The 112,964-nt window shown below is 60.8% G+C and carries 109 protein-coding genes (2 of these 109 only partly in view); 61 read left to right on the forward strand and 48 right to left on the reverse strand.

Annotated elements, in window-relative coordinates:
• From ACSBQS_RS07365 to ACSBQS_RS07375, 3 genes are all read right to left on the reverse strand, one after another.
• A protein-coding gene (locus ACSBQS_RS07365; RefSeq protein ID WP_047026192.1) for an AAA family ATPase crosses the window boundary here: on the reverse strand, nt 1-418 show its 5' portion. 128 nt of this gene lie to the left of the window's left edge; only the first 418 of its 546 coding nucleotides appear in the window; its start codon is at nt 416-418; its stop codon lies beyond the left edge, outside the window.
• A 109-nt stretch (nt 419-527) separates the two neighbouring features.
• Nucleotides 528-1,526 carry an adenosine deaminase gene (gene add, locus ACSBQS_RS07370; protein ID WP_075685791.1) on the reverse strand — a complete coding sequence of 333 codons (999 nt, stop codon included), beginning with the start codon at nt 1,524-1,526 and terminating at the stop codon, nt 528-530.
• A gap of 135 nt (nt 1,527-1,661) precedes the next feature.
• Nucleotides 1,662-2,417, reverse strand: coding sequence for a DeoR/GlpR family DNA-binding transcription regulator (locus tag ACSBQS_RS07375; RefSeq protein ID WP_042784408.1), 756 nt, complete (start codon nt 2,415-2,417; stop codon nt 1,662-1,664).
• 96 nt (nt 2,418-2,513) lie between these two features.
• On the opposite strand from ACSBQS_RS07375, the gene ACSBQS_RS07380 reads away from it, so the two are divergent.
• Nucleotides 2,514-3,110, forward strand: coding sequence for an NUDIX domain-containing protein (locus ACSBQS_RS07380; protein ID WP_033642958.1), 597 nt, complete (start codon nt 2,514-2,516; stop codon nt 3,108-3,110).
• Complete coding sequence (locus ACSBQS_RS07385) at nt 3,107-3,475, forward strand: NUDIX hydrolase (RefSeq protein ID WP_147838603.1); 369 nt, start codon at nt 3,107-3,109, stop codon at nt 3,473-3,475. The genes ACSBQS_RS07380 and ACSBQS_RS07385 overlap by 4 nt, the downstream gene beginning before the upstream one ends.
• A 32-nt stretch (nt 3,476-3,507) precedes the next feature.
• On the opposite strand, the gene ACSBQS_RS07390 is transcribed toward ACSBQS_RS07385, so the two are convergent.
• Together ACSBQS_RS07390 and malX are read right to left on the reverse strand one after the other, a co-directional pair.
• Nucleotides 3,508-4,689, reverse strand: coding sequence for a MalY/PatB family protein (locus ACSBQS_RS07390; protein WP_197749792.1), 1,182 nt, complete (start codon nt 4,687-4,689; stop codon nt 3,508-3,510).
• Nucleotides 4,682-6,301: a maltose/glucose-specific PTS transporter subunit IIBC gene (gene malX / locus ACSBQS_RS07395; RefSeq protein WP_197666547.1), complete on the reverse strand. Its 1,620-nt coding sequence runs from the start codon at nt 6,299-6,301 to the stop codon at nt 4,682-4,684. The genes ACSBQS_RS07390 and malX overlap by 8 nt, the downstream gene beginning before the upstream one ends.
• Nucleotides 6,302-6,524: 223 nt before the next feature.
• Between malX and ACSBQS_RS07400 the strand changes: the two genes are divergently transcribed.
• Complete coding sequence (locus ACSBQS_RS07400) at nt 6,525-7,556, forward strand: Mal regulon transcriptional regulator MalI (RefSeq protein ID WP_197666546.1); 1,032 nt, start codon at nt 6,525-6,527, stop codon at nt 7,554-7,556.
• On the opposite strand, the gene ACSBQS_RS07405 is transcribed toward ACSBQS_RS07400, so the two are convergent.
• Nucleotides 7,553-8,434, reverse strand: coding sequence for a LysR family transcriptional regulator (locus ACSBQS_RS07405; protein WP_197666545.1), 882 nt, complete (start codon nt 8,432-8,434; stop codon nt 7,553-7,555). The two genes, ACSBQS_RS07400 and ACSBQS_RS07405, sit on opposite strands and share 4 nt — an antisense overlap.
• A gap of 206 nt (nt 8,435-8,640) precedes the next feature.
• Here ACSBQS_RS07405 and blaSRT point away from each other — a divergent pair, with 206 nt between their 5' ends.
• Nucleotides 8,641-9,777, forward strand: coding sequence for an SRT/SST family class C beta-lactamase (blaSRT, locus tag ACSBQS_RS07410; RefSeq protein ID WP_047026185.1), 1,137 nt, complete (start codon nt 8,641-8,643; stop codon nt 9,775-9,777).
• 29 nt (nt 9,778-9,806) lie between these two features.
• Here blaSRT and ACSBQS_RS07415 read toward each other — a convergent pair whose 3' ends face one another.
• Nucleotides 9,807-10,712: a LysR family transcriptional regulator gene (locus ACSBQS_RS07415; RefSeq protein WP_047026184.1), complete on the reverse strand. Its 906-nt coding sequence runs from the start codon at nt 10,710-10,712 to the stop codon at nt 9,807-9,809.
• 103 nt (nt 10,713-10,815) lie between these two features.
• Here ACSBQS_RS07415 and ACSBQS_RS07420 point away from each other — a divergent pair, with 103 nt between their 5' ends.
• Nucleotides 10,816-11,970 carry a serine hydrolase domain-containing protein gene (locus ACSBQS_RS07420; protein WP_042784415.1) on the forward strand — a complete coding sequence of 385 codons (1,155 nt, stop codon included), beginning with the start codon at nt 10,816-10,818 and terminating at the stop codon, nt 11,968-11,970.
• 45 nt (nt 11,971-12,015) lie between these two features.
• Here ACSBQS_RS07420 and ACSBQS_RS07425 read toward each other — a convergent pair whose 3' ends face one another.
• On the reverse strand, nt 12,016-13,548 hold the full coding sequence (locus ACSBQS_RS07425; RefSeq protein ID WP_047575933.1) for a YdgA family protein: 1,533 nt from the start codon (nt 13,546-13,548) through the stop codon (nt 12,016-12,018).
• Nucleotides 13,549-13,689: 141 nt separating this feature from the next.
• Nucleotides 13,690-14,868, reverse strand: coding sequence for a mannose-6-phosphate isomerase (manA, locus tag ACSBQS_RS07430; RefSeq protein WP_033650488.1), 1,179 nt, complete (start codon nt 14,866-14,868; stop codon nt 13,690-13,692).
• 176 nt (nt 14,869-15,044) lie between these two features.
• On the opposite strand from manA, the gene ACSBQS_RS07435 reads away from it, so the two are divergent.
• The 5 genes from ACSBQS_RS07435 (at nt 15,045) to ACSBQS_RS07455 (ending at nt 18,513) form a co-directional block, all read left to right on the forward strand.
• Complete coding sequence (locus ACSBQS_RS07435; protein WP_127897192.1) at nt 15,045-15,311, forward strand: hypothetical protein; 267 nt, start codon at nt 15,045-15,047, stop codon at nt 15,309-15,311.
• 33 nt (nt 15,312-15,344) lie between these two features.
• Entirely contained in the window at nt 15,345-15,677 is a 333-nt protein-coding gene (locus ACSBQS_RS07440; RefSeq protein ID WP_042784419.1) for a hypothetical protein, read from the forward strand.
• A gap of 228 nt (nt 15,678-15,905) precedes the next feature.
• On the forward strand, nt 15,906-17,303 hold the full coding sequence (gene fumC, locus ACSBQS_RS07445) for a class II fumarate hydratase (RefSeq protein ID WP_042784421.1): 1,398 nt from the start codon (nt 15,906-15,908) through the stop codon (nt 17,301-17,303).
• A gap of 61 nt (nt 17,304-17,364) precedes the next feature.
• Entirely contained in the window at nt 17,365-18,054 is a 690-nt protein-coding gene (locus ACSBQS_RS07450; RefSeq protein ID WP_042784422.1) for a helix-turn-helix transcriptional regulator, read from the forward strand.
• Between the two features lie 90 nt (nt 18,055-18,144).
• Nucleotides 18,145-18,513 (forward strand): VOC family protein, encoded by a 369-nt coding sequence (locus tag ACSBQS_RS07455; protein WP_434990114.1) that lies wholly within the window; start codon nt 18,145-18,147, stop codon nt 18,511-18,513.
• Here the strand turns inward: ACSBQS_RS07455 and tus are convergent.
• The gene (gene tus / locus ACSBQS_RS07460) at nt 18,503-19,441 is read right to left on the reverse strand and encodes a DNA replication terminus site-binding protein (protein WP_042784423.1); all 939 of its coding nucleotides are present in this window, start codon (nt 19,439-19,441) and stop codon (nt 18,503-18,505) included. The genes ACSBQS_RS07455 and tus overlap by 11 nt on opposite strands.
• Before the next feature lie 366 nt (nt 19,442-19,807).
• On the opposite strand from tus, the gene ACSBQS_RS07465 reads away from it, so the two are divergent.
• Nucleotides 19,808-21,604: a glycoside hydrolase family 3 N-terminal domain-containing protein gene (locus tag ACSBQS_RS07465; protein WP_042784424.1), complete on the forward strand. Its 1,797-nt coding sequence runs from the start codon at nt 19,808-19,810 to the stop codon at nt 21,602-21,604.
• Nucleotides 21,605-21,730: 126 nt separating this feature from the next.
• Complete coding sequence (locus tag ACSBQS_RS07470) at nt 21,731-23,017, forward strand: glycoside hydrolase family 10 protein (RefSeq protein ID WP_434990117.1); 1,287 nt, start codon at nt 21,731-21,733, stop codon at nt 23,015-23,017.
• 59 nt (nt 23,018-23,076) lie between these two features.
• Here ACSBQS_RS07470 and ACSBQS_RS07475 read toward each other — a convergent pair whose 3' ends face one another.
• Nucleotides 23,077-24,345, reverse strand: coding sequence for an MFS transporter (locus ACSBQS_RS07475; RefSeq protein WP_169539675.1), 1,269 nt, complete (start codon nt 24,343-24,345; stop codon nt 23,077-23,079).
• A 147-nt stretch (nt 24,346-24,492) separates the two neighbouring features.
• Here ACSBQS_RS07475 and ACSBQS_RS07480 point away from each other — a divergent pair, with 147 nt between their 5' ends.
• The 3 genes from ACSBQS_RS07480 (at nt 24,493) to bioD (ending at nt 27,570) form a co-directional block, all read left to right on the forward strand.
• Complete coding sequence (locus ACSBQS_RS07480) at nt 24,493-25,383, forward strand: LysR substrate-binding domain-containing protein (protein WP_033642977.1); 891 nt, start codon at nt 24,493-24,495, stop codon at nt 25,381-25,383.
• Between the two features lie 159 nt (nt 25,384-25,542).
• On the forward strand, nt 25,543-26,760 hold the full coding sequence (gene mlc, locus ACSBQS_RS07485) for a sugar metabolism global transcriptional regulator Mlc (protein WP_047026181.1): 1,218 nt from the start codon (nt 25,543-25,545) through the stop codon (nt 26,758-26,760).
• 144 nt (nt 26,761-26,904) lie between these two features.
• A complete protein-coding gene (gene bioD, locus ACSBQS_RS07490; protein WP_033642979.1) occupies nt 26,905-27,570 on the forward strand; it encodes a dethiobiotin synthase in 666 nt (221 codons plus the stop codon).
• Nucleotides 27,571-27,575: 5 nt separating this feature from the next.
• Here bioD and ACSBQS_RS07495 read toward each other — a convergent pair whose 3' ends face one another.
• Nucleotides 27,576-28,070, reverse strand: coding sequence for a DUF2938 family protein (locus ACSBQS_RS07495; protein WP_042784425.1), 495 nt, complete (start codon nt 28,068-28,070; stop codon nt 27,576-27,578).
• 69 nt (nt 28,071-28,139) lie between these two features.
• On the opposite strand from ACSBQS_RS07495, the gene ACSBQS_RS07500 reads away from it, so the two are divergent.
• Entirely contained in the window at nt 28,140-28,532 is a 393-nt protein-coding gene (locus tag ACSBQS_RS07500) for a helix-turn-helix domain-containing protein (protein ID WP_072627190.1), read from the forward strand.
• Here the strand turns inward: ACSBQS_RS07500 and clcB are convergent.
• The 5 genes from clcB to ACSBQS_RS07525 all read right to left on the reverse strand — a co-directional run bounded on the left by clcB (nt 28,529) and on the right by ACSBQS_RS07525 (nt 33,390).
• The gene (clcB, locus tag ACSBQS_RS07505; RefSeq protein ID WP_047026177.1) at nt 28,529-29,830 is read right to left on the reverse strand and encodes a voltage-gated ClC-type chloride channel ClcB; all 1,302 of its coding nucleotides are present in this window, start codon (nt 29,828-29,830) and stop codon (nt 28,529-28,531) included. The genes ACSBQS_RS07500 and clcB overlap by 4 nt on opposite strands.
• 125 nt (nt 29,831-29,955) lie before the next feature.
• The gene (gene osmV / locus ACSBQS_RS07510) at nt 29,956-31,095 is read right to left on the reverse strand and encodes an osmoprotectant ABC transporter ATP-binding protein OsmV (protein WP_033642984.1); all 1,140 of its coding nucleotides are present in this window, start codon (nt 31,093-31,095) and stop codon (nt 29,956-29,958) included.
• A complete protein-coding gene (gene osmW, locus ACSBQS_RS07515; RefSeq protein WP_197666562.1) occupies nt 31,092-31,742 on the reverse strand; it encodes an osmoprotectant ABC transporter permease OsmW in 651 nt (216 codons plus the stop codon). The genes osmV and osmW overlap by 4 nt, the downstream gene beginning before the upstream one ends.
• A 9-nt stretch (nt 31,743-31,751) precedes the next feature.
• Nucleotides 31,752-32,609, reverse strand: a complete 858-nt coding sequence (locus tag ACSBQS_RS07520; RefSeq protein WP_227711513.1) for a glycine betaine ABC transporter substrate-binding protein — start codon at nt 32,607-32,609, stop codon at nt 31,752-31,754.
• 64 nt (nt 32,610-32,673) lie between these two features.
• A complete protein-coding gene (locus tag ACSBQS_RS07525) occupies nt 32,674-33,390 on the reverse strand; it encodes an ABC transporter permease (RefSeq protein WP_033642986.1) in 717 nt (238 codons plus the stop codon).
• A gap of 509 nt (nt 33,391-33,899) precedes the next feature.
• Between ACSBQS_RS07525 and ACSBQS_RS07530 the strand changes: the two genes are divergently transcribed.
• Nucleotides 33,900-35,387: an MDR family MFS transporter gene (locus tag ACSBQS_RS07530; protein WP_033642987.1), complete on the forward strand. Its 1,488-nt coding sequence runs from the start codon at nt 33,900-33,902 to the stop codon at nt 35,385-35,387.
• A gap of 50 nt (nt 35,388-35,437) precedes the next feature.
• Here ACSBQS_RS07530 and ACSBQS_RS07535 read toward each other — a convergent pair whose 3' ends face one another.
• Nucleotides 35,438-35,737: a DUF1161 domain-containing protein gene (locus ACSBQS_RS07535; protein WP_033642988.1), complete on the reverse strand. Its 300-nt coding sequence runs from the start codon at nt 35,735-35,737 to the stop codon at nt 35,438-35,440.
• An 89-nt stretch (nt 35,738-35,826) separates the two neighbouring features.
• Entirely contained in the window at nt 35,827-36,195 is a 369-nt protein-coding gene (locus tag ACSBQS_RS07540) for a DUF1283 family protein (RefSeq protein WP_033633135.1), read from the reverse strand.
• A gap of 148 nt (nt 36,196-36,343) precedes the next feature.
• On the opposite strand from ACSBQS_RS07540, the gene ACSBQS_RS07545 reads away from it, so the two are divergent.
• A complete protein-coding gene (locus ACSBQS_RS07545; RefSeq protein WP_004938563.1) occupies nt 36,344-36,670 on the forward strand; it encodes a YnfA family protein in 327 nt (108 codons plus the stop codon).
• A 36-nt stretch (nt 36,671-36,706) separates the two neighbouring features.
• Here the strand turns inward: ACSBQS_RS07545 and ydfG are convergent, their stop codons facing one another.
• The 5 genes from ydfG to fecI form a co-directional block, all read right to left on the reverse strand.
• Nucleotides 36,707-37,456, reverse strand: a complete 750-nt coding sequence (ydfG, locus tag ACSBQS_RS07550) for a bifunctional NADP-dependent 3-hydroxy acid dehydrogenase/3-hydroxypropionate dehydrogenase YdfG (protein WP_033642989.1) — start codon at nt 37,454-37,456, stop codon at nt 36,707-36,709.
• 125 nt (nt 37,457-37,581) lie between these two features.
• Nucleotides 37,582-38,103: a GNAT family N-acetyltransferase gene (locus tag ACSBQS_RS07555; protein WP_033650472.1), complete on the reverse strand. Its 522-nt coding sequence runs from the start codon at nt 38,101-38,103 to the stop codon at nt 37,582-37,584.
• Nucleotides 38,104-38,302: 199 nt separating this feature from the next.
• On the reverse strand, nt 38,303-40,654 hold the full coding sequence (gene fecA / locus ACSBQS_RS07560) for a TonB-dependent Fe(3+) dicitrate receptor FecA (protein ID WP_434990127.1): 2,352 nt from the start codon (nt 40,652-40,654) through the stop codon (nt 38,303-38,305).
• A gap of 114 nt (nt 40,655-40,768) precedes the next feature.
• Entirely contained in the window at nt 40,769-41,725 is a 957-nt protein-coding gene (gene fecR, locus ACSBQS_RS07565) for a ferric citrate uptake sigma factor regulator FecR (protein ID WP_047026172.1), read from the reverse strand.
• A complete protein-coding gene (gene fecI / locus ACSBQS_RS07570; RefSeq protein WP_046686988.1) occupies nt 41,722-42,246 on the reverse strand; it encodes a ferric citrate uptake sigma factor FecI in 525 nt (174 codons plus the stop codon). The genes fecR and fecI overlap by 4 nt, the downstream gene beginning before the upstream one ends.
• Before the next feature lie 142 nt (nt 42,247-42,388).
• Between fecI and ACSBQS_RS07575 the strand changes: the two genes are divergently transcribed.
• Together ACSBQS_RS07575 and guaD are read left to right on the forward strand one after the other, a co-directional pair.
• Nucleotides 42,389-42,718, forward strand: coding sequence for a hypothetical protein (locus ACSBQS_RS07575; protein WP_149542847.1), 330 nt, complete (start codon nt 42,389-42,391; stop codon nt 42,716-42,718).
• Nucleotides 42,675-43,991, forward strand: coding sequence for a guanine deaminase (guaD, locus tag ACSBQS_RS07580; RefSeq protein ID WP_197749796.1), 1,317 nt, complete (start codon nt 42,675-42,677; stop codon nt 43,989-43,991). The genes ACSBQS_RS07575 and guaD overlap by 44 nt, the downstream gene beginning before the upstream one ends.
• On the opposite strand, the gene ACSBQS_RS07585 is transcribed toward guaD, so the two are convergent.
• The gene (locus tag ACSBQS_RS07585; protein WP_342165238.1) at nt 43,973-45,139 is read right to left on the reverse strand and encodes an MFS transporter; all 1,167 of its coding nucleotides are present in this window, start codon (nt 45,137-45,139) and stop codon (nt 43,973-43,975) included. The genes guaD and ACSBQS_RS07585 overlap by 19 nt on opposite strands.
• A 103-nt stretch (nt 45,140-45,242) precedes the next feature.
• Here ACSBQS_RS07585 and ACSBQS_RS07590 point away from each other — a divergent pair, with 103 nt between their 5' ends.
• Both ACSBQS_RS07590 and dcp read left to right on the forward strand, forming a co-directional pair.
• Nucleotides 45,243-46,157 (forward strand): LysR family transcriptional regulator, encoded by a 915-nt coding sequence (locus tag ACSBQS_RS07590; protein WP_033650466.1) that lies wholly within the window; start codon nt 45,243-45,245, stop codon nt 46,155-46,157.
• A gap of 106 nt (nt 46,158-46,263) precedes the next feature.
• Nucleotides 46,264-48,465, forward strand: coding sequence for a peptidyl-dipeptidase Dcp (gene dcp, locus ACSBQS_RS07595; RefSeq protein WP_164058059.1), 2,202 nt, complete (start codon nt 46,264-46,266; stop codon nt 48,463-48,465).
• Between the two features lie 108 nt (nt 48,466-48,573).
• Here the strand turns inward: dcp and ACSBQS_RS07600 are convergent, their stop codons facing one another.
• Entirely contained in the window at nt 48,574-49,470 is an 897-nt protein-coding gene (locus tag ACSBQS_RS07600) for a LysR family transcriptional regulator (RefSeq protein ID WP_025302737.1), read from the reverse strand.
• A 105-nt stretch (nt 49,471-49,575) separates the two neighbouring features.
• On the opposite strand from ACSBQS_RS07600, the gene ACSBQS_RS07605 reads away from it, so the two are divergent.
• Nucleotides 49,576-50,991 carry an aldehyde dehydrogenase family protein gene (locus ACSBQS_RS07605; protein WP_033640426.1) on the forward strand — a complete coding sequence of 472 codons (1,416 nt, stop codon included), beginning with the start codon at nt 49,576-49,578 and terminating at the stop codon, nt 50,989-50,991.
• 125 nt (nt 50,992-51,116) lie between these two features.
• Here ACSBQS_RS07605 and ACSBQS_RS07610 read toward each other — a convergent pair whose 3' ends face one another.
• The 5 genes from ACSBQS_RS07610 to ACSBQS_RS07630 all read right to left on the reverse strand — a co-directional run bounded on the left by ACSBQS_RS07610 (nt 51,117) and on the right by ACSBQS_RS07630 (nt 55,919).
• On the reverse strand, nt 51,117-52,427 hold the full coding sequence (locus ACSBQS_RS07610; protein ID WP_016927840.1) for an MFS transporter: 1,311 nt from the start codon (nt 52,425-52,427) through the stop codon (nt 51,117-51,119).
• 142 nt (nt 52,428-52,569) lie between these two features.
• Nucleotides 52,570-53,199 (reverse strand): N-carbamoylsarcosine amidohydrolase, encoded by a 630-nt coding sequence (locus ACSBQS_RS07615; RefSeq protein ID WP_197666561.1) that lies wholly within the window; start codon nt 53,197-53,199, stop codon nt 52,570-52,572.
• Between the two features lie 9 nt (nt 53,200-53,208).
• On the reverse strand, nt 53,209-53,961 hold the full coding sequence (locus ACSBQS_RS07620; RefSeq protein WP_016927838.1) for a maleate cis-trans isomerase family protein: 753 nt from the start codon (nt 53,959-53,961) through the stop codon (nt 53,209-53,211).
• Between the two features lie 15 nt (nt 53,962-53,976).
• Nucleotides 53,977-54,771, reverse strand: a complete 795-nt coding sequence (locus tag ACSBQS_RS07625) for an alpha/beta fold hydrolase (RefSeq protein ID WP_197666533.1) — start codon at nt 54,769-54,771, stop codon at nt 53,977-53,979.
• Nucleotides 54,768-55,919, reverse strand: a complete 1,152-nt coding sequence (locus tag ACSBQS_RS07630; protein WP_033633118.1) for an FAD-dependent monooxygenase — start codon at nt 55,917-55,919, stop codon at nt 54,768-54,770. Before ACSBQS_RS07630 ends, ACSBQS_RS07625 begins: the two co-directional genes overlap by 4 nt.
• A 327-nt stretch (nt 55,920-56,246) precedes the next feature.
• Between ACSBQS_RS07630 and ACSBQS_RS07635 the strand changes: the two genes are divergently transcribed.
• The 4 genes from ACSBQS_RS07635 to ACSBQS_RS07650 all read left to right on the forward strand — a co-directional run bounded on the left by ACSBQS_RS07635 (nt 56,247) and on the right by ACSBQS_RS07650 (nt 62,035).
• Nucleotides 56,247-57,305 (forward strand): 2,5-dihydroxypyridine 5,6-dioxygenase, encoded by a 1,059-nt coding sequence (locus tag ACSBQS_RS07635; RefSeq protein ID WP_197666532.1) that lies wholly within the window; start codon nt 56,247-56,249, stop codon nt 57,303-57,305.
• Between the two features lie 66 nt (nt 57,306-57,371).
• Nucleotides 57,372-57,845 (forward strand): MarR family winged helix-turn-helix transcriptional regulator, encoded by a 474-nt coding sequence (locus ACSBQS_RS07640; protein WP_028128198.1) that lies wholly within the window; start codon nt 57,372-57,374, stop codon nt 57,843-57,845.
• 85 nt (nt 57,846-57,930) lie between these two features.
• Nucleotides 57,931-58,473 carry a (2Fe-2S)-binding protein gene (locus tag ACSBQS_RS07645; RefSeq protein ID WP_434990136.1) on the forward strand — a complete coding sequence of 181 codons (543 nt, stop codon included), beginning with the start codon at nt 57,931-57,933 and terminating at the stop codon, nt 58,471-58,473.
• Complete coding sequence (locus ACSBQS_RS07650; RefSeq protein WP_434990138.1) at nt 58,466-62,035, forward strand: molybdopterin cofactor-binding domain-containing protein; 3,570 nt, start codon at nt 58,466-58,468, stop codon at nt 62,033-62,035. The genes ACSBQS_RS07645 and ACSBQS_RS07650 overlap by 8 nt, the downstream gene beginning before the upstream one ends.
• Nucleotides 62,036-62,041: 6 nt before the next feature.
• Here the strand turns inward: ACSBQS_RS07650 and ACSBQS_RS07655 are convergent, their stop codons facing one another.
• On the reverse strand, nt 62,042-62,923 hold the full coding sequence (locus tag ACSBQS_RS07655; protein WP_033642996.1) for a LysR family transcriptional regulator: 882 nt from the start codon (nt 62,921-62,923) through the stop codon (nt 62,042-62,044).
• A 107-nt stretch (nt 62,924-63,030) separates the two neighbouring features.
• Between ACSBQS_RS07655 and ACSBQS_RS07660 the strand changes: the two genes are divergently transcribed.
• From ACSBQS_RS07660 to ACSBQS_RS07710, 11 genes are all read left to right on the forward strand, one after another.
• Nucleotides 63,031-63,774 carry a sulfite exporter TauE/SafE family protein gene (locus ACSBQS_RS07660; protein ID WP_033642997.1) on the forward strand — a complete coding sequence of 248 codons (744 nt, stop codon included), beginning with the start codon at nt 63,031-63,033 and terminating at the stop codon, nt 63,772-63,774.
• Nucleotides 63,775-63,986: 212 nt separating this feature from the next.
• On the forward strand, nt 63,987-64,271 hold the full coding sequence (locus ACSBQS_RS07665) for a hypothetical protein (RefSeq protein WP_161796309.1): 285 nt from the start codon (nt 63,987-63,989) through the stop codon (nt 64,269-64,271).
• 56 nt (nt 64,272-64,327) lie between these two features.
• Nucleotides 64,328-64,594, forward strand: a complete 267-nt coding sequence (locus ACSBQS_RS07670; RefSeq protein WP_047026332.1) for a hypothetical protein — start codon at nt 64,328-64,330, stop codon at nt 64,592-64,594.
• Nucleotides 64,595-64,655: 61 nt separating this feature from the next.
• A complete protein-coding gene (locus ACSBQS_RS07675) occupies nt 64,656-65,927 on the forward strand; it encodes a TcdA/TcdB catalytic glycosyltransferase domain-containing protein (protein WP_434990141.1) in 1,272 nt (423 codons plus the stop codon).
• 100 nt (nt 65,928-66,027) lie between these two features.
• Nucleotides 66,028-67,302, forward strand: coding sequence for an HlyD family secretion protein (locus ACSBQS_RS07680; protein ID WP_033642998.1), 1,275 nt, complete (start codon nt 66,028-66,030; stop codon nt 67,300-67,302).
• Complete coding sequence (locus ACSBQS_RS07685) at nt 67,295-69,394, forward strand: peptidase domain-containing ABC transporter (RefSeq protein WP_434990145.1); 2,100 nt, start codon at nt 67,295-67,297, stop codon at nt 69,392-69,394. Before ACSBQS_RS07680 ends, ACSBQS_RS07685 begins: the two co-directional genes overlap by 8 nt.
• A gap of 172 nt (nt 69,395-69,566) precedes the next feature.
• Nucleotides 69,567-70,622, forward strand: a complete 1,056-nt coding sequence (locus ACSBQS_RS07690) for a P1 family peptidase (protein WP_033650461.1) — start codon at nt 69,567-69,569, stop codon at nt 70,620-70,622.
• Nucleotides 70,623-70,638: 16 nt separating this feature from the next.
• Nucleotides 70,639-71,463: a M55 family metallopeptidase gene (locus ACSBQS_RS07695; protein WP_047575890.1), complete on the forward strand. Its 825-nt coding sequence runs from the start codon at nt 70,639-70,641 to the stop codon at nt 71,461-71,463.
• A gap of 201 nt (nt 71,464-71,664) precedes the next feature.
• Entirely contained in the window at nt 71,665-73,887 is a 2,223-nt protein-coding gene (locus ACSBQS_RS07700; protein WP_342165222.1) for a xanthine dehydrogenase family protein molybdopterin-binding subunit, read from the forward strand.
• Entirely contained in the window at nt 73,887-74,345 is a 459-nt protein-coding gene (locus ACSBQS_RS07705) for a (2Fe-2S)-binding protein (protein WP_033650458.1), read from the forward strand. The genes ACSBQS_RS07700 and ACSBQS_RS07705 overlap by 1 nt, the downstream gene beginning before the upstream one ends.
• Nucleotides 74,346-74,356: 11 nt before the next feature.
• Nucleotides 74,357-75,661 carry a c-type cytochrome gene (locus ACSBQS_RS07710; protein WP_089197019.1) on the forward strand — a complete coding sequence of 435 codons (1,305 nt, stop codon included), beginning with the start codon at nt 74,357-74,359 and terminating at the stop codon, nt 75,659-75,661.
• 36 nt (nt 75,662-75,697) lie between these two features.
• On the opposite strand, the gene ACSBQS_RS07715 is transcribed toward ACSBQS_RS07710, so the two are convergent.
• Both ACSBQS_RS07715 and ACSBQS_RS07720 read right to left on the reverse strand, forming a co-directional pair.
• Entirely contained in the window at nt 75,698-76,867 is a 1,170-nt protein-coding gene (locus tag ACSBQS_RS07715) for a cupin domain-containing protein (RefSeq protein ID WP_042784444.1), read from the reverse strand.
• A gap of 290 nt (nt 76,868-77,157) precedes the next feature.
• Complete coding sequence (locus ACSBQS_RS07720; protein ID WP_047026157.1) at nt 77,158-78,069, reverse strand: LysR family transcriptional regulator; 912 nt, start codon at nt 78,067-78,069, stop codon at nt 77,158-77,160.
• A 103-nt stretch (nt 78,070-78,172) separates the two neighbouring features.
• Here ACSBQS_RS07720 and ACSBQS_RS07725 point away from each other — a divergent pair, with 103 nt between their 5' ends.
• Both ACSBQS_RS07725 and ACSBQS_RS07730 read left to right on the forward strand, forming a co-directional pair.
• Nucleotides 78,173-78,739 carry a chromate transporter gene (locus ACSBQS_RS07725; RefSeq protein WP_434990153.1) on the forward strand — a complete coding sequence of 189 codons (567 nt, stop codon included), beginning with the start codon at nt 78,173-78,175 and terminating at the stop codon, nt 78,737-78,739.
• A complete protein-coding gene (locus tag ACSBQS_RS07730) occupies nt 78,736-79,257 on the forward strand; it encodes a chromate transporter (RefSeq protein ID WP_046688471.1) in 522 nt (173 codons plus the stop codon). The genes ACSBQS_RS07725 and ACSBQS_RS07730 overlap by 4 nt, the downstream gene beginning before the upstream one ends.
• 4 nt (nt 79,258-79,261) lie before the next feature.
• On the opposite strand, the gene ACSBQS_RS07735 is transcribed toward ACSBQS_RS07730, so the two are convergent.
• Entirely contained in the window at nt 79,262-79,615 is a 354-nt protein-coding gene (locus ACSBQS_RS07735) for an AprI/Inh family metalloprotease inhibitor (protein WP_123061673.1), read from the reverse strand.
• 411 nt (nt 79,616-80,026) lie between these two features.
• Here ACSBQS_RS07735 and ACSBQS_RS07740 point away from each other — a divergent pair, with 411 nt between their 5' ends.
• Nucleotides 80,027-81,643: a serralysin family metalloprotease gene (locus ACSBQS_RS07740; protein WP_042784449.1), complete on the forward strand. Its 1,617-nt coding sequence runs from the start codon at nt 80,027-80,029 to the stop codon at nt 81,641-81,643.
• Nucleotides 81,644-81,684: 41 nt separating this feature from the next.
• Here the strand turns inward: ACSBQS_RS07740 and ACSBQS_RS07745 are convergent, their stop codons facing one another.
• The gene (locus tag ACSBQS_RS07745; RefSeq protein ID WP_042784450.1) at nt 81,685-82,335 is read right to left on the reverse strand and encodes a dihydrofolate reductase family protein; all 651 of its coding nucleotides are present in this window, start codon (nt 82,333-82,335) and stop codon (nt 81,685-81,687) included.
• Between the two features lie 69 nt (nt 82,336-82,404).
• A complete protein-coding gene (locus ACSBQS_RS07750; RefSeq protein WP_342165213.1) occupies nt 82,405-83,409 on the reverse strand; it encodes an alpha/beta fold hydrolase in 1,005 nt (334 codons plus the stop codon).
• A gap of 232 nt (nt 83,410-83,641) precedes the next feature.
• Between ACSBQS_RS07750 and ACSBQS_RS07755 the strand changes: the two genes are divergently transcribed.
• From ACSBQS_RS07755 to ACSBQS_RS07790, 8 genes are all read left to right on the forward strand, one after another.
• On the forward strand, nt 83,642-84,073 hold the full coding sequence (locus ACSBQS_RS07755; RefSeq protein ID WP_197749807.1) for a DcrB-related protein: 432 nt from the start codon (nt 83,642-83,644) through the stop codon (nt 84,071-84,073).
• Between the two features lie 31 nt (nt 84,074-84,104).
• Nucleotides 84,105-88,415 (forward strand): RHS repeat-associated core domain-containing protein, encoded by a 4,311-nt coding sequence (locus tag ACSBQS_RS07760; protein WP_434990157.1) that lies wholly within the window; start codon nt 84,105-84,107, stop codon nt 88,413-88,415.
• 1 nt (nt 88,416) lies between these two features.
• A complete protein-coding gene (locus ACSBQS_RS07765; RefSeq protein WP_033650451.1) occupies nt 88,417-88,794 on the forward strand; it encodes a hypothetical protein in 378 nt (125 codons plus the stop codon).
• Nucleotides 88,795-88,935: 141 nt separating this feature from the next.
• Nucleotides 88,936-89,394 carry a hypothetical protein gene (locus tag ACSBQS_RS07770; protein ID WP_072270938.1) on the forward strand — a complete coding sequence of 153 codons (459 nt, stop codon included), beginning with the start codon at nt 88,936-88,938 and terminating at the stop codon, nt 89,392-89,394.
• A gap of 3 nt (nt 89,395-89,397) precedes the next feature.
• Nucleotides 89,398-89,808, forward strand: coding sequence for a hypothetical protein (locus tag ACSBQS_RS07775; RefSeq protein ID WP_197749808.1), 411 nt, complete (start codon nt 89,398-89,400; stop codon nt 89,806-89,808).
• A 31-nt stretch (nt 89,809-89,839) separates the two neighbouring features.
• Nucleotides 89,840-90,169: a hypothetical protein gene (locus tag ACSBQS_RS07780; protein WP_016927797.1), complete on the forward strand. Its 330-nt coding sequence runs from the start codon at nt 89,840-89,842 to the stop codon at nt 90,167-90,169.
• Nucleotide 90,170: 1 nt separating this feature from the next.
• Nucleotides 90,171-90,638, forward strand: a complete 468-nt coding sequence (locus ACSBQS_RS07785) for a hypothetical protein (protein ID WP_033650448.1) — start codon at nt 90,171-90,173, stop codon at nt 90,636-90,638.
• Nucleotides 90,639-90,713: 75 nt separating this feature from the next.
• Nucleotides 90,714-91,094 (forward strand): hypothetical protein, encoded by a 381-nt coding sequence (locus ACSBQS_RS07790; RefSeq protein ID WP_015377818.1) that lies wholly within the window; start codon nt 90,714-90,716, stop codon nt 91,092-91,094.
• Between the two features lie 66 nt (nt 91,095-91,160).
• On the opposite strand, the gene ACSBQS_RS07795 is transcribed toward ACSBQS_RS07790, so the two are convergent.
• Both ACSBQS_RS07795 and ACSBQS_RS07800 read right to left on the reverse strand, forming a co-directional pair.
• Entirely contained in the window at nt 91,161-92,057 is an 897-nt protein-coding gene (locus ACSBQS_RS07795) for a PhzF family phenazine biosynthesis protein (RefSeq protein WP_042784454.1), read from the reverse strand.
• A gap of 54 nt (nt 92,058-92,111) precedes the next feature.
• A complete protein-coding gene (locus ACSBQS_RS07800; RefSeq protein WP_033643015.1) occupies nt 92,112-93,029 on the reverse strand; it encodes a DMT family transporter in 918 nt (305 codons plus the stop codon).
• Nucleotides 93,030-93,207: 178 nt separating this feature from the next.
• Between ACSBQS_RS07800 and ACSBQS_RS07805 the strand changes: the two genes are divergently transcribed.
• The 4 genes from ACSBQS_RS07805 to ACSBQS_RS07820 all read left to right on the forward strand — a co-directional run bounded on the left by ACSBQS_RS07805 (nt 93,208) and on the right by ACSBQS_RS07820 (nt 95,795).
• Nucleotides 93,208-94,077 carry a helix-turn-helix domain-containing protein gene (locus ACSBQS_RS07805; RefSeq protein WP_434990163.1) on the forward strand — a complete coding sequence of 290 codons (870 nt, stop codon included), beginning with the start codon at nt 93,208-93,210 and terminating at the stop codon, nt 94,075-94,077.
• 18 nt (nt 94,078-94,095) lie between these two features.
• Nucleotides 94,096-94,530 carry a glyoxalase/bleomycin resistance/dioxygenase family protein gene (locus tag ACSBQS_RS07810; protein ID WP_047026144.1) on the forward strand — a complete coding sequence of 145 codons (435 nt, stop codon included), beginning with the start codon at nt 94,096-94,098 and terminating at the stop codon, nt 94,528-94,530.
• Between the two features lie 311 nt (nt 94,531-94,841).
• Nucleotides 94,842-95,294, forward strand: a complete 453-nt coding sequence (locus tag ACSBQS_RS07815) for a MoaF-related domain-containing protein (RefSeq protein ID WP_099783007.1) — start codon at nt 94,842-94,844, stop codon at nt 95,292-95,294.
• A 9-nt stretch (nt 95,295-95,303) separates the two neighbouring features.
• On the forward strand, nt 95,304-95,795 hold the full coding sequence (locus tag ACSBQS_RS07820) for a nuclear transport factor 2 family protein (RefSeq protein WP_033643018.1): 492 nt from the start codon (nt 95,304-95,306) through the stop codon (nt 95,793-95,795).
• Between the two features lie 172 nt (nt 95,796-95,967).
• Here ACSBQS_RS07820 and ACSBQS_RS07825 read toward each other — a convergent pair whose 3' ends face one another.
• A complete protein-coding gene (locus ACSBQS_RS07825) occupies nt 95,968-97,167 on the reverse strand; it encodes a multidrug efflux MFS transporter (RefSeq protein WP_033650443.1) in 1,200 nt (399 codons plus the stop codon).
• Between the two features lie 255 nt (nt 97,168-97,422).
• Here ACSBQS_RS07825 and ACSBQS_RS07830 point away from each other — a divergent pair, with 255 nt between their 5' ends.
• Nucleotides 97,423-97,878, forward strand: a complete 456-nt coding sequence (locus ACSBQS_RS07830; RefSeq protein WP_223524949.1) for a MarR family winged helix-turn-helix transcriptional regulator — start codon at nt 97,423-97,425, stop codon at nt 97,876-97,878.
• A gap of 37 nt (nt 97,879-97,915) precedes the next feature.
• On the opposite strand, the gene ACSBQS_RS07835 is transcribed toward ACSBQS_RS07830, so the two are convergent.
• On the reverse strand, nt 97,916-98,197 hold the full coding sequence (locus ACSBQS_RS07835) for a YjcB family protein (protein ID WP_046898399.1): 282 nt from the start codon (nt 98,195-98,197) through the stop codon (nt 97,916-97,918).
• Between the two features lie 296 nt (nt 98,198-98,493).
• Here ACSBQS_RS07835 and mrdA point away from each other — a divergent pair, with 296 nt between their 5' ends.
• From mrdA to ACSBQS_RS07850, 3 genes are all read left to right on the forward strand, one after another.
• Nucleotides 98,494-100,419 (forward strand): penicillin-binding protein 2, encoded by a 1,926-nt coding sequence (gene mrdA / locus ACSBQS_RS07840; protein ID WP_342165196.1) that lies wholly within the window; start codon nt 98,494-98,496, stop codon nt 100,417-100,419.
• Nucleotides 100,420-100,526: 107 nt separating this feature from the next.
• Nucleotides 100,527-102,245: a penicillin-binding transpeptidase domain-containing protein gene (locus tag ACSBQS_RS07845; protein ID WP_047026142.1), complete on the forward strand. Its 1,719-nt coding sequence runs from the start codon at nt 100,527-100,529 to the stop codon at nt 102,243-102,245.
• 333 nt (nt 102,246-102,578) lie between these two features.
• Complete coding sequence (locus ACSBQS_RS07850; RefSeq protein WP_434990168.1) at nt 102,579-104,204, forward strand: methyl-accepting chemotaxis protein; 1,626 nt, start codon at nt 102,579-102,581, stop codon at nt 104,202-104,204.
• A gap of 154 nt (nt 104,205-104,358) precedes the next feature.
• Here ACSBQS_RS07850 and osmB read toward each other — a convergent pair whose 3' ends face one another.
• A complete protein-coding gene (gene osmB, locus ACSBQS_RS07855) occupies nt 104,359-104,571 on the reverse strand; it encodes an osmotically-inducible lipoprotein OsmB (protein ID WP_004940700.1) in 213 nt (70 codons plus the stop codon).
• 231 nt (nt 104,572-104,802) lie between these two features.
• Here osmB and ACSBQS_RS07860 point away from each other — a divergent pair, with 231 nt between their 5' ends.
• The 3 genes from ACSBQS_RS07860 (at nt 104,803) to ACSBQS_RS07870 (ending at nt 106,131) form a co-directional block, all read left to right on the forward strand.
• A complete protein-coding gene (locus ACSBQS_RS07860; RefSeq protein WP_342165193.1) occupies nt 104,803-105,198 on the forward strand; it encodes a DUF427 domain-containing protein in 396 nt (131 codons plus the stop codon).
• Between the two features lie 131 nt (nt 105,199-105,329).
• Nucleotides 105,330-105,800 carry an Rrf2 family transcriptional regulator gene (locus ACSBQS_RS07865; RefSeq protein WP_033650438.1) on the forward strand — a complete coding sequence of 157 codons (471 nt, stop codon included), beginning with the start codon at nt 105,330-105,332 and terminating at the stop codon, nt 105,798-105,800.
• Nucleotides 105,801-105,993: 193 nt separating this feature from the next.
• Entirely contained in the window at nt 105,994-106,131 is a 138-nt protein-coding gene (locus ACSBQS_RS07870) for an AcrZ family multidrug efflux pump-associated protein (protein WP_016927779.1), read from the forward strand.
• A 39-nt stretch (nt 106,132-106,170) separates the two neighbouring features.
• On the opposite strand, the gene ACSBQS_RS07875 is transcribed toward ACSBQS_RS07870, so the two are convergent.
• The 6 genes from ACSBQS_RS07875 to ACSBQS_RS07900 form a co-directional block, all read right to left on the reverse strand.
• Nucleotides 106,171-106,932, reverse strand: a complete 762-nt coding sequence (locus tag ACSBQS_RS07875) for an amino acid ABC transporter ATP-binding protein (RefSeq protein ID WP_171453993.1) — start codon at nt 106,930-106,932, stop codon at nt 106,171-106,173.
• The gene (locus ACSBQS_RS07880) at nt 106,929-107,834 is read right to left on the reverse strand and encodes an amino acid ABC transporter permease (protein ID WP_197666520.1); all 906 of its coding nucleotides are present in this window, start codon (nt 107,832-107,834) and stop codon (nt 106,929-106,931) included. The genes ACSBQS_RS07875 and ACSBQS_RS07880 overlap by 4 nt, the downstream gene beginning before the upstream one ends.
• On the reverse strand, nt 107,831-108,745 hold the full coding sequence (locus ACSBQS_RS07885) for an ABC transporter substrate-binding protein (protein ID WP_213587555.1): 915 nt from the start codon (nt 108,743-108,745) through the stop codon (nt 107,831-107,833). Before ACSBQS_RS07885 ends, ACSBQS_RS07880 begins: the two co-directional genes overlap by 4 nt.
• A gap of 17 nt (nt 108,746-108,762) precedes the next feature.
• Nucleotides 108,763-110,100, reverse strand: a complete 1,338-nt coding sequence (locus ACSBQS_RS07890; RefSeq protein ID WP_197801306.1) for an LLM class flavin-dependent oxidoreductase — start codon at nt 110,098-110,100, stop codon at nt 108,763-108,765.
• A gap of 19 nt (nt 110,101-110,119) precedes the next feature.
• Nucleotides 110,120-111,424, reverse strand: a complete 1,305-nt coding sequence (locus tag ACSBQS_RS07895) for an MmgE/PrpD family protein (RefSeq protein ID WP_434990173.1) — start codon at nt 111,422-111,424, stop codon at nt 110,120-110,122.
• A gap of 225 nt (nt 111,425-111,649) precedes the next feature.
• Entirely contained in the window at nt 111,650-112,537 is an 888-nt protein-coding gene (locus ACSBQS_RS07900) for a LysR family transcriptional regulator (RefSeq protein ID WP_197666517.1), read from the reverse strand.
• A 121-nt stretch (nt 112,538-112,658) separates the two neighbouring features.
• Between ACSBQS_RS07900 and ACSBQS_RS07905 the strand changes: the two genes are divergently transcribed.
• Nucleotides 112,659-112,964, forward strand: partial view of a serine hydrolase domain-containing protein gene (locus tag ACSBQS_RS07905; RefSeq protein WP_342165181.1) — the 5' end (the start) only. It continues 861 nt past the right edge of the window; the window shows 306 of its 1,167 coding nt (coding positions 1-306); it begins with the start codon at nt 112,659-112,661; the stop codon falls past the right edge of the window.

A 112,964-nucleotide genomic window follows, 5' to 3' on the forward strand; every position in this document is an offset into this window, starting at 1 on the left:
CGGCGAAAGACTGTTTTCTCTCGCTGTCCTGCACGTAGATCGCTTGCCACGGCGGGGCGATGAACACCGTATCGGCATAGCGAAAGGCGCCGATCGCCGCCGTCAAATGCGCGGGGATCGGCAGTCCGCACAGCGTGAGATACCCGGCGATATCCGGCAGCCCGCGATCGAAGAACCAGCATGTTGCGCCCGTCGCTTCGCGCCATGAGCGCAGTTCCCAATCGAGCATCCGCTCGGCGAAGGCCTGGCGATCGCCCCACGGCAGCGCATGGCCGCCGATACTCACCTGATCCTGAATAATCGCCCGGCCGGCCTCCTGCGAGTGCGGAAAGCCGCGGCGATGAAGAACGTCGATGAGCGTGCTTTTGCCCGAGCCCGGGCCGCCGGTCAGCACGATGCGGCGTGTTTTGTCAGACATGCGGAATTCCTCTCTTGCGGCAGAGTCATGGGGTAACACAGCGATAAAGACGAGCAGGCGGAAGAAAACGGGGGATGAGAAGAAGGCGCCGTTTGGCGCCTGGGGGGATTTAGCCCTGAACTTTGGCGCGCAGCGCCTGTTTTTCCTGCTCGCTGAGGAAGGCCAGCTTCAGGCCGTTTTCCTGCGCGGTGCGGATTTCTTCCGGCGTCAGCCCGGCCTGCGGCGCGGCGACGCGGTATTCATGCTCGATCTCGATGCCCTGAACCGCCGGATCGTCGGTGTTGATCGACGCCAGCACGCCGTGGCGCAGGAAGGTGGCCAGCGGATGCTGCGCCAGCGACGGCACGGTGCTGGTCTGGATGTTGGAGGTCAGGCAGGATTCGATGCCGATGCCGTGTTCCGCCAGGAAGTCCATCAGCGCCGGGTCTTCGACCGCTTTCACCCCGTGGCCGATACGTTCGGCGCCCAGCTCGCGGATCGCCTGCCAGATGCTTTCCGGGCCGGCGGCTTCGCCCGCGTGCACGGTGATGCGCAGGCCGGCGTCGCGGGCGCGGTTGAAGTGGCTGAGGAACAGGCTGCCGGGGAAGCCCAGCTCATCGCCCGCCAAATCCAGCGCGGTAATGCCGTCGCGGTGCGCCAGCAATCCTTCCAGTTCCTGCAGACAGGCGGCCTCGCCGAAGGTGCGGCTCATGATGCCGATCAGGCGAATGTCGATGTCACGATCGCGGCAGCCCGAACGGATCCCGTCGATCACCGCTTCCACCACGCCGGCGACCGGCAGTTGATGCTTCATCGCCATGTAGTAAGGGGAGAAACGCAGCTCGGCATAGTGCAGGCCGGCGTTGGCGGCGTCTTCGACGTTTTCGTATGCCACCCGGCGGCAGGCGTCCAGATCGCCCAGCACCGCCACGCCCCAGTCCAGTTTCTGCAGGAAGCTGACCAGATCCGGTTCGGCATGGGTGATCTGCACGTGCGGGCGCAGGCTCTCCAAATCGTTGGCCGGCAGGGTGAGGTTGAACTGGCGGCCGAGGTCGAGAATGGTCTGCGCGCGGATGTTGCCGTCGAGATGGCGGTGAATATCGGTAAGCGGTAGGCGGGGATCGATCATGCTGGGCACTCGCTAATTATCGTAGGTAAAGTGCAGAACAGTATAAAAACAAATGGATGAAACTTGCCATTGCGTTGCATAAAAAAGTGATGTAAGTCACAAATAATGCGCGATATATCGCATTATCGTCATGAATCAGGCTTTCAACACGCTGACCCCCGCCTGCTGCAACGGCGCGATCAGCGCGTCATCGGTAGCCCGCTCAACGATGATGGTGTGCGCCAGCGTAATATCGCCGATCGCATACTGCGAGGCGGCATTAAGCTTGGCGGCGGAAGCCAGCACCACGGTTTCCGCCGCACGGGCCGCCAGCGCGCGCTTGATGTAGGCTTCTTCCAGATCGCCGGTGCTCAGCCCTGCGGTGGGGTGCACGCCGGTCACGCCCATGAAATAAATATCGGCGCGGATATGCGACATCGCTTCTACGGCGGCGGCGCCGACGCTGACGATCGAATGCTTATACAGTCGGCCGCCGATCAGGATCACCTCGACGGTGGGGTGATCGACCAGGCCCACGGCGACGCTGGGGCTGTGGGTGACGATGGTGGCGTTGAGGTTGGCCGGCAGTTGCCTGACCAGCTCTGCGGAGGTGGTGCCGCCGTCGATGATCACCACCTGGCCGGGGGCGATCAGCGCCGCCGCCGCTTTGGCGATCGCGCGTTTGGCGCCGGATTCCAACTGATTGCGTTCGGCGAAGCTGGCGATGGCGGAAGAAACCGGCAGGGCGCCGCCATGCACCCGTTGCAGCAACCCCTCGGCGTCCAGTTCACGCAGATCGCGCCGGACCGTATCTTCCGACAGCCCGAACATCTCGCTGAGCTGTTTGGCCAAGACCTGACCCTCCTGGGCCAGTTTTTCCAAAATGATCTTCTTGCGTTGGCTGGTCAACATGGCCATTTCCTCTCAAATTCCCTATGCACGAAATATCTTGATCATACACGAAAATGCACGATAGTATCAATTTCCTTCCTCTGGCGGAGTAAACCGATGATAGCCACCAAAGACAGGGTTCGCATTGTCGAAACCCGGGTGTTGTCCGATGACTGGTACCTGCTGAAAAAAACCACCTTTGATTTTCTGCGGCGCGATGGCGTCTGGCAAAGGCAGAGCCGTGAGACTTACGATCGCGGCGACGGCGCCACCATTTTACTGTTCAACCGGCAGGCGCAAACGGTGATCCTGACGCGCCAGTTCCGCTTTCCGGTGTTCGTCAACGGTCATGACGGCATGCTGATTGAGGCCGCCGCCGGGCTGTTGGACGACGCGTCGCCGGAGGCGCGCATCCGCGCCGAAGTTGAAGAGGAAACCGGCTATTTCGTGCAGAACGTGGAGAAAGTGTTTGAGGCGTACATGAGCCCTGGCTCGGTCACCGAAAAGCTGCACTTTTTCGTCGGCGAATATCAGGCGGGCGACCGCCTCAACGAGGGCGGCGGGCTGGCGGCGGAGGGGGAAGATTTGGAGGTGATCGAGCTGCCGCTGGCGCAGGCCCTGCAGGCGGTTCGTCAGGGTACGATCGTTGACGCCAAAACCATCATGCTGCTGCAGTTTGTCGCCTTGAATCGGACGTTGGAGGAACAACGATGAAAGCCCAACAAATCTTGATCGCCGGCCCTTATCGCAGCGGCACCGATGGCGATCCGCAGCGTATCGCCGCCAATCTGACGCGCCTCGAACAGGCGGCGCTGGCGGTCTACCAACGGGGGCACGTGCCGGTGATCGGTGAATGGCTGGCGCTGCCTTTGGCGGCCGCGGCCGGTTCCACTCAGGTTGGCGATGCGGTCAGCGAGGCGTTTCTTTACCCGGTGGCTCACCGACTGATTGCGCAGTGTCAGGCGGTGTATCGCATCGAAGGGGCATCTGCGGGGGCCGATAACGACGTGCGGTTGGCTAACGAATGGGGATTGATGGTCTATCGTCATCTGGAGGAAATCCCGTCTGTTCAGGCGTAACCGAGGGGCGGGCAGAGGCTCGCCCCCTCGCGTTATTGCTCGTCCAGCACAAACTTCAACCCGGCGATCAGCTTGTCCATGCCGGCTTCCAGCTTGCTGCGCGGGCAGCCGACGTTGAGGCGCAGGAACCCGCGGCCTTCTTCGCCGTAGGTAAAGCCCGGCATGATCGCCACCTTTTCACGCTCGATAAGCACCTGCTGCAGCGCCCGATCGTCCACGGCCAGCGGCCGCAGATCGATCCAGGCCAGATAGGTGGCCTGCGGCGGGCGCCAGCCCAGCGCGGGAAACGCCTCCGCCAGCCGTTCGGCGACATAGGTCAGGTTATCCTGCAGATAGTCGCGCAGGGCATCCAGCCAGGGTTCACCGCGCCGATAGGCGGCTACGTGCGCCGCCACCGCCAGCACCGCCGGCGAGGAGAGGCCATCGCGGGCTTTGAGCTGCTGGAAATAGGCTTCGCGGCTGGCGTCGTCGCTGATAAAGCCGTAGGCGCCGGTTAACGCCGGAATGTTGAAACTTTTGGAGCCGGAGGTCAGTAAGGCCCAGGGGCCGGTCGCCACCTGGCTCCAGGGCGTATGGCGGTGTTCGCCCCATACCATGTCCATGTGGATTTCATCGCTGATCACGCGCACGTCGTGGCGTTCGCACAGTTCGGCCATCTGCTGCAGCTCTTCGCGGCGCCACACTTTGCCGGTGGGATTATGCGGGCTGCACAGCAGCAGGATCTTGGTCTGCGGCCGCGCCAGCAACGCTTCGAGGTGCGCCATGTCGCAGCGCCAGTCATCTGCGGCCTTGTGCAGCGGGCAGGCCAGCAGCTGGCGCTGGTTGGCGAGGATCACCTTATAGAAGGCGTCGTAGGCCGGGGTATGGGTCACCACGTAGTCGCCCGGCACGGACCATTGGCGGATCAGCTGCGCCGCCATGTAGATAACGGAAGGGCCGTACAGCGCCGTTGCGGTATCGATAGCGGTGTTGAAACGTTGCTGATACCAGTGGCGCAGCGCGCCGAGAAAATCCTCATGCTGCCAACGGCTGTAGCCCAGCACGCCGTGTTGCAGGCGCTGTTGCAGCGCCTCGAGAATGCACGGCGCGGTGGCGAAATCCATATCGGAGATGGTGAACGGCAGCAGGTCGGCGTTGCCGAAGCGATCGGCGATGTAATCCCACTGGGTGCACCAGGTGCCGTGGCGGTCGATCGGGGTGGAGAAATCAAACATGGGTGGCTCCCTGCAGCGCCGCGGCAGGGGGCGCCGTGGCTATCAGTGAGTCTAATTCATCCTTCACCGATTGCACCTGCGGGCCGATCACTACCTGCAGATTATGATCGTTGAGATGCACTACGCCGATGGCGCGGTTGGCCTTCAGCGCCGCGTCGTCCACCCGGCTCATGTCGTTGACCGACAGGCGCAGGCGGGTGATGCAGTTGTCCAGCGTAATGATGTTGCCCGGGCCGCCGAGGGCCGCCAAAATCGCCGGCACGTTGTAGCCGGATTTGCCCACCGCGCCGCTCGGCGCGCTTTGGCTGACGGCGCCGTCGCTCTCACGGCCCGGCGTTTTGATGTTAAAGCGCCGGATGGCGAAGCGGAAAATGGCGTAATAGCCGACGAACCAGACGGCGGCCACCACCGGCACCAGATACCACTTGGTGGCGGTGCCGTGCAGAATGCCGAACACCACGAAGTCGATAATGTTGCCGTCGGTATTGCCGATGGTCACGCCCAGCAGCGCCATGACGGTAAAGCCCAGCCCGGTGAGCAGCGCGTGGATCAGGTAGAGGAACGGCGCGACGAACAGAAACAGAAACTCGATCGGTTCGGTGGTGCCGCCGACGACGCAAGCCACCACGCCGGAAATCAACAGCCCCTTGATTTTATGGCGGTTCTCAGGCTTGGCGCAGTGGTACATCGCCAGCGCCGCGCCCGGCAGGCCGCCGAGGAACGCCGGCATTTTACCCTGCGACAGGAAGCGGGTGGCGCTTTCGGCGAAACCGGTGGTGGTCGGGCAGGAGAGCTGCGCCTGGAAGATGGTCAGGGCGCCGCTGACGCTGTGGCCGCACACCTCCATCGTGCCGCCCGCCTCGGTAAAGCGGATCAGCGCCACCAGTATGTGATGCAGACCGAACGGCAACAGCAGGCGTTCGCCGGTGCCGAAAATCATCGGCCCGAAAATGCCGGCGCCATTGATCATGCGCCCCAGGCCGTTGATGCCGGCGGCGAACCATGGCCAGATCACGGGGATGAGCAGGCCGCACAGGCCCAGCGTCACGGTGGTGACAATCGGCACGAAACGGGTGCCGCCGAAGAAGGCCAGCGCATCCGGCAGCCGGATGGTGTGGAAACGTTCATGCAGCAGATACACGATGATGCCGACGATCACTGCGCCGAGGATGCCGGTGTCGATCGACTGAATGCCGAGAATGTTTTGGATGTTGTTGGCCTTCAGCACCAGCGGATCGCTGGTGGGCAGCACGCCGGCAGCGGTCAGGTAGAAGTTGGTGGCCAGATTCAGCACGGCGAAGCCGACGAAGCCGGAGAAGGCGGCGACGCCCTTGTTGTCGCGCGCCATGCCCAGCGGAATGGCGATGGCGAACATCACCGGCAGGAAGCTGAAGGCGAAGGAGCCTATCTTGCTCATCCAGGTGAAGATCAGCTGGAAGATCGGATGGCCGATAAACGGCATCAGGGTGATCACGTCGCGGCTGCTCAGCGAGCTGCCGATCCCCAGCATGATGCCGCAGAAAGAGAGCAAGGCGACGGGCAACATGAATGTTTTGCCCAGGCTCTGGAAGAACTCCCAGAGGGTGATTTTGGGTTTATTGGCTGCTGACATAACCGACTTCTCCTGGCGAAAAGACGAGCAAAAAGGGGACTTCTGATTAGGTAAAAAGAAGATAAAACGTTTTACCTAGCAAAAATGCGCCGCCAATCACAAATCTGTCGCCCGGCTTTTGGCGACAATGTGTTGGGTAGTAAAACGTTTTACTGCATTGACGGATTCGGTATACCCTTGATCACTACGGCGCGGGTTGCCCAGGAACGGGTTCGCAGAGACTATGAGCATCAAAAAGATCACCATTACCGATGTGGCGCAACAGGCGGGCGTTTCGGTCACCACGGTTTCTCTGGTATTGAGCGGCAAGGGGCGGATTTCGCCGACCACCGTCGAGAAGGTCAATCAGGCGATAGAGCAGTTGGGCTACGTGCGCAATCGCCAGGCGGCGACGCTGCGCGGCGGTGAATCCGGGGTGATCGGCCTCGTTCTGCGCGACATTTGCGAACCCTTCTATGCCGAAATGACCGCCGGGCTGAGCGAAGCGCTGGAGGCGCACGACAAACTGCTGTTTTTAACCCAGAGCGGGCGCGATGGTCAGGGGCTGCAGCGGGCGTTTGACGCGCTGCTGGCGCAGGGCGTCGACGGCATCGTGCTGGCGGGCGGCATCCGTGCGGCGGCCGGGCTGAAGGAAAAGGCGGCCGAGCAGGGCGTGCCGCTGGTATGCGTGGCGCGCTCCAGCGGTCTCGAGGGCGTGGACGTGGTGCGGCCGGACAATATGCAGGCCGCCAAGCTGGCCACCGAATTTTTGATCAAACGCGGCCACAGCCAGATTGCTTATCTCGGCGGCCAGAGCGACTCGTTGACGCGCGCCGAAAGGTTGGGCGGATTTTGCGCCACGCTGTTGCAGTACGGCCTGCCGTTTCGCAGCGAATGGATCGTCGAGTGCGATTGCCGGCAGCGTGAGGCGGCGGAAGCGGCGGAACAGCTGCTGCGCCACTACCCGAATATCACCGCTGTCGTTTGCCACAAGGCGTCGGTGGCGCTTGGCGCCTATTTTGGCCTGACGCGCAGCGGCCGCAGCATCGGTTCGGACGGGGTCGACGCCTACTACGGCCGGCAGGTGGCGCTGATCGGTTTCGGCGACGTGCCGGAGGCCGAGCTGACCGAACCGCCGCTGACCTTTGTCTCCAGCTCGGCGCGGGAAGTGGGGCGCAGCGCCGCCGCACGCCTGCTGCAGCGCATCAATGACGCCGATCTGCCGGCGCAGAACGTCATTTTGCCGCCGACGCTGATCCGGCGCGGCTCCGCTTAGTCCCGCCGCTGTTCCTCTTCCGCTTCGCGGCAAATCCAGCCAATAAAAGCCTTCATCGCCGGCGTCAGATCCCGCGATTTCAAATGGGTCAGCCAGTAGGCGCCGAGCGCGGCCTCGGCGGCGAACGGCCGCTGCAGCGCGCCGGCGGCCAGTTCGCGGCGGAACATGCTGACCGGCGCCAGCGCCACGCCGTCGCACTGGAGCGCGCCTTCCACCATCAGCCTCGATGAGTCGAACACCGGGCCGTTGATTCGCCACGGCGTCACCTGCGCAGCCGTGAACCAGCGTTCCCATTCATCCTGGCGGTAAGTGCGCATCAGCAGTTCGTGCTGCAGATCCTGCGGCGTATGCAAGCGCGCGGCGACCGCCGGCGAGCAGAGCACCGTCAGCGGCGCGTCGAACAGCTTAATATTGCGGGTGGCGGACCATAAACCTTCGCCGAAACGGATGGCGAAATCCATGCCGTCGGCCGACAGATTGACCAGGTTGTTGTGGGTCAGCACCCGCAGATCGATGAACGGATGCGCCGCGCGGAACGCCGCCAGCCGCGGCATCAGCCAGCCGACCGCGAAGGTGCCGACTACCGCCACCGTCAGCACTTCGTGGAAATGCCCGCCTTCGAACTGCTGCAACACCGCCTCGATGCGATCGAAAGCGTCGCTCAACACCGGCAGCAGCGCCTGGCCCTCTTCGGTCAGATCCAACCCGCGCGGCAGGCGGCGGAACAGCTGAATGCCCAGCTGTTCTTCCAGCATGCGCACCTGCTGGCTGACGGCGGCCTGAGTGACGCGCAGCTCCAGACCGGCGCGGGTGAAGTTCAGGTGGCGGGCGGAGGATTCGAACGCCCGCAGGGCGTTGAGGGGAAGTCGGTTGCGCATTGTTGATAGCCATAAGTTTTTCTTTATGCTGGCTGAAATTATTATCGCTTGTCAACCCGGCGGCAAAAACCGATATTTGGCGCGGCTGCCGCAAGATTGGCGGAGCCCGTAAAGGAATGACATCATCCATCAGGGAGTGCGCCGTGCGCAACGCCAATAAAAACTTTTGGCCGCGGCCGATGCCCTGCAACCGAAGAGCCTCTATCATGACGAAAATGAACCGCCTGGCGGCCGCGCTGATCGCCGCACTGATCTTGCCGACCGCGCACGCCGCGCAGCAGCAGGATATCGACGCCGTTATTCAGCCGCTGATGAAAAAATACGGCGTGCCGGGCATGGCGATCGCCGTATCGGTCGATGGCAAACAGCAGATTTACCCGTATGGCGTCGCCTCGAAACAGACCGGCAAACCGATCACCGAGCAGACGCTGTTCGAGGTGGGGTCGCTGAGCAAAACCTTCACCGCGACGCTGGCGGTCTATGCGCAGCAGCAGGGCAAGCTGTCGTTCAGCGATCCGGCCAGCCATTATCTGCCTGAGCTGCGCGGCAGCGCCTTCGACGGCGTCAGCCTGCTGAATCTGGCGACCCACACATCCGGCCTGCCGCTGTTCGTGCCGGACGACGTGACCGACAACGCCCAACTGATGGCTTACTACCGGACCTGGCAGCCGAAGCACCCGGCGGGCAGCTACCGCGTCTATTCCAACCTCGGTATCGGCATGCTGGGCATGATCGCCGCCAAGAGCCTCGATCGGCCGTTTATCCAGGCCATGGAGCAGGGCATGCTGCCGGCGCTGGGCATGAGCCACACCTACATTCAGGTGCCGGCGGCGCAGATGGCCAACTATGCCCAGGGTTACAACAAGGACGATAAGCCGGTGCGCGTCAATCCCGGCCCGCTGGACGCCGAATCTTACGGCATCAAATCCAACGCCCGCGATCTGATTCGTTACCTGGACGCCAACCTGCAGCAGGCGAAGGTCGCGCAGCCGTGGCGCGAGGCGCTGGCCGCCACGCACGTCGGCTATTACAAAGCGGGCGTGTTCACGCAGGATCTGATGTGGGAGAACTACCCGTACCCGGTGAAACTGTCGCGGCTGATCGAGGGCAACAACGCCGGGATGATCATGAACGGCACGCCGGCCACCGCCATCACGCCGCCGCAGCCGGAGCTGCGCGCCGGTTGGTATAACAAAACCGGTTCGACCGGCGGTTTCTCCACCTACGCGGTGTTTATCCCGGCGAAAAATATCGCCGTGGTGATGCTGGCCAACAAATGGTTCCCGAACGACGATCGGGTCGAGGCGGCTTACCGCATCGTGCAAGCGCTGGATAAGCGCTGATCGTGGGGGGCGCCGTCGGGGCGCCCCTGTTACCGGTGCTGTCGCTCTCGCCGCTCGCGCATGAAATCGATAAAGGCGCGCAGCTTGAGCGGCAGATGCCTGCCGGCGGGAAAGTAGATGAAAAATCCCGATGCCTCGCTGGCATACTCCGGCAGCACTTCCACCAGATCGCCCTGCGCCAGTTCCTGCACCACCGTGCCCTGAAAACGTTGCGCGATCCCCAGGCCCGCCAACGCCGCATCCTTGATCAGCCTGTCTTCGTTAAAGATCAAACTGCCGCTGACGTCCAGCGCCCGCTCATCGCCGTGCCGACTGAAATGCCAGGGCTCCAATTTGCCGCTGCCGGGAAAACGGTAGCGCAGGCAATGGTGCGCGAGCAGATCGTCCGGCGTGGCCGGCGCGCCGCAACGCGTCAGATAATCGGGTGAGGCGACCAGCACCCGGCGCTGGCCGTTGTCGATCGGCACGGCGATCATGTCCTTTTGCAGCATGGCGTGCATGCGAATGCCGGCATCGAAACTGCCCAGCACCAGATCGGAAAAGCGGTCTTCGGTAAACAGCTCCAGCTGCACTTCGGGATAGCGCCGCTGAAACTCCGCCAGGTGCGGCATCACCAGCAGCGAAGCGGCCAGTTGCGGCAGCGTGATGCGCAGCAGGCCCGCCGGCTGCGCGCCCAGGGCGCGCACGTCGTCCGCCGCCACGTCGATCTGGTTCATCGCCGGCGAGACCTTCTGGTAAAACAGTCGGCCCTCGTCGCTGAGACGTACCGAGCGGCTGGTGCGGTGGAATAAGCGCACCCCCAGCTGATTCTCCAGCGCCTGAATGTTTTGCGACACCGCCGGCGGCGTGACGCCCAGTTGGTTGGCCGCGCGGGTGAAGTTGCCCAGCCGCGCGACGGCTTCGAAATAGGGCAGCAGCTGCAGGAGTGAACTCATCTATCAATAACCTGTGCTTAATGATTCATTAAATTATGCCTTATTTTAATTTATGACGAACGTTTTAGACTGATTTTTACTTTCCCTCAGCGAGATAAAAATCATGTCGGCAGAACAACGGGCGTTAACAGAACGGATCGCGGCGATCGATCAACAGGCGATGGCCGAAGGGCGCATCGTGGGCAGCGTGGTGCTGGTGGCGCGGCGGGGTGAAATTTGCTACGCCGGTGCGGCCGGTTATGCCGATCGCGAAGCGCGGCAACCGATGCGGCGAGAAACGCAGTTTCGGCTGTCGTCGGTTTCCAAACCCTATACCACGCTGGCGGCGCTGCGCCTGATTGAACGAGGCAAGCTGAGCCTGGACGATGCGGTCAGCGATTGGCTGCCGTGGTTTACCCCGGCGCTGGCCGACGGCCGGCGCCCGACGATCAAGATTCGTCATTTGCTGAGTCATACCGCCGGGCTCGACTATCGGCTGAACCAACCGCCGGCAGGCGTTTACCATCAGTTGGGGATCCAGGACGGCGTGGAGCTGTCGACGCTGACGCTGGAGCAAAACCTGGGGCTGTTGGCGCAGGCGCCGTTGCTATCGGAACCGGGCGCGCGCTTCAACTATTCGCTGGCGATCGACGTGCTCGGCGCGGTGCTGGAGCGAGTGACGGGCATGCCGCTGCCGCAGCTGTTTGTCGAATGGGTGGCGCGGCCGCTGGGGCTCGGCAATACCGCGTTCCATGCGACCCATGCCGCTAACCTGGCGACGCCTTATTACAATACGCCGCAGGGGCCGCGGCGCATGCCGGAAGGCGTGCGGATCGCCTTGCCGGAAGGCATGGCGGGGGGAGAAGTGACGTTCTCGCCGGCGCGCGCGCTTAATGTCGGAGCCTATCCCTCCGGCGGCGCGGGCATGGTCGGTGATGCCGACGACGTGCTGCGGCTGGTGGAGGCGCTGCGCAGCGGCGGGCAGGGCATTTTGCAACCGGATACGGTGGCGTTGCTGCGTCACCCGCACGTCGGCGCCGAGGCGCAAACGCAAGGGCCGGGCTGGGGCTTCGGCTTTGGCGGCGCGCTGCTGGTGGATCCAGACGCTGCGCAGACGCCGCAGCATGCCGGTACCCTGACCTGGGGCGGCGTTTACGGCCACAGCTGGTTCTTTGATCCAGAGGCGCAGCTGAGCGTAGTCGTCTTGACCAATACCGCATTTGAGGGCATGTGCGGCCGCTACCCGCAGCAGATCCGCGATGCGGTTTATGCGGCGTAAATAAAAAGGGCCCCACAGGGGGCCCTTGTTCAGGCTTTCAGGCGATTACTGCGCCGGTGCCGGAGCGGGTTCCGCTTCCTGCGCCGGTTCAGCGTCTTCCGCCGGGGCGCCCAGCATGGCGAACTGGCCGATGAACTCCTGCAGCGACATTTTGTTGCCGTTCAGGTCAACCTGATTGTCAGCGTAGTGGAACTTGCTCGCGATCACGCCGTCTTTCTGGGTGGTCAGCTTGAACATCTGACCCATGGCCGCCAGGCCCTGCACTTGCTGCTGCGCCAGTTTCTGCGCGTCTTCCTCATTGTAACCCTGCAACAAGGCGGTCTTCGCGGTCACTTCGGTGGCCATCGCTTCCGGAATGGTCAGGCTGAGATCCAGCTTTTTAACCGCCTGAGCGATCACTTGATCCGGCGACTGTGCCGGGGAGGCGGCCTTGCTCGGATCGGTCATCGCCAGATCCAGCGTGAAGATGCTCTCACCCTTGCTGTTTTTCCAGCTCAGCGGGGCGATGCTGAGGCTTGGGTTGCCTTTCAGCAGCATCGGCAGGTTCTTTTGCAGCATCTCGGAGGTCTGCTGTTCGTAGACGTCCGGATCCAGGTTCTCGCCCTGCTGCAGCAGCGCCATGGTTTGGCGGTTGTAGCTGTCGGAGAAGTCTTTCAGCGCCTTGCCGTCGACGTTGTCGATTTTCAGCGTCAGTTTACCGGCGCCGAAGTCGTTGCCCTGCACCTTGAGCGCGTCCATGGTGTAATCGATCTGGCCGCCGATATTGCTGCTGCCTTGCTCGCCGAACTTGCTCACCAGATTGAAACCGTCCAACGCCACGGTGTCTTTACCGTCGATCGTCAGTTTGAACTGCTTCAGGGTCATCGTCTGATCGCCGAGCTTCACGCCGAACTTGCTTTCGTTGCTGTTGCCTTTCAGGTTGAAGCCCTGGAAGGTAATCTGCTCGTTTTGGCCGAATTCGTTCGGGCTGGCGAACACGATGTTGTCGCTGTTGGCGTCCAGCGCGATTTTTTTCAGATCGCGGGACACGTCGGCGTCAATGGTGGCGCCGCTGAATTTCAGCGAAGACTTATCCTTCTGGTAGTCCAGTGGGATAAAGTCGATGGTGGACGCAGTATCGCCGCTGTAGGAGATGCGCGAATCGGCGGTAAACAGCGATTTGCCTTTGGTGGTTTCAAACAGGCCTTTCACCGCCGGGGTGTTTTCCAGCTCGGTATGCACCGACGCCATGCTCGGCAGCAGGTTGAATTTTTTCAGCTGCGCGAACGGGAACGGACCGTGATCGATGGTTTCCAGGAACGCCACTTCTTCACCGGCTTTCAGCGCCGCGTTTTCGCTGGTATCCGTGCCGTCGGAGCGCAGCACATAACGCACTTTGCTGCTGAACAGGCCGCGCTGGTAATTTTCATAGCTCAGCTTGACGCCGGCTTTCGGCAGATAGGCTTTCAGTTGGCCGTTGGCGTTGTCGACGACTTCGCCCATGTGCTGCTCGATCTGTTTCCCGGTGTACCAGGATGCCCCGGTCCATGCTGCGCCAAGAACGACAATGACGCTGACAGCGACTAACGATTTTTTCATAGCTCTGTTTCATCCTTTTTTCTTATAACCCTCCGTTGCGAGGGAGGGGGCAAATGTGGGCCGACAAAAAACGCCCGCAGGCGTTTAATTGTGGGGGCAGCTCTCGCTTTCAGCAAGCAATTTGCTGAAATTTATCAACGGTTAGGCCAGTTGGTTATAAACCCGGGCGATACGGCCGCTGCCGCTGACGTTGACCGGCGATTCGAAGGCGCCGATAAAGCAGGATTCACCCGGTTTGAGCGTCAGGCGCTGCCCGGATTTTTCCAGCGTCGCTTCGCCGCTGACGCAGAACACGATAGCCGCGCTCCGTTGCGCGAGCGCCTGCGGCGCGGCGGTCAAATCGTGCAGCGAGAAGGCGAAATCTTCCACCGGGATCGGGAAGAACAGTTCGTTGCCGCGCCGCTCCGGTTGGGTCAGCAGGCCGGACGCCGGCTGCGGGCGGAACTGCAGGTTGGCCAGCAGCTCGGGCACGTCGATAAATTTCGGCGTCAGGCCGGCGCGCAGCACGTTGTCCGAGTTGGCCATCACCTCCAGCGCCACGCCTTTCAGATAGGCGTGCGGCGTTTCGGCATACAGGAACATCGCCTCGCCCGGCGCGAGCTGCACCACGTTCAGCAGCAGCGGTGAGAACAGACCGCTGTCGTCCGGATAGAAACCGGCGATGAAGCGCACGGTATCCCAGGGTTCACCCTGCTGGTTGTTGAGCGCGGCTTTCAGCACGCCGAGCGCCAGCGACTTTTGCTCGCCGCTCATCGTCAGCAGGCTGGCGAACAGGGTTGACAGATGGGCGGTGTCCGGCTGCTGCAGGAAGGTGGCGATATCGTGGTGCGCGCCGGCGATCGGTTGCAGCAGGGAGACGATATCGGCCAGTTCGCGAAAGCCGTTCATCGCCAGGAACGGCGTCAGGGCGAAGACCAGCTCGGGCTTGTGATTGGGATCTTTATAGTTGCGTTCGGCGGCGCTCAGCGGGATGCCGGCGGCGTTCTCTTTCGCGAAGCCGATCTCGGCCGCCGCTTTGCTCGGGTGGACCTGGATCGACAGCGGTTGATCGGCGCAGAGCACTTTAAACAGGAACGGCAACTCGCCAAAGCGGCTGGCGACGTCAGCGCCCAGCTGCTTTGGCTGGTCTTCATCGATAAGACAGCGCAGCGAACGCAGTGCGCCATCGGCGCCGGGCACGCGGGAAGGGCTCTTGGGATGCGCGCCCATCCACAGTTCGGCCATCGGCTGATTATCCGGGTTGGCGATGCCGTAAAGACGGGTCAGCGCATCGTGGCTGCCCCAGGCGTAATTCTGTACCGCGTTGGTCATTTTTTGCATGTCGATAAACGTCCTTTGCGTCATTGCCGCACTAATGGCAATAACTTACTGATTTTATAAGATTCGCTTCATCTGTGCCGACAACCATCATACGCCCGCGTCGGCAGGAACCCTCATGGGCGCGATCAAAACAACGCCGGATAAGGTTGCGTCCGGCCACGCGGCCAGAGTATAGCGTGATAACGATCGGCGTCTCAAATGGCTCACCGGCCTCAAGAGGGCCCGGCAAATCCGCCAATCGATCGTTGATGGGAGGGAAAGAAATTATTGCCGACAGCGCAGGCTTTCTACGTCATTATTTATTTATCGGCATGTCAAAGTATGTCGGCGGAATTTATTTTTTACCTTCTGAGCCATTCCCTTATTATTATTTTTGCGCCAAGTCGGGCGATCACACGCCGAGCTTAAACCTGAACGACAGACCGCTTTACCGTAGCCGTTAACGAGTCGATTTAACGAAATGAGAGGTCTGTTGCATGAAAAAATGGTTGCTGTTGTTGGGGCTTTGCACCGGGGCGGCTCAGGGGGCGGTGATCGTCACCTATCCCTACGCGGCCCCGCGCGCCGTGGTGATAACGCCGGCGCCGATCGTCGTTGCGCCCGCACCGGTCGCGCTTCCCGCCGTGACTGCACCCGTGGCGCATCCGCTGGCGCTCACCGCCGGCGCGGTGGCGACCGGGGCGTATCGCCATAATGAACGGCAGGATGCCTACGATGAGATCAATCATTTGCAACAGCAGCGGATCGATGAACTCAATCACTTACAGGCGCAGCGCATCAATAATTTTAATTCGCGTCACGCGCGTTAATTTCATCTCCGCGTTTATTATCCCGGTTCTTTCTTCGTCTTTATTTCGGCACGGGTTAACCGACGGCAAATAACCGCGTCATGAATGGGTAAAAGAGATGAATCGTGCTGTGAGATAACTCTCTTAATGCGAATAGTTATTATGTCACTATACTGGGAATGCGTGCCGACGGGGGGTAGCGCGTCGGCCTAACCCTACAATTTTAGGAATTATGCTAAGGAGACAATGATGGCAGGCGTTCGTATCGAAAAAGACTCCATGGGCCCCATCGAAGTACCGGCCGACAAGCTGTGGGGCGCACAGACCCAGCGCTCATTGGCGCATTTCCGCATTTCCTCCGAAAAGATGCCGACCGCGCTGATCCATGCGCTGGCGTTGACCAAGCGCGCCGCCGCGCAGGTGAACGTGGACCTGGGGCTGCTGCCGGCCGAGCGGGGCGCCGCCATCATCAACGCTGCCGACGAAGTGCTGGCGGGCAGCCATGCCGACCAGTTCCCGCTGTCCATCTGGCAAACCGGCTCCGGCACTCAGACCAACATGAACATGAATGAAGTGTTGGCCAACCGCGCCAGCGAGCTGCTGGGCGGCGTGCGCGGTGAAGAGCGCAAGGTGCATCCGAACGACGACGTCAATAAAAGCCAGAGCTCCAACGACGTGTTTCCCACCGCGATGCACGTGGCGGCGGTGATTGCGCTGCGCGAGCACCTGATCCCCGAGCTGAAAGTGCTGCACAAGACGCTGAGCGACAAGGCCGAAGCCTACCGCGACATCGTCAAAATCGGCCGCACCCACCTGCAGGACGCCACGCCGCTGACCCTGGGCCAGGAAATCTCCGGCTGGGCGGCGATGCTGGCGCACAATCTGAAACACATCGAAGACAGCATCCCGCACATCGCCGAGCTGGCGCTGGGCGGCACGGCGGTCGGCACCGGCCTGAACACCCATCCGGAGTATGCCGTACGCGTCGCTAAAGCGCTGGCGGAGTTGACCCATCAGCCGTTCGTCACCGCGCCGAACAAGTTCGAAGCGTTGGCGACCTGCGATGCGCTGGTGCAGGGGCACGGCGCGCTCAAAGGGCTGGCGGCTTCGCTGATGAAGATCGCCAACGACGTGCGCTGGCTGTCGTCCGGCCCACGCTGCGGCATCGGCGAGATTTCTATCCCGGAGAACGAGCCGGGCAGCTCCATCATGCCGGGCAAGGTCAACCCGACCCAGTGCGAAGCGATGACCATGCTGTGCGCGCAGGTGCTGGGCAACGACGTGGCGGTGAATATCGGCGGCGCTTCCGGTAACTTCGAGCTGAACGTGTTCCGCCCGATGGTGATCCACAACTACCTGCAGTCGATCCGCCTGCTGGCCGACGGTATGCAGGGCTTCAACGAGCACTGCGCGGTGGGCATCGAACCGAACCGCGATCGCATTACCCAGTTGCTGAATGAATCGCTGATGCTGGTGACGGCGCTCAACACCCATATCGGTTATGACAAAGCGGCGGAAATCGCCAAGAAAGCGCACAAGGAAGGGCTGACGTTGAAAGCCGCGGCGCTGAAGCTCGGCTATCTGACCGAAGCGCAGTTCGATGAATGGGTGCGCCCGGAGGCGATGGTCGGCAGCATGCAGAAATAATTGATCTGTGAGGCAACCGGGGGCTTACTGAGGTAAGCCCCTTTTTTATGGAGAAATTAAGATGTCGCGCGCACAACGTTTACTCGATCTGATGCAGCTGTTGCGCAGCCACCGCTATCCGGTGGCGGGCCATGCGTTGGCGCAGACGCTGGGCATCAGCATGCGCACGCTTTACCGCGATATCGCCACGCTGCAGCAGCAGGGAGCGGAGATCGTCGGCGAAGCGGGGCTCGGCTATGTGCTGCGCCCCGGTTTTATGCTGCCGCCGCTGATGTTCTCGCAAGCGGAAATAGAAGCGCTGGTGCTGGGCATGCGCTGGGTCAGCCGCCGCGGCGACAGCCAGTTGGCGAGCGCCGCGGGCCAGGCGCTCGCCAAGATCGCCGACGTGCTGCCGACGGCGCTGCGGGAGGAGCTGGAGGCCAACACGCTGCTTATCGCACCGGCTCAGTCGCCGCCGGTGGCGGATGAGATGCGGGTGTTAATCCGTGACAGCATCCGCCGCGAGCGCAAGCTGCATATCGACTATCTCGACCTGGCGGGGCAGCGCAGCGAACGCCTGCTGTGGCCCTTTGCGCTGGGCTTTTTCGACCAGTTCCAGATGCTGGTTGCCTGGTGTGAGTTGCGTCAGGCCTTTCGTCATTTTCGCCTCGATCGCATTCAGGCCGCCACGCCGCTTGAACAGCGTTATCCGCATGGCCGGCGGCGACTGTTGAAAGAGTGGCGGTTGAGCGAAGGCATTGCGGAACAATAACGACACGCTGCTGCCATAAACTGTCAGTCGCCTCCTTTAGTCTGTGCCTATCGGGAACCAACCGGTTCCCATCACCCAGAGGACAGACCGATGACCCTTCCCAGCATGACCCTGCTTTACGTCGATAACCCGCTCAACAGCGCCGCCTTTTATCAACGCCTGCTGAGGCAGGCGCCGGTAGAGCTTTCTCCCGGCTTTGCCCTGTTCGTGCTCAACAACGGCTTCAAGCTCGGGATGTGGGCCAAACAGGGGGTAAAACCCGCCGCCACGCTGACCGGCGGCGGCGGTGAACTGGGCTTTTTATGCCAGGATCCGCAAGAGGTGGAGGCGCGCTATAACCAGTGGCGCGAGCTCGGGCTGCCTATCGAGCAAACGCCAACCGAAATGGAATTCGGCTACACCTTTGTGGCGCGGGATCCGGACGGCCATCGCCTGCGGGTATATGCCCTCAGCGAGTAGTGCCGTCGGTATACAGATGCAGACGCGGCACCAGCAGCCGCAGCGGCCTGGCGTCGGGTTTGTAGCGATGCTTCACTGCGTCGGCGTCGTAGTTGAGCAGTTCGCCGATCTTCGGCACCGCAGCGCCGCTTTCAACCTGACACAGGGCGATCAGCGGCAGCGGGCAGGGATGTTGCACTTGTTTTTGCTGCTGCTGATACCACACGCGGGCGATCGGCTGCACTTTTACCGGCCGCTTGATTTTCAACGTCGCATGCTGCGGCAGGCGGCTGACATCGTCTATCTCGCGGCTGACCAGGGCGGCCCACTGTTCACGGCTGTGCGGCGGCACCGCGCGGCCGGCTTTCAGGCTTTTCTCCAGCTGCGCCAGGATGTCGTCCCGTTTGACGTTTTTGATGATGTGCTTGTTGGCCCAGCCGAAACGCACCGAGTCGGGATTGGTCAGGGCGGTGAGGGTGCGGTAGGCGCTGAGGGTAATCAGCCCGTGCAAATGGGTGTGCACGAATTCGAAACGCTGCTCCGGCGCCAGGCCGGAATCGACGGTGATAATCTGCTCCAGTTCGCCCTTCAGGCGGTTGATCAGCGCCAGCTGCGCCTGCAGCGCCTGATACTCCGCTTGCTCTACCGCCAGACAGATGACGCCGGGCAGGCGCACGGCGGCCTTGCTGCTGACATTCTCACGGTTATGGTGGATGAAGAGCCGCTGATAGTGTTCCAGCGCCAGATCGCGCGCCGCTTGCCCCACATGCTGCTCGACCGCGATATGCGAAATGGCCTGATGTTCCTGGCCTTTTTCTACCTCCGGCAGGCTAAACACCCGCGCCGCCAGCAGCCGCAGCGGGGTTATCTGCTGCTGCAATGCGCCGAGAGCTTGCTCCAGTTCGGCAAAGCAGGCGTTCATCCGGCCAATCACATCGTATTTGCTCATCATATGCCCCTTTTTTAGTTACAACATACTATAGGAGAGTAACAGGCTGGGGGCAACATCGGCAATGGGGCAATACTCGGCTTAACTGCCCGCCCGGCTTACCAGGGGGAAATAGGGCGGGCAGCAGGGGGAATTCTCTCGCTCGTCTGCTACGCATGCGGGCAAGTGTGATTGTCGAAAATAAACCTGCTCTTCTTATGGTTTTGATTCATTGATGGATTTTTTCCTGTTCGTTTGTCTTCTGTTTAATCCATTTCCCGTTTGCCGTTGTCCAAACGCTGGAACAAACAGAATGGCAGGACGCTATGAGCCCTTGGGGTTATCTTTTCTTCTGTCATTAACGGGTGCTTTAACAGGAGGTTTACTGTGGATATTAAACAGAAAGTCAAAAACATGACGCTGGAAGAGAAGATCGGGCAAAAAATCATGCTGGATTTTCGCTACTGGGATCGGAACGGTAGCAGCAATCAGGATATGACCGTTCCCGATGAAGCCATTGGCAAGCTGATCACCGATAACCATGTGGGCGGGGTGATCCTGTTTGCCAATAATCTGAAAGATAAGCAGCAGATCAATACGTTAACGGCCTGGTATGCCGCGATGAAAACCCACGCCGGCATCCGCCTGTTCATTGGCACGGATAACGAGGGCGGTAACGTTTTCCGGCTGCCGCGCGGCGACTATGCCTCATTCCCCGGCAATATGGCGCTCGCCGCGGCGATTGAGGGCGGCGCGGATAAACAGCTCGCCGTTGAACAGGGCGAACTGATGGCCCAGGATATGCGCGCGTTGCATATCAATACCAACTTTGCACCGGTTGTGGACGTCAACACCAACCCGTTCAACCCGGTGATTAACGTTCGCGCCTTCAGCGATGATAAGAACGCCGTTTCCCACCTGGCCGAGAAAATGGTGGCGGGGATGAAGCAGCAAGGGCTTATCACCGCTTACAAACACTTCCCTGGCCATGGCAGCACCTCCACCGACTCGCATACCGGTTTGCCGCGCGTCGACCGTACGCGGGAAGAGGCGTTTGCCATCGATATCGCGCCTTACAAACAGGCCATTGACCGCTGTGCGGCGCCGGACATGGTCATGACCGCGCATATTCAGTACCCCGCGCTGGATAACCGCCAGATCGACACCCGCAGCGGCGAAAAAATCACGGTGCCGGCCACCATGTCGCATGAAATTCAGACCCGCATCCTGCGCGATGAGCTGGGTTATGCCGGCGTAACGATTTCAGATGCGCTGGATATGGGTGCGATTGCCGAGCATTTCAGCCAGCAAGGGGCGGCTGAAAACGTCTTTGCCGCCGGGGTGGATATCGCCCTGATGCCTGTCAGCATCGCTTCGCCGGCCCAGGCTAACCTGCTGCCGGACCTGATTCGTTACCTTGCGGACCGGGTGAAAACAGGGCATCTCAACGAGGCCGATATCGATGCTTCGGTCGAGCGCATTTTGCGCCTCAAATTACGCCATCACCTGATGGGGCATCGCGAGGCCCCTTGTTCCAGCAGCGTTTCGTCCTCAGCGCATAAGCTGGAAAAACGCATCGCCGATCGCTCCATTACCGTGGTCATTAACCGCCACAGCCTGCTGCCGTTGAAAGACAAGGCGCTGCGCTATTTTATCCTGACCCCGTGGGGTGAGCAGGCCAAAGGCATCGCTAACGTGATGGCGCAGGAGGGCTACCAGAACGTCGTTGCCGCGAAGGAAACGGAACTGAGCGATGCCCAAATCAGGGCGCATATTGCCGATTGCGACGTGTTCCTGCTCGGCACGCTTTCGACCCGCTTTACGCCTGCCGAGCAGGATGGTGTCGTTACCGCTGCCACCGGATCGGGTAATGACAGCAGCCCTTACCCGGGCTGGTTGAAATACGCCGCCGAGCAGGGGAAAAAACGCGTTCACCTCTCATTGCGCGCGCCTTACGATATCGTGAACTATGCCGCAGACGTGGATGCAGCCGTCGCCACCTATTCTTACTATGGGTATGACAGCGGCGTATGGCGCGGTCCCTCGATGATATCTCTGGCACAGGTGCTGACGGGGAAAATCACGCCGCACGGCAAACTGCCGGTCAACACCTGGCATGACTACGATGAGGAAACCAATACGGGCAAGGTGGCGTTCCCTCGCGGGACGGGGCTGAGCTGGTAATGGGACAAGTACCGGCGTCGTCAGAAAGGGCGACGCCGGTCGCGGGATAGCGTTGATAAAGCGGGCGGTTTCTTGCTCTGCACGATACGACATGGGATAACCGTCACTCACGGAAGGAGAACATTTATGCCGACAGGCGCAACAAAACTAGGCGGATGGCTGTTGATGGCCGCCATGCTGGGCGTGAGCGGATGCGCCAAACCCCCTGAGCCGGAAAAGCCTCCGCAGCCTGCACAGCCGGTCACACCGATGCGGGGCATCTGGCTGGCCACCGTCATGGGGCTGGACTGGCCGCCGGCGGCCTCCCTGAAAGCGGAAACCGCGCCAGAGCGAATTCGCCTGCAGCAGCAGGCATTGACGGACGCACTGGACGACATGGTGAAAACCGGGATTAACACGGTGTATTTTCAGGTTAAACCGGACGGAACGGCCCTGTGGCGTTCTGACATCTTGCCCTGGTCGGAGGTCTTGACCGGCACCGTGGGCCAGGATCCGGGTTACGATCCGCTGGCCTTTATGCTGAAAGAAGCGCACCGGCGCGGCATCAAAGTGCACGCCTGGCTGAATCCTTATCGGGTTTCCATGAATACCCGGCAGCAAACGATTGATGCGCTTAATCAAACGCTGCAGTCCCCGCCGGCCAGCGTCTATGCGCTGCATCCCGACTGGATACGTACGGCCAACGACCGCTTTGCGCTCGATCCTGGCTTACCCGATGTGCGCAACTGGATCACCGGCGTGGTGGCTGAAGTCGTCAAAAACTATGACGTCGACGGCATTCAATTTGACGATTATTTCTATTATGAGACGCCGCAATCGCCGCTGGATGATGAAAAGACGTATCGCGAATACGGCAAAGGGTTTGCAGACAAGGCCAGTTGGCGAAGAGACAATACGCTGCAATTGATAAAACAGGTTTCAGCCACCGTCAGGGCGCTAAAGCCCGCTGTCGCGTTTGGCGTCAGCCCGGCGGGCGTCTGGCGAAACAAAGCGGACAATCCCGCCGGCTCGGCGACTCAGGCCGGCGCGCCATCGTACGATGCGGCCTATGCCGATACGCGCCAGTGGGTCAAACTGGGGCTGCTCGACTACATCGCACCGCAGCTGTACTGGCCCTTCGATCGTGAAATAGTTCGCTACGACGTGCTGGCCAACTGGTGGGCCGAGGTGGTGAAAGACACGCCGGTTCGGCTTTATGCCGGGGTGGCGCTGTATAAAGTGGGCACGCCATCGGCGAGCGAACCGGCATGGACCGTCGACGGCGGCGTTCCCGAGCTGAAAAGGCAGTTGGATCTCAACGAGAGCTTGCCGGGGATGGGGGGAACCATCCTGTTCCGGCAACGTTATCTGACCGAGCCGCAAACGGATAAGGCCGTGGAGTACCTGCGCACCCGCTGGAAAACCGGTCAATAATCACCGGCATTGGCATAGCGAGCCGCGGTATTCCACCGCGGCTTTTTTATTCACAGTATTCACAGGCGCGCCGCTTCCGGCAGGCGCTTCAGGTAATGCACCACCAGCAGCGCCAGCAACAGCATCAGGCTGATGAACGCCGCCACGCCATTCCAGCCGAAACTGTGCCAGAACACGCCGCCGAGGGTCCCGGCCACGCTCGAGCCGACGTAATAACAGAACAGATACAGCGACGACGCCTGGCCTTTGGCGCGGCGTGCACGGCGGCCGATCCAGCTGCTGGCCACCGAGTGGGCGGCGAAGAAACCGGCGGTGAACAGCATCATGCCGATAAAGATCGCCGGCACCTGCGGCAACGCGGTAATCAGAATCCCGATCAGCATAATCACGATCGACGCCAGCAGCACCGGGCCGCGCCCGAAGCGCGAGGTGAGCGCCCCGGCCTTGGGCGAGCTGTAGGAACCGGTGAGGTAGACCACCGACAGCAGGCCGACGATCGCCTGGCTCAGATGATAAGGATCCGCCAGCAGGCGATAACCGATGTAGTTGAACAGGGTGACGAAGCTGCCCATCAGCAGAAAGCCTTCCGCGAACAGCAGCGGCAGCCCCTTATCGTGCCAATGCAGTTTGAAGTTGATCAGCAGCGTGCGGGGGCGCAGCGAGCTGGCGCGAAAATGCCGCGAAGCGGGCAGGATGCGCCAGAACATGAAGGCGGCGGCGAGGGCGAACAGACCGATGACCCCGAGCGAGACGCGCCAGGAGAAGAAGTCGGTCAACACCCCGGTCACCAGGCGGCCGCTCATGCCGCCGATCGAATTGCCGCTGATGTACAACCCCATCGAGAAGGCGACGAAGCTGGGATGGATCTCTTCGCTGAGATAGGTCATGCCGACCGCCGCCACGCCGCTCAGCGACAGACCGATCAGCGCGCGCATCAGCAAAATGCCGTGCCAGCTGGTCATAAAGGCGCAAATCAGCGTGCAGACTGCCGCCAGCAACAGCGCCACCACCATCACCGACTTGCGGCCGATGGCGTCGGACAGTGGCCCGGTGAACATCAGGCCGATCGCCAGCAGGCCGGTAGAGACCGAGAGCGACAGGCTGCTTTCGGCCGGCGAGACGCCGAAATCTTGCGACAGCACCGGCAGGATCGGCTGCACGCAGTAAAGCAACGCGAAGGTCGCCAGCCCGGCGGAAAACAGCGCCAGCGTTACGCGCATAAACTGCGGCGTGCCGCGTTCGATATAGGGGAGTTTGTTGTTGAGGGTGGAGCGTTTTACTTTTGGCGCAGCGGCCGCGTCATCGTTGGCGGCCAGCGTCGACGGCATCACGGCCGCAGAACGCACAGGGGTTGTCACAGCGTTTCCTTACCGAACTTCGGGGAGATAAACAGACACTTTGCAGATAACAAAATGATAGGGAGCGGCGATTTTTTTGTCTAATATATTAATAATTACAATTAAGACTTTTTAAATATGAATATCGAGTTAAGACACCTGCGTTACTTTATCGCCGTTGCGGAAGAGCTGCATTTTGGCCGCGCCGCGGAGCGGCTGCGTATCTCCCAGCCGCCGCTCAGCCAGCAAATCCAGGCGCTGGAGGATATGGTCGGCGCACGGCTGTTGGCGCGCAACAACCGCAACGTCAGCTTGACGCAGGCCGGGGAGATGTTCCTCAAAGAAGCCTATCAGGTGCTCGATCAGGTCGGCCGCGCGGCGGAAAAGGCGGCGCGCCTGGATCGCGGTGAACTGGGGGAAATGACCATCGGCTTTACCTCTTCCGCACCGTTTATCGGCGTGGTGGCGCGCAGCCTGCGCGCTTTCCGTCAGCATTCTCCGCAGGTGCATATCAAGATGCGCGAAATCAACACCAAACAGCAGATCGAACCGCTGCTGAACGGTGAGCTGGATCTGGGGGTGATGCGCAACACGCGGCTGCCGGAAGCGCTGCACTATCAGCTGCTGCTGCGCGAACCGCTGCTGGCGGTGGTGCCGGAGGGGCATCCGCTGGCGGAAACGCCCGGCGGCGCGCTGCGTTTTCAACACCTGGCGCAGGAGCCGTTCGTGTTCTTCTCGCGCGAAGTGGGCACGGCGCTGTATGACGAAATTCTGCTGCTGCTCGGCAAGGCCGGCATTACCCCGTATATCACTCAGGAAGTGGGGGAAGCGATGACCATCATCGGTTTGGTCTCCGCCGGATTGGGGGTCTCGATTCTGCCGGCGTCTTTCGCCCGGGTGCGGGTGGACGGCGTGCGTTATTTGCCGCTGGCGGAGCCGGACGCCACGACCGAAGTGTGGCTGGTGCATCACCGCCGACGGCCGCTGACCGCCGCGGCGCAGGCGCTGATGGCGTTGATGCTGAAATGACGTTGAGATTGGGCAAATAAAAATCAATTCGCGCTGAAATTGCGAGGAATTTGTGCAGCAAATCACATAACGAATCAAATAGTTGACGCTGTATGGCAAAAGCCCCACCATAACCCCTAGTCTTTATTTAGAAGCGCGAAAAATAGTAGGAGCCGGTTTGTGATTGCGGTTGGGCAGCCTGGGCATATTGATCAAATCAAACAGACCAATGCGGGGGCGGTTTATCGGCTAATCGATCAACTGGGCCCGATTTCGCGCATCGAACTGTCAAAACGCGCACAGCTGGCGCCCGCCAGCATCACCAAGATCGTGCGCGAACTGCTGGAAGCCCATCTGGTCAAGGAAACCGAGTACCAGGAAATCGGCAGCCGGGGCCGCCCGGCGGTGGGGCTGGTGCTGGACACCGAGGCATGGCACTACCTGTCCGCCCGCATCAGCCGCGGCAGCATCACGCTGGCGCTGCGCGATCTGAGCAGCAAACTGGTGGTGGAAGAGCTGCTGCCGCTGGCGGCCGAAGATCCCGAACCGCTGCTGAAACGCATCCTGACCGAAGTCGATCAATTCTTTATTCGCCACCAAAGCAAGCTGGAACGGTTGACGGCGATCGCCATTACGCTGCCGGGCATTATCGACGTGCAGTCCGGCGTGGTGCACCGCATGCCGTTTTACGACGTGCTGGAGATGCCGCTCGGCCCGGCGCTGGAAACCCGGACCGGTCTGCCCGTCTATTTGCAACACGACATCAGCGCCTGGACCATGGCCGAGGCGTTGTACGGCGCCTCGCGCGGCAGCCAGAACGTGATTCAGGTGGTGATCGACCACAACGTCGGCGCCGGCGTGATCACCGGCGGCCACGTGCTGCATGCCGGCAGCCACAGCGTGGTGGAGATCGGCCACACCCAGGTCGATCCTTACGGCAAACGCTGCTACTGCGGCAACCACGGCTGCCTCGAGACCGTGGCCAGCATCGAGAACATGCTGGAGATCGCCCAGCAGCGACTGAGCGGCTCGATGAGCTCCAGCCTGCACGGCGCGCCGCTGACCGTTGAATCGCTGTGCGACGCCGCGCTGGCGGGCGATCAACTGGCGCGGGACATCATCCTCGGCGTCGGCCACAGCGTGGGGCGCATTCTGGCTATCATGGTCAACCTGTTCAATCCGGAGAAGATCCTGGTGGGTTCGCCGCTCAACCGCGCGGCGGAGATCCTGCACCCGGCCATCGCCTCCTGCATTCGCCAGCAGGCGCTGCCGGCCTACAGCGAGCAGGTCAAGGTTGAATCCACGCAGTTCTTCAATCAGGGCACCATGCCCGGCGCGGCGCTGGTGAAAGAGGCGCTGTATAACGGTTCATTGTTGGTGCAGCTGCTGCACGGCTAACATCAGAACTTCTTATTAATCCCGCAAAAGATTGAGCTACCTCAAGCCCCTACGTGGCGGCATCCCCTAGAATTTTTCCGCAAGACTTCTTCGCCGCCGGTGCGGCGATACATTGTTAACGGGGCATTCTGGGGCATTTTATTCATGTTGAAGCGTTTATTTGTGACAGGCACGGATACCGACGTCGGTAAAACCGTGGTTTCCCGCGGGTTGATGCAGGCGCTGGCCGCCGATGGCCGCTCGGTCGCGGGCTACAAGCCGATCGCCGCGCGCTGCCAGGAAACCAGCGAGGGCATCCGCAATAAAGACGCTTTGGTGTTGCAGGCATCTTCCACCTTGCCGCTGTGCTATGAGGAGATCAATCCCATCACCTGTCTGGATGAGGTGTTTCATGCGCATGCCACCGAGGACATCAACTACGGCCTGATGAGCAGCGGCCTGCGCGATCTGTCCGCCAAAGCCGATACGGTGGTGGTGGAGGGCAGCGGCGGCTGGCGCGTGCTGATGAACGATCTGCGGCCGTACGCCGAATGGGTGGTGCAGGAGCAACTGCCGGTGGTGTTGGTGGTGGGCATCAAGCTGGGCTGCGTCAGCCACGCGCTGCTGACCGCGCAGTCGATCATCAACGACGGCCTGCCGCTGCTGGGCTGGGTGGCCAACCGCATCAATCCGGGGTTGGCGCACTATGCCGAAACCATCACGGCGCTGCAGCAGCGCATTTCCGCGCCGCTGCTGGGTGAAATTCCGTATCTGCCGCGCGCGGAGCAGCGCGAACTGGCGCACTACCTCGATATTTCCACGTTGCTGTAGCCCATTCAGGCGCAGAACGTCGCCAACAACCGGGCGGCGATCAGCAGGCCCAGCCCATACACCGTGTGGGTGAGCAGGCTGAGGAGCCGCGCTCTGCGCGGGCTGGCGGTTTTCGCCGCCGCCACGCCAAAGCCCAGCGCGGGCTGCATCACCAGAAACGGCGCCGCCAGGCTCAGCCAGCCGCTCAGCAGCGCGATGCGGGGTTCCGGCGCCGCATACCACTCGATGCCCGCCAAACCGAGCGGGATAAAGGCGAACGCCAAGCCGATGGCGTAGTGCAGTATCCAGCCGATTTTTCTCTCACCCTGGCGCGGCGGCGCCGTGACGATGGTGGCGTGAAACCAGCGGCCGTCGAACATGCCGAGAAACCAGCGGCCCACCAGCGCGTAATCGAGGGAAGGGATGCCGAAGTGCCGCTTCAGCAGCAACGCCCACAAATCCATGCAGAGGGTGGCGCCGGCGCCGGTTAACAGAATGCGCAATAACAAATCGGGGGTCATAGGGGTGTCCTTGGCTCAGTGACGTGATAAGGTGCGCACAGTGTGCAACTTAAAGTCGGCTTCAAGTCAATGGCAAAAGAGCTGGATATCGGCGCGGTGGCGCGCCTGAGCGGAGTCGCGCCTTCTGCGCTGCGGCATTACGAGAAAAAGGGGCTGATCGCGTCGATAGGCCGCCACGGTTTGCGCCGTCAATACGCCGCCGGGGTGCTCGATCAACTGCGGTTGATCGCCCTCGCGCGCTTGGCCGGTTTTACGTTGGATGAGATGAGCGCCTTGTTTGACGAACGGGGCAAAATCGCGCTCGATCGCGTGTTGCTGGCGGCGCGGGCGGATGAGTTGGATCGCCATATCCAGCGCCTGATGCAGGTGCGCGACGGGCTGCGGCACATGGTCGATTGCCCTGAACCCGAGCACCTGCAGTGCCCGCAGTTCAGGAAAATATTGCAGCAGGGTGAGTTCTAAACCTCGCGTTTGGGCAGCGGCGCCGTGTGGTACACCGAGATCGGCCGCAGGCCGCGCGACACGGTGGTGGCGATCACGCAGGCGAGCAGAATGCCGGGCAGCAGCGCGTATTCGCCGGTCATTTCAAACACCATCAGCGCCGCCATGATCGGCGCATGGGTGGTGGCGGCCAGCAGGGTGGCCATGCCGGTCAGCGCCAGCAGCAGCGGCACCGCCGCATCCATGCCTGGCCACAGGCCGAACAGCTGACCGATTATCGATCCGAGCGCGGCGCCGACGAACAGCGTCGGGGTGAAGACCCCGCCGGGCGCGCCCGAGCCGCTGCTGGCGAGGATCGCCAACAGTTTACACACCAGGATCGCGCCCAGCAGCAACACCCCCGGCGGCGCGATCAGCAGCGCCTGCACCACGCTGTAGCCATTGCCCCACACCTGCGGGAACAGCAGCGAAAGCAGCCCGACGATCAGGCCGCCCAACGCCAGCTGCAACGGCGGCTTCAGGCGCAGCGATCGGAAGGCGCGGCCGCTGGCGGTCATCAACCACAAAAACAGCGGCCCGCCGGCGCCGGCCACCACGCCGACCAGTGCCATCAGCAGGTATTGCGTCGGCAAGGGGGCGGCGAGCGGCGTCACCAGGTAGAGCGGCGCCTGGCCGCCGTTGAGCAGGTTGGTCATCAGCAGGGCGCTCACAGCGGCGATCACCACCGGGCCGAGCGAGGCCAGCATCAGGGTGCCGAACAGGATCTCGGCGATAAACAGGCTGCCCGCCAACGGCGCATGGTAGGCGCTGGCCATCCCGGCGGCGGCGGCGCAGGCCACCCACAGTTTCCATTCTTTCTCGTGCGTAAAACGCTGGGCGAAGAGCGATCCCACCAGCGCCGCCAGCAGGATCATCGCGCCTTCACGGCCGATGGCGCTGCCGCTCGACACCACCAGCAGCGACGCCAGACACTTCACCAGGCTGGCGCCGGTATCCAGCTTGCCGTTGCCGGTCTCAATCGCTTCCATATAGTCGGTGGGCGCCGCCGGGCGCTGGTGGCGGTAGCGCTGGTGAATATACAGCAGCAGGCCCGCCGCCAGACCGCCCAGCGCGGGCGTCAGCGCGCGTCGCCAGCCGGGCAGCGCGGCGGCGGCGGCCACCAGGCTGCCGTCGGCATTGCCGAGCAGCAGCCACTCGAGGCCAATCATCGAACGGTGAAACAGCCACACCGCCAGGGCGGCGGCGACGCCGATAAACACGGCGATAAACAGGCTGCGCAGCAGGGCGCGATAGTGGTGCAGGTGGACCAATCTTTTCATGCGTGGGCGGCGTCGTGAGAAAAATCAAAGGGTCATCAGCGCATTGTGCTTGGCGCTCCGGCCGATGACCAGTGAATCTTTAGCAAACTGCGGCATGGGCGGGGCGGCGAGCGCCCCGGCGTGGGTTATTGCGGCGTCAACACCCGGCGCGTGCGGCCGGAACTGAGGTAGTCGGCGATATAATCCTGCGAGATTTCGCCGCTGTAGCGGCCGTCTTCATCGACGATCGGCATCCAGGAAGTATTGTGTTCGTACAGCTTCGACAGCACCACGCGCAGGTTCTCTTCCGCGCGGGCGGTGACGCGGAAACGGTGCAGGCTGTCGGCGCACACCCCCGGCGCGCCGCGCGCCTCACGGCGTTTGACGTAGCCCAGCGGCTTGCCGTCGGCGTCCACTACCGTCACTGAACGGGCGTCGATATCGTCCATCAGCCCGAACGCCTCCACCAGCGGCGTTTCCCGGCGCACCGTCACCGTCTCTTGTTGGCCTGCCACGTCGCCGGCCTGCACCAGCAGCAGGCGCTTCAGCGTGCGATCCTGGCCGACAAAGGAGGCGACGAACTCGTTCGCCGGCCGCGCCAGCAGCTCATCGGCGCTGGCGTTCTGCACGATTTTGCCCTGGCGGAACACCGCAATGCGATCGCCGAGCTTCAGCGCTTCGTCGATGTCGTGGCTGACCAGCATCACGGTCTTTTTCAGCTGGCGCTGCATGTCGAGAAACTCGTTCTGGATGGTTTCGCGGTTGATCGGATCCACCGCGCCGAAGGGTTCATCCATCAGCAGCACCGGCGGATCGGCCGCCAGCGCGCGGATCACGCCGATGCGCTGTTGCTGCCCGCCCGACATCTCTTTCGGGTAGCGGTGCAAAAAGCGCTTGGGATCCAGCGCCACCATGCTCATCAGCTCTTCGGCGCGGGCGTGGCAGCGTTTTTTGTCCCAGCCCAGCATGCGCGGCACCACGGTGATGTTCTCCTCGATGGTCATGTTGGGGAACAGCCCGATCTGTTGGATGACGTAGCCGATTTTACGGCGCAGGCTGACGGTATCCAGCGCGCTGGTGTCTTCGCCGTTGATCAGAATGGTGCCGCCGGTGGGTTCGATCAGGCGGTTGATCATCTTCAGCGTGGTGGTTTTGCCGCAGCCGGAAGGGCCGAGCAGCACGCAGATTTCACCTTCCGGCACGTCCAGATTGATGTTGTCGACGGCGTTGAACGGCGTGCCGTTCTTTTGCATGAACTGTTTGGTCAGATTTTCCAATTTAATCATGAGCGGATCCCCTTGGGCGTTAGCGCAATTTGCAAGCGGTGCAATAACCAATCGAGGACGATCGCCAGCAGGCTGATCATCACGGCGCCGGTAATCAACTGGCGAATGTCACTGCTGCTGATACCGTTGAGCAGCAGCAGGCCGAGGCCGCCGGCGCCGATCACCGCGGCGATCGCCATCACGCCGATATTCATCACAACGGCGGTGCGGATGCCGCCGAAAATCACCGGCAGCGCCACCGGGATTTCCACCCAGCGCAGGCGTTGCCAGAACGTCATGCCGATGCCGCGGCCGGCTTCGCGCAGCCCGCCGGGCAGATTGTCGAGCGCGGTGTGGGTATTGCGCACGATCGGCAGCAGCGAGTAGAGGAACACCGCGGTGATCGCCGGCACGTAGCCGATGCCGTGGCCAATCAATGAAAACAGCGGGATCATCAGCCCGAACAGGGCGATGGAGGGCACGGTCAGCACCAGCGTGGCCAGGCTCAGCACCGGCGTCGCCAGCCATTTGTGGCGGACGATCAGCACGCCAAGCGGCACGCCGAACAGGATCGCCAGACCCACGGCGACGCCGACCAGCAGCAGGTGTTCCAGCGTCAACCCGGCGATATAGGCCCAGTTTTGCCAGGCGTAGAGTAAGGTATTCATCATGCCTCCTTAAATCAGGCCGCGCTGCTTGAGAAACGCGTCGGCGACCTGTTGCGGCGTCTGGTAGTCGATATCCACCTTAGCGTTCAGCTCGGTGATCACCTGGTTATTGAACTGTTTCGACAGCGTGTTCAGCGCCTCTTCCAGCCCCGGCGTGTTTTGCAATACGTCGGCGCGCACTACCGGCGTGACCGCGTAGCTCGGGAAATAGCCCTTGTCGTCTTCCAGCACCTGCAGATCGAACCCTTTCACCCGGCCATCGGTGGTGTACACCAGCCCGGCGTCGACGAAGCCGTCGCGGATGGCGTTGTAGACCAGGCCGGGATCCATCTGGCGAATTTGCGGGCGGTCGAGTGGCATGTCGTACAGCGCCTGCATCGGTTTCAGGCCGTCCGAGCGGCCGGCGAACTCCAGATCCAACCCCAGCAGCCAGTTGTGTTTCGGGTCGGTTTTACGCACCTGTTCCACTTTGGCCACCAGCTGCGACATCGTGCGAATCTGCTCTTTTTCCGCGCGCCGGCGCTGCATGGCGAAGGCGTAGGTGTTGTTCATGTCCGCCGGCTGCAGCCACACCAGGCCGAGTTTGGCGTCGAGCTTTTTCACCGTGTCGTAAGTTTCCTGCGGCGTCATGCGCTTATTGATGTGGTTAAAGATGATCAGCGAGGTGCCGGTGTATTCCCAGGTCATGTCGATCTGCTTGTTGATCATGGCGTTGCGGGTGATCACCGTGGCCAGGTTGGTCTTGGGTTCGACCTGAAAACCTTTGGCCCGCAGGTATTGCACGGTGATCGCCGACAGAATGCGCTGTTCGGTAAAGTTCTTGCTCGCCAGCGTCAGCGGGGCGGCCCAGGCGGCCGCGCCGGTCATCAGCAAGGAGAACAGCAGCGCGTGGCGGAGGCGTTGTAACCATCGAGTCATCGCGTTTCTCCCATCAGGATGCGGTGTGCGGGCTGAGCCGGCGGCCGAGACCGGCCAGCGCCAGATCGAGCAGCAGGGCGATCAGCGCGGTGGCGGCGGCGCCGAGGATCAGCGTCGGGAAGTCGTTCAGGTAGATGCCGGGGAAAATCAGCTCGCCGTAGCTGCTGGCGCCAATCAAAAACGCCAGCGGCGCGGTGCCGACGTTAATCGCCATCGCGATGCGTATCCCGGCAAAGATCACCGGCAGCGCGTTGGGGAGTTCGACCTGGCGCAGCCGCTGCCCGGCGGTCATGCCAATACCGTTGGCGGCCTCGACCAGCGCCGGCGGCACCGAACGCAGGCCGGCATAGGTATTGCGCACGATGGGCAGCAGCGAGGCGAGGAACAGCGCCACCACCGCCGGCCGATCGCCGATGCCGATGATCACCATCGCCAGCGCCAGCACCGCCAGCGGCGGCAGGGTGTTGCCGACGTTGAAGATTTGCATCACGTGTTCCGCCCAGCGGCGGGCGAAAGGGCGGCTCAGCAAGATACCGCTGGGAATGCCGACCAGCAGCGACAGCAGCATGGAGCAGGCCACCAGGAACATGTGTTGCTGGCCGAGGTAGATCAAATCTTCCCGGCGCGACTTGAGGGTGTCCCAACCGATGCCGTAAACCAGCAGTGCGATGACGGCGATAAACAACAGGCTCCCGAGGAGCAGGCGCCGGTATGGCGCTGACTTGTGCATGATGTTGCGTCCTCCGTTGCGCGGAGCGGCCGACGAGACGGCGCATTCCGCTCTGATTGTTACCCACGGCCCGGCGGGCGTGGCGGTACAAAACGGGCGTTTCGCATGAGGTTAGCGACATTGAGCGAAGGGTGCGTTCGGCACAGCGTGCTGAACGTAGGCTCAATACGTGAGTTAATCAGCATAAGATACTGATATTTAAACCCGAGAAAGCACGAAGCCCAACGACTCCGGCTAGGGAAGGTATAGCACCCTGTCGTTGACCGTGCCAAGTTTTATGAACAAAATCAGGTGATTGAGTTTGCGCCGATCGGCGTCTCAGCCCGCGTCAGCGCTGGGATGGGGGGAAAGTGAAAAAAATCCGCCGCATAACGTTACGCCGTAACAAAAAGTCCAAATGGTGCGATCCGCCGTCGGCGAAGACGGGATGTGAGGGCGGATAGACTCGGCGCAGGCGCTTGCTGATATACTCAGGGAAAACAAAAACGCCAGGAAACCTGCATAACGCCATGACAAATAACGTTTCACCCGCACCCATCGCTCACCGCCCGCTGATTCTGATCGCCTGCATGCTGGCGATGTTCATGTCGGCGATCGAAGCCACCATCGTCGCCACCGCCATGCCGACCATCATCGGCGATCTCGGCGGTTTCTCGCTGCTGGGCTGGGTGTTCGCGGTCTATTTGCTGTCGCAGGCGATCACCATTCCCATCTACGGGCGGCTGGCGGATCTCTACGGTCGCAAACGGGTGTTCTTCTTCGGCGCCACGCTGTTCCTGTTGGGATCGGTACTGTGCGGTTTCGCCCCCGACATGTATTGGCTGATCGGCTTTCGTCTGCTGCAGGGGCTGGGCGCCGGCGCCATCATGCCGATCGCCTCCACCATCATCGGCGATATCTACAGCGCCACCGAACGGCCGAAGGTGATGGGATACCTGTCGAGCGTGTGGGGCGTGTCGGCGATCATCGGCCCGCTGTTGGGGGCGTTTATCGTGCAGCATTTGCCGTGGGCGTTGGTGTTCTGGGTCAACCTGCCGATCGGCCTGTTGGCGATGTTCTTCCTCTGGCGCTATCTGCCGGCGCATCAGCCATTGCGCCAGCACGCGCTGGATCTGGCCGGCACTGCCTGGCTGACGCTGTTCGTTTCGGCGCTGCTGCTGGCGCTGTTGCAGATGGAAAGCCTGGGCTGGTGGGTGGTGCCGCTGTTTGCGCTGGCGGCAGCGGCGCTGGCGCTGCTTGTCCGCCAGGAGCGGCGCGCGGTCGAACCGCTGTTCCCGTTGGCGCTGTGGCAAAGCCGGGTGATCGTCGCCGGTAACATCGGCGGGCTGGTGATCGGCGCTGCGATGATGGGCATCAGCGCCTTTCTGCCGACCTTCATTCAGGGCGTGATGGGGGGCTCGCCGCTGGAGGCGGGCACCACGCTGGCGCTGATGTCGATCGGGTGGCCGCTGGCCAGCACGCTGAGCGGCCGCTTGATGCTGATGACCTCGTACCGCGCCACGGCGCTGCTGGGCGCGCTGTTGTTGGTGGCGGGCGGCCTGATCTTGCTGCTGCTGCAGCCGGAGGGCGGCTTGCTGTGGGGCCGGGTGGCGGCGTTTATGGTCGGCGCCGGCATGGGGCTGTGCAATACCACGTTTCTGGTTTCGGTGCAGAACGCGGCCCATTACAGCATTCGCGGCATCGCCACCGCCTGTACGGTGTTTACCCGTATGGTGGGCTCGGCCATCGGCACCGCGATTTTGGGCGCGACGCTGAATCTCAACCTGCAGTGGCGTTTGCCGGAGATTGACGATCCGGTGCAGCGGCTGATGGAACCGGCGGTGCGCCAGAGCATGGGGAGCGAGGCGTTGGCGCAGCTGACCCAGCAAGTGGCGGCTTCGCTGCATTGGGTGTTTCTGGTTTCGGCGCTGGTGTCGTTGCTGGCGCTGGCGGCGGCGATGCTGATCCCGGCGCGTTGTCGGCCGCAGGGCGAAGAGGAAGAGGCGGAACAGGCGTAAGGAAAGAAGGAGCGGGCGCTGCTGCAGAGCGCCCTGGTAGCCGGTGCGGCTTACTGCGTGTTGGAGGTATCCTGGCTGGTGCCGGTCTGCGCCGCATCACCGCGATCGTCGCCGTTGTTCAGGCGGGTGTAGACGATCTTCTGGGTGTCGTTTTCGCAGTGGCCGACCACCTGGCCGCCCGCTTGATCGGCCTGATCGTTGGGCACGATCTCCAGTTTGAAGCCGGACTCCGGCACGCCGTTATTGACGATTTTTTGCGAAATGTCCGCTTTCACGCTTTCGCAGGAGGCCAGGGCCGCTATCGGCGCGCCGGCCAGCAACACAGCGGTTAATATCAGCGTTTTTTTCATCACGTCATCCTTTTAGACAATGGACTTCCTGTAACAGGATAGCAGCAACGGCGGCCGGGTTTCACACTTGCCCGCCCGCCGCAGGCGGATTAAGGATTAATCCGACGCCCGGTCTGGCGATCCAGACATTTACGGGTGTCCGGCTCCCAGTAGGCGTTGACGTTGTTGCTGTCGTTGCAGCGATCTTCGTCATCCGCCGCGCGATCGATCTTGTCGAATTCTTTCTCGACGCGGGTGTTAACCTTGTGGCGCAGGGATTTGGTATCATTCCACTGCTCTTTGCTCTGGCGCGCTTCTTCGGTGCTCATCGCGCCGCTGCCTTTGCCATCGACGGTGACGCAGGTACTGCCCTGAGTGCAGGTGGCGGCCAGCGCCGGCGCCTGCCAGGCGCCCATTACGGCCAGCATGGCGACCGGCAGCATCCCGCGCAGCAGTCGTTGGGTCGAAAATGTTTTCATCGTTTCATCCTTATGAGTGAGTGCGCCTGATGAAGGCGGCACTGGCGTTACCTCGCCCGCAGGCGTGGTGACAAATATACCACCGCGCTCCTGGAATTCACCAGCCAAGCGCCGATTCGTTTACTTTATCGAGAGAAAACTGCGACCGATGTTAAAAACTACGCTGTTGTTTTTCGCCACCGCCCTCGCTGAAATTATCGGCTGTTTCCTGCCTTACCTGTGGCTCAAGAAGCAGGGCAGCGCCTGGCTGCTGTTGCCGGCGGCCTTGAGCCTGATGCTGTTCGTCTGGCTGTTGACGCTGCATCCTGCGGCCAGCGGGCGGGTCTACGCGGCCTATGGCGGCGTGTATGTGGCGACGGCGCTGCTGTGGCTGCGAGTGGTGGACGGCGTGAAGCTGTCTGCGCTGGATTGGGTCGGCGCCGGGGTGGCGCTGGCGGGCATGCTGATTATCGTTTCCGGCTGGCGCGCGGCCTGAGGAAACACGGCGGGAGTTGCCTCCCGCCGACAGGGCTCAGGCGCCGCGGTGGATGTTCAGCCCGGCGAAGGACTGGCTGACCGGCATCATTTCCAGCGTGTTGATGTTGACGCGCGCCGGCAACGTGGCGACCCAGAATACCGACTCGGCGATGTCTTCCGGCGTCAGCGCATCGGCGCCTTCGTAGGTTTTATTGACCTTGCCGTCATCGCCCTTGAAGCGCACGTTGGAGAACTCGGTGCCGCCCACCAGGCCCGGCTCGATATCGGTCACGCGGATGCGCGTGCCGTGCAGATCGGCGCGCAGGCCCAGGCTGAACTGCTTGACGAACGCCTTGGTGGCGCCGTACACGTTGCCGCCGGCATAGGGCCAGTTGGCGGCGGTGGAACCGATGTTGATCACGTGGCCGACGTTGCGCTCGACCATGGCGGGCAGCAGCGCGCGGGTCATGTTCACCAGCCCTTTGGCGTTGGTGTCGATCATGGTTTCCCAGTCATCGGCGTTGGCCTTGTGCGCCGGCTCCAGCCCCAGCGCCAGCCCGGCGTTGTTCACCAGCACGTCGATCTGGCGCAGCTCGGCCGGCAGCGCTTCTATCACCTGCTGAATGGCGGCGCGGTTGCGCACGTCGAGCCGCACGATGTGCAGCGCTTCCCCCAATTCTTCCTGCAGCGCTTCGAGACGCTCAAGGCGGCGCCCGGCGGCGATCACCTGGTGGCCTTCACGGATAAAACGGCGTGCGATCGCCTCGCCGAAACCGGAGGTGGCGCCGGTAACAAAAATAATCATGTTGCTGTTCCTCAACTGTTTTTACCCTACATGCCTCTATCATTAGCACAAACCCGCAGGCAGTGGCAGCGGTTATCACGGCGGAAAGGAAAAAAGGTCACACAGGGCCGGCGGCCCGATGCTGATTAGCGCTGAGGCGGCAGGTGGTAGACCACGGCGTCATACTTGATGTTTTCACGCTTGCCGGCCAGCACGCCGCCCAGCGACTCGACGAGGCGGCGGCTGGCGGTATTCTGCTCGGCCACCGGGTAGAGAAAGTGCGGCGGCTGAAAGCGCTCGCTGGCCCAGCGCGCGATGCCCTGCACGATTTCGCGGCCGTAGCCCTGGCCATGCAGGCTCTCTTTCACCCAGATGCCCAGCTCCGGGGTGGGGCTGCGCAGGTTGTGCGCGCCGCCGACGCCGACGAACTGCCGGTCTTCGCGCCGGCGGGCGACGAAGATCACTTCTTCGCCTTCGCGCATCAGCGGCAGCCAGCTTTGCCAAACGTTGGCGAAATCTTCCGGCGACGCCTCCGGCTCAAAGGTCATAAAGCGCGTCAGCGTGGGGGTGATCGCCTGGTAAACATCGTCTGCGTCTGCTGCGGTAAAGGGGGCAATCAACAAACGGTCGGTGTCAACGCGGCACTGAGAAAGGTCATTGTGATTCATTTTATTTCCTCGCTTTTCAGGCCATAACGGCAAAAAATCCGCGCACATAAATCGGGGCGGATCGTCGATATTACGCGTATTGGCGTCAGAAGCGACTTATTTTTCGCCGCTGCGGCGGCGCGGAGGAACGGTTTTATGTGACGTCGTCACGTTGGCGGGAAAGGCGGCGGGCACGGTTAACCGCACCCGCCGTTGAGGATCAGAACTTCACCGAACCTTGCAGATAGATCGTGCGCGGCTGGCCGATGTACAGACCTTTGTTGTTGTCGTCATAGGCGCGGGTGAAATACTCGTGGTTGAACAGGTTTTTCACGCCGACGCCCAGATTCAGGCCGGCCATTTCCGGGCCGAAATCATAGGCGGCGCGCACGCCCCACAGCATATAGCCGGGAATGCGACCGGTGCTGCCGTCGGCGCTTTCCGCCACGGTGTTGGCGTTGTCGGCGAACTGGTTGGATTGGAACTCGCCGTTAAGGTTAAACGCCCAGTTGCCCGGTGTGTAGTCCAGCCCCAGGGTGCCTTTATGCTTCGGCGAGAACGGCACCTGGTTGCCCTTGTAGCCGCCGTCTTCGCGGATGGTGGCGTTGACGTAGGCGTAGCTGGCGTAGGCGGTCAGGTCGTCCAGTTTCGGCGTCAGCTGCGACAGATCGTAACGCAGGCTGCCTTCCAGCCCGGCGTGGCGGGTTTTGCCGCGCGCGGTCACGCTGTCGGTCACCTGGTTGGAATCGTACTGGTTGTTGAAGTTGATCAGGAACAGCCCGATCTCGCCGGTCAGCGCATCGCCGGCATAGCGGGTGCCCAGTTCCCAGGTGCGCGCCTTCTCCGGTTCAATCTTGCCGCTGTCGACTGCCTTGCCCATCTGGCTGTATTGCACGGTGCCGAAGGAGCCTTCGGTGTTGGCGTACAGGTTCCAGTATTCGTTCAGGTGATACATCACGTTCAACGCCGGCAGCGGCGCGTTATAGCTGACGTCGAGGCGGTTGTTCTTGATGTAGTTGTTCTGATACGACTTGATGTACTCGTAGCGCATGCCCGGCGTGATGGTCCAGTCGCCGATGTCGATGCGATCGTCGAGATAGAAGGCGTGCGCCTCGGTGCCGGACTGGGTGTCGCGATCGTACGGGCTGGCGGTGGACGGCAACCTGCCGGTGCTGGCCCTGCTGGTGTAGCGCAGCTCATGGGTGGATTCACTGACGTAACGGTAGCCGACGCCGACCTCATGGGCAGAATCTCCCCAGCGGAAACTCTGGCTGTAGCGCGGTTCTACGCCGCGCACCCAGTATTCGCGCGGCGACAGCGTCAGGTTCTTGCCCTGATCCAGATAGCCGCTGCGCAGGGTGTAGGTGTAGAAGCTCTGCACGTCGAACTTGTGCTGCTGATCAGGCTGATATTGATAGCCGAAGTTCGCCAACTGGCGGCGGCCCCAGAACTTGTCGTACGGGCGCGTAGACTGGAACGGGTTGGCGTTGCAGTCCGCCCGGCTCAGGCCGCCCGGCATGTTCGCTTCGCCTTCGTAGTATTGCAGCAGGCTGTTGAAGGTGTGCACCTCGTTCGGGGCGTAGCGGCTTTTCAGCATCACGTCGTCTATCTTGGTTGCGCTGTGCTCGCGCCAGTCGCTGCCGCGGGTGCCGGAGTAAAGCAGCGCCGCACCGAAGCCGTTGTCGGCGGTGCCGCCGATCATCAGGTTGCCGGTGCCTTTCGGGTGATCCTGGCGCGAGGTCGGGCTGAGCTGCCCCTGCATGCCGGCCTCCAGGCCGAAGGTTTTCGGGATGGCGCGGGTAACGAAGTTGACGACGCCGCCGACGCTCTGCGGCCCATAGCGCACCGCGCCGCCGCCGCGCACCACGTCAATCGCATCCATATTGCCGAGCGAGACCGGCGCCAGTGACAGCTGCGGCTGGCCGTAAGGGGCGAAGGGCACCGGAATGCCGTCCATCAGCACGGTAGAGCGGCTGGCGAGGCGCGGGTTGAGGCCGCGTATGCCGAAGTTCAGCGCCATATCGTGGCTGCCGGTGCCGTTGTTCTCCGGCGCCACCACGCCCGGCACGCGGTTCAACGCTTCACGCACGGTGGTGGTGCCGGTTTTAACGAAGTCTTCGCGGCGCACGACGTCGCGCGCGCCGGGGTGTTCGAACACGTCTGCCTGACGGCCTTCCGCCAGCCAGTCGCCGACCACGGTGATGTCCTCTTCTTTCTGCGGCTGCGGCAGTTTGGCCAGCGTGTAGCCGTTGTTGCCGAGCGCTTTAGCCTGCAGGCCGCTGCCCGCCAGCAGGGCGTTCAGGCCGTCATCGACGCCGTAGCTGCCGCTCAGGCCCGGCGAACGTTTACCGGCGGTCAGCGCGCCGTCTACCGAGAGCGCGATGCCGGCGCGCGCGGCGAAAGCGTTCAGCGCGCCGTCCAGCTCACCGGCCGGAATGTGATAGGCGGCAGCGGCGCTGGCGGCGCTCGCCATCTGCGGTGCAGCGAAGACCAGGCCAATGGCCACGGCCAGCGGCGTGGCACGTTTTCCCCAAAGCGAAGCCGGAGCGACCTTTCCCCAAGCGTTGTTCATACCTTCTCCTGAATCATTTTTTATTTATTGCTGCAGTGTTTTCCTGGGAGTCGGATGAGCAAAGCAAAAGGGACAATCAAGAATGCGATTTTTTATCATTTTCATTTAAAAAATTCAGGCGGGGACGATTTGCAACCAATAGCGGGTAAAGCTTTGCAGGCGTACCGGCAGCGTCTGGCTGAGCAGGGCGAGGGCGCGATCGGTATCGTTGAGCGGGAAACTGCCGCTGACGCGCAGGCCGGCAACGGCCGGATCGCAGCTCAGGTGGCCGCGCCGATAGCGCGCCAGTTCGGCGATCACCCGGTCCAGCCGCCACTGGCTGACGCTCAGCACCCCGTGTAGCCAGCCGTCTTCCGCCGTAGCCGGTTGCTTATCGCTGAAGGCCGCCGCGCTGAAGCTTATCTGTTCGCCGGCGTTCACCCGGCGCTTTTGTTGCGCGTCTTGCGCCAGCTGCGCTTCGACTGCATGCTCCAGCACCGTCAGGCGCGTTTCGCCGCCGCTCTCGCGCACCAAAAAACGGGTGCCGAGCGCGCGCATCGCCCCTTGCGGGCTCTGCACCCACAGCGGCCGGGCATCGCGTCCGGTAACCAGGCTGATTTCCCCGGCGTGCAAGCGGATCAGCCGTTGGCGCTCGTCGTAATGCACGTCCACCGCGCTGGCGGTGTTCAGCACCAGCTGGGTGCCGTCGCTTAACACAATGGGTTTGATTTCGCCGGTGGCGGTGCGGTAGTCGGCGCGCAGCTCCTGGCCGAGTGGCGACCGGTAGAAGAAGCCGCCGCCGCCCACGCCGAGCAACAGCAGCAGGCTTTTCAGCAGGGTGCGGCGCTCGATCGCCGATTGACGGCCGGCGCGATCGAGCGCGCGATAGCTGAATTTGCCCGGCACGCCCTGCAGCTGGCTCTGCAACGCTTCGACGCGTTGCCAGGCCCAGCGGTGATCGTCATGCTGCTGGTGCCAGGCTTGCCACTGTTGGCGCTGGCGTTCGGTGACGTGCTCGTCGCACAGCAGGGCATACCAGTGTGCGGCCATTTTCAGCGCCTGGCGCTGCTCGGGGGTGATGGCGTTGCTCATGAATAAACGTCGTTTTCGAGGATGAACAGCAGGCAATGCTCGGTGGCTTTGGCCATGTATTTTTTAACCGAACTGACCGACACGCCGAGGCGCGCGGCGATGTCCGCATAGCCCAGGCCTTCGAGCTGCGACAACAGAAAGGCCTGTTTTACCTTCGGCCCCAGGCCGTCGAGCATGGCGTCGATCTGCTGCAGGCTTTCCAGCAGGCTCTGGCGCTGCTCCGGCGACGGGGCGTAGCCTTCCGGGATCAGCGCCAGCATCTCAAGATAGGCGCGCTCCAGCGTTCTGCGGCGGAACAGATCGACCATCACCCGCTTGGCGACGGTGACCAGAAAATCTTTCGGCTCGCGCAGGGTCGCCGCGGCGTCGCTTTTCAGCAGGCGCATAAAGGTGTCCTGCGCCACATCGTCCGCGTCGAAAGCGCAGCCCAGCCGCCGACGCAACCATCCCTGCAACCAGGCGTGGTGGGTGGCGTAAAGGCGCGACAGCGCGGCGTGCGGGGCAGAGGCGGTGGCGGACATGGTTTTCGCATTGCTGGTCAAAAAGATGCGCGGATGATAATTGAGAATAGTTATCGTTTCAAGTTTGACCGTTGCCTCCAGGCTGGGGTTCCGCCCCCGGACGCGGCGTTGAAATAAAGCGGACGGTCGTAAAGAGCGTCGTTTGCCCATTAAAGGTGCAGCGGCGCGGTGTTATTTCGGCAAGCAAACGGTTGCTATTTATCTGCCGTCGAAGACTGAGCGTGGGTCTTATTCTCTTTCGCCGGTCTATGCTTTTAGGTTAATTACCAATCAATTGTTTTTATTTAAAAATGTATTTTATCGCCGCCTGTTGGCACACGGCTTGCTATGCTTAATCCGGTCTTTGCGTTTGGGTAAAAAGGGCCTTGTTTCATCATCGCAATTTATTATGCGGATGGGCTTGGCCGGTCGTCACAAGGAAGAAAATAATGGCACTGCAATTCACCACGGCTATTCGTGGCAATTTTTTTGATATCGCAGCCTGTGTGGAGGCGCCGCAACAGCTCGAAGAACGCCTGCGGCATGTTCCCGACGGTTTGCTGCTGCTGAACGACGGCGTCATCGTCTGGTTCGGCAGCTGGCGGCAGGGCGAGGCGCTGCTGCCGCCGGGCTTCGCGGTCACGGAGTATCGCGACAAGCTGATCGTGCCGGGTTTTATCGATACCCATATCCATTATCCGCAAACCGAAATGATTGGCGCCTATGGCGATCAACTGCTGGACTGGTTAAACAATTACACCTTCCCGACAGAAAGCCGTTACGACTGTGAGCAGCACACCGACACGATGTCGGCTTTCTTTCTGCAGCAGTTGTTGAGTAACGGCACCACCACCGCGCTGGTGTTCGGCACCGTGCATCCACAGTCGGTCGATGCGCTGTTCAGCCAGGCGGCAGCGCTGAACATGCGCCTGATCGCCGGCAAGGTCATGATGGATCGCCATGCGCCGGAGGCGCTGCTGGAAACGCCGGAGCAGAGTTATCGCCAGACGCGCGAACTGATCGAACGCTGGCACGGCAAAGGCCGCCTCGGTTACGCCATTACGCCGCGCTTTGCGCCCACCAGTACGCCGGCGCTGCTGGCGCAGGTGCAGCGGCTACGTGAAGAATATCCCGACGTTTGGCTGCAGACGCACCTGAGCGAGAACCCGCAGGAAGTGGCCTGGGTAAAAGCGCTGTTCCCGCAACACCGCAGCTATCTGGATGTTTACCACCGCTACGGCATGACCGGCGATAAAAGCGTATTCGCCCATTGCCTGCATCTGGAGGAGCAGGAGTGGGACTGCCTGTGCGATACCCGCTCGGCGATCGCCTTTTGTCCCACCTCCAACCTGTTTCTCGGCAGCGGGCTGTTTGACCTGCAGCAGGCCTGGCGCAAGCGGGTGAAGCTCGGTATCGGCACCGACGTGGGGGCCGGCACCACCTTCAATATGCTGCGCACGTTAGGCGAGGCGTACAAGGTCGGCCAGCTGCAGCATTACCGGCTCTCCGCCGTAGAAGCGTTCTATCATGCCACCTTGGGCGGCGCGCGCGCGCTGGCGCTGGACGACAAAATCGGCAACTTCAACGTCGGCAAAGAGGCGGATTTCGTGGTGCTCGATCCGGCGGTGACGCCGCTGCAGCAGCTGCGTCACGCCAACAGCGCCACGCTGATGGATCAAGGGTTCGTGCTGATGACCCTGGGGGACGATCGCAACATTTATCGCACCTATGTGGACGGTAAGGTGGTTTATGAGGCGCCGCGCTGACGCAGCCGCGCCTGCAGCCAAACGCTGAGCGGCGCGACGGCGACGGCGCTCAGTGCGCACAACCACAGCAGGCGTTGCAAACTGCGCGGGGTGAGGCCGCCGCTCAGCAGCGCGGAAGAGAGCAAGAAGGCCACCGTGGCGCTCAGGTGTATCAGGGCGGTTTGCAGCGTGCCGAAGGCGGCGCGTTGCCGATTGTCCGGCCAGCGCATGCTCAGGGAAGAGATCGCGACCAGCCGCGCGTAGGCCGCCGCGAGAAACGTCACCATAAACAGTTCAGCGCGGTCGCCACCGCGCGCCGCCAGCCACAGGCTGCCCAGCAGCAACAGCGTGGCGCTCACCGTCAGCGTCACGGCGCCAAAGCGTTGCAGCCAGCGGCCTGTCAGTACGGTCGCCAGATAGCCAGCCACGCCGCCGATGAGAAACAGCCAGGACAAATGCGCGTCTGCCACCTGTAACCGCTGGGTGAGCAGCGGCGCCAGCACCGGGATCAGCAGCATCGGGCTGAACTGCGTCAGACCGGCGGCGGAGGCGAACAGCAACAGCCGGCGATCGAGCGTGACGGGCGCGGCAGCCTGTGGCTGCGGCGCATCCCTGGGAACGAACAGCGCCACCAACACCGCCGCCAGCAGACACAGCCCGCCGATAGTCACCAGCGCGGCGCGCCAGCTTGCCACCTCGCACAGGTACAGCATGCCCGGCATGCCGACGATGCTCACCAGCGAAAAAGACGCGATCACCGTCGCCAACATTCGGCCGTGCAGTGCGGCCGGCGCGGCGTTGAGCAGCAAGCCGATCCCCACGCCCATCGTGGTGCCGCCCAGCAGACCGGCCAGCAGCCGCAGCGCCAACAGCCAATAAAACTGCTGGGTTGCGGCGATCAGTAAGGTCGTCACCCCCAGCAGCGCGACGTTGAGCAGCAGAAAACGCCGCTTTTCAACGCCGCCGATCCAATAGAACGCGCCGATGCCGGAAATCACCGCTGCCAGCGTATAGGCCGCGCTGACATAACCGGCGTAACTGACGGGCACGGAAAAGTCGGCGGCCATATAGAGAAATATCGGGTTGAACACCATGTATTCCAGGGCATTGGTGAATTGAATAAAGGCGATGACCAGCGCTATCGCCGTCAGCTTTCTCGTGGGTGTCATAAGCATCCTTCGGTCGCAGAGTCAGGCCGGCAGTGAAGCGCGTGGCGTTGCGCGGGATTAGGTGGTAGAAATGGCATGGTTTGTTATCAAATGTGGGATAATCATGCGCGCCAAATTGGATTTAAACCTGTTACGCATTTTCGTGGCGGTGGTGGAGCAAGGCAGCTTCGTCGGGGCCGCTCGGGCGCTGGCGATGCCGACCTCCAACGTCAGCCGCGCTATCTCGCAGCTGGAGCGCCAGCTCGACCAGCGCTTAATCGAGCGCAGCACCCGCTCAATGCGGCTGACGCCGAACGGCCAACTGTTGCATGAGCGGGCTCAGCCGTTGCTGGCGTCGCTCGATCACACCGCGCAAACGCTCAGCGAACGGCAGCAACAGCTGCGCGGGCCGCTGCGCCTGTGCGTGCCGAATGAAGTGGGGCCATATCTGTTGGGCGATCCGTTGGCGGCCTTCGCCCTGCAGCATCCGCAGATCGAAATCAGCTGCGTCACCAATCTGGCGGGCATGGCGTCGCTGCTTGACGATGTCGATCTGGCGGTCATGGTCAGCCGGGGCCTGTTGGACGACAGCGACTATGTCGCGCAGCCGCTGGCGACCTTTCCCTGCATCGTGGTGGCTGCGCCGGCGCTGGTGGCGCAGTGGCCGCCGACGTCGGAGATTGAGCAATTCACGCAATTGCCCTGTATCAGTACGGTGGATGCGCTGAAGGGCATGCCGTGGCAATTCGTCCGCCCGGACGGCAAGTTCGTTACCGTCCCGGTCAATGCGCGCTATCGCGTCAATAGTGGGGAGATGGCGCTGAAGGCGGCCTTGGCCGGCGTGGGGTTCGCCATACTCTCCGAGCTCGGCTGCCGGCCGTTTCTGGCCGACGGACGTTTGGTTGAGATACCGCTGGCCTTGCCGCCGGCGCCACTGCAGCTGTATGCTGTTTATCCCGGCCGCCGCTATCTGCCGGCCAAAACGCGCGCGCTGCTGACCTTTCTGATACAGCAGATCGGCGAGGCGGCTCACTTCTAATCACTTGTTTTTGCTCAAACTGCCAACTGCGCCTAAGCTAGGAGGTGACTCAGAGGGAGCCATTCCCCGAGACCTTATTCCGTGAACATGGAGGAGTTTCGATTTGATGCGTTTATCCACATTGGTGCTGGCGATCGGCATGGCGCTCGGCTCGCAGGCACAGGCAGCAGAAACCCAACCTCACGCCGACCATAGCGCGCTGCCCAGCGGCCAGGCGAAGGAGGCTACCGTGACCGGTGAAGCCAATCAGCACGACAAGCAAAAGACCCAAAATCCGTTCTTCTATCAAAGCCGTCTGCCGTTCCAGGCGCCGCCGTTCAACCTGATCAAGGAAAGCGACTACGCGCCGGCGATCGAAGCGGGCATCAAGCAAAAGCGGGAAGAGGTGGAGAAGATCGCCAACAACCCGGCCAAGCCCAACTTTAAAAATACCTTCGTGGCGCTGGAGCAGGCCGGTTCGCTGCTGACGCGGGTGATGAACGTGTTCGGCGCCATGACCTCGGCCAATACCAGCGATGCGCTGCAGAAGCTGGATGAAGAAACCTCGCCGAAGCTGGCGGCGCTGAACGACGACATCATGCTCAACGGCAAGCTGTTCGCGCGCATCAAGGCCATCTATCAAGATCGCGATGCGCTGAAGCTGGATCCGGAGTCGCGTCGGCTGGTGGAAGTCACCTATAAAAACTTCGAGCTGGCGGGCGCCAACCTGTCGGACGCCGACAAGGCCAAGCTGAAAGCGCTGAACCAGGAAGCGGCGACGCTGAGCACCCAGTTCACCAACAAACTGCTGGCGGCGAGCAAAAACGGCGCGCTGGCGATAACCGACCAGGCGAAGCTGGACGGTCTGTCCGAAGGTGAGCTGGCCGCGGCAGCGCAGGCGGCCGCCGAGCGCAAGCTGGAGAAACAGTGGCTGTTGGTGCTGCAGAACACCACCCAGCAGCCGCTGCTGCAGAGCCTGAAAGATCGCGATACCCGCAAAGCGCTGTTCGACGCCTCCTGGACGCGTGCGGAGAAGGGCGACGGCAACGATACCCGCCAGACCATTTCCCGACTGGCCAAGGTGCGCGCCGAGCAGGCCAAGCTGTTGGGTTACCCGAACTACGCCGCCTGGAAACTGCAAAACCAGATGGCCAAGACGCCGGATGCCGCGCTGAGCTTTATGCGCAACATCGTGCCGGCGGCCACCGCGCGCGCCGAACGTGAAGCCAAAGATATTCAGGCGGTGATCGACCAGCAGAAAGGCGATTTCAAGGTGCAGGCCTGGGACTGGCAGTTCTACGCCGAACAGGTGCGCAAGGCCAAGTACGATCTGGACGAGTCGCAGATCAAACCTTACTTCGAGCTGAACAACGTGCTGAACAACGGCGTGTTCTACGCCGCCAACCTGCTGTACGGCATCAGCTTCAAAGAGCGCAAGGACATTCCGGTCTACCAGCCGGACGTTAAGGTGTATGAAGTGTTCGACAAGGACGGCAAATCGCTGGCGCTGTTCTACACCGACTACTTCAAACGCGACAACAAGGGCGGCGGCGCCTGGATGAGCAACTTTGTCGATCAGTCGAAGCTCAATGGCACCAAGCCGGTGATCTACAACGTCGCCAACTTCACCAAACCGGCGCCGGGGCAGCCGGCGCTGCTGTCGTATGACGACGTGATCACGATGTTCCACGAGTTCGGCCACGCGCTGCACGGCATGTTCGCCGATCAGGAATACCCGAGCCTGTCGGGTACCAACACCGCGCGCGACTTCGTCGAGTTCCCGTCGCAGTTCAACGAGCACTGGGTCAGCGATCCGAAAGTGTTCAGCCACTTCGCCAAGCACTACCAGACCGGTGAGGCGATGCCGCAGGAACTGGTCGACAAGATCAAGAAGGCCGACAAGTTCAACAAGGGCTACAGCATGACCGAGCTGCTGTCCGCCGCGCTGCTGGATATGCACTGGCACATGCTGACCGCCGATCAGCCGCAGCAGGACGTGGACAAGTTCGAGGCCGAGTCGCTGCAAAAAGACAAGGTGGATCTCAGCTACGTGCCGCCGCGTTACCGTTCCAGCTACTTCCAGCACATCTGGGGTAACGGCTACGCCGCGGGCTACTATGCCTATCTGTGGACGGAAATGCTGGCGGACGACGCCTTCCAGTGGTTCACCGAACACGGCGGCCTAACCGCCGAAAACGGCCAGCGCTTCCGCGACATGATCCTGTCGCGCGGCAACAGCCAGGATCTGGAGAAGCTGTACATCGACTGGCGCGGCAAAGAACCGAGCATCGAGCCGATGCTGATCAATCGCGGGCTGAAGGACGAATAATCCCGAGGGTATGAACAAGGAGAGTGAATAAACCAACGGCACGCCAAATGTCGGGTCGCATTCCGACGTTTGGCGGTGCCGTTTTCTGGTCGGCAGGGAGAAGACAAGCTACCTGGCCTGAATTTCATGCACCAAATCGATAAATGCTTTGAGCCCCGGAGGCACATGTCGTCTGCCGGGATAATAGAGACGCAATCCGCCGAAAGCTGGGCACCATTCGTCCAGTACGCTAATAAGGCGGCCTGATGCGATATCTTCACGGGCAAACCAATCTGAAACGAAGGCAATCCCCACACCGCTCAATGCGGCACGATGAATGGCGCGCATTTCATTCAATACAATGCGCGGCGGTACGTTGACTCGAAGTTTCTGCTGGTGGCGTTCCAATTCCCAATGGTAAATCCCTCCGTGTGACATACGCATCCCGACGCTTTTGTGCCGTAACAGATCCTCCGGCGATTGCGGTATGCCATGTTCAGCAAAATAGTCTGGTGTAGCGACCACCAACATGCGGATATCTCCCGTTAGCTCCACGGCGATCATGTCCTGCGGGACGGACTCCGCCAAACGGATCCCCGCGTCGTAACCTTCCGCCACAATGTCCACCATTCTTGATTCGCTGGTGATATCGAGCCGCATTTGCGGGTAACGCCGCAAATACGTTTCGATCAACGGTTCGTAGAGCAGGGAGACGCACTCCTGCGGTGCGCTGATGCGCAGCGTGCCGGTTGGCGCGTCGGGCTGGGTGGCGATCTCTTCCGATGCACGCCGAATCTCGGCCAGAGCGGGGGCGATTCGTTCTACATAACGCGCGCCCGCCGGCGTCAGCGCCACGCTGCGGGTCGAACGGTTAAACAGACGTATTTTCAGGCGGCTTTCCAACCCGGCCACCGCATTGCTGACGGCGGTGGCCGACATGCCTAATTGCCGTGCGGCGGCGCGAAAGCTTTGTCGCTGCGCTACGGCCAACACGACTTCCAACTCTGTCAGTCCACTGCGATGCATAGATTATCCCGATTATCGGTACAGTTCGTACAGGATAGACCCACTTATCGTATTGATCATCTGTTTCTATACTCGTTTGACTAATCGGAACATGTGGAGCACACCATGCAAAAAATTGACAGCATTTATATCAACGGTGAATTCGTGACACCCCACGGTGAAGAACGCTTCACGCTGTTTAACCCGGCGACAGAAGACGTGATTGGCACTGTGCGTCTGGCGGACGAGGTGGATGCCGAGCGGGCGATTGCCGCAGCCAAGGCCGCATTTCCTTACTGGTCCAAGACCAGTAAGGCGGAACGCCTTGCCGTATTGCGCCGTATGCACAAAGCGGTTATGGCCCGTGAAGATGCGCTGATGGACGCTGTCGTGATGGAATATGGCGCGCCCAAAATTCGTGGGCGCTGGATGGCCAGTTACCCGGCGGACGCGATAGCTCAGGCGATCGACGCGCTGGAAAATTTCGAGTTTACGGAACAGGCGGGTAAGGCGCAGGTCATCATGACGCCTGTCGGCGTCGCCGGGCTGATTACGCCTTGGAACAGCGATGCCGGATTTATCTGCAACAAACTGGCGACGGCAATGGCGGCAGGGTGCACCGCGGTGATCAAACCCAGCGAAATGAGCGCGATGCAAACGCGGGTCATCACCGAAGCGTTGCACGACGCGGGCATTCCTGCCGGGGTATTTAACATTATCACCGGGCGAGGCGAGGTGGTGGGTGAGGTCATTAATCGACATCCCGATATTGCCAAGATCTCGTTTACCGGTTCCACGGCGGTGGGCAAACATATCGTAGAAAGCGGTGCAGAATCGCTGAAACGGGTGACATTGGAACTGGGGGGCAAATCGCCGACGCTGATCCTGGACGATGCGGATGTCATGCAGGCCGTGCCTTTGGCGCTTGCCGCCGGTTTTATGAATAGCGGCCAGGCCTGCATTGCAGGCACGCGAATTCTGGTGCCGCGCAGCCGTCAGGCGGAGTTTGAACAGGCGATTGCCGACGCGGTAGGCAAAGTCCGGTCGGGCGATCCGCGCGATGAAAATACGGAAATCGGCCCGATGGTGAGCCAAAAACAGTGGCAACGGGTGCAGGATTATATACGCCTGGGCGAGGAAGAAGGGGCGACATTGTTGGTTGGCGGCGTTGGCCGTCCATCGGGTATGGATAAAGGCTGGTGCGTGAAGCCTACGGTATTTGCGGGCAATAACCGGATGCGCATTGCCCGGGAAGAAATTTTTGGTCCGGTGCTGGTGATCATCCCTTACGACAATGAGGCCGAAGCGCTTGCGATCGCCAACGACACCGCCTACGGGCTGAGTGCGCTGGTGTTAAGCGGCGATCGCGAACGCGGGGTGCGGGTGGCGCAGCAGATTGACTCCGGGCGTGTTCTGGTGAACACGTTGGATCATGAACCTAAAGCGCCGTTTGGCGGTTTCAAACAGTCCGGGCTGGGCCGCGAGATGGGCAAATGGGGGATGCAGGCTTATCTGGAAGCAAAAACGTTGTTGGTGGGGTAACCCAGAGCCCATCGTCGTTATTGACATGCCCTGTTATGGGGAGAAAACGGCGCAAGAATCAAAGCAGACAACGGTCCCTTATCATCATTGTCATTGTCTTGCGCCTTTTCCCTTTCTATTAACGCTCAGCGGTTCACCACCTTGGCCGGCAGGGCCACCACCAGCAGCGAGCTGAGCAGCAGGCAGCCGGCGAAGGCCCAGAGCGCGCCGCCGCTCTTGCCGGTCAGATCCAGCGCCAGCCCCATCAGCGAATTGCTTACCAGCCCGGCGATGTTGGCCAGCGAACAGGCCAGCGCGAAGCCGGTCGCCGCCGCCGTGCCGCGCAGGAAGGTGGCCGGCAGGCTGAAGAACACCGGCACTGCGCCGATGATTGCCGCCTGGGCGATGGAGAACAGCAGCACCGTGGCCAGCGCATTGTGGGTGAAGAAGGTGCTGCCGGCCATCGCCAGCGCGCCGATGATAAACGGCACGATGATATGCCAGCGCCGTTCGCGCAGCCGATCGGAACTGCTGCCGATCAGCAGCATGCCGAGCAGGGCGGCGACGCTGGGGATCGCCGTCAGGTAACCGATGGTGGTGATGTCGGTAACGCCGGCGGTTTTGATGAAGGTCGGCATCCAAAAGCCCATGGCGTAGGCGCTGAGCAGAATAGCGAAGTCGATGCCGCCGAGCATCCACACCTTCAGGTTGAAGAAGCCGTCGCGGAAGCTGTGCTTGCCGTGATCGGCCTCGGCGTCGTCGCGCGCCAGATCGTCGGCGATGCGCTGTTTCTCCTCGGGCGTCAGCCACTTGGCCTGCTGATAAGTGTTAGGCAACAGCCAGAAGGTCAACACGCCCAACAGCACGCTGGGAATGCCCTCCAGCAAAAACAGCCACTGCCAGCCGTGCAGCCCGTGGCGCATGTCGAAATGGCCCATGATCCAGCCGGAGAGCGGCCCGCCGATCACGCTGGACAGCGGCAGGCCGATCATGAACAGCGCAATGATGCGGCCGCGGCGATAGGTCGGGAACCACAGCGTCAGGTAAAAGAGCACGCCGGGCAGGAAACCGGCCTCCGCCACGCCGAGCAAAAAGCGAATGACGTAGAACTGGGTCGGCGTGGTGACGAACATGGTGGCGGTGGACAGCAACCCCCAGGTGATCATGATGCGGGCGATCCACATCTTGGCGCCGACGCGCTGCAGGATCAGGTTGCTCGGCACCTCGAACAGAATATAGCCGACGAAGAACAGCCCGGCGCCCAGACCAAAGGCCGCTTCGCTCAGCTGCAGCGCGTCGGCCATCTGCAGCTTGGCCAGCCCGACGTTGATGCGATCGAGGTAGGCCGCCAGGTAGCACAGGCAAAGAAACGGGATCAGTTTCCAGGTGATTTTGCGGTACAGCAGCAGCGATTCTGCGTCCGCTTTCCCCGCCAGCGGGGTGTCGACAATGGCCATGATGTTGTCTCCAGGTGGTGCGTGTTGGCCTCCGCAGGAGGCGCCTGTTGTGTTTGCGTTGCATGGGCGCCGCCCTGTTTCGGGCGGTCGCGTGAGGCGCTGTCTGCGCCTTCGTTATTGTCGTTGCAGGTGAATCGTTGACTCATAACCGGTTCAGGTAGTCGAGCGCCTCCTGTTTGTGCACCACATCGCCGTATTTGCTGTCGATGTCGAACAGGTTGGCTTCGTGCGGGCCGGGGTGACGATCGCCGACGCACTCGCGCACCACCATGGCGCGAAAGCCGTGCTGCACCGCATCCACCGCGCTGGCGCGGATGCAGCCGCTGGTGGAACAGCCGATCATCAGCAGCGTGTCGATCCCTTGCGCCACCAGCAGCGGCGCAAGCGCGGTGCCGAAGAAGGCGCTGGCGTATTGCTTGCTCAGCACCACCTCATCGGCCAGCGGCGCCACCGGCGGGCAGAACGCCGCCAGCGGGTTGCCCGCCACCATGTCCTTCATCACCGGCGCTTTTTTGACCCACAGGCCGCCATCGGCAAAATGGCCTGCATGATAGCGGATGTGGGTGTGGATCACAGGAATTCCCGTGCGGCGCGCACAGGCCAGCAGCTCGCGGCTTTCCTCGACCGCGCTCACCACGCCCGGCGCGAACAGCGGCGCGCCTTCGGTGGTGTAGGCCTGCATAAAGTCGATCGCCAGCAGCGCCGGGCGCCGGCCGAAGCCGAGGCGCTGACCCCAGACGCCGCGATAATTGTCGCTGAGGGTGTCGTTCATCATGCCTCCTCAATAGGCGCCGGACAGCAGGGCGCCGGCGCCGGGGACGATCGGCTCCAGCTCCAGCGCGGTCAGCATCGCGTAAGTGGTGGCGATGGCGGCGGTGATCACCGGTTTGCCGGTTTGGGCCTCCACCGTCGGAACGGCCGGCAGCGAAGGCATCTGCACGCAGGCGGACAGCACGATAGCATCGACCTCGCGTAAATCCATCTCGGCGACGATCCCCGGCAGCCTGGCCGGATCGTGCCGGCCGACGTCGAGGTTGTCCGGGATCTCCAGCGCGCGCCATACCTTGACCTCAATGCCTTCGTGCTGGATGTAGTCCACCACCAGCTGGGTCAGCGGTTTCATATAGGGCGCCACCAGCGCGATGCGTTTGGCGCCGATCACCTTCAGGCCGTTGACCAGCGCGCCGGCGCTGCTGATAACCGGCGCGGCGGCCTGATTGTCTTTCGTCACCTGCGCCAGCCGGGCCTGCGATTCGCGGTGGTAGCCCAGCCCCATTGCCATGATGGCCACCAGGCAGGCGTAGCCGAGCACGTCGACCCGCGCGTCGGAGAGTTCCAGCGCACAGCGATCGGACTCGGCGTCCATCGCCGCCAGCTCTTCTTTATTGACGTGTTTCATGCGCATGCGGCTGGAGTGAAAGGTGAAACGCTCCGGGCGTATCAGCTGGCGCGCGCCCAGCATCGCCGGGATCTCGGTTTCCATCGTGGTGTTGGAGCTGGGCACGATCTGGCCGATGCGGTAGTGGTTGCTCATGTCGGTGTTCCTCAGTTAATCCAGAAAATCGCCCAGGGCGCGGAAGAATCCGTCGAAATCGTCCCACGGGATCATGTGTCCGGCGTTCTCGACCTCGACGATGGCGATCTCCGGCTGCAGCGCGCGGATATCCGCCCGGTCTTCGGGCTGAATGACGCCGCCTTTGCCCGCGGCCATCAGCAGTGTCGGCATGGCCAGCAGCGGGTAGTCACGGTGGCTGTCCACCTGATGAAAATCGTCGTAGGCGCGTTGGATCGCCGGCTCGTAGCAGGTATGCAGCCACTCGGCGCGCAGCCGGCGTTGCTCCTCGCTCCAGGTCGGGCAGAAGGCGCGCATCTGCTCGGCGCTCATGCCCGGCAGCGACTGCCGGATAGAGTCGGCGTACCACGGCCATTGGCCGGGATAGGCGCGGCGGCCGGGGCCGGAAACCGGCGGGTCGACCAGCACCAGTCGCCGCACGCCGGCGGGCTGCAAAACGGCGGCGCGCAGGGCGAAGCGGGCGCCCATCGAATGGCCGAGCAGGGCGTAATTGGCCAGGTTCAGCGCGGCGGCGAAGGCATTGACGTCCTGCGCGCAGGTCTCTGCGTCATAAGCCAGTTCCGGGCCGCTGGACGACAGACCGCGGCCGCGTACGTCGAGTACGTAGACGTCGTATTTTTCTCCCAGCCGCTCGGCGACGAAGCCCCAGGTGATCGCCGGGCTGGTGATACCGGGGATCAGGATCAGCGCCGGGCCGTGGCCGCCGTAGCGCAGGTAATGTTGGCGAATGCCGTTGGCGTGAACGTGGGCGCCGTAGAGGAAGGTGCTCATGCGGCGTTCTCCGATTTCAGCGCTTGCGCGTACAGGTCGTAGCCGTAGACCCAGGCTGGATCTTCCTGAGTGCGCAGGAAGGTGTTGGCGTTGGACACCGCCTGCACCCTGGATGCGCGCTCCTTGCGGTTGGCTTCATACAGCTGGAAGGCGGTGCGGTAGTCGCCGAGGCCGGTTTCCTGCAGGCAGCGGGTCAGCATGGCGGCGTCTTCGATCGCCATCGCCGCGCCCTGCGCCATGTGCGGTTTCATCGGATGGCAGGCGTCGCCGAGCAGCACCAGACGGCCTTCGCTCCACAGCGGCAGCGGTTTGCGGTTCAGCAATGGCCATTTGGTGACCTGCTCGCTGGATTCGATCAGCGCCTGCACGATCGGGTGGTAACCGGCGAAGGTCTCGAACATTTCTTCGCGGCTGCTGTCGATGAAGCTGCCCTGGAAATCCCAGGCCGGGTGCGGCACGCCGCTCACGTAGTAATACTCGTCGCGCCGTTGGGTGGTGTAGTAGACCATCAGATGGCGATCCGCCGACCACCACTTCACGCAGTCTTCGAACGTCAGGTTGTATTTCGCCAGCTTCTCGCCGCGGATCAGCGCGCGGTGGGCCACCCAGCCGCTGTAGGTCGGCGCTTCCGCCCCCAGCAGATGTTCGCGGATGCGCGAATTGATGCCGTCGGCACCGATCACGATGTCGGCATGGGCCGAGGTGCCGTCGACGAAGTTCAGCACCACCTCGTCCCCGCGATCTTCAATCTTGCTCAGGCATTTGCCGAAATGCAGGGTGCCGGGCTGCAGCGCGGAAAGCTGCAACGCCTGGAGATCGCCGCGGTGCACCGTCACATAGGCGGCGCCGTACTCCTGGCGGGCGAAGGCGCCCAGTTCGATGCGCGACAGATAGTCGCCGCTCTCGGCATCGCGGCTGAACCAGAAATCGGGATGAGACGCCATCTGCTCCAGCCGCTGCTCAATGCCGAGCCGGCGGAAAATCTTCAGGACGTTCGGCCCCATGTGAATGCCGGCGCCGAGGCGCGAGAACGCCGGGCTCTGTTCATACAGATCGACGGTAAAGCCGGCTTTTTGCAGCAGCCCGGCGGCGGCGGCGCCCCCCAGCCCGGCGCCGACGACGGCGATGCGTGGTTGTTTGCTCATCATGTTTCCCCTGTCTGTTGGCTTTTTTCAGCGTAGGCCCAACGCGTGGCTGGACGATCGATTTATAGTGTATGCACTAGATAACGCAAAGTTGCAAAAGTGTTAAATCAGATCTTGCTCACGCTAATTGACGGCGCATTACTGTTAAACTCATGTTAATCACAGGATTGCAGAGGGATGAAATAGGACTTTCTTATGATGGATAGTCGCAACTTGCTTTCCTTTGCTTTTTTGACTTAGATAAAAACGAGTGTGTTCACTTTAAATTGTTTGAAAAATCACCGCCGCCTTGCGGGCGTCGGACACCCTTGACGAGACAGGAGACAGGCCATGGCGGTCAATGAAACCCAGTTGGTACAGCTGTTCGAGCAGGTGCTTACGCTGTCGAAGGTCGATGCTTCGCAGAGCGTGGCGATTTTGAAAAGCCATTATTCCGATGCGCGCACGGTGCGCGCCGCGACCGACGCGGCGCTGCGGCTGGGCGCCAGGGTGTATGCCGTCGAGCTGCCGGCGTTCAACCATCCGCGGGCGATGGGCAACGACATGACCGCCTATTGCGGCGATACCGCGCTGACCGGCAACCTGGCGGCGCAGCGTGCGCTGGAGGCCGCCGATCTGATCGTCGATACCATGATGCTGCTGCATTCGCCGGAGCAGGAGCAGATCCTGAAAACCGGCACTCGCATCCTGCTGGCGGTGGAGCCGCCGGAGGTGCTGGCGCGCATGTTGCCCAACGCGGAGGACAAGGCGCGGGTGCTGGCCGCCGCCGCCGTACTGGAGCAGGCGAAGCTGATGCAGGTGACCTCCGCCGCCGGCAGCGATTTCCGCGCGCCGCTCGGGCAATACCCGACGGTGACCGAGTACGGCTATGCCGATGAACCGGGGCGCTGGGATCACTGGCCGAGCGGTTTCCTGTTCACCTGGCCGAATGAGGAGCAGGCGGAGGGCGTGTTGGTGCTGGAGGTTGGCGATATCTTGCTGCCGTTCAAAAGCTATGCGCGCGAACGCATCACGCTGGAGATCGAACAAGGGTTCGTCACCCGCATTCACGGCGGTTTTGAGGCGGAATACCTGCGCGAATACATGAAATACTTCGACGATCCGAAGGTGTACGGCATCTCGCACATCGGCTGGGGTCTGCAGCCGCGCGCCCAGTGGACGGCGATGGGCCTGCACGACAAGAACGACGGCATGTGCATGGACGCGCGCGCGTTCTACGGCAACTTCCTGTTCTCCACCGGGCCGAACACCGAAGTGGGCGGCACGCGCAAAACGCCTTGCCATATGGATATCGCGCTGCGCCGCTGCGACATTCGCCTCGACGGGCAAACGGTGGTGGCGGACGGTGAAGTGGTGGCGCCGGAGGCGTCGCGCGTGCGCCGGGCGTAATCGTTGCTGCCAACGGCGGGGGTTTGTACTATTCTCGTGGATTCCATAGATGGTGAGAGTAACGCAATGACGCCCCCCGAATACCCGTCAGCCGTGAGCGGCCAACCCGAAAATTATCATTTTACCGAGCAAGTCGGGCACCTGCTGCGCAAGGTTTATCAGCGCCACGTGGCGATTTTCCAGCAAAACGTCGGCGATTCGCAGCTGACGGCGGTGCAGTTCATCACCCTGTGCGCGGTGCGCGATATGGGGCCGAGCTCGCTGACCGAGCTGGTGCAGGTGACGGCGGTGGATCAGGCCACCATCCGCGGCATCGTCGAACGGCTGAAGGCGCGCGATCTGATCACGGTGACGCCGGATCCGATCGATCGGCGCAAGGTGGTGGTCGGCCTCACCGACGCCGGCGGCGCGCTGCTGGCGGAAACGGTGCCGCAGGCGGCGAAAATCACAGAGCTGACGTTCGGTACGCTGAACCCGGCCGAACGGATAGCGCTGATATTCCTGCTGAATAAAATGCTGGAAGAACCTGCCACCGGCTGATTCGCCCGCGCAACGTCGGTTGCCTGGTGGTCGGCGGCGAGAGGCCAGCCCATAAGATCATCACGTGCAGGCGGAGACGCGAACAATGGCGATATCTGAAGTGCAATCGCCCAGGGACGGCGCGAAAACCACGCTGACGGAGCATCGGCTGATGCTGTCGGTGAACGGCGAACAGCTTCATGCGCAGGTGATGGCGGATACGCCGCTCTTGCTGGTACTGCGCAACGATCTGGCGCTCAATGGCCCGAAATACGGCTGCGGCCTGGGCGAATGCGGCGCGTGCACCGTGCTGATCGACGGCGTGGCGGCGCGCTCCTGCGTGATCCCGGCGCTCGGCGTGTCCGGCCGGGCGATCGTCACCCTGGAAGGCCTTGGCGATCGCCAGCGCCTGCACCCAGTGCAGCGTGCCTTTATCGAAGAGCAGGCGGCGCAATGCGGCTACTGCCTCAATGGCATGATCATGACCACCAAAGCCCTGTTGGATCGCAATCCCGCCCCGAGCGAGGCGGAGATCCGTCAAGCGCTGTCCGGCAACCTGTGCCGCTGTGGCACCCATCTCGAAATCCTGCGTGCGGTTCAGCGCGCCATCATTCTCTGCCGCGATGAGGACGCCCACGCCCATGACTGATTCCCGTGCCCCATCGCCGAGCCAGGCCGAATTGCTGCAGCGCGACGGCGTGCTGCTGATCGTCGACAGCGTGCAACCGCCGTCGGGGCCGGTGCCCAAAGGGCAAACGCCGGTGCTGAAGCCCAAAGAGCAGGGGCTGTTTATCGCCCTGTGCGGCAGCGGCGAAATCTATGCCTTTAACGGTCATGTCGATCTTGGCACCGGCGTGCGCACCGCGCTCGGGCAGATCGTCGCCGAAGAGCTGTACCTGCGCATGGATCAGGTGCAAATGGTGTTGGGCGATACCGAGCGCGCGCCGAATCAGGGCGCCACCATCGCCAGCGCCACGCTGCAGATCTCCGCCGTGCCGCTTCGCAACGCCGCCGCTGAAGCGCGCCGTTGGCTGTTGCGCCAGGCGGCGCAGCGCTTCGATGCGTCGGTGGAACAGCTGACGCTGGAGGAGGGCGTGATCCGCAGCCCGCAGGGGCAGGCGCTCAGCTACGCCGAGCTGGTGGCCGGCGACCATGTCGAACTGTCGATTTCCGGCGACGCGCCGCTGAAACCGCAGGCGGAGTATCGCCTGGTGGGCACCAGCGCCGCGCGCGTCGATATTCCGGCCAAGGCGACCGGCGAAACCACCTACGTACACGATATGCGCCTGCCGAACATGCTGCACGGCCGGGTGGTGCGGCCGCCCTATGCCGGTTACGACAGCGGCGAATTTGTCGGCACCAGCCTGCTGGCGGTGGACGAAACCTCGATCGCGCATATTCCCGGCATCGTCAAACTGGTGGTGATCGGCGATTTCATCGGCATTGTCGCCGAGCGCGAAGAGCAGGCGATCAAGGCGGCGCAGGCGCTGCAGGTCAGCTGGAAAGACTGGCGGCGCAATTTGCCGCAGATGACCGACGTGGCGCAGGCGCTGCGCGACAACCCGCATTCGACCCGGGTGGTGCACGATACCGGCGATGTGGACGCGGCGCTGGCGGCGGCCGACAGGCGTTTCACCCGCAGCTACCTGTGGCCGTATCAGCTGCATGCCTCGATTGGCCCTTCCTGCGCGCTGGCGGACTACCGGCCGGAGCGCCTGCAGGTCTGGTCAGGCAGCCAGAACCCGCACCTGCTGCGCGCCGATCTGGCCTGGCTGCTGGAATACCCGGAAGCGCAGATCGAGATCGTGCGCATGGAGGCGGCCGGTTGCTATGGCCGCAATTGCGCCGATGACGTCTGCGCCGACGCGGCGCTGCTGTCGCGCGCGGTGGGCAGGCCGGTGCGGGTGCAGCTGACCCGCGAACAAGAACATGTGTGGGAACCGAAGGGCACGGCGCAGCTGATGGAGGTGGACGGCGGGCTGGACGCCGCCGGGCACCCGGTCGCCTACGATTTTCGCACCTATTATCCTTCCAACGGCGCGCCGACGCTGGCGCTGTTGCTGACCGGCCGGGTCGAACCGCTGCCGGTGGCCTATGAAATGGGCGACCGCACCTCGGTGCCGCCATACGAATATCCGTCGCTGCGCGTCAGCATCGAGGACATGGCGCCGATCGTGCGCGCCTCCTGGATGCGCGGCGTTTCCGCCTTGCCCAATACCTTCGCTCACGAGTCTTATATCGATGAGCTGGCCCACGCCGCCGGCGTCGATCCGCTGGAGTACCGGCTGCGCTACATCCATGATGAACGCGCCAGTGAACTGATGCGCAGCACCGCAGAACGCGCCGGCTGGACGCCGCATACCGAACCGATGCAGACCCCGGCGGAAGACGGCGTGCTGCGCGGGCGCGGCTTTGCCTACGCCCGTTACATCCACAGCAAGTTTCCCGGCTTTGGCGCGGCCTGGGCCGCCTGGGTGGCCGACGTGGCGATCGACAAAGCCAGCGGTGAAGTGGCGGTAACGCGCATCGTGGTCGGCCACGACGCGGGCATGATGGTCAACCCGGACGGCGTGCGCCACCAAATTCACGGCAACGTATTGCAATCGACCAGCCGGGTATTGAAAGAGCGCGTGACCTTTGAGGAATCGACGGTCTCCGCCAAAGAGTGGGGGGCTTACCCGATCCTGACCTTCCCGGAGGTGCCGGAGGTGGACGTGGTGATGATGCCGCGCCCTTACGATCCGCCGCTGGGCGCCGGGGAGTCGGCATCGGTGCCCAGCGCGGCGGCCATCGCCAACGCGGTGTTCGACGCCACCGGCATTCGTTTTCGCGAGCTGCCGATCACCTCGGACAAGCTGCGAGAGGCGCTGAACGGGCCGGACGCCGAGCGGCAGGCCGCGCCGCCCAAGAAAAAGAAGCGCGGCAAATGGTGGTTCGGCGGCGCGGCGGGACTGTTCGGCGCCGTGCTGGGCATCGCCGGCAGCGCCTTGCCGTGGCGGGCGGAGATCGCGCCGGTGGCGACGCCCGGCGCCGGCACCTGGTCGGCCGCCACGCTGGAGCGCGGTCGTCAATTGGCCGCCGCCGGAGACTGCGCGGTTTGCCATACCGCGTCGGAAGGGGCGACCAACGCCGGCGGGTTGGCGATGGCGACGCCGTTCGGCACGCTCTACAGCACCAACATTACCCCGGACGTGGCAACTGGCATCGGCAACTGGTCGTTTACCGCATTCGATCGGGCGATGCGTCAGGGTATCGCCCGCGACGGCCGCCACCTCTATCCGGCATTTCCTTACACGGCATTCAGTAAAATGACCGACGGCGACATGCAGGCGCTGTACGCTTATCTGATGTCGCAACCGGCGGTGCGCCAGAGCAATCCGGCCAATCAGATGCGCTTCCCGTTTAACCTGCGGCCGCTGATGGCGGGCTGGAACGCGCTGTTCTTGCGCCAGGGGGAATATCAACCCGATCCGCAACAAAGCGCGCAGTGGAATCGCGGCGCCTATCTGGTCAACGGGCTCGGTCACTGCGCCGCCTGCCATTCGCCGCGCAATCTGCTGGGGGCGGAAAAGGGCGGCGCGGCTTTCCTGGCGGGGGGGATGGTGGACGGGTGGGAAGCGCCGGCGCTGAATCAATTGGCCAACGCGGACAAACCCTGGACCGAGGAACAGCTGTTTCAGTACTTCCGCAGCGGGCATTCCGCCGAGCACGGCGTGGCGGCCGGGCCGATGGGGCCGGTGGTCAGCGAACTGGCGACGTTGCCGCAGAGCGATCTGCGGGCGATGGCCAACTATGTGATGTCGCTGAGCGCCAAGGCGACGCTGAATGTGGAACCGCAGGCGCAGTTGGCGGCCCGCGCGTTGCCTGCGGGTCAACTGGCGGGCGAGCGGTTGTTTCAGGGCGCTTGCCAGGCCTGCCACAGCGCCGCCGCCGGCGGGCCGCAGCTGTTCGGCATCAGCCCGGATCTGGCCAATAACACCAATATCTTCAGCGATCGCCCCGATAACCTGATCAAGGTGATCCTGCAAGGGATCCCCAAACCGGCCACCGCCGAATTGGGCTTTATGCCGGGCTTTAAGGACAGCTTTTCCGATCGGCAGGTGACGGCGCTGGTGAATTATCTGCGCCAACGCTATGCCGGCGACAAACCGGCCTGGCGCGACGTGGAGGCTCAGGTGGCGCGGCTGCGCGCAGAGCCGGGCACGCACTGAGCCGCCTCAGGCTTGGCGCAGGAACGCCACCAGCCGCTGCGCCGGCAGCGGCAGCTGCGCCAGGTCACGCACCGCGATCGACAGGCGTCGGGTCGCCCACTCGTCTGTCAACGTCAGTGCGCTGTGCCGAATTTGCGGATGGCGTTGGGCGCTCTCTTCCGGCACCACCGCCAATCCGGCACCACGCAGCACCATGCGGCAGATGGCGTCGAAATGAGCCGCGCGCGCCCGCAGCCGCATCGGGCCGCCGCTGCGTATCGCCAGCTGTTCCAGATGCTGTTGCAGCGCACTCTCTTCCGGCAAGCCGATGAAATCAAAAGGCAGGGCGTCCGCAAAGCTGAGCGTGCGGCGGCCGCTGAGCGCATGCCCCGGCGGCAACGCCAGCACCAGACGATCCTGGCGAAAAGGGTAGCTTGCCAGCCCGCGCAGATCGGCGTGATCCGCCGCGATGCCGATATCCGCCGCCTGTTCAGCGATCGCCTGCGCGATGGCCGGGCTGGGCAGCTCCTCCAGTACGATATCGGTATGCGGGTGCAGCACCAGAAAATCCGCCAGCAGCTCCGGCAGAAAAGCGTCGGCGGCGACGGTATTGGCGACGATGCGCAGCCGGCTGCGCTGGCCCGGCGCGAACTCGGCCAGGTCGCCGCGCAACCGCTCACGCTGCTGCAAGAGCACTCGCGCGTGATGCAACAGGCGCTCACCGGCAGGCGTCGCCTGGACGCCGCGCGGATTGCGCGTCAGCAGCGCTACGCCGGCCTGTTGCTCCAGCCCGCGCATGCGGGCGCTGGCGGCGGCCAGCGACAGCCCAACGCGCTCGGCGCCGGCGGTGATGCTGCCGGTCTCGAGCACCGCCGCCAACAGCCGCAGATCGATAAAGTCAAAATGCATGCGTTTTCCCTCTGTCTTTGCCGCAGGCAGGCTCTGCCATTGCCGCATTGTGCCGCGCCATACCGCCGGCCACAATCGAGCCGTTGATTCGCCATAAGGATAGACGCATGTCGCTGACGCTACTCGAGATTATCGCCCTGACGGGCATTTTTACACTGGCCGGCACGGTCAAAGGAGCGATCGGTCTGGGGCTGCCGACCGTGTCGATGGGGCTGCTCAGCCTGATGATGCCGCCGGGTCAGGCCGCCGCGTTGCTGTTGCTGCCTTCGCTGATCACCAACCTGTGGCAGTTGCTGCGCGGGGCGCGGCTGGGGGCGCTGTGCCGCCGGCTCTGGCCGATGATGCTGTGCGTCACGCTTGGCACGGTGTTGAGCGCGGGGGCGCTCACTGCCGGCGACGGCCGCCTGGCGCCGCTGGCGCTGGGCGTGTGTCTGATCGGTTATGCGCTGCTGGGTTTTACCCGTTTCGACTGGCGCGTTTCCGCTGCGGCGGAACCCTGGTTGGGGCCGCTGTGCGGCCTGGTGACCGGTGCGCTGACCGGCGCCACCGGAGTGTTCGTCATTCCGGCGGTGCCTTACCTGAATGCGTTGGGCCTGGCGCGCGACGATCTGGTGCAGGCGCTGGGGCTGTCGTTCACCGTCTCGACGCTGGCGCTGGCCGCCGGTTTAGCCTGGCATCAGGCGCTGCCCGCCACGCTGCTCGGCGGTTCGCTGTTGGCGCTGTTGCCGGCGTTGGGCGGCATGTGGCTGGGGGAGAGGGTGCGCCGTCATTGTCGCCCGCAGCTGTTCCGCCGCCTCTTCTTTATTGGGCTATTAATCTTGGGCGTTGAGATTATTTGGCGATTCAATTAATTGAATCGATAGCATGTGCGTGTAATTAGGTTCGATATATTATTCTGGGGTTTATTTTAATATGATGATTTGCAATGTTTAGAACACACTTTTCTTATTGGTTTTTTTCATAAAATACAGGGTGGTTATGGATTGTTATTAGTGTGTTTTACATTTGCCACTACAGCTGTTTTTAATGACTGTAAAACCAGTAAACCCATAGGAGAGTATTTATGAAGGAAATTTTAAGTAGCCAATTCGATGCGGTGTCAGGTGGATGGCAGGATCGAGATGGGAGCGGCAAAAGATCGTCTGATAACGGAGGCTCTGGTGCTTCAGATCGTGGTGGAAATAACGGCGGTGACCGCGGGCCTCAGTCATTCTTGTCAAAAAACAGTCCTTATGGCAGTGGTTCCGGCGCCAGTGGTTTCTGGGGGAATGGCAGCTCTACAGGAAATGGTTATGGCGGCAATGGCACTGGGCCGAGAGAAACCAGAGAATCCGGAACCAAACGCTAATTAACAGCTGCAATCCCAGCACAGAAGTAACATTCTGTGCTTTTATGGGGTATATGATGAATAAATATGTTGTTTTTATAAAGAGCGATGAGTCAAGGGTACTGAGAAAGGAAGTGGTTACACGAGAAATAATTAAAGACATGAAGCGGAAGGGGTTCAGAAAGCATCATGTTGAAGTAGAAGCTGAGAACGAAAACGATGCTATTAACAAATTAAATAAGAACAGCAATGACTACCTAGACTCATTGAGAAATTTTTCTGGTGATTTATTGTTTTGTTCTATTTGTGTCATTGTTATGGTCATGGTTTATTTGTTTAACTGACCCATAATCCAGAGTTGAATCATTCGGATTTTTTTATACTATATTTTGCGTGGTGATTTAAATGAGCCATCAGATATTGGGTGTGGATTTATCAAAGATAGAAAAGCCATCCGTTCCAAATATCTTGCACTTTATATGGATTGGTGACTTAAATGAAGTAAATACTCATTATGTCGATATATGGAAAAAGACGAATAAAGATAAGCAGATATTCTTTTGGTATGACAAAGACGCTTCACTGTGTCATTTGCTAAACAATGCCATACGCGATTTCGTCAACGCCGAAAAAAATAAATTTAAGGTTGAATTGAAAATAAAAAATCACGCCTTTAATTATATATACCCAAAGATAATGGAGGGCTTTTCTTTTGATGAACTGATTGTTGAATTCTTAATTAAAAATGAAATTCCTTATCAGAAACCGCCAAAAGCGATTGAAGACGCATGGTTTGAAAGTAGAGGTTTTACAAAAAAATGTATAACGGAGCTTTTTTGCAATGGTTTCGATGATTTCATGAGATATTATTATTATGAGATTATATTAAGGTGTAATCTTGCCAGTGCAAGCGACATAGTCCGGCTTTTAATTATCTACCAATATGGCGGGACTTATGTAGATGTTGATACACTCCCATATACTGACAGCATATATCATGGATTAAATAAACATATAGAAGATGAGGGCATTATCGAGAGTAACTCGTTTCTATTATTTAAGACCGTGTGTTTTTTAAAAAAGACAAATTCAGAAGAGCTATGGCCTGCAGCAGTGATCGGCTGCGATGAAAATGAGTTAGGAGTAGATGCTGTTGGATTTGAAAAAATAAAACAGCTTGTCGAACAGGACCTCTCTGGTTTTTCTTTGGAGATGATACTGCCATTGGGTGAAACATACGTTCATAAAAATTTATTGGCGTTAGGATTACTCAGAAGATTTAAAGGTGTTTATTTTAATAATTTCATGTCTTCTCATCAAAAATCAAAAGCGATAAGGATCATCCTTAGAACCATGAAGAAAAGGTATCGCTTTTTGGAAAAAAGCAATTGCATATTTGATTGCTACGTTGATGACAAGCCCAAGTGTTATCTGACCAGACTTTTAACATGGAGAACCGAGTTAACAACAAGGGACTATTGTGTGACTCAGGTCTTAACTGGTCCGGGATTGATTGTCGAGGTTTTATTGGGGTTGGCTTATAAAGTATTCAATATTGAATATTCAGTTGAGCCACATGTTATAGCCGAGTACATGCAAAATGCTGATTTTGGAATTGCATTATTTCAACACAACATAGATACACCTGATGGCGTCTATTCCACATGGAGAAAATAAAAAATAGCTTTGGACGCAAGGTGGTTTAAGTTTCGATGGATTATTGCCAATCTAATAGCGTGTGAGTTTTGTCATTATATTTCACTAAGGGACGCTGCTCATGTTTCGCCAGGAAGCGATCGAGAATCAGAAAATGAAATGGCGTGGCAGGGCGCTCCTGCTACCCGGTATTCCCGTTTGGGGCACGACAGGGCTCTGCCTGTTTTTCTTCATCGCCTTTCTCACCTTCGCGATCGCCGGTACCTATACCCGGCGGGTCAACGTGACCGGCGAGATCAGCACTTATCCGCGCGCCGCCAACGTTTATTCCGCCGTCCAGGGGATAGTGGTCAAGCAATTCGTCACCGAAGGGCAGGTGATTGCCGCTGGTGCCCCCATTTACCAGATCGACGTCAGCAAGAGTACCCGTAGCGGTGTGATCAGCGACAACCAGCGCCGGGATATCGATGGCCAGCTGGCACGCATTGCGCAAATCATCAACCGACTGGAAAGCAGCAAGCAGGCCACGCTTATCATGCTGGAACAACAGAAGGCGCAATACACCGCCGCATTCACCCGTTCCACCGATATCCTCAAACGCGCCCAGGAAGGGATTCGCATCATGAAGGAAAACATGGAGAACTACCGGCACTATCAGACCAAAGGGCTGATCAATAAGGATCAGCTCACCAACCAGGTGGCGCTGTATTACCAGCAGCAGAACAACCTGCTGGGCCTGTCCGGCCAGAACGAACAGAATGCGCTGCAGATCACCGCGCTGGAAAGCCAGATCCATATCCAGGCTGCCGAATTCGACAACCAGATTTACCAGATGGAGCTGCAGCGCTACGAGCTGCAAAAGGAGCGGCAAAACATAGATGCCACTGGCGATATTATCGTTCGCGCGCTGGCCGGCGGCCGTATCGATTCGCTGAGCGTCACGGTTGGCCAAATGGTCAACGTCGGCGACAGTCTGCTGCAGATTATCCCGCAAAACATCGATCGCTATGCCCTGGTACTGTGGGTGCCCAACGACGCTATCCCCTACATCGTCGCCGGCGATAAGGTCAATGTGCGCTATGACGCTTTTCCGGCGGAGAAATTTGGCCAGTTTGCCGGTACGGTGGCCGTCATCTCCAAAGCCCCGGCCTCGCCGCAGGAAATGCTGACCTATCAGGGAGCGCCCAAAGCGGCGCTGACCGCCGCCGTGCCGTACTACAAAGTGATCGTCATGCCGGAGAAACAGGCCATTGCCTATGACGGTAAACGTCTGAGCCTGGAAAACGGCATGAAAGCGCAAAGCACCCTGTTTCTGGAAAAAAGGAAGATTTATCAATGGATGCTGTCGCCGTTCTACGACATGAAACACAGCGCGACGGGGCCAGTCAATGAGTAGGACCTCATTCAAACAACGGGTCAGCCAACTGGATCTGCGGTTGCGCCACCGGGTTTCGATGGTGCACCAGACCGAGTCGTCGGAATGCGGGCTGGCCTGTCTGGCGATGATCTGCGGTTATTACGGCAAAAATATCGACATGATCGCGCTGCGCCGGCAGTTCAACCTGTCAACCCGCGGTGCAACGCTGGTTGGACTGACCGGTATCGCCGAGCAATTGGGGTTGAGCACCCGTCCCCTGTCTCTGGATCTGGACGAACTCGGCGCGCTAAAACTGCCCTGCATTCTGCACTGGGAATTCAACCATTTTGTGGTGCTGGTCAGCGTCAAAGGCCACCGCGCAGTGCTGCATGATCCGGCGCGCGGGCGCCGGGCCGTCAGCCTGACGGAACTGTCGCACAGTTTCACCGGCGTAGCGCTTGAGGCCTGGCCCGGCAGCGCCTTTACCGCCGACAGCGTTCGCCATCGCATTCATCTTCGCACGCTGATCGGCAGCGTGCATGGCCTCAAGGGGGCGCTCGGCAAAATCTTTTGCCTGTCTCTGGTATTCGAAACCATCAACCTGGTGATGCCCATCGGCACGCAGCTGGTGATGGATCACGCTATTCCTGCCGGAGATCGTGGGTTACTGTCGCTCATCTGCGCCGGGTTGATGCTGTTTATCTTGTTGCGGGCTGCCATCGGCATGGTGCGGGCATGGTCAGGATTGGTCATGGCGACGCTTATCAACGTTCAGTGGCAGTCCGGGTTGTTCACCCATCTGCTGCGCCTGCCGCTCGGTTACTTTGAACGTCGTAAGCTGGGGGACATTCAGTCACGTTTCGGTTCACTGGATACGCTGCGCAGCACTTTCACCACCAGCATCGTCGGCGCCATCATGGACGGCATCATGGTGATCGGTGTGCTGGTGATGATGGCGCTGTATGGCGGCTGGCTGACCTGGGTAGTGCTCACTTTCACCGCGCTTTATGTGTTGATGCGGCTGCTGACCTATGGCTATTACCGCCAGCTGTCTGAGGAGGCGCTGGTGAGAGAGGCTCGGGCCGGCTCGTATTTTATGGAAACGCTGTACGGTATCGCTACCGTCAAGATGCAGGGCATGGCAGAACGCCGCATCGCTCACTGGCTAAACCTTGAAATCGACACCATCAACACGGGGATCCGCGTCACCCGAATGGACATGCTGTTTGGCGGGATCAACACCTTCATAGCGGCGTGTGACCAGATCGTCATTCTGTGGTTGGGAACCAGCCTGGTGATCGATAACCAGATGACCCTCGGCATGTTCGTGGCGTTCGGCGCCTTTCGGGGGCAGTTCTCCGACCGCATCGGGTCGCTGACGGAATTTTTGCTGCAGCTGCGCATGATGAGCCTGCATAACGAGCGCATTGCCGATATCGCCCTGCATCCGCGGGAGGAGCGTAAACCCGATCACCCTTACACGGCGGGCCTGCAACCTTTGGGATTGACGACCCATGCCCTGAGCTATCGTTACGACAGCCAGTCACCGGCTATCTTTGATGGCCTGGACATCAGCGTTGCGCCGGGCGAAAGCGTGGCCATCGTGGGCCCGTCCGGCGGCGGCAAAACCACGCTGATGAAGGTGTTGTGCGGACTGTTTACCCCGGCTTCAGGGCGGGTTGAGGTGAACGGCGTTGATATCCGGCAGCTCGGCATCAACAACTACCACAAAATGATTGCCTGCGTGATGCAGGACGACAAACTGTTCTCCGGCTCGATCCGGGAAAATATCTGCGGGTTCGCGGACGAGATGGATGATGCCTGGATGGAAGCCTGTGTCCGTGCCAGCTATCTGCATGAGGTGATCATGCGCATGCCGATGGGGTATGAAACCCCGATCGGCGAGTTGGGGGAGGGATTGTCCGGCGGGCAAAAACAACGGCTATTCATAGCCCGGGCAATCTACAAGAAACCGGCTATTTTGTTCCTGGATGAGGCCACCAGTGCACTGGATAAGGAGAGCGAAGCTGCCGTGAATCAGGCAATTAAGAGACTCAATATCACTAAGCTGATCATTGCCCACCGTGAAACGACCATTGCGTCGGCAGATCGGGTTATCCATCTTGGATAAGGGGGGATATCACCTGCGCCACAAGCCATTTACATTGCTTTTCTCCCTAAAAACCCAATAAGTGGCGATGGGGCAAGGCTATTTTTGCTGCTCGCTTCCGCTTTCAATTTACGGCGCGGCGCATTGCGCGATATTCTGGTTTTCTGATGGGCTAACGGCGGATGAGGGAACCATGACAGACAGCCAGGCATTTGAACAACAAAGCCTCGATAATCTGCTGAGCTATTGGCGGCGCCACCGCCGCCTGCCGGGCGCGCGTTATCCGGCCGGCCCGACCGACACCCTGTGCGACGTGCCGGGCGTCAGCGTCGGGCATCATACGCTGGCCGACGGCGAATGTCAGACCGGCGTCACCGCCATCGTGCCGCCGGGCGATCTGTTCAACCAGCCGCTGCCGTGCGGCAGCGCGGTGCTCAACGGCTTCGCCAAGCCGCTGGGGCTGGTGCAGCTGAACGAACTGGGGGTGCTGCAAACGCCGATTCTGCTGAGCAATACCTTCGCGGTCGGCACGCTGTTCAACGCCATGGTGCGGCGCAGCTGCCGGCGCTATCCGCAGATCGGCCGCGGCAGCGCCACCATCAACCCGCTGGTGCTGGAGTGCAACGACGGCTACCTCAACGATATTCAGGCGATGGCGGTGCGTGAGGAGCACGTCTTCAGCGCGCTGGATAACCATTCCACCCGCTTTGCGCGCGGTAGCGTCGGCGCCGGGCGCGGCATGAGCAGTTTCGGCTTGAAAGGGGGCATCGGCACCGCCTCGCGCTATTGCCCGGGGCTCGGCACCACGCTCGGCGTGCTGGTGCTGGCCAATTTCGGCACCCTCGACTCGCTGACGCTGAGCGGCGTGCGCGTCGGCCAGGCGCTGGGCAAGCTGTTGGCGGATCCGCCGCCGCAGGTGGATGCCGGTTCGGTCATCATCATCATCGCCTGCGATCGGGCGCTGGACAGCCGCCAACTGAACCGCATCGCCCGCCGCGCGGGCGCGGGCCTGGGGCGGGTGGGCAGCCATTGGGGGCACGGCTCCGGCGACATCGCGCTAGCGTTTTCCACTCGGTTGCTGGGGGCGACGCTGCCGGACGAACGGCTGGAGCCGCTGTTCGCGGCGGCGGCGGACGCCACCGAATACGCGGTGCTGGATGCGTTGCTCAGCGCCGAAGGCGTCAGCGGCTTCGAGCAGCATGCGCGCGTGGCGCTGGGCCCGCTGCTCGATCGGCTGGCGGCAAATTAAATAACGGGAGCTTGATGTGAAAGTCTTTATCTCTGCGGATATCGAGGGGATCGCCGGCGTGATGCGGCCGGAGCAGTGCAACCCGGCCCACGCCGACTATGCGGCGGCGCGCGAGCTGATGGAGCAGGAGGTCAACGCCGCCATCGACGGCGCTTTTGCCGGCGGCGCCACCGAGGTGACGGTGGCCGACAGCCACGCGATGATGCAGAACCTGCGCGCCGAACGCATCGATGCGCGGGCGCGCCTGGTGCAGGGCAAACCGCGCGGGCTGTCGATGGTGGAAGGGCTGCAGCATCAACGTTACGACGGCCTGATGTTTATCGGTTATCACAGCGCCGCCGGCGAGCGCGGCGTGCTGGCGCATACCATCAACGGCCGGGCCTTTTATCGCGTCAGCCTGAACGGCGAGGCGGTAGGCGAAAGCGATCTGTATGCGGCGGCGGCGGCCGAATTAAACGTGCCGCTGTGGCTGGTGAGCGGTGACGACGAGCTGCAACGCTGGATCGCTGAACGTTATCCGCAATCCGGCTATGTTTGCGTGAAACGCGCCCTCTCGCAAACCGCCGCCGAATCGCTCAGCCCACAGCGGGCACGCGCCGAGATCCGCGAGCGCGCGATGCAACAGGTGCGCCAGGGCGCCAGACTGCCGGTGGAGCGCCGTTTTATGCCGCCTTACCGGCTGACGCTGATGGCGGCCAAACCGGTGCTGGCGGATCTGTTCAGCCTGGTGCCCGGCGTGGAGCGCCAGGATGCGCTCACCGTGGCCTTCGACAGCGACAACATGGCGGCGCAAATCCGCCTGCTCAGCGTCTTCTCCTATCTGGCGACGACGCAGAGCTGACCCCCGGTGCGGGTTCCCGCCCGCACCGCACGATTCTCCAATAGAAAATCCCTCTTCAACATTAAGCCTACTGGATAATAGGCTACGCTAATTATTGCTCTGTTGTGCTATGTCACCTGACCGGCGCGGCAAGCCATTCCCATAATTAGCGCTGTTTCGCCGAGGGCAGTGACGCCTTCGGTTTTTTTGGAGTCATGAGCAATGAGCATATCCCAAGTTCCGCTTTCGCGGCGGCGGTTTATCGTCGGCGCCGGGGCGTTGGTGATCGGCGCCTATCTGCCGTCCACCGGTGCGCTGGCGCGCTCGAACGCGCCGACCGCCGCCGGCGCGACGGCGTTTGACGCCAACGCCTTCGTCCAGATCGGCGCCGACGGCATCGTCACCGTCATCAGTAAACACACCGAAGTAGGCCAGGGGGTCTATACCGGCATGGCGACGCTGGTCGCCGAAGAACTCGACGCCGACTGGGCGCAGGTGCGGGTCGTGGCCGCGCCGGTGGACACCAATATCTACAAAAACCTGGCGTTCGGATTCCAAGGCACCGGCGGTTCCAGCTCGGTCGCCAATGCCTATGAACAGATGCGGCGCATGGGCGCCATGGCGCGCGCGCTGCTGGTGCAGGCCGCCGCGCAGAGTTGGAAAACCTCCGCGCAGGAAATCACCGTGCAGGCGGGCAAGATCCGCCATGCTGCCAGCGGGCGCGAAGCGGGTTTCGGCGAGTTCGCCGAGTTGGCCGCCACGCTGCCGCCGCCCGATCCCGCCAGCCTGGCGCTGAAGGATCCGGCCAATTTCACCCTGATCGGCAAAACGCGCGGTCTGCACCGCGTCGATTCACTGGCGAAAACCAACGGCAGCGCGCAGTTCTCGCAGGATATCCACGAGCCGGACATGCTGACCGTCACCATCAAGAAACCGCCGCGCTTCGGCGGCAAGGTGGCGACGTTTGACGCCGACCGTGCGTTGGCGGTGCCGGGCGTGGTGGCGGTGAAACAGGTTGCCACCGGCGTGGCGGTTTACGCCAAAAATACCTGGGCGGCGATCCAGGGACGGGATCGGCTTAGGGTCACCTGGGACGATGCGCAGGCGGAGCGACGCAACACCGAGGAAATCTACGCCGAATTCCGCCAGGTGGCGCAGAAAACCGGCGTAGTGGCGAAGAGTCTCGGTAAGCCGGACGAGGTGTTCGACAAGGCCGATAAGGTGATCGAGGCCGAATACACCTTCCCCTACGTCGCTCACGCGCCGATGGAGCCGCTGGACGGCTATCTGTTCTGGGACGGCGAAAGCGTCAAGGCGCGCTACGGCTGCCAAATCCAGACGCTCGACCACAAGCAGCTGTGCGATCTGTTCGAGCTGCCGCCGGAGAAGGTGCAGATTGAAACCATTCTGGCAGGCGGCAGCTTCGGCCGGCGTATCGATCTGGGCAACCCGACGCTGGGGCCGGATCTGGCGGCCGACATGGCGGCGGCCGCCAAGGGCATCGGCCCCGGCCACGGCGTGAAGGTGGTATGGACGCGCGAGGACGACATCCGCAACGGCTGGTATCGCCCGATGATCCTGCATCGCCTGCGCGGCGCCATTCGCGGCGGCAAGGTGGTGGGCTGGACCGATACCGTAGTCGGCCACTCCTGGACGCGCCACAGCGCGATGGATGCGCTGGTGGTCAACGGCCTCGATCAGATGATGGTCGAGGGCGCCAGCGAGGTGCCTTATACCTTCGAAGCCTTCCGCTGCGATGCGCATATCGTGCCCGGCAAGGTGCCGACCACCTCGCTGCGGTCGGTCGCCAGCACCCACACCGGCCACGCGGTGGAGAGCTTTATCGATCAACTGCTGCAGGAAACCGGGCAGGATCCGGTGGAAGGGCGGCTGGCGCTGATGGGCGACGCGCCGCGCGCGGCGGGCGTGCTGCGGGCGGTGGCCAAAGCCGCTGATTGGCAGGGCGCCAAGGTGGTGGACGGACGCGCGCGCGGCGTGGGCGTCGCCAAGGCGTTCGATACCTATGTGGCGCAGGTGGCCGAGGTATCGATCGGCGAAGGCGGCATCCCGAAAGTGCACAAGGTGTGGTGCGCGGTGGACTGCGGCGTGGCGGTGAACCCCGACGTGATCCGCGCGCAGATCGAAGGCGGCATCGGCTACGGCCTGAACCTGGCGCTGTACGGCAATATCACGCTGAAAGACGGCGTGGTCGAACAGTCCAACTTCAATAATTTCCGCCCGCTGCGCATCAATGAGATGCCGGAGGTTGAGGTGATCATTGTGCCCTCGACCGAGAAACCGACCGGCGTGGGCGAACTGGGGGTGCCGACCATCGCTCCGGCGGTCGGCAACGCGCTGGCGCTGCTCGGGCGGCCACGCGCCTCGCTGAGCCTGCCGCTGCATAATCCCACTGCGAATCCGGCGTCTGACAAGGAGAGAACCTGATGATTCATTTAACCGTAAACGAGCAGCCGCTGACCTTCGAGGGCGATCCGCACATGCCGCTGCTGTGGTTTTTGCGTGACGAAGCCGGACTGACCGGCACCAAGTTCGGCTGCGGCATCGCCATGTGCGGCGCTTGCACCGTGCATCTGGACGGCGTGCCGGTGCGTTCGTGCATGACGCCGGTCTCCGCCGCCGCCGGCAAGAAAATCACCACCATCGAAGCCGTCGGCGCCACGCCGGAAGGCAAGGCGGTGCAGGAAGCCTGGCTCAACCTGGACGTGGTGCAGTGCGGTTACTGCCAGTCCGGCCAGATCATGAGCGCCAGCGCGCTGCTGGCCCAGAGCAAAAACCCGAGCGATGCGGACATTGACGCGGCGATGGGCGGCAACGTCTGCCGCTGCGCCACCTATGTGCGCATTCGCGCCGCCATCCACCAGGCCGCCAAGGCGTTGGGTTAGGGAGAGATGCGATGAGCAACGCCTTGAAAGGGCTGTTATGGCTGATTATCGCCGTGGTGGTGTTGGCGGGAGGATACGCGCTGTATACCCTGCTGCGGCCTGCCGGCGCGGAGCCTGCGGCGCCGATCGCCGGGGCGCCGGCCGGCATGACCGATAAACTGGCGCGCGGCGAGTACCTGGCGCGCGCCGCCGACTGTGTGGCGTGCCATACCGCGCCGGGCGGCGCGCCTTATGCGGGCGGTTTCGCCTTTAAACTGCCGTTCGGCACCATTTACGGCACCAACATCACCGCCGACAAGGAGACCGGCATCGGCAACTGGAGCGACGATCAGTTCGTGCGCGCGGTGCGTGAGGGCATCGGCCCGCAGGGCAACCTGTACCCGGCGATGCCGTACACCTCGTACACCGGGCTGAGCCGCGACGACGTGCTGGCGATCAAGGATTATCTGTTCAGCCTGCCGCCGGTGAAACAGGCCAACCCGCAAAACGATCTGTCGTTCCCGTTCAATCAGCGTTGGGGCATGAAATTCTGGAACCTGGCGTTCTTCCAGGAGCAGCGCTTCGCGCCGGATCTCAACAAGGATGAACAGTGGAATCGCGGCGCCTATCTGGCGACGGCGCTCGGCCACTGCGGCGAGTGCCATACGCCGCGCAATCTGGGGTTCGGCCTTAACCAGAGCAAGCACCTGAGCGGTGAAGTGGTGCAGGGCTGGTTCGCCGCCAACATCACGCCGGACAAACAGACCGGCATCGGCGGCTGGAGCGACCAGCAGCTGTCGCAATATCTGGCCACCGGTCATGCGCCGGGGCGCAGCAGCGCCGGCGGCCCGATGGCGGAAGCGGTGGAAAACAGCCTGCAGTTCCTGACGCCGGAAGATAATCTGGCGCTGGTGAAATACCTGCGCGATATCGAGCCGATCGCCGGCGACGGCGCCGCAGCGGTGAACTTGCAGCCGAAGGGCGCGGGGGCTTCCACGCCGATCCTGCCGGGCGGGCAAGACAGCTCGCTCGGGCGCCGGGTGTTCGCCAACGACTGCAGCGGCTGCCACCAGTGGAACGGGCCGGGCCGCCAGAGCGAGTATGCGTCGCTGGTCGGCAGCACGGCGGTGAACGATCCGCAGGGGCGCAGCGTGGTGCAGGCCATCCTGAAGGGGACGAGCATCAGCGTCGGCGAGCGGCATGAGATGATGCCGGCGTTCGGCAGCGCGTATTCCGACGAGGAAGTGGCGGCGGTCGCCAACTTTGTGGTTGGCCATTTCGGCGACAAGCAGGGCAAGGTCACCGCCAAACAGGTGGCGGAGCAGCGCAAGCAGTAAAGAAAGCGGCGAGGGAGATTCTCCCTCGCCGCGGCGTCAGCGGCTGCGGCGCGACATCACCCGTTTGTCTTTCGGTCTATCCTGCCAGTCCTCAACCTGATTATTGAAGTTGTCCGCCAGCAGGTAGGCCGGGGTTTTCGCCAGCCAGTCGGACAACGAAATATCCTGATAAATGCCGTTGTCCATCACGATCAGTACCTTCAAATCCTCATCGCCGATGTTCTCGATGTAATGGCCGAAGCCCTGCGGCACGTAACCGACGTCCGAAGGGGCGTACTCTTCCGTCTGCGCATGGCCGTGTGAGCTGAACACCGTCATGCGGCCTTTGCCGGCAATATAGTATTGCCATTCGTTGGCATTGGGGTGCCAGTGCAATTCCCGGATTGCGCCGGGTTTCACGATCTCGATGATGCCGGTCATGGTGGTGGAAATGGGAAATTCTTTCGACGACACCAAATGGACGCTGCCGGCGTCATTTTCAAAGAACGGCTTTTGCTTCATTAATTCATAGCGGTGGGTCAGCGGGGCGTTATTTAATCCGCCGTCGCTTTTCGGCAATGGCAATGTGGGCGGAACGGCGCCGCCGACAATATAAGCCTCGCCCTGTTTGGCCTTGGAAAATACCGCCGCCGGCATGTCGACGCTTTTTTCCAATACTTCTTTCGGCATATGCGCCACCCAATCGGTAATGCTGAAGGTGCCGAATTCGGAGAAGTGGCCGTTATCAAACGCCAGAATAAAATGCGCGCCGTCCGCCAGCGCCTGAATGGAATGGCCATAGCCTTTCGGGAAATACCAGACGTCGCCGGGGCCGAAGTCCGCCACCTCACATTTTCCCTCGGGATCGAGGATGGTGATGCGCGCATGGCCTTCCAGCATAAACGCCCATTCGGCGGCGATGGCGTGCCAGTGCAGTTCGCGCACGCCGCCCGGCTCCAGCGTCATGTCGACGCCCGCCACGCCTTCGGAGATCGGGAATTGCTCGACGGTGGCTTCGCGCGCCCAGCCGTTGGGCAGGCTGCGCTTTTTGCTGTCGGTGAATTTGTATTTATAGAGATGCTGCGCATCGGCAGGCGGCTGATAGCTGCTGGGGGGCACGATATTGCGATGGTCGTCGGCAGCGGCATTTTTGGCGATGCCGCCGATCATGCCGGCGGCGGCCGCGCTGACGGCGGAGACTTTCAATATATCACGACGTGATAGCATAGCGTTTTCTCCAATATAAAACCGTGCGCCTGCAGCGGCAGGCGACAGGGAAGGCGCGATCGCCATTGAAATGATTTTTTGTCATCGGCGGGAATAGGCTGTGACCCTTAAATCCTAGCGGCTGGAATGTATTGCGTAGGCGCTTATTTGTTTGCGTTTGTTACTAAGTGAGAGCGGGTTTAATTAATTAACCGGAAGTTGAATAGTCATGGATTGGAATTAATTTTCACCGCTCACAGGCTTAAATAAATAATAAACGAACGTCATTTTTTATTGGCCGTTCGGGCTTTTTATGACTGCCCCACGGTCTCCAGCACCAACTGACGAAAGCGCTCGACGATCGGCGAAGCCGGGCTGCGGCGCAGCGCCAGGTAAAGCGGGGCGCTGAGCTGCGCTTCTTCGGCGATCGGGCGGTAGACGATGCCGTCGCCGCCCAGCCGCCGCATGGAACCGGGCACGATTGACACCCCTAATCCGGCGCCGACCAGGCTGAGGGTGGCCGGCAGGCGCGGCGCTTCCTGCACGATGCGCGGGCTGAAGCCGGCGCGGTGGCAGGCGGCCAGGATGGCGTCGTACAGCCCCTGGCCGGCCGGGCGGCGATAGAGAATAAACGCCTCGTGGGCCAGTTCGGCCAACGGCAGCGGTTGCTGCGTTTCTTGCGCCAGCCGATGGCCCAGCGGCAGGGCGACGATCATCGGCTCGCTGAGCACCGGCTCGACGCTCAGGCCGGGAATGCCGTTGGCCGGCGAGCGCACGAAGGCGGCGTCGAGGCGCTGTTCCAGCAACGCATCCATCAGTTCGCCGCTGCCGGCTTCTTCCAGTTGAGTGGTGATGCCCGGCAGGATGTCGCGGTAGCGGCGCAGCAGGTTGGGCACGAACGGGTGCAGCGCGGCGGAACTGGTGAAACCGATGGCGATGTGGCCCTGCTCGCCGCGGGCGGCGCGCTGCACCGCTTCGCGCAGGCGTTCGGCGCGCGCCAGCAGGGCGCGGGCTTCTTCGAACAGCACGCCGCCCGCTTCGGTGACGCGCACGCCGCGCGGCAATCGCTGTAACAACTTCACGCCCAATTCGTCTTCCAACCCCTGCAACAGGCGGGTCAGCGGCGGCTGCTGGATAAACAGCCGCTCGGCGGCGCGGGTGATGTTGCCTTCTTCCACCACGGTGACGAACGCCCGCAGGCGACGCAGTTCAATCATAGCCATACCTCAAAGGTATCTTTCGTTGTTCCGGAATGCATTAGACATCATGGCACGGCGGCGCGCATGATACCAGACATCAAAACAAGCGATGTGGAACGGCAATGTCATGTCAGATATCAATACGTTAAAACCGCACCTGGCGGCAGCGCCGGGCAACGCGGCGCTGTTTTTGGGCTTTCTGTGGCTGGGGCTGATCGGCTTCGGCGGCGTGCTGCCGATGGCGCGCAGCATGTTGGTGGAACGCCGGCGCTGGCTGAACGCGGAACAGTTCACCGAGCTGCTCGGCCTGTGCCAGTTTTTGCCCGGCGGCAATGTGATCAACCTGTCGGTGGCGGTGGGGATGGAATTTCGCGGGCTGCGCGGCGCGCTGTGCGCCTTGCTGGGCCTCATCAGCGCGCCGACGGCGATCGTGGTGGGGCTGGGCGTGGTGTACGCCCGCTTCCAAAACGATCCCCATGTGCAGCATGTGTTCGCCGGGCTGGCCGCCGCCGCCGCCGGGCTGCTGCTCTCGACCGGGATCAAGATGCTGCTGCCGCTGCGCGGCAAATGGCCGGCGCTGGCGATCGTCGCGCTGGCGCTGATCGCCATTGCCTGGCTGCGCCTGCCGCTGTTGCCGACCATGCTGGTGCTGGCGCCGCTGAGCATTCTGCTGATGTGGCGGTGGCCGTCATGAGCGGGGTGTTGATGGCGTTGGCGCTGATCTTCACCGAGCTCTCTTTATTGGCGTTCGGCGGCGGCATGACCATTCTGCCGGAGATGCAGCGGCAGGTGGTAGAGGTGCATCAGTGGATGAGCGCCCAGGAGTTCAGCGCGCTGTTCGCCATGGCGCAGGCCGCGCCGGGGCCGAACATGATGATCGTGCCGCTGGTCGGTTGGCACGTGGCCGGCTGGGCGGGGCTGCTGGTGTCTTCGATCGCCAAGTTCGGGCCGTCTTCCATCGTTACGCTATTGGTGATGGGCGCCTGGCGGCGCTTTAAGGATCGTCCGTGGCGCCGCATCGTGCAGGCCGGGCTGGTGCCGCTGACCGTGGGGCTGGTGGTGGCCAGCGGCCTTTTGATCGCCGAGGCTTCCGCGCCCAATTGGCGGCTGGCGGCGATCGTGGCGCTGGCGACGGGATTGAGCATGAGCAAGCGCCTCCATCCGCTGTGGGTGCTGGCGGGCGGCGCGTTGCTCGGCCTGCTGTTTGCCTGAAGGATTAGCGCGGGATCAGCACAAAGCGTGAAGGGCCGTTGCGGTCGATCAGTTCATAGCGCTTCGGCGCGGTCAGGGCCAGAAACGCCACCATGCTCCCTTCGGCGTCGGTCAGCGTCATGCCGTCCGGCGTCGGCCGCCAGGCGACCGGCAACGTTTGCAGCGCCAGCGGCTGCAGGCACTCGGCGGAGGCGCTGAAGCGGAAAGCGTTGGTGTTGGCTACCGCTTCATCGCTCAGCTGCACCTCGCAGACGGCTTTACCGTCGCCGATGGCGGCGAGCTGCCAGTCGCCCTTCAGCGCGGCGGGTTCCAGCAACGGCAGTGAACTGCCCAGGGCACTGCTGCACAATACGCTCATAACGACTCCTGTCAGGCTGGCGCGGCGCAAGGCGCGCATAAGGAAATGGGTTGGCATCGGGTCACTCCTTTCGGCTGTCCGTTCACACCTTAGCACGTTCCCGGCGGGATGATGAGGCAAGGATTAGGTTTTTTAATCCTCGATTATTCTGATCTAACCGTCGCTAAAAGGCGCGAAAAGACGAGTGATTAACCTGTTATTGCGCTTATTTTTCTCATTAATATAGTGAGAATACAAATTGTTATGGTTATCTCCTTCTTAACGCCCGGCGCGGTGAAGCCAGGCTGGGCGGGCTCGCGCCGCCGGAGTGAGTCACTATACTGGTCAATCCTAAGCCTCGGCTTAGATAAGAACGACTGATAAATAGTCTTACAAATCGAGTGGATTCCTAGTGTGTAAAAGGAGAATGCAATGAGCAGTCGCCACAACGACATTTTGCAAGATGACGATGAGTTCACCAGCCTGGCCGCCACATCCCCCAACGATCATAACTATCAGTTTTACTATCACCAGCCCGGCAGCCCCTATGACGGATTGGGCTACGGCGCGCTGTTCACGCTGGACAACGCTAACCTGTACAGTAACCAGCGCGGCGGGGCGGCGATTAATAATTTGGGTAAAATCCGCGATAACTTCAGCTTCGATCGCGCCGCCGATCAGTTGACGCGGCCGGGCCTGACGCACAACGGCGACCAGGTGTATCACCAGCCGGTCGCGCTGACCTATTCCTTCCTGACGCAAAGCGCGTTGAACCGCATCGGCCAGACCGGTGACGGCGACAAGGGGCTGCAGCCGTTGACCCAGGCGGCGCAGGCTCAGGCGCTGAAATCGATGCAGGCGTGGGCCGACGTGGCGAACGTAACCTTCACCGAGGCGGCGTCCACCGATATCAACCACCGCGCGGATATCACCTTCGCCTACTTCACGCAGCGCGCCGACGGCAGCACCGCCGCCGGCAGCGGCCCGAATGCCATCAACGCTTACGCCTATTACCCGCCGAGTTCCAAATCGGGCAGCGATAACGCCTTTGCGGGCACGGTGTGGTTCAACAAAAATTTCGCCACCCATAAGGCGCCGGTTAGCGGCGACTTCAGCAGCCAGACCTTCACCCACGAACTGGGGCATGCCCTGGGGCTGGCGCATCCGGGATCTTATGACGCATCGTTAGGCAACCCGAGTTACCAGAATGACGCGGCTTATTATCAGGATTCGCTGCAATACTCGATCATGAGCTATTTCAACGCCGGTTACACCGGCGCCGACACCAAAGGGGTGTATGGCTATGGGCCGATGGTGGATGACATCGCCGCGATCCAGAAGCTGTACGGTGCCAACATGAACACCCGCACCGGCGACACGGTGTACGGCTTCAACTCCAACACCGGCCGTGATTTCCTGACCGCCACGGCGGACAACGGCAAACCGGTCAACTTCGCGGTGTGGGACGCCGGCGGCAACGACACGCTGGACTTCTCCGGCTACAGCCAGCAGCAGATGATCAACCTGAACGACGGCGCGTTCTCCAGCGTCGGCGGCGGCACGCAGAACGTCGCCATCGCGCGCGGGGCGATCATCGAGAACGCCATCGGCGGCAGCGGGCGCGATCTGCTCATCGGCAACGATCAGGACAACCTGCTGGCGGGCAATGCCGGTTCCGACATCCTGTACGGCGGGCGGGGGGCGGACCATCTGTGGGGCGGCAAAGACGCCAACAACTTCACCGACTATTTCGTCTATCTCAACGCCAAAGAGTCGACGGTGGCGGCGTTCGACGTGATTGAAGACTTTGAGCACGGCATCGACAAGATTGATCTCTCCGGCCTGCGCTTCAACAACAGCCTGAGCGAGCTGCGCTTTATCGACAGCGGCAGCGCCTTCAGCGGCCAGAAAGGCGAGATCCAGCTCAACTTCGACGCCTTCAACGGCACCACCGATCTGTTGATGAACACCCAGAGCAACAGCTATGCCGCCGACTTCAAGATCCACGTGGTCGGGCAGGTGGAGCAGAGCGATATTTTGTTTGCCTGAGGTGAGGAAGGGGAAGAGAAAAGGGCCGACCGGCCCTTTTTTTACGACTGGGCCGCTGCGGCGCTTTCCGCCACGAAAGAGCCGGTTTTCACCGCGCCGGCGCGGCGGTAGTGAGCCACAATGACGCCGCCGGGCGAGACCACCGAGTGGGTCAGCGTGAAGGCCGCCGGCGCCGCGTTGTCATCGAACAGCCGCTTGCCGCCGCCGAGCAGCACCGGGTAGGTGAGCAAGCGCAGTTCATCCACCAGATCGTTGGCCAGCAGCTGTTGCATCAGCGTGCTGCTGCCCTGCACCAGCAGCACCGGCCCCTGGGTGCGCTTCAGCTCGCGCAGCCGGGCGAGGATGTCTTGCCCCAGCCACTGGCTGTTCTCCCACGTCAGCGTCTCGCCGTGGTGGGTGGCGACGTACTTGGCCGCCTGATTGAACGTGCGGGCGATATCGGCGGAAAACGGGTCGGCCTCGTCGGTGATATGCGGCCAGTAGCCGGCGAAGATATCGTAGGTGCGCCGCCCGAGCAGCAGATCGAAAGGCGCAGAGAAAAGTTCGCCCATCGTTTCCGCGACGGCGTCATCCCAATAGGGGGCGGTCCAGCCGCCGAAGCGAAAGCCGCCGCTGCGGTCTTCGTCCTGCCCGCCGGGCGCCTGCATCACGCCGTCGAGGCTGACGAACGCGCTGGCAATAATCTGTCGCATGGCTGTCTCCTGCAATTGAGTGCCAGCTGAAAGTTTAGCCGCCGCGCGCCGGCTGCGCCAACCGGCCGCTCAGGGTTGCAGCGCCTTGAGCAACGCCTGATGGAAGCGCGCCGGCTCCTCCATTTGCGGCGCATGGCCCAGCCCGGCGAATTCGATCAGCGTGGCGTGCGGGATCAGTTTCGCCGCCTGCTTGCCCAGCACCGCGTAGTGCCCGATCTTGGCCTTGACTGCCGGCGGGGCGATATCGCTGCCGATGGCGGTGGAGTCGGCGGTGCCGATCATCAGCGTGGTGGGCGTTTGCAGATCCTTGAACTCGTAATACACCGGCTGGGTGAAGATCATGTCGTAGATCAGCGCCGAGTTCCACGCCACCAGTCTGTGGCCCGGCCCGTTGTTCAGCCCGGCCAGCATATCCACCCAGCGATCGTACTCCGGCTTCCAGCGGCCGCCGTAGTAGGTGCGCTGCTCATAGTTGCGGATGCCCTCGGCGGTGGTGTTCAGCTCGCGCTCGAACCACCGATCGACGCTGCGCCACGGCACGCCTTTCGCCTTCCAGTCCTCGAGGCCGATCGGGTTGACCATCACCAGCCGTTCCACCGCCTGCGGATACATCAGGCTGTAGCGCGTGGCCAGCATGCCGCCGGTGGAGTGGCCGATGACGATGGCCTTGCTGATGTTCAGGTTCTGCAGCAGGCCGTGGGTATTTTGCGCCAGCTGTTGGAAGCTGTACTGGTAATGCGCCGGCTTGGTGGAGGAGCAAAAGCCGATTTGATCGGGCGCGATGACGCGGTAACCGGCCTTGCTCAGCGCCTTGATGGTGTCCTGCCAGGTGGCGGCGCAGAAGTTTTTACCGTGCAGCAGCAGCGCGGTGCGGCCGTTGGCGGCGCCTTCCGGCGGCACGTCCATATAGCCCATTTTTAACGGCTGCCCCTGCGAGGTGAAGCTGAATTGTTGCAACGGGTAGGGGTAGTGAAAGCCCTGCAGCTCCGGGCCGAATTTCGGCGTTTCGGCAGCGCCGGCGGTGAACGCGGCCAACGTGGCGCACAACAGCGCGCGGCGGGTTAATCTCAGCATCCTGATCTCCTGAAAAGGGCGATAGCCGAGTATAGCCACAATCGGCGTGCTGGCGCGCCAGTGGTTTCAGATAATTCTGTAATATTAAGGTTTGATTCCCGGCAAGATTCCGACAACGGTCTTTTTCACAGTGAACGGGGTCACGCCGTGCAACATTCGCAGTATCTGATGGTTTTATTTCAAGGCTAAGTTATGCGATGCTTAAGCATTATTTATGCAAAAGGATCCTCGCATGTCCGCTTTATCCCGCTGCGCTTTCAGCGAAGGCAGCGTCGCTTTGCCGGAAGGCTATGCCGATCGCACCGTCAACGTGCTGTTGGCCGGTGATGATGTTTCCCCCTCAGTCAATATTTCCCGCGATGCGCTGCAGCCGGCGGAGAATCTGGAAAGCTACGTCACTCGCCAGCTTGATGCGCTGGCGCAAGGGCTGAAAGGTTGGGCGTTCAAAAGCCGCGAGCCGGCGTCGCTGGGCGATGGGCTGGCCGCCGGTGAGTGGGTACGCGCCAGCTACCTGCGCGACGGCAAACGCATCTGGCAGAACCAGGCGGTGTTCGCGCTGGCGGAAGGCCGGGTGCTGGTGTTCACCCTGGCGATGGCGCGCAAGCTGACGCCGCAAGACGACGCGCTGCTGCTGCAGGTGCTGAACAGCTACCGGGCGGCCTAACGATGAACTCTTTGCGTAAAAGGAACTTACGATGACCGAAGCGGCCCGCGTCGGCGATACCATCGGGCACTCCCATGCCCTGGCCGGCATGATTGCCGGCACCCTTGTCGGCGGCCTGATCGCCGCCGCAGGCGCATTGGCGGCGGGTGCGCTGTTCGTCGCCGGCCTGGCGGCTTCCTGTATCGGCGTCGGCGTGCTGCTTATCGGCGCCAGCCTGGCGGTGGGGTATCTCACCGGGGAGGCGGCCACCGCGGCGCGCGACGGCATTGCCGACGCCGGTGCCGGTAGCCTGACCCCCAAAGGCAATATCGTCACCGGCTCCCCCAACGTCTTCATCAACGGCAAACCCGCCGCGCTTGCCACCAACAGCCAGGTGGCCTGCAGCGACGACGGCCCGAGCATGCAGATGGCGCAGGGCTCCGACAAGGTCAGCATCAACGGCCAGCCCGCCTCGCGCGTGGGGGACAAAACCAACTGCGACGCGCAGGTGATGGAAGGTTCGCCCAACGTGTTTATCGGCGGCGGCACCGTCACCACCTTGCCGATCAAGCCCGAAGTGCCGGATTGGCTGTATAAGGTCTCCGATCTGACGCTGCTGTTCGCCGGCCTGGTGGGCGGCGTGGGCGGCGCCGCCGGCAAGCTGGGGGCGCTCGGCAAACTGCTGGGCAAACTGCCCGGCATCAACAAACTGGCGCGCATCGCCTGCCGAGCCGGCACCCTGATGACCGCGACCGCCGCCGTCGGCATTATCGCCCGGCCGGTGGATATCGTCAGCGGCCAGAAATTCCTCGACGGCGAAGACGATCTCGATTTCGTGCTGCCATCGCGCCTGCCGGTCGCCTGGCAGCGCTATTGGCGCAGCGGCAACCCCGGCGACGGCGTGCTGGGCCGCGGCTGGAACCTGTTCTGGGAGAGCAGCCTGCAGCCGTATCAGGACGGCCTGGTGTGGCGCGCGCCTTCCGGCGACTTCGTCGCTTTCCCCAGGGTGCCGCGCGGCCACAAAACCTATTGCGAAGCCGAAAAATGCTGGCTGATGCACAACGACGACGGCAGCTGGCAGCTGTTTGACGTCGGCGAACAGATTTTCCACTATCCGCCGCTGGCGGGCGATCGGCCGAGCCGGCTCAGCATGATCACCGACGCCATCGGCAACGCCACCTCGCTGTTCTACGACGACGAGGGGCTGCTGAATGAACTGGTGGACAGCGCCGGGCAGCGCCTGATGTGCCGCTATGCGCAGGGCCGCCTGTGCGAAGTGGCGCTGCAAACCGCCGAAGGCGAACGGACGCTGGCGCGCTACGGTTACGATGAGCAGGGCCAACTGACGACGGTGAGCAACCGCGCCGGTGAGGTGACGCGCCGCTTTGGCTGGCGCGACGGCCTGATGGTCAGCCACCAGGACGCCGCCGGACTGCTGAACGAATACCAATGGCAAGAGATCGACGGCGTGCCGCGCGTGACGGCCTATCGCAACAGCGCCGGAGAATCCCTTGAGTTCGGCTATGACTTCGCCGGCGGGCGCCGCAGCGCGGTGCGCGGAGACGGCAAACGGGCGGAGTGGCGGCTGGATGACGACGACAACGTGGCGCAGTACACCGATTTCGACCAGCGCCGCTACGGCTTTATCTACCAACGCGGCGAACTGTGCAGCGTGCTGCTGCCCGGCGGCGCGCAGCGCCGGAGCGAATGGGATCCTTATGGCCGCCTGCTGTCGGAGACCGATCCGCTCGGCCGCGTGACGCGCTATCAATATTCGCGCAACAGCGGCCGGCTGTTCGCCGTCGCATACCCGGACGGCAGCAGCGAAGCGCAGCACTGGGACACGCTGGGGCGCCCGACGCGCTATGTCGATGCGCTGGGCAATGCCACGCTCTACCGCTATCCGGATGACGAAGAGAGCCTGCCGGCCAGTGTGATCGACGCGCTGGGCGGGGAAGTGAAGCTGGAGTGGGACGCCCGCGGCCAGCTGACGCGCTACACCGACTGTTCCGGCAGCGTCACGGCTTATACCTACGATGCGCTGGGGCAACTGACGGCGCAGACCGATGCCGAAGGCCACCAGACGCGCTACCGGTGGGATAACGGCGGCCGCCTGCATACCCTGATCCACCCGGACGGCGGCGAAGAGCGCTTTAACTGGAACGCGCACGGCCAGCTGGCCGAACATCAGGACGCGCTGGGCAGCCTGACCCGCTGGCAGTACAACGCCCTGGGGCTACCGGTCAGCATCACCGATCGCATCAACCGCACCCGGCGCTATCACTACAGCCCGCAGGGCTGGCTGACGCGGCTGGAGAACGGCAACGGCGGCGACTACCGCTTCAGCTACGATGCGGTGGGCCGCGTGCTGACCGAAGAGCGCCCGGACGACACCCGCCATTATTATCGCTACGGCGCGGCCGGGCTGCTGGAAGAGCACCGTGAGGTCGGCTTGCCGGGCAGCGCGGGCGAGCTGACGCAGCGCGAACAGCGCTTCCGCTTCGACGAGGCCGGGCAACTGGTCTGGCGCGGCAACGCCAGCGCGGAATGGCATTACCGTTTCGACGCCATGGGGCGGCTGCGCGAGCTGAACCGCCTGCCGACGGCGAGCGGCGTGGCGCTGGGCATCGAGCCGGACAGCGTGCAGATGCGCTATGACGCCGCCGGGCGGCTGCTCGGCGAGCAGGGCGTGAATGGCGAACTGCAATACCAATGGGATGCGCTGGCCAACCTGCAGGCGCTGACGCTGCCCCAGGGCGATCGCCTGCAGTGGCTGTATTACGGTTCCGGCCACGCCAGCGCCATCAAATTCAACCAGCAGGTGGTGAGCGAGTTCACCCGCGATCGCCTGCACCGGGAAACCGGCCGCAGCCAGGGCGCGCTGCAGCAGCAGCGGCGTTACGACGCCATGGGCCGCCGCAGCTGGCAGAGCAGCGCCTTCGGCCACGACAAACTGACCCGGCCGGAAGACGGCGTGCTGTGGCGCGCTTATCGCTACACCGGCCGCGGCGAGCTGGCCGGGGTGAGCGACGCGCTGCGCGGCGAAGTGCACTACGGTTACGACGCCGAAGGCCGCCTGCTGCAACACCGCGAACCCAATCAGGGCAAACCGGGCGCGCGGCTGGTGTACGATCTGGCGGATAACCTGCTGGGCGAGCGCAGCCCGCAGAGCGACATCGACGCGCACCTGCCACTGGCGCCGATCGCCGATAACCGGCTGACGCACTGGCAAAAACTGTTTTACCGTTATGACGCCTGGGGCAACCTGATCAGCCGGCGCAACGGCCTGTATGAACAGCACTACCGCTACGACGCCGACAACCGGCTGGTGCAGGCGCGCGGCCGCGGCCCGCAGGGCGAGTTCGAGGCGCAGTATCATTACGACGCGCTGGGCCGCCGCAGCCGCAAGGCGGTGCGCTACAAGGGCAAAACCGAACAGACGACCCGTTTCCTGTGGCAGGGCTACCGATTGCTGCAGGAGCAGCGCGACGATGGCAGCCGCCGCAGCTGGAGCTACGATCCGGCCAGCCCCTGGAGCCCGCTGGCGGCGCTGGAGCAGGCGGGCGACAGCCGCTCGGCGGATATTTACTGGCATCACACCGATCTGAACAGCGCGCCGCTGGAGGTGACCGACGCGGCGGGCAACCTGTGCTGGTCCGGGCAATACGACACCTTCGGCAAGCTGCAGGGCCAGACGGTGGCCGGCGCGGCGAAGCGGCAGGGCGCGCAATATCAGCAGCCGTTGCGTTACGCCGGGCAATATCAGGACGACGAAAGCGGCCTGCACTACAACCTGTTCCGCTACTACGAACCCGAGGTGGGGCGTTTCACCACGCAGGATCCGATAGGGTTGCGCGGCGGGTTGAACCTGTATCAGTATGCGCCGAACCCGCTGATGTGGGTGGATCCGCTGGGGTTGACAAATGAGGATGTAACGACATTCTATCATGCTGGTGATATTAAAGGAGCAATAGACCCTTCTTATGGAAACGGACTAAAAGACTTTGATCCAGCAGGCAAAGGTGGATTCTATGTTACGACTGATAGAGCTCAAGCGGAAAGGTGGGCTCAGATGAGAACCGACCGAAATATGTCTATAACTCAATTTGATGTGCCAAATTCAGAATTAGCCAAACTTAATATTAAAACGTTTGGTTCAGCAAATGCAGAGTGGGCTGAGTTTGTCACGAAGGCTAGAGCAGGAACTCTTGCACATTCATATGATGCCGTGAGTGGCCCTATGCTATTGAATTTAAAAGATTTCAGGAGAGGGGGTAAACCTAAGGCTGGTGGTTCCCAATTTGCAATATATAGTGATAAAGCAGCAACAACATTCAATAAATACAAATCAGGATGTAAGTAACATGATTGAACGAAATGAACTAAAAGATGGATTGGTGTTTGTGAATGAATCCAATAAAAATGAAAGTGTCATTATGAATTTTTATTCTTGGGTCCATATTATTTATGGAGTAATTGTTTTTTATGGAAGAAAAAGTGAAGAGGAAGCAAGTTACATAATTAACAATACACCTATGTTTACGACACCACCCAAGAATTTCATGGAGGCCTGTATGTTAGGTCATGAGGATGAATATTATTGGGGTATGGTAATGTCACATGGTGATAGATATTTTGAGAAGGGTTTTCCTCGTACAGCACCGGATGATTATTTTGAATGGGAGGATAGCTATATAAAAGATCACAATCTTGAGAGAAATACTCTAGTTTTTAATGATTAAAACAAGTGATGTTGCTAGAGCCGACAATTCTCAGTCGGTTCTGAATGTTTAGAATGAAAATTATCTAAACGAGCAGATTTGAAAATTTTCAAATATCCATCCGTACACATTGATAAATAATTTAATATTACGGTATCTAACATGATTGATTTTAACGCTAGGATTGTGTCTGGTGTTTCCATAGGGAATGTCGTTCTAAATGAAAATATTTCATTATATATTAATGAGATGCAATCCAGATTTAGCGTTAAGATTAAAAATCACTCCCTACCTGACGGGAGTGAGCGAAAGTCATATACAGCCGATAATACCTTATCCGTCATAACTGATAAAGACGGTGTCATTTTGTCACTTGGATGTAATGCTCATTACCAAGGGGGCTACAATGGAATCATATTCCCCGGAATGGAAATAACAGATATAATCAAGCTGACGATATCACAGAAAATATACAATGGTTCAATAGTTATTAATGATGACTTTGGTATTTCGTTTATCCTCCCATGCCCATATGATGAGATTGCCGATGCGATAAACGATATTCCTGGCGGGGTGATAATAAACGAAATTTTCGTATCTGATTTTTCATTCTGGCGTTAGCTTATGGAACATATGAGTGAATTTAGTGAGAATATAATTAAATATGGGGTGGGTGATATAATTGCTACTGGTTACATAGATTCGGATACACCACCGGTTTTTCATCCGATGTATGACAGGGTTTACTTTATATCCGGTGAGGTTATATTTGAATTTTACATTGATGATGATGGGGTTGTTAATTCACATTTAGTTGAAAACATCTCTCCGTGGTTTGAAGTAGATGTGGATGATCAATTTTCCGTGATGTCAATCTATTCACAAGCTTTTAAAACTGAACAGGAAGTTAAAATAATTGCAGTGAATTATAGTGAAGAACCGTTCTCAGTGTTCATCGTCAGCTATAAAGATGGTGACCATGAAAATTCACTGTATTTAGAGCCAAAGAGTTTTTTTGGCTTTTTGATTTCATAGAAAAAAACCATGGAATGATTAGGAGTTCAATGTGAGCAAGGAATTAAAGCTTGATGTTATGAATAACAAAAATGACTTGATTGAAGGGACTTTTTGCCACTCGCTTTTTGAGAGGTCGTTCTTTGATGAAAAGCTGTTAAGTGACTTAATAAATAATTCAGGGGCATTTTTAAAAGAAAACGAATGTGATAAGGATGTTTTAAATTTGCTATCATGGATTGTCAATGGTGTTGATCAGTGTTTTACATCCCATAATGATGAAAATGACTATTATTTAATTGAAAACTACTCTGTGGCATTGGAAAATAGGTGGGTGCTTTTGTGGCGGTCAAAAATTGATAAAATAATTGGCGGGAAGTAAAATGGATATCAAGAAAATACAAGAGAAATGGGAGCATGGTCAGTTAATTGGAGTGGATCTCATCGCAAGTAAAAACAATACAGCAAGAGAGATAAATATTTACTCTGAAGAAAGTGATGGCTTCAAAAATACTTTTAATAAGGAGTATGGCATTTCATATGGGAGTGTTATTTCGTTAAGCTCATTCATTAAGAAACGTGATGATTTGTGGTCTGAAATTCAAATAAACAACAAGGTATTGCTTCCTGATGGTGACGTTTTATTTTGCGGGGAGGGCGAAATGGGGAGTGATGGTTTTATTGTCAGAGCAGATAAGTATAATAAATTGAAATGGTTCATGTACTCTACGACCTCTAACCCATTTCTTGATGTTATAAGGTTAAACGGTCGGCTGCATATAAAGTCCACGTTGGGTTTTTATCTTGACTTCGGTATCGCTGACAATGATATTTTTCTGAAAAATAAATGAGTGATATTTTTCTAATTGACATCATTAGTATTAAGCCTAATAATCAATGAGTTTTTAATTTGATGCAGATTACCAATGATTAACAAATCTAGCCTGGTTGATGGTATCCTTTTTCGAGATGAGAATGACTCGAATGAAACTGTAGTTTTCAATTTTTATACTTGGGTGGAAATGCTTAAAGCGATCATTGTTAAATATGCGCAAAAGTCTGAAAGTGACGCGGAGTTATTGGTTTTATCATCGAGCTTAGTGTGCAAACCTATCAACAGTTATACGGCTGTCTGTCTCAGGAGCCATGAAATTGAATATCATTGGGCAATGCTGATAGCTTATGGTGAACAGTATTGGCTGAAAGGCGTAGAATCCAAACAGCCTGATGGCTACTTTGACTGGGATGTGCAACATAGGAAAGAACATAACTTAGCAGAGGAAAGCTTTGTTTTTAGCAATTCATGAATCGCGATCCGATAGGGTAAACACCCCTCCAAATGTCCAACGCCTTCCTTATCCTACATCCCCAAACTAAATACCCAATGTGCCGTTAATCAGGGTGCAGCACTGCCCGCCGATCCAGGGCTCGCCGTCAATAAAGCGCACGCTCACGCGGCCATCTCGCTTCAGTTGGGTGCCCTGGCGCACCAGATAGCCATGCGCGGTCCAATCGCCGTCGGGGAAGCGGTTGGCCTTCAGTAAGCGCGCCAGGCAGGCGTTGGCGCTGCCCGTTACCGGATCTTCGATCAAGGCGCCGCATTCCACCATAAATGCGCGCATTTCGTAATCTGCCGGTTCGGCCGCAGAACAGGCGCCATAAATCACTACGCCATCCACATCACAGGCGGTTTGCAACTGTTCGATCATAGCCTGATCCGGCATCACCGCCAGGCAAGATTGCGCATCCGGCAGGCGCATCATCAGCCAGCGGATGCCCATGTCGACAATAACCGGCAGGGTATCGGCTTCAATCACCGCCGGCTGTAAAGCGGCCATCAGCCGTTCTGTTTCCTCAACCGCCATCGCGCGAAAACTGACTTCGGGCGCGGCGAACGCCAATGCGCCTTCCGGCAGGATATTGATCGCCACCAGGCCGACGCCGCATTCCTGCATCACCGTTCCGGGGCGTTTAGGCGCCAATCCGGCTTCCAGCAGGGCGTGTGCGGTGCCCAGCGTCGGGTGGCCGGCGAAGGGCAGCTCTTTTTCGGTAGTGAAGATGCGCACCTTATAATCCGCCGCCGGGTGCGTCGGTTTAAGCACAAAGGTGGTTTCCGAAAGGTTGGTCCAACGGGCCAATGCCAGCATCTGCGCGTCGTTCAGCCCTTCGGCTTCCAGCACCACCGCCACAGGATTGCCGAGCAGCGGCGTGGCGGTGAAAACGTCCACCTGTTTGTAGGCGCGGGGTGTCACATCATCGCTTCTGAGCATTGGCCATCATCCGTTATCAACAAAACCTGATGATAACGATATTCGCCAATGGCTTCAAAGGGTTGAATTTTGTTTTGGCATTCCAGCCCGTCGCCACCTCAGCCCCGGCTTGGCGAACATCACCAGGTTGCCCAGCAGAATCAGGCACAGCCCCAGCACGGCGTTGAAGTGCCACTGGTAGCCTTCGTAGATCGTCGAGATGGTCAGCGCCACCAGCGGGAACAGCAGGGTGCTGTAAGCCGCCGCGCCGGCGCCGATGCGGCCGAGCAGGCTGAAGTAGGCGGCGAAGGCGATCACCGATCCGAAGACAGCCAGGTACAGCAGGGAGCCGATATAGCGGCTGCTGAATTCGATCTGGAACGATGCGCCTTGCGCCAGGGCGATCAGCGCCATCAGCATCGCGCCGTAGGTCATGGCGTAGGTGTTGGTGGAAAAGATATCCAGCCCGCGGCGCTGATGACGCGCGCTGATCATATTGCCCAGCGAGAAGCCGTAGGTGCCGAGCGCGCTCAGACCGATGCCTTTGAGCAGCTCCGGCGCCATGCGGGTGGCGGCCAGGTCTTGCCAGAACAGCGCCACGATGCCGGTCAACCCCAGCAGCGCCGCCGGCAGCAGGTTGGGGCTGGGGCGCTGGCGGAAAAACAGCAGGCTGTTGAGGGCATTGAACAGCACCGCCATCGAGAAGATCACCGATTCCAGCCCGCTGCTGATATAAGCCGCCGCGTGGTAAAAGCAGAAGAAGTTGAAACCGAACACGCAGCAGCCCTGCAACACGCAGAACAAATGATCGCGCGGGGCGATGCGGCGCAGGCGGCGCGTTAGCAACAGCACGGCGAACATCACCGCGGCGGAAATGGCGAAGCGGTAAGCGATCGAGACGGGAATAGCCACCGGGCCTTCTTGTTGCAGGGTGATCGCAATCCAGGTGGTGCCCCAAATCAGCACCACGGCGAGGTACAACAGCGCATTCATTCTATTCACTCCGAAAAAGCCGATGGCGCAGTATCCGCTTTGGCGTGCGGCCGCGCTTGCAGCGCCTTGCGCCCAGTTGCATATTCTTGCGCTTTTTTTGCCAAAAGCGCGGGGCGGCCGCTGGCATGCCGAGGCGCCACTCTTTACACTGTCGGCATGTCGAACAACGGGGCCGGTGATGTCCAACTATCAGGCGTTTGAAACACTGCGTGAGCATAAAGCGCGGTTGCACGGCAGCGTGCTGCTGGGCACCGGCGTGGAGCTGGCCGCCTGGTCCAACTGCAACGATCGCGTCACGCAGGAGAGCGCCGACCACCATACCCTGAGCCTGTACGTCGCCGACGGCTATGAGTGTTACCAGCAGGTGCCGGGCGGCTGGCGCAACGGCGGCGGGCCGGATCGGTTCTGCATCATGCCGCGCCAGTATGCATCTACCTGGGATGTGCGCAGCGATCTGTCGTTCGTGCATCTGTATTGCACCGACGGGCATTTGCGCCGGCTGGCGGAGCAAACCTGGGATCGCAGCCCGGCGGCGATCAACGTAGAGCCGCGCAGCTTTGGCGAAGATCCGCAAATTACGCTGCTGTATCGCCAGTTTTTGCTTAACTGCGACTGGCGGGACAGCGCCAATCTGCTGGCGCTCAGCAGCGCGTCGAACCTGCTGATGTCGCACCTGATCCAACGCTACAGCCAGCTGCAGTGGACGCTGCCGCAGGCGCGCGGCGGCCTGGCCCCCGCGGTAGCCAGGCGGGTGCGGGAATATATCGCAAGCCATCTCGATCGGCCGCTGCTGCTGGCCGATCTGGCGGCGCAGGCCGGATTGAGCGAGTACCACTTCGCCCGCATGTTCAAGCATGCCACCGGCCTGGCGCCGCACCAGTTCGTGATGCGCGCGCGGCTGCAACGGGCGGAACAGCTGTTGCGGCATAGCCAACAGCCGATCACCGAGATCGCGCTGGCGTGCGGCTTCAGCTCCGCCAGCCATTTCAGCAACCGCTTCAAGGCGGCCTATGGATTTGCTCCGCTGCAGGTGCGGCAGGGGTGCTAACCGGAAGGGAGTGCAAGCATGGATCAACAATTTGCGGGCCTGGGCGTGTTGTTCGTCGCCGGATTCGGGCCGATCACGCGTGAGAGCGACGCGAGCAAGGCGTTTTATGTCGAGGCGCTGGGGTTGCCGCTCAAGCCGATGCCGGGCAACGAGAGCTATCTGCTGGCCGAGCAGGGCGCGCTGGACGGGGTGAAACACTTCGCCCTGTGGCCGCTGGCGCAGGCGGCGCAGTCCTGTTTTGGCGACGAGCGCTGGCCGGCGGATCTCGCGGCGCCGCAGGCGTGGATCGAATTTGACGTGGCCGACATGGCGATAGCCACCCAAGGGCTAATCGATCGCGGTTATCGGCTGCTGGTCGCCAACCGTGAAGAGCCGTGGGGGCAAAGCGTTACCCGGTTGCTCAGCCCGGAAGGATTGCTGGTTGGCGTCACCTATACGCCCTGGCTGCGTTAAACGCCGCGCCGCCCGCCGCCGTTCTCCCTGCGGCGGGCGGCTTAAGAACAAATTCGCATTAGCTTAAAGCTATCTGCGCTATAGACCTACCGAATCCCCGAGCTATCCCTCATCCTGAAAACAGTAATCCCGTTCATTGCGTAAAAACCAAGGGTCAGAACGCGCTATTGCCACGCCATTTCACGGCGATTTTTCACCCTCTTTTGGCGTCGTCAGGTGCCTGATGGGAATAGAGATTATTCTTATATTTCCGCTAACCGTTAAGAAATAATAATGATTCTCGTTTTCAACCACGGAAAGGAGAAGGAACGATGAAAACAGTGAAGCGAACGGGTATCGCGCTGGCGATAGCCCTGACTTTCCCCCTGGCATTGCCTGCCGCTACGGCGGCGCAAACCTCCCTGACAAACAGTAAGGCGGCGACGATGACGGAAAAACACGGGCAGTTTATTGCGGTTGGTAAAGTGGTGCAGGTGACCTTTGGCGATTTCGCCTTCAAGCTGGATTTTACCGATGACAAGACCATGACCTTCACCGGCATCGGCGAGGCGTCGCAGGGCATCACCGATACCGTGCAGTACACCGCGGTGGAAATTCGGCCGAAGGTCTACATGGTCTACTGGCATGAGCCGCAGTCCGGCGACAACGTGACGCATATCGAGGACTTCGAGCGCGGCGAGGTGTACACCAACATCGCCGCCAAGGACGGCAGCTTCACCCATCTGAAAGGGCAGCTGAAAATTGTAGGTCACTCAGGAAACTAAGGAGCAGTTATGAAAAAGGCATTGATCACCTGTGCGATCGTCGGCGGCCTGCTGGCGAGTTACCCGGCGCTGTCAACGGATCAGGCGGCGTCTTACAAATCGGCCGGCAAGGGCGGTTATCATCATGCTCAGCAAAAGCTGAAGGTGGTGGAAGATCTGTACGCGGGCTTCTTCAACCGCCATGACATCGGCGTGGCGCGGAAGCTGATTGTGGAAAACTACAAGCAGCATAACCCGTTCGTCGGCGACGGCATCAAGCCGTTCCTCGATTTCTTCAGCCAGACCTTCAAAGACAACCCGCAGTACAGCGCTAAAATATACCGCAGCGCGGTCAACGGCGATCTGGTCTACGTTCACGTCAAATATCAAAATAACCCGCAGGATCGCGGCACTGCCAGTGTGGATATTTATCGGGTGAACGATCAGGGGAAAATCACCGAGCATTGGGACGTCAATCAGGATGTGCCGGAAAAATCGGCCAACGACAACACCATGTTCTGATGCAAAAGGGCCGCTGCGGCGGCCCTCTACGCGCCTGCAACACTTTATTTACTTACATAAATACCAAACGTTCATCGCGTCGAGTAGGCTACGGCCGCCTTTGGCAGTGGCGGCACGGTTGATGGGCGTCATTGTCCCGCCACTGCTTGAGGCGCTTCCCTCGCATTCCCCGCTATCCCGCGCGTTTAGGCTGCACTTTTTTGAACTGATGGCGCAGCTGCAGCGCATTGAACAGCACCAATACTGCCGTCACGGCGAACACCCAACGGAACCCCATCATCGCCGAAATGCCCGAACCCAGCAGCGGGCCGACCACGTTGCCCAGATACATAAATGACTGGTTATAGCCGAAGATGCGCCCGGTCACCTGATCGGAGGAATACTTCAGCAGCAGCGCCTGCACCGCCGGCATCAGCGCGCCATCGGCGAAGCCCAACAGAAAGCGCAGAATGCCCAGCTGCAGCGGCGTATTCACCCAGGCCATCACGGCGAACAGGCCGGTGGTGAACAGCAGCGCGGCGATCAGAATGCGCGCGGTGCCGATGCGATCGCCGAGCCGCCCGAGGCGCGGCGCGGAGATCAGCGCCGCGATGCCGGGCACGGCGGCGATCATGCCGCTGACGAAGGCGATATTGCTGACGTTGCCCGACAGTTCGCGAATGAACAGCGTCAGGATCGGGCTGATGGAGGAGTTGGCCAGCTGGATCATCAGGGTGCAAACGAACAGGGTGACGATCAGCGCCGGATAGGGCAGCGACCGGAATACCGCCTTGCCGCTCAGCTGATCCGCTTTTTTCACCGTGATGCGCCGCTCTTTAATCAGGAACAGCGTCACCAGGAAACTGACGAACATCAGCCCGGAAGTGACGAAAAACACCACCCGAAGCCCCAGATGGTCGGCCATCAACCCGCCCAGCAGCGGCCCGGCGATCACGCCGGAGATCTGCCCGGTCGAGAGTGTGCCCAGCGCCCAGCCGCTTTTATCGCGCGGCGCCTGCGAGGCGACCAGCGCCATGGCGTTGGGAATATAGCCGGACGTCAGCCCCATCAGGGCGCGCAGCGCGAACAGCTGCCACACGTTGGTAGCCAGCCCCTGCAGCGCAATGACGATCGCCATGCCCAGCGAAGCGCGCAGCAGCATCAGCTTACGGCCCTTACGGTCGGCCAGGCTGCCCCACAGCGGCGACACCACCGCCGAGACCAAAAAGGTGCCGCTGAATACCAGCCCGGACCACAGGCTGAGGGATTGATGATCGCTGACGCCAAGTTGTTCGACGTACAGCGGCAGAAAAGGGAGGATTTGGCTCATCGCCAGCCCGGTGAAGAAACACCCGAGCCAGACCGAGATCAGATTGACTTTCCACGCTTCCATCGGCTTATCGTACCACGTTGAATGAGGAGGGATTTGTTAAGCAAAATAATAATAACACTGCAAATTAGTCGGCGAGGGGGCAAATGCGTGAGCAAACGTAACCCTGCCGGCTGCAGTGTCTTTTTGCTATATATTAATAGCTATATTATCATAGATAAATGGGTTAAGCCAGAAGCGCGCGGTGGCCGAACGGGGCGCCATTGACGGCGCGATCCGGCGATGTGAAAGTAGGGACAAACTGGACGTTATCGACTGATGCCAATGAAAAAAGATCATCCTGAAGACGTGACGCTGCTGCGCACGCAGTTAATGTCGCTGGTGCGCCGCATGCGGCGCGAGTCGCGCAGCGACGAAAAATCCTGGGCCCAGCTGATGCTGTTGGGGGCTATCGATCGCCATGGCGGCGAGGCGACGCCGTCGTTGCTGGCGGAGTCGGAGCGTATGCGCTCCTCAAACCTGGCGGCCGCGTTGCGCGAGCTGGAAGCCGATGGGCTGCTGGTGCGCACACCGGATGCCGAAGACAAACGCCGGGTGCGGGTGCGGCTGACGTCCGCCGGGCTGGGTTTGCTGCAGCAAAGCCGCGCCCGACGCGAGGCGTGGTTGCTGGCGGCGATGGAAAGCTGTCTGTCCGAGCGGGAGCAGGCGCTGTTGCTCGAAGCGGGGGCGCTGATGGCGCGGCTGGCGGCGGCGCCGTCTGCGGAAGCGGACTGATTGCAGGGGCGGCCTGAGTTGCCCCCCAGCGGCGAGATTACGGCATCGGCCAATCGACCGGCATGGTGCTGACCACGTCCACGTAGCGATCCCAGGCCGATGACCAGAATTGGGCGAAGGCTTCGAGGGTGAAGTGAATGCCCATCAGGCCCATCACGAACCAGCAGGCGGTAAACAGGCCCAGGCTGCTGAACATGAACGCCATGCCATTGCGGCTGGTTTTACGGCAAACGACGTTTAACTGGCTGGCGAAGAACATCATCACGGCGCTCAGCAACTCCCAGCGCATCATGATTAAACCGGTGGCAATGGTACTCATCGAACTCGATCCTATGTAACAAAAAGCCGCATCCGGCAGGGCGCCGACAGGAAAATGCGGAGGAGAATAACGGTAATAGTGTGATAAGGATCACATTGTAGCATTGAGAGGAACGGCGGCTCAATGGGGCGCGCGGTGAAAAAATCGCCGCCGGTAACATTCCAATATGCTGAAACAGTTATGCCATTTCATTAGCAACCTTTTCATGGGGCGTCGCGCCCGATAACGCTATGCTTGCCGGCTTTTCAGTTCCCTGATTTTGCGGGGAAATGTGACGCAAAAGGTATCGGCTCCGCATGGCCCTGTTAAAAGAAAAAATTCGCGACCACTCCGCGGAAGAGATGCTATTTATCCGCCGGGCGGCCGTGGCGCTGGCGCTGGTGGTGGTCTGTTTCGGCGCGCTGGTCGTCAATCTCTACCGGCTGCAAATTCGCCAGCACGGCTTTTACCAGACGCGCTCCAACCAGAATGACATCAAGATGTTGCCGATCGCCCCGAGCCGCGGGCTGATCTTCGATCGCAACGGCATTCCGCTGGTACGAAACGTGACACTGTATCGCATCGAGATCACGCCCAGCAAAATCACCGACATGGCCGCGCTGCTGCAGGCGTTGACGCCGATCGTCGATCTGACGCCGGAAGATATCAGCGCGTTTCGCGACGACATGCACCACAACAGCCGCTACAAGCCGATAACGCTAAAAGCGGGGCTGAACGACACCGAGGTGGCGCGTTTCGCCGTCAATCAATACCGTTTCGACGGGGTGACTATCGATACCTATCAGCAGCGCGAATATCCTTACGGCGCGCAGCTGGCGCACGTGCTGGGTTACGTGTCGAAGATCAACGACAGCGATCTCAAGCGCCTGGACAAGGCCGGGTTGAGCGAGAACTATGCCGCCGATCGCAACATCGGCAAACAGGGCATCGAGGCCTATTACGAGTCCGAGCTGCACGGCACCACCGGCTATCAGGAGGTGGAGGTGGATAACCACGGGCGGGTGATCCGCTTGCTGAAGGAGCAGCCGCCGCAGGCCGGCAAAAACATCTACCTGACGCTGGATCTACCGCTGCAGCAGTACATCGAATCGGTGCTGAAGGGGCAACGCGCCGCGGTGGTGGTGGAAGATCCGCGCGACGGCGGCATTCTGGCGATGGTCTCCAGCCCCAGTTACGATCCCAATCCCTTCGTCAAAGGCATCGGCTATCAGGCCTATAAGGCGCTGCTCCGCAACCCGGATCTGCCGCTCATCAACCGCGTCACCCAGGGGCTGTACCCGCCGGCGTCGACGGTGAAGCCCTACATGGCGGTTTCGGCGCTGTTTGCCGGGGTGATCACGCCCACCACCACCTTTTTCGGCGCGCCGACCTGGACGCTGCCCGGCACCGAGCGGCGCTATCGCGACTGGCTGAAGACCGGTCACGGCATGCTCAACGTCACCAAAGCGATAGAAGAGTCCGCCGATACCTTCTTTTATCAGGTGGCGTATGAGATGGGCATCGATCGCATTCACCATTGGCTGAGCCAGTTTGGTTACGGCCAGTCGACCGGCATCGATCTGAACGAAGAGTACCGCGGCGTGCTGCCAAGCCGCGACTGGAAGCTGAGGGTGCACAAAAAAGTCTGGTATCAGGGGGATACGGTATCGGTCGGCATCGGCCAGGGATATTGGGTGGCGACGCCTATTCAGATGGTGAAAGCGCTGACTACGCTGATCAACAACGGTAAGGTGAAAACGCCGCACCTGCTGTATTCGCTGCAGCAGGGTAACCGGGTCACGCGTTATCAGCCGCCGACGCAGGCGCTGCAGATTGGCGATCCCCGTTCGCCTTACTGGGGCATTGTGCGCAACGGCATGTATGGCATGGCCAACCTGCCGAACGGCACCGGATACAAGCTGTTCCATAACGCGCCGTACCAGATTGCCGCTAAATCCGGCACCTCGCAGGTGTTCAGCCTGAAGCAAAACCAGACTTACAACGCCAAAATGATTCCGGTGCGGCTGCGCGATCATATCTTTTATACGCTGTTCGCCCCCTACAAAAACCCCCGGGTGGCGATGGCGCTGATCCTGGAAAACGGCGGCGGCGACGGCGTGGTGGCGGGGCCGACCGCGCGCGCGATCCTCGACCACATTTTCGATCCGGCCAACGCGCCCCAGCCCGGCGACGCGGCGCAAACTAAACCGCAGTTAAACGACAGTGCGGATGTGCAACGGTGATGCGGTTTGTTTTTACTTTCTTACAAACTGCAATCTCCTGACCATTTCCGGCAAGGTAGACTGAAATAACACGATAAACCGAATAAAAACGCAGGGTTAACACAACAGTGGCGCCATCGACCAAAAAGAGCGGTAAAACCTATTCCACAGTTCGCTTCGGCTGGATTTGCGCCGGCATGCTGGTCTGTTTTTTTCTGTTGGCGTTCAGGGTCGGTTACCTGCAACTGCTGGAACACCAGCAGTTGGCGAACCAGGCAGATCAGCGCTCGATTCGCACCCAGGTAGTGCCGACCAACCGCGCCATGATCACCGATCGCAACAATGAGGCGCTGGCGGTCAGCGTGTCGTCGAAAGACATCGTGCTGGATCCGAAGCATATTCTCGATACCCAGACCGATACCGGCAACGAACGCTGGCAGAGCATGGCCAACGTGCTGAAGATCCCGCTGGCGGACGTGCAGCATCTGATCCAGAGCAACGGGCACAAACGCTTTGTCTACCTGGCGCGCAAGGTGGAGGACGACAACGCCGCTTATATCAGCAAGCTGCACCTGACCGGCGTCAGCACCGAGCAGGATTTCAGCCGCTTCTATCCGATGGGCCAGGACGCGGCCGGACTGATCGGCATCGTCGGCCAGGACAATCAGGGGCTGGAGGGCATCGAGCTGGGCTTCAACCCGTTGCTGCAGGGTAAAAACGGCCTGCGGGTCTACCAGAAGGACGGCAGCGGTGCGGTGATCGGCGTGATTAAAAGCGTGGATCCGGTTCCACCGCCGAATGTGACGCTCAGCATCGACAAATTTATCCAGTACGTGCTCTATGCGCAGATCCGCGACGGCGTGGTGGCTAACCAGGCCGACTCCGGCTGCGCGGTGCTGGTGAAAATCGACACCGGCGAAATCCTCGGCATGGCCAGCTATCCGTCGTTCAACCCGAACAACTATGGCAGCACGCCGGCGAAAGATATCCGCAACGTGTGCAGCAGCGACAGCTTCGAACCGGGTTCGACGGTGAAGCCGGTCGTGGTGATGGTGGGGCTGGAACATAAGCTGATCCGGCCGGATACCGTGTTGGACACCACGCCGTATCGGGTGAACGGTCACCTGATCAAGGACGTCGGCCACTGGTCGAAGCTGACCATCACCGGCGTGCTGCAAAAATCGAGCGACATCGCGGTATCGCACATTGCGCTGGCGCTGCCGGCCACGGTGCTGCCGGCGGTCTACCGCAGCTTTGGCCTGGGGCGGCCGACCGAGCTTGGCATCGGCAACGAGAGCAGCGGTTATCTGCCGCAGCATCGTGAACGCTGGGCCGATATCGAGCGCGCCACGTTCTCCTTCGGTTATGGGCTGCGCGTGACGCCGCTGCAAATGGCGCGCGAGTATGCCGCGATCGGTTCCTTCGGCATTTATCGGCCGCTGTCGATCACTAAGGTGACGCCGCCGGTGATGGGGCAACGCATTTTGCCGGCCGATACGGTCAGGTCCGTGGTGCATATGATGGAAAGCGACGCCTTGCCGGGCGGCAGCGGGGTGAGTGCTGCGGTGCCCGGCTACCGTTTGGCGATCAAAACCGGTACCGCCGAGAAAATGGGCCCCAGCGGCAAATACGACGGCGGCTATATCAACTATACCGCCGGCGTGGCGCCGGCCAGCGATCCGCAGGTGGCGCTGGTGGTGATGGTCAACAACCCGAAAGCCGGCAAGCACTTCGGCGGCTCGGTAGCCGGGCCGGTGTTCGGCAAGATCATGGCCCAGGTGCTGGAGCACATGAATATCTTGCCGGATGCCCAGCCGCTCAATGTGGTGTCGTCGGTTAAAGGGTGAGGATTTAAGCGGGAAGTGAGTGGGTCGGAAAATGTCTGGCCCACGCTTCAATACAACGAGTTTGACCTACGGCAGTATTTATTATGGATATGCCTTGAGGTATTGATTGATATTCGACTTGAATGAATTTCTCTGTTTCTAAAATAATATTTCTTATTTGGCGATTCGCAGAGAAGCTTATTTTCTCACCAAGACAATTCCCTCTTTCGTTCACGCCTTGACATGATTTCAACGAATTCCGAACCCGGCAACACCCGCCTATGGGCGGCTGTAATCGTCGTGTCATCAATGCTCGTTAGACTCGCGGCATCCTGGTATTACCGACTAAAAATCATGAACATAAAACTGACACTTGGCCGCGGGGCAAAACCTGCGCCCGCGCTGCCGCGCGCGTTTGGCTTCGGCAAAAGCATGGGGTTATTAAGCGGCGTAATTTGCGTTATCGCGCTATTTTCTCTGCTGCAATTGTTTTCCACCGTATTTATTTCCAATATTCTGCGCGACGCCAAGATTAACCTGGTGACGGGCGACGCCTTGCATCGCCAGCAGGCGGCGATGGATCGCGCCAGGCTGTCGCTGCTGACGGCCAGCGATACCCTGAACCGTGCGGGCATTTACTATCTGCAGGATAAAGCCACCGGTTCCGACGGCAGCTGGCATAGCCTGCTGGATGAATCGCTGGCGGCGCTGCAGGCTTCAGAGCAGGCCTTCGCCCGGTTTGAGCGCCTGAGCGCGACGGCGCCCGAGGCCGCTGACGCCCTGAAAGGCAGTTATCGCCTGTTCTATGACGGTCTGAAGGAGCAGGCGCAAGGGCTGCAACGCAGCGACAGCATCGATGCGTTTTTCGCCGTGCCGATCCAGGCTTTTCAGGCGGATTTCAACGAGAAGTATCTCGCTTATCAGGCGCTGAACGAACGACGCGGCGATGACGTCAACGTGCGGCAATTGGCGGCGCTGGAGCAGGCCAAAACCTATGCGCTCGGCGCGCTCGTGGCGTTGGCGCTGATCGCCTTGGGCGTGTGGTTCGGCGTTGCTCGTTGGGTGATTGCACCGTTGCAAAGGGCGATCGCCCATCTCAACGTGCTGGCCGCCGGCGATCTTTCGCGGCCGTTGCCGCCTGAACGGGCGGTTAACCGCGAAATGCGTCAGTTGCAAACCAGCATTGGCCACATGCAAAACGGCCTACAGCGGCTGGTGAGTGAGGTGCGCGATGCGGCGAGCGGGATCCTGAACGGCGTCGGGCGGCTGGCGGACGGCAATCGACAGTTGACGGCGCAGTCGGCGAAGCAGGACGGCGAATTGCAGTTGGCGACCGAGCACGTGCAGCAGTTGGCGGCGCGGGTGGAAGAAAACGGCCAATACGCGCAGCTGGCCAATCAACGCACCGAACAGGCCAGGCAGTGCGCCGGCGCCGGTGAAAAGATGATGCAAACCGTCAACGTCTCGATGCAAGGGATCGTCAACCAATCGGCCGAGATGCGCGGCATTGTGGCGCTGATCGACAGCGTGGCGTTTCAGACCAATATTCTGGCGCTGAATGCGGCGATCGAGGCCGCGCACGCCGGCGTTCACGGCCGCGGTTTCGCCATTGTCGCTAAAGAAGTGGGCCTGCTGGCGCAGAAGAGCAGCCATTCTACGCGCGATATTCAGCAGCTGATCAACCGTTCGTTGCAGCAAATCGATCAGGGGTCGCAAGCGGTAGAGCTGCTGGCGGGCAATTTGCGTCAAATTATCGATCTGGTGAACACGTTTAGCGCACTGATGGGGGAGATCTCGCTGGCGTCGCTCAATCAGGGGGAGAGCATTCAGGACGTGACGGCGCGCATCGCCGGGCTGAATCAGGTGGCGCGGCAAACTGGCTCCGTGGTGAACGCGGTGACCGAGGCTTCGCAGTTGCTGCAGGGCGAATCGGAACGATTGGAAAAAGCGATGGCGCGTTTCAGGCTGCCGGCGCAATAAATAACCCTGGCGCAGGTGAATGAATAATAAAGCCGCGCTTAACGTTATTTATTTAGGTTCGCTCCCTGAGGAATTTCAGCGGAGTAAATAAAGCAGGCCGGCGCGTGTGGATTAAAAAAACGTCGGCCTGCGGAGGTTATTTTTGGCGGGAGAATTAACGGCTGGTCTGGTGGCCGATGATGCCGCCCAGCGCTGCGCCGCCGAGGGTGCCCAGCGTGCTGCCGTCGGTCAATACCGCGCCGCCCACGGCGCCGACGCCCGCACCGATCGCCGTGTTGCGATCGCGATTGGACATATGCCCACATGCGGTAACGGAAAGCGTCGCCATTACCACCACCAACACACCCGCGGCACGTTTAATATTCATAATGAGTTCCTGGTAAATTGGCTAATTAATGGATTAAAAATAATCCGATTAACTCGCCGGTAGAAGTTGGGATGAATGTATTCCTCCGAAAGAAAATCGAACAGGTAAAAATTCTTAATTTTGGCGCGGTGAAAAGCGATCGCTCGCCGAATGTGCGGCCGTCGGCAAAACCGTTCGGCTATACTGGGAAGACGCCTCACGAGGGGCGGGGCGCACACGCTGGAGGCCGCCATGTCCGAGCTCGTTTCCGCATCCGGCAAACCGGTGAAAATTCCCGGCCCGGACCATCCGATTACGCTGACCCGCCATCCGACGCGGGTCGTGGTGCGCGGCGCCGGCCAAATCCTGGCCGACAGCCGTCATGTGCTCATCTTGCAGGAAGCCAACTATCCGCCGGTGTTTTACTTTCCGCGTGAGGATGTGAATATGGCGCTGCTGCATAAAAGCACGCACGTGAGCTACTGCACTTATAAGGGCGACTGCAGTTATTTCTCCCTCACGCTGAACGGCCCGCAGGGGGACAATGTGGCCTGGAGCTATGAAATGCCTTACAACGCCGTGGTGGCGATCAAGGATTATCTGGCATTTTATCCCGACAAAGTCACGGCGATCCGTACCGAAGCCTGAGCCGCCGCCGCCTTCGGGCGGGGGCAGGTTGACATTCCACTTATCCCTACTCATTATGTGTATTACCGGGAATTGATACGCTTTCCTTATGTTTTAATCCGATATAAGCGAAACTCTGAGCAGGTGCCAAGGTGTCTACCTCTACGCGATTTGCCGTTGCCATCCATATTCTGACCAACATCACGCTGTGTCGCGGCCAGACGGTGCGTTCCGAAGATATCGCCCGCAGCGTCAACACCAATCCGACGGTGGTGCGGCGCATTCTCGGGGCGTTGGCGGAGGCGGGGCTGACCTATTCACAGATGGGGCAAGGCGGCGGGGCGCTGTTGGCGCGGCCGGCGGAAGCGATTTCTCTGCTGGACGTGTATCGCGCGGTGGAGGATCAACCTTATTTCACGCTGCATCGCACCCGGCCTAACGAGGCGTGCTATATCGGCCACGCCATTACCCCGGTGCTGGAGCAAGAGTTTGCGCGCGTCGGTCACGCGCTGGAAGCCAGCCTGGCGCAGACCAGCATCGCCGAAATGGCCGGGCAGGTTGAGCTGCGCGCCGGCTATCCCTTCGTCCCTTGTTCACCGCAATATCAAGCAGATACGCAATAAAAAATCACGCCAAACCCCGTTCCGCGCAGAGCATTTTTTGCATTGCGTTAATGTAATTGTGTAAGTTACATTAGCTCGCATCAAGTGTGATGTAGCTCACGTTTTAGACTGCCTCCCCACGATAATCGACCGTTTGGCCGGAAACCTTTTCTTCCGGCGCAGATTCGCTGTGCTTATAAACCAGGAGAGAACGATGTTAGAAATGATTGAAAGCTTGGCCACCGTGGTGGTCCTGGTGCCGGTAATGGTGGCCGTCTTGCTCGGCGCGATTTACGGCCTGGGTGAAGTGTTCAACGTCTTTTCCGCTATCGGCAGAAAAAATAACGGCTGAATTTGAACGTCAGGGGACGCAACGCCCCCTGACGGAGGGTTACAATACCGTCGCCAGGAAGTTGCGCGTCCTCTCATGTCCCGGCGCATCCAGAACCTGCTGCACGCTGCCCGTTTCAACCACCTTTCCCTGATCCATAAAGACAATCTGGTCGGCCACTTCGCGGGCGAAGCCGATTTCGTGCGTGACCACCACCATGGTCATGCCCGAATGCGCCAAGTCTTTCATCACCTGCAGCACTTCGCCAACCAATTCAGGATCGAGCGCGGAGGTCGGTTCATCAAACAGTAACACCTGCGGGTTCATCGCCAGCGCGCGGGCGATGGCGACGCGTTGCTGCTGGCCGCCGGACAGTTCACGCGGCCAGGCGTTGATGCGATGTTCCAGCCCGACGCGGGCCAGCAGCTGCTTCGCCCGTTCCTGCACCTCGGCTTTTTTTTCCTTTTTCACCCGCAGCGGCGCGTCGCTGACGTTTTGCAACACGGTGCGGTGCGCAAACAAGTTGAACTGCTGAAATACCATACCGATGCTTTTACGCTGTTCGGCCACCTCGGCTTCTTTCAGCTCGTATAGATGCCGGCCTTTTTGACGATAGCCGATCAGCTGTTCGCCAACGCGAATGGTGCCGCCGTCCAGCTTTTCCAGGTGGTTGATGCAGCGCAACAGGGTGGATTTGCCGGAGCCGGAAGGGCCGAGGATCACCGTTACCGAACCTGCCGGAATGGTCAGGCTGATGTTTTTCAACACTTCGGTGCCGGAAAAGGATTTCCGCACCCGGTTGATGTGGATGGATGCGCTCATTGTTCACCTCCCTGAGGGGCTTTGCGGTTGAGGAAGAACCGGCCGCTGCGCGTTGCCTGCGTGCCGCGCCCAAAATAGCGCTCCACGTAGTATTGACCAATTGACAGAATCGAAGTCATGGCCAGATACCACAGGGTGGCGACCAGCAACAGCGGGATGACCTCGTAGGTGCGTTGGTAAATGATCTGCGCCGAATACAGCACGTCCTGCAGGGCAATCACCGACACCACCGCGGTGGTTTTCAACTGCCCGATCACTTCATTGCCCGCCGGCGGCAGGATGGTGCGCATCGCCTGCGGTAATACCACGCGCCACAGGATTTGCCCACGACGGTAGCCCAGCGCTTTGGCGGCTTCCAACTGGCCGCTGCTGACGCTTTGGATGCCTGCGCGCACAATTTCCGCCGCATAGGCCGACTGATGCATCACCAGCGCAATCACCGCGGCGCTGAAGGTGCTGATAAGGGTATTGGTCGGCGCGCTGGCGACTTCGCCCAGAAACGGGATCCACAAGCTGATGCGGGGATAAAGCGCGGCGATGTTGTACCACAGGAACAGCTGCACCAGCATCGGCACTGCACGGAAGAACCAGGTGTAGAACCAGCTTACCGCCACCAATACCGGATTGGCCGACAGGCGCATCAGCGCCAGCAGCACGCCGCCGGCGAAGCCGAACACCACCGAAATCACCGTCAGCTTCAGCGTCATGAGCACGCCGTTGAGGATGGACGCCTCGGTGAGGTTTTCCGCCACCACCGACCATTCAAAGCGCGGGTTGTGCAGCATGGAATTGACGATAACGCCGACGATCAGCAGCACAACCAGGGCGCTGAGCCAGCGTCCGTAATGCCGGTGGCCGACGATGCTCAGTTCCGCGTCGTCGACAGGGTATTGCCCACTCATTTTGCGATCTCTTCATTGATGCCGGCGGTTTTCACTGCACCAAAACCGATATCCCAGCCGTCGAGGATTTTCTGGTAGCTGCCGTCGGCGATCAGTGAATTTAGCGCTGCCTGCACCGGTTTCACCAGTTCGGAGCCTTTCGGCAGGGCGATAGCCACCGTGGTGCCGTCGATGTTGATATCACCGGCCAGCGTCAGCGGTTTGACGTGGGTGGCCTGGTAGCGCAGCCCTTCATACGGGCCGAAAAACATCGGCACGCGGCCGCTGATCACCGCTTGCACCCCGGCCGGGCGGTCCGGGAAGATCGGCATGGTGATGGCCGGTTTGTCGGCGGCGACGCATTGATCGCTGGCCTGCTGCAGGCGAGTTATTTGCGAGGTACCTGCGCCGGCGCCAACGGTCTGGCCGCACAACTGGGCCAGCTCGGTGTAAGGGCCAAGCGCAGCGTCTTTGCGGGCGATCAAGGCCAGCTTGGAAGCGTTGTAATAGCCGACGAAGTCCACCTGCTGGAAGCGCTTTTTGTTGGCGTCAATGTTGGCCAGCGCGACGTCATAACGGCCGGACTTCAGGCCGGGGATGATGTTGTCGAAACCGCCGGTGTCCTTCCAGTGGATCGCCACGCCCAGGCGATCGGCAATCGCGCTCATCACGTCGATTTCACGCCCGGCCAGCGTTTTGTTGTCCGCCTGGTAAAAAGTGGTCGGCGGGGTGTTCGGGTTGGTGCCGGCAACGATATAGCCGGCCTTTTTGATTGATTCAGGCAGGCTGTCGTGCAGCGCCGGATCGGCGGCAGCTTTCACCGCCGCCTTGAAGGGAACATCGCCTTCAGCGGCATGACCGGCGGCCAACGGCGCCAGCGTGGAGGAAGCCAACAGCAGGGACAGTACGGTGCGTTTGAATGTGGTTTTCATCATGATTTCCCTGCGGATTAAGCCGATTTTACGTTAGCGAAGTTGATTGCCGGTTCAGGCAGGCCCAGGTTTTCACGCAGGGTTGCATACTGATACTCCTCACGGAACAGGCCACGGCGGCGCAGCTCCGGGATCACCAGCTCGACGAACAGTTCCAGTTGGTTGGGCAACACCGCCGGCATGATGTTGAAGCCGTCTGCGCCTTGCTGTTCCAGCCATAGCTGGAAGTCGTCGGCGATCTCTTCGGCGGTGCCTACCACCACGCGGTGGCCGCGCGAACCGGCCGCGACGGCCGCCAGCTCGCGCAGCGTCAGGTTTTCCCGCGCGGCCAGATCGGTCAGCAGTTTCACGCGGCTTTGGCCGCCTTCGGTGGCGCCCACGTTCGGCACCGGGCCGTCCAGCGGGTAATCGCTCAAATCGAAACCAAAGCGCGCCGACAGCTGCTCAATGCCGTTATCGATATCCACCAGTTGATTCAGCTGATACCAGGTTTCCCGCGCTTCTTCTTTGGTACGGCCGACAATCGGCATCACACCTGGCAGGATCAGCAGGTGGTCCGGGTTGCGGCCGGCGTCGGCCACGTATTTTTTCTGACTGCGGTAGAAAGCCTGTCCTTCTTCCAGGCTGGCGGCGGCGGTGAACACCACTTCGGCGGTTTCCGCCGCCAACTGTTGGCCGGCCGGGGAAGAGCCGGCCTCAATGATCACTGGCCGCCCCTGCGGCGAGCGGGAAATGTTCAGCGGGCCCTGCACCGAGAAATGCTTGCCCTTATGGTTGGCGGCGTGGATTTTCTCGTCGATGGCGTACACGCCATTTTGCTTGTCGCGCACGATGGCGTCTTTTTCCCAGCCGTCCCACAGTTTGTAGCTGGCCTCGAGGAATTCCCGCGCCACTTCATAGCGCTCGGCGTGCGACGGCAGATCTTCACGGCTGAAGTTGCGCGCCGCATCGCTGGAGAAAGAGGTCACCACGTTCCAGGCGGCGCGGCCGTGGCTGATATGGTCGATGGAGGCCATGGCGCGCGCCAGGTGGAAGGGTTGATCGAACGTGGTGGAGGCGGTCGCCGCCAGCCCGATATGGCGGGTATTGACCGCCAGCGCCGCGAGCAGCGTCAGCGGCTCCAGGCGTGACATCGTCGAGGGCAGTCGGTGCACGCTGGTCGCCAATGCGTCGCCGACGAAGAACATATCGAAGGTGCCTTCTTCGGCTTTTTTTGCGATCCAGGTGAACCAGTCGATATCGGTCGGCGAACCGCTGGCGCCTTCTGCGCGCCATCCCCCGATATGGTGCCCCAGCGCCTGAACGAACAGGCCGAGACGGAGTTGGCGCGATGGTGTTGAAGGTGAAGTACTCATAATTATTCCTGTTTTATTATTAATTTAACAATGCAATCAGTCGCGGCAGCGCGCCAGGGGACATGAGGGCGCAGTCGCGGATAACGCTTTCGCCTTCGAGGCCCGGAAGCAGCTGCAGAATGGCGCGCAGCTTGGCGTCGAGGTCTGTTGGCCGGGCGGCGGTTTGCCTTCTTGTGACAATGTCACTTATTTGCCTTCCGTCCTGCAGCGTCAGGGTCAGGCGATGGAAGCGCATCTCCGGATCGAGCGCGTCCGGCGGGGCCGCGGGATCGACATGGCGCTCAACTTTTGCCGCCAGGGCGGCGATAGCCGTATCGACCGGCTGTTCGCCGTAATGCATCAGCGGGACCTCGCCGTGGTATAGCGCATCGGCGATGACGTATTCGAGGCTAAAACGCGCTTCCACACCGGTGGCCGGTTGGCGAATATAGGGCGCGGTATCTGCGCCGGACGGAAAACTGACCTCAATCTTTGCGATCTCCGCAAGGGCGTCGCCTTGTTCCTGCAGCCGCGCGCGCAGGGCGAGCGCCGCCTCGGCCGCGCTGTGAGTGCCACCGCAGGTCGGGTACCGCTTGAACTCCAGCCCCGGCTGCAGGATGCGCCAGGGCGCGCCCCAACCGGCGGTCAGACATTCCGGTTTTTGCCGGCCGCCGCCATGGGATGTCAGCAGGCTGTCCAGCACGCCCTCCGGTTGGCCGATGAAACCGGCCTGAGCCAGCAGGGCGGCGTTGACCGCGTTGCGTGCCGCCAGGCCGGCGTGCAGCGGTTTGGCCGCCGAACCGAACTGGCTGCGCAGGCCCGCCGCCTGCGTGGCCGCCAGGCCGAGAGCAATCTGCGTTTGCCGCTGGTCAAGCTGCAGATAACGCGCCACGGCGGCGCAGGCGGCGACCGCGCCCAGGGTGGCGGTGCTGTGAAAACCCAGCACGTAATGTTGCGTGCCAGCGGCCAATCCCAGCCGGCCAGCGGCCTCTACGCCGATGACATAGGCGGTTAACACTTCAGTGACATTGTCACTCTCACCGTTCAGCGCCAGCAGGGCGGAGAGCACTACGGTGCTCGGATGGCCACGCAGCGCAGGATGGTAATCATCGAAGTCCAACGAGTGGCTGACATAGCCATAGCGCAGTGCGCGGTTCTCACTGCCGTTCGGCGGAAACGTCGCGCCGATCGCTGCCAGACCGGCATCGCTCAACGCCCCGCGGGCAATCGGCAATGCGCAGGCGAAGTAATCTTTCACGCCGCGGCGAGCGGCTGACAGGGCGGTTTGATCCGGCTGGCTGTTCAATATCAGATGAGCGAATTGGGCGGTTATCGATAATGACAAGGCGTTAACACCTGAATTTATAGATGGTTATGCACGAGTGCGGGGTGAAAGGTATTGTGTGGCGGTTTTCTTTGTCCCGAAAGAACGAACGGCGCTTCCATATCGCTGAATGGAATATCACGACGGCACTGCGCCTCCGTCAGGGCTGCTGGCAGGCGCGCCAGGCTGCGCTTTAGCTATTTTTGTGCAAAGCAAAGCTGAATTTGTTCTGACGCGGTAGAGGACTTAGGCCGAGAAAAGGCGAACGCTCATGATGTCGATAAATGCCCTGAGACGCGGGGTAAGATGTTTGCTTGAAGGCCAGAGAATTTTGAGACTGCCACTGTGTCGGCATTGGTCGCCAAGCACGGGTTGGAGCCGCTGCTGCTCCAGCGCCTCCCGTACCGCGAAATCGGGCAGGCAGGCGATGCCCAGGCCCTGTTCCGCCAGGTAAATCAGCGTATCGACGGTGTTGCATACCGTGCGCTTGCCCAGGCCTTCGTCGAGCAGTTTATCTCCGCCCGCCACCGGCCAGGTCTCGACTTTGCCGGTGGTGGGGAATCTGTATAACAGGCGGGCGTGATCGCGCAGTTCTGCCGGCTGGCGGGGTATTCCCGCCCGGCGCAGATAGTCCGGCGCCGCCACCAACTGTAGGTGAAACGTGCCCAGTTGGCGGCTCATTAAGCGAGAATCCTCGGTATCGCCCACGCGGATCACCGCATCGAACCCTTCTTCGATCACCGCGACCCGACGGTCGGAAAAATCGGCTTCCAGCTCAATCTCCGGGTAACGCCGAATAAATTCCGCCAGCACCGGATTCAGCAGGCCGCCCACCAGCGGCAAACTGACACGCAGCTTGCCGCGCGGCGCGCTGTGCGTATCGCTGATTTCCCGTTCCGCCGCCGCCAATTCTCCGAGAATGCGCTGACAGCGGTGCAGAAACAGCCGGCCTTCGGCGGTCAGCGTCATGCTGCGTGTGCTGCGGTGAAACAGGCGCGTGCCCAGCCGGTTTTCCAGGCGGGCGATGCTTTTCCCCACCGCGGAAGCGGAAATGCCGAGCACGCGCCCGGCCTCAACGAAACTCAGCGTCTCCGCGGCCTGCACAAAGACGCTCACCCCAGACAGATTATCCATTGCTTGCCCTATTACGGACGTGAGTGTCCGCTATGAAAGGAAATCTAGCCTGTTTTTTCGTTAATCGCCACGCCCTATGCTCGGTGGCGACAGCATGGGCTGACTATCTGAGGTAATAAAGATGAATGAATACGGATCCTCCGCCAACGCGATTGACGGCGCGATAGAGCAAGCCTTGCGCGAAAAACGATTGGTTGGCGCAGTGGTTTTGGTGGCGCAGGGGGGCGATATGTTTTATCGCCGCGCGGCGGGGCTGGCGGATCGCGAAGCCGGCCGGCCGATGGCGTTCAATACGCTGTTCCGTCTGGCTTCGGTATCCAAACCGATCGTGTCCACGGCGGCGCTGGCATTGATGGCGCAAGGCCGTATGCAGCTGGAGGATCCCATCACCCGTTGGCTGCCGCATTTTCGTCCGCGGCTGGCGGAT

It is taken from the genome of Serratia sp. H402Y, assembly GCF_051172415.1.
In the GTDB taxonomy this organism is placed as follows: Bacteria; Pseudomonadota; Gammaproteobacteria; order Enterobacterales; family Enterobacteriaceae; genus Serratia; species Serratia ureilytica.

Coding starts and splice junctions, on each gene's coding strand:
- ACSBQS_RS07785 (WP_033650448.1), top strand. CDS start 90,171: ATGGATATCAAGAAAATACAAGAGAAATGGGAGCATGGTCAGTTAATT.
- ACSBQS_RS07635 (WP_197666532.1), top strand. CDS start 56,247: ATGGCGGTCAATGAAACCCAGTTGGTACAGCTGTTCGAGCAGGTGCTT.
- ACSBQS_RS07640 (WP_028128198.1), top strand. CDS start 57,372: ATGACGCCCCCCGAATACCCGTCAGCCGTGAGCGGCCAACCCGAAAAT.
- ACSBQS_RS07645 (WP_434990136.1), top strand. CDS start 57,931: ATGGCGATATCTGAAGTGCAATCGCCCAGGGACGGCGCGAAAACCACG.
- ACSBQS_RS07800 (WP_033643015.1), bottom strand. CDS start 93,029: ATGAATGCGCTGTTGTACCTCGCCGTGGTGCTGATTTGGGGCACCACC.
- guaD (WP_197749796.1), top strand. CDS start 42,675: ATGGCACTGCAATTCACCACGGCTATTCGTGGCAATTTTTTTGATATC.
- ACSBQS_RS07470 (WP_434990117.1), top strand. CDS start 21,731: ATGCCGACAGGCGCAACAAAACTAGGCGGATGGCTGTTGATGGCCGCC.
- ACSBQS_RS07900 (WP_197666517.1), bottom strand. CDS start 112,537: ATGGATAATCTGTCTGGGGTGAGCGTCTTTGTGCAGGCCGCGGAGACG.
- ACSBQS_RS07705 (WP_033650458.1), top strand. CDS start 73,887: ATGATTCATTTAACCGTAAACGAGCAGCCGCTGACCTTCGAGGGCGAT.
- ACSBQS_RS07665 (WP_161796309.1), top strand. CDS start 63,987: ATGAAGGAAATTTTAAGTAGCCAATTCGATGCGGTGTCAGGTGGATGG.
- ACSBQS_RS07650 (WP_434990138.1), top strand. CDS start 58,466: ATGACTGATTCCCGTGCCCCATCGCCGAGCCAGGCCGAATTGCTGCAG.
- ACSBQS_RS07610 (WP_016927840.1), bottom strand. CDS start 52,427: ATGGCCATTGTCGACACCCCGCTGGCGGGGAAAGCGGACGCAGAATCG.
- ACSBQS_RS07765 (WP_033650451.1), top strand. CDS start 88,417: ATGATTGAACGAAATGAACTAAAAGATGGATTGGTGTTTGTGAATGAA.
- ACSBQS_RS07400 (WP_197666546.1), top strand. CDS start 6,525: ATGAGCATCAAAAAGATCACCATTACCGATGTGGCGCAACAGGCGGGC.
- ACSBQS_RS07420 (WP_042784415.1), top strand. CDS start 10,816: ATGTCGGCAGAACAACGGGCGTTAACAGAACGGATCGCGGCGATCGAT.
- ACSBQS_RS07755 (WP_197749807.1), top strand. CDS start 83,642: ATGTCCGCTTTATCCCGCTGCGCTTTCAGCGAAGGCAGCGTCGCTTTG.
- ACSBQS_RS07815 (WP_099783007.1), top strand. CDS start 94,842: ATGAAAACAGTGAAGCGAACGGGTATCGCGCTGGCGATAGCCCTGACT.
- blaSRT (WP_047026185.1), top strand. CDS start 8,641: ATGACGAAAATGAACCGCCTGGCGGCCGCGCTGATCGCCGCACTGATC.
- osmB (WP_004940700.1), bottom strand. CDS start 104,571: ATGAATATTAAACGTGCCGCGGGTGTGTTGGTGGTGGTAATGGCGACG.
- ACSBQS_RS07720 (WP_047026157.1), bottom strand. CDS start 78,069: ATGGCTATGATTGAACTGCGTCGCCTGCGGGCGTTCGTCACCGTGGTG.
- ACSBQS_RS07760 (WP_434990157.1), top strand. CDS start 84,105: ATGACCGAAGCGGCCCGCGTCGGCGATACCATCGGGCACTCCCATGCC.
- ACSBQS_RS07385 (WP_147838603.1), top strand. CDS start 3,107: ATGAAAGCCCAACAAATCTTGATCGCCGGCCCTTATCGCAGCGGCACC.
- ACSBQS_RS07375 (WP_042784408.1), bottom strand. CDS start 2,417: ATGTTGACCAGCCAACGCAAGAAGATCATTTTGGAAAAACTGGCCCAG.
- ACSBQS_RS07525 (WP_033642986.1), bottom strand. CDS start 33,390: ATGCACAAGTCAGCGCCATACCGGCGCCTGCTCCTCGGGAGCCTGTTG.
- ACSBQS_RS07870 (WP_016927779.1), top strand. CDS start 105,994: ATGTTAGAAATGATTGAAAGCTTGGCCACCGTGGTGGTCCTGGTGCCG.
- fecA (WP_434990127.1), bottom strand. CDS start 40,654: ATGAACAACGCTTGGGGAAAGGTCGCTCCGGCTTCGCTTTGGGGAAAA.
- ACSBQS_RS07850 (WP_434990168.1), top strand. CDS start 102,579: ATGAACATAAAACTGACACTTGGCCGCGGGGCAAAACCTGCGCCCGCG.
- malX (WP_197666547.1), bottom strand. CDS start 6,301: ATGTCAGCAGCCAATAAACCCAAAATCACCCTCTGGGAGTTCTTCCAG.
- ACSBQS_RS07480 (WP_033642977.1), top strand. CDS start 24,493: ATGAATATCGAGTTAAGACACCTGCGTTACTTTATCGCCGTTGCGGAA.
- ACSBQS_RS07520 (WP_227711513.1), bottom strand. CDS start 32,609: ATGACCGGCGCGGCCGCCTGGGCCGCCCCGCTGACGCTGGCGAGCAAG.
- ACSBQS_RS07590 (WP_033650466.1), top strand. CDS start 45,243: ATGCGCGCCAAATTGGATTTAAACCTGTTACGCATTTTCGTGGCGGTG.
- ACSBQS_RS07770 (WP_072270938.1), top strand. CDS start 88,936: ATGATTGATTTTAACGCTAGGATTGTGTCTGGTGTTTCCATAGGGAAT.
- ACSBQS_RS07740 (WP_042784449.1), top strand. CDS start 80,027: ATGAGCAGTCGCCACAACGACATTTTGCAAGATGACGATGAGTTCACC.
- ACSBQS_RS07540 (WP_033633135.1), bottom strand. CDS start 36,195: ATGAAAACATTTTCGACCCAACGACTGCTGCGCGGGATGCTGCCGGTC.
- ACSBQS_RS07880 (WP_197666520.1), bottom strand. CDS start 107,834: ATGAGTGGGCAATACCCTGTCGACGACGCGGAACTGAGCATCGTCGGC.
- ACSBQS_RS07775 (WP_197749808.1), top strand. CDS start 89,398: ATGGAACATATGAGTGAATTTAGTGAGAATATAATTAAATATGGGGTG.
- manA (WP_033650488.1), bottom strand. CDS start 14,868: ATGCAAAAAATGACCAACGCGGTACAGAATTACGCCTGGGGCAGCCAC.
- mrdA (WP_342165196.1), top strand. CDS start 98,494: ATGGCCCTGTTAAAAGAAAAAATTCGCGACCACTCCGCGGAAGAGATG.
- ydfG (WP_033642989.1), bottom strand. CDS start 37,456: ATGATTATTTTTGTTACCGGCGCCACCTCCGGTTTCGGCGAGGCGATC.
- ACSBQS_RS07680 (WP_033642998.1), top strand. CDS start 66,028: ATGTTTCGCCAGGAAGCGATCGAGAATCAGAAAATGAAATGGCGTGGC.
- ACSBQS_RS07415 (WP_047026184.1), bottom strand. CDS start 10,712: ATGAGTTCACTCCTGCAGCTGCTGCCCTATTTCGAAGCCGTCGCGCGG.
- ACSBQS_RS07545 (WP_004938563.1), top strand. CDS start 36,344: ATGTTAAAAACTACGCTGTTGTTTTTCGCCACCGCCCTCGCTGAAATT.
- ACSBQS_RS07750 (WP_342165213.1), bottom strand. CDS start 83,409: ATGCTGAGATTAACCCGCCGCGCGCTGTTGTGCGCCACGTTGGCCGCG.
- ACSBQS_RS07730 (WP_046688471.1), top strand. CDS start 78,736: ATGAGCGGGGTGTTGATGGCGTTGGCGCTGATCTTCACCGAGCTCTCT.
- ACSBQS_RS07675 (WP_434990141.1), top strand. CDS start 64,656: ATGAGCCATCAGATATTGGGTGTGGATTTATCAAAGATAGAAAAGCCA.
- ACSBQS_RS07700 (WP_342165222.1), top strand. CDS start 71,665: ATGAGCATATCCCAAGTTCCGCTTTCGCGGCGGCGGTTTATCGTCGGC.
- ACSBQS_RS07615 (WP_197666561.1), bottom strand. CDS start 53,199: ATGAACGACACCCTCAGCGACAATTATCGCGGCGTCTGGGGTCAGCGC.
- ACSBQS_RS07690 (WP_033650461.1), top strand. CDS start 69,567: ATGACAGACAGCCAGGCATTTGAACAACAAAGCCTCGATAATCTGCTG.
- ACSBQS_RS07860 (WP_342165193.1), top strand. CDS start 104,803: ATGTCCGAGCTCGTTTCCGCATCCGGCAAACCGGTGAAAATTCCCGGC.
- add (WP_075685791.1), bottom strand. CDS start 1,526: ATGATCGATCCCCGCCTACCGCTTACCGATATTCACCGCCATCTCGAC.
- ACSBQS_RS07585 (WP_342165238.1), bottom strand. CDS start 45,139: ATGACACCCACGAGAAAGCTGACGGCGATAGCGCTGGTCATCGCCTTT.
- ACSBQS_RS07555 (WP_033650472.1), bottom strand. CDS start 38,103: ATGAATCACAATGACCTTTCTCAGTGCCGCGTTGACACCGACCGTTTG.
- ACSBQS_RS07380 (WP_033642958.1), top strand. CDS start 2,514: ATGATAGCCACCAAAGACAGGGTTCGCATTGTCGAAACCCGGGTGTTG.
- fumC (WP_042784421.1), top strand. CDS start 15,906: ATGGCAGGCGTTCGTATCGAAAAAGACTCCATGGGCCCCATCGAAGTA.
- ACSBQS_RS07530 (WP_033642987.1), top strand. CDS start 33,900: ATGACAAATAACGTTTCACCCGCACCCATCGCTCACCGCCCGCTGATT.
- ACSBQS_RS07425 (WP_047575933.1), bottom strand. CDS start 13,548: ATGAAAAAATCGTTAGTCGCTGTCAGCGTCATTGTCGTTCTTGGCGCA.
- ACSBQS_RS07830 (WP_223524949.1), top strand. CDS start 97,423: ATGCCAATGAAAAAAGATCATCCTGAAGACGTGACGCTGCTGCGCACG.
- ACSBQS_RS07440 (WP_042784419.1), top strand. CDS start 15,345: ATGAAAAAATGGTTGCTGTTGTTGGGGCTTTGCACCGGGGCGGCTCAG.
- ACSBQS_RS07725 (WP_434990153.1), top strand. CDS start 78,173: ATGTCAGATATCAATACGTTAAAACCGCACCTGGCGGCAGCGCCGGGC.
- ACSBQS_RS07475 (WP_169539675.1), bottom strand. CDS start 24,345: ATGCCGTCGACGCTGGCCGCCAACGATGACGCGGCCGCTGCGCCAAAA.
- ACSBQS_RS07885 (WP_213587555.1), bottom strand. CDS start 108,745: ATGAAAACCACATTCAAACGCACCGTACTGTCCCTGCTGTTGGCTTCC.
- ACSBQS_RS07630 (WP_033633118.1), bottom strand. CDS start 55,919: ATGATGAGCAAACAACCACGCATCGCCGTCGTCGGCGCCGGGCTGGGG.
- ACSBQS_RS07600 (WP_025302737.1), bottom strand. CDS start 49,470: ATGCATCGCAGTGGACTGACAGAGTTGGAAGTCGTGTTGGCCGTAGCG.
- fecR (WP_047026172.1), bottom strand. CDS start 41,725: ATGAGCAACGCCATCACCCCCGAGCAGCGCCAGGCGCTGAAAATGGCC.
- ACSBQS_RS07790 (WP_015377818.1), top strand. CDS start 90,714: ATGATTAACAAATCTAGCCTGGTTGATGGTATCCTTTTTCGAGATGAG.
- osmV (WP_033642984.1), bottom strand. CDS start 31,095: ATGATTAAATTGGAAAATCTGACCAAACAGTTCATGCAAAAGAACGGC.
- ACSBQS_RS07715 (WP_042784444.1), bottom strand. CDS start 76,867: ATGCTATCACGTCGTGATATATTGAAAGTCTCCGCCGTCAGCGCGGCC.
- ACSBQS_RS07875 (WP_171453993.1), bottom strand. CDS start 106,932: ATGAGCGCATCCATCCACATCAACCGGGTGCGGAAATCCTTTTCCGGC.
- dcp (WP_164058059.1), top strand. CDS start 46,264: ATGCGTTTATCCACATTGGTGCTGGCGATCGGCATGGCGCTCGGCTCG.
- ACSBQS_RS07820 (WP_033643018.1), top strand. CDS start 95,304: ATGAAAAAGGCATTGATCACCTGTGCGATCGTCGGCGGCCTGCTGGCG.
- ACSBQS_RS07390 (WP_197749792.1), bottom strand. CDS start 4,689: ATGTTTGATTTCTCCACCCCGATCGACCGCCACGGCACCTGGTGCACC.
- ACSBQS_RS07685 (WP_434990145.1), top strand. CDS start 67,295: ATGAGTAGGACCTCATTCAAACAACGGGTCAGCCAACTGGATCTGCGG.
- ACSBQS_RS07455 (WP_434990114.1), top strand. CDS start 18,145: ATGACCCTTCCCAGCATGACCCTGCTTTACGTCGATAACCCGCTCAAC.
- ACSBQS_RS07625 (WP_197666533.1), bottom strand. CDS start 54,771: ATGAGCACCTTCCTCTACGGCGCCCACGTTCACGCCAACGGCATTCGC.
- ACSBQS_RS07535 (WP_033642988.1), bottom strand. CDS start 35,737: ATGAAAAAAACGCTGATATTAACCGCTGTGTTGCTGGCCGGCGCGCCG.
- ACSBQS_RS07655 (WP_033642996.1), bottom strand. CDS start 62,923: ATGCATTTTGACTTTATCGATCTGCGGCTGTTGGCGGCGGTGCTCGAG.
- ACSBQS_RS07660 (WP_033642997.1), top strand. CDS start 63,031: ATGTCGCTGACGCTACTCGAGATTATCGCCCTGACGGGCATTTTTACA.
- ACSBQS_RS07620 (WP_016927838.1), bottom strand. CDS start 53,961: ATGAGCAACCACTACCGCATCGGCCAGATCGTGCCCAGCTCCAACACC.
- bioD (WP_033642979.1), top strand. CDS start 26,905: ATGTTGAAGCGTTTATTTGTGACAGGCACGGATACCGACGTCGGTAAA.
- ACSBQS_RS07810 (WP_047026144.1), top strand. CDS start 94,096: ATGGATCAACAATTTGCGGGCCTGGGCGTGTTGTTCGTCGCCGGATTC.
- clcB (WP_047026177.1), bottom strand. CDS start 29,830: ATGAAAAGATTGGTCCACCTGCACCACTATCGCGCCCTGCTGCGCAGC.
- fecI (WP_046686988.1), bottom strand. CDS start 42,246: ATGTCCGCCACCGCCTCTGCCCCGCACGCCGCGCTGTCGCGCCTTTAC.
- ACSBQS_RS07745 (WP_042784450.1), bottom strand. CDS start 82,335: ATGCGACAGATTATTGCCAGCGCGTTCGTCAGCCTCGACGGCGTGATG.
- osmW (WP_197666562.1), bottom strand. CDS start 31,742: ATGAATACCTTACTCTACGCCTGGCAAAACTGGGCCTATATCGCCGGG.
- ACSBQS_RS07405 (WP_197666545.1), bottom strand. CDS start 8,434: ATGCGCAACCGACTTCCCCTCAACGCCCTGCGGGCGTTCGAATCCTCC.
- ACSBQS_RS07495 (WP_042784425.1), bottom strand. CDS start 28,070: ATGACCCCCGATTTGTTATTGCGCATTCTGTTAACCGGCGCCGGCGCC.
- ACSBQS_RS07450 (WP_042784422.1), top strand. CDS start 17,365: ATGTCGCGCGCACAACGTTTACTCGATCTGATGCAGCTGTTGCGCAGC.
- ACSBQS_RS07735 (WP_123061673.1), bottom strand. CDS start 79,615: ATGAGCGTATTGTGCAGCAGTGCCCTGGGCAGTTCACTGCCGTTGCTG.
- ACSBQS_RS07835 (WP_046898399.1), bottom strand. CDS start 98,197: ATGAGTACCATTGCCACCGGTTTAATCATGATGCGCTGGGAGTTGCTG.
- tus (WP_042784423.1), bottom strand. CDS start 19,441: ATGAGCAAATACGATGTGATTGGCCGGATGAACGCCTGCTTTGCCGAA.
- ACSBQS_RS07605 (WP_033640426.1), top strand. CDS start 49,576: ATGCAAAAAATTGACAGCATTTATATCAACGGTGAATTCGTGACACCC.
- ACSBQS_RS07670 (WP_047026332.1), top strand. CDS start 64,328: ATGAATAAATATGTTGTTTTTATAAAGAGCGATGAGTCAAGGGTACTG.
- ACSBQS_RS07500 (WP_072627190.1), top strand. CDS start 28,140: ATGGCAAAAGAGCTGGATATCGGCGCGGTGGCGCGCCTGAGCGGAGTC.
- ACSBQS_RS07795 (WP_042784454.1), bottom strand. CDS start 92,057: ATGCTCAGAAGCGATGATGTGACACCCCGCGCCTACAAACAGGTGGAC.
- ACSBQS_RS07890 (WP_197801306.1), bottom strand. CDS start 110,100: ATGAGTACTTCACCTTCAACACCATCGCGCCAACTCCGTCTCGGCCTG.
- ACSBQS_RS07805 (WP_434990163.1), top strand. CDS start 93,208: ATGTCCAACTATCAGGCGTTTGAAACACTGCGTGAGCATAAAGCGCGG.
- ACSBQS_RS07825 (WP_033650443.1), bottom strand. CDS start 97,167: ATGGAAGCGTGGAAAGTCAATCTGATCTCGGTCTGGCTCGGGTGTTTC.
- ACSBQS_RS07710 (WP_089197019.1), top strand. CDS start 74,357: ATGAGCAACGCCTTGAAAGGGCTGTTATGGCTGATTATCGCCGTGGTG.